The organism is Roseateles sp. YR242, from assembly GCF_900109745.1.
Taxonomy (GTDB): Bacteria; Pseudomonadota; Gammaproteobacteria; order Burkholderiales; family Burkholderiaceae_C; genus Roseateles.
Genome location: NZ_FOAV01000012.1, coordinates 113578 through 197977, shown reverse-complemented (window position 1 = coordinate 197977; position 84400 = coordinate 113578). Strand labels below are relative to the sequence as shown.

Below are 84400 nucleotides of genomic sequence, written 5' to 3'. Positions count from 1 at the left end.
AAGGCGCTGACCGCCTATGCCCGCCTGTCACCCATGGTCCGGCAATCGGGTGTCTCGCTCGACAAGCGGCGAGGCACCAGCCCGCAAGGGCACAGCGCCCTCAAACATTGCCTGTACTTCCCAGCCATGGTGGCAGGGAAGCACAACCCGTTGATTGCGAGGTTCTGGCAGCGTCTAAAGGCTCAGAACAAACCCGGTAAGCTGATCGTCGAGGCCTGCATGCACAAGCTGCTGGCCATCGTCTACGGCGTGCTCAAGTCCAAGCAGCCCTTCAACCCCCACCAAATCTCGATCGAAGAGACTTGACGCTTAGAACGGTGTCTTGACTTCCGGGAAAGGGCACCGGACCGTCACTTTCCGACACCGAGCCCCGCCTCGTTCCGCTGCTCACCATCAGCCAGCAGCAAACGAGATCCTCGATTCGCGGCGCACTACTCAAGCCTTAAGCCTCAAGCCTTCGCTTCACGGCTGACGCCTTAAGCCAGCGCGGCCTTCAAGGCCGTCAGCAAGGCCTCCGGCGCTTCAGCCATCAACGCATGCCCCGCCGTCACAGTCTGAACCTGCGCGTTCAGCAGCTCCTGCAACTGCCGGGCAGACTTGGGTGGCGTCATGGCGTCGCGCGTTCCCAGGATGAGGTGCGCAGCCGCCTTCAGCCGCTGCGCGGCCGCCGACGCCGCTTCGTATCGGTCGCAGACCTGGAAGTCATGAAGGAAAAGATTGCCGTGCGGCGCTCCGCTGGCTTGCATGCGCTCCATCAGCGCAAGATTGGCGCCATGCAACCAGGTGCCCGGGCCAGGCACGGCCGGTTTGGCGGCTAAGGTCGTGTGTGAAAAGGCGTTGACCATGGCCATCGCCGCCTGCGGCTGGTCACGGGAAGTGTTCAGCAGTTGCTCGCTGACCTTCATCGGCCAGGCCGTGCCCACCATCACCAGACGCTCGCACCGCAACGGCTGTTGAGCCGCCGCCTCCAACGCGATCAGTGAGCCCATCGAGTGGCCCACCAGCGCCGCAGTGGGGACACCAGCCGCCCCCAGCAACTCCAGGATCCAGCTGCCCAGTGCCTCCACATCCGCCAGCGGCGGCCCCTCACTGCGGCCATGGCCCGGCAGGTCCACCGCCAGCACAGACCGCCCGTGATGGGCGAAGTAACGCGCCAGCAGCGTCCAGACGCTGTGGTCGTGCAGGGCCCCGTGAATGAAGACCACGCAGGGCAGGGCAGGGTCGAAGTGCTTGCCGCCAGTGTAGGCATAGGCGGCCCGGCCTCTCAGCGCGAACTTCATTTGGCGGCCACCTTCAGCGCCGCAGTGAGGTCCGCAATGAGATCCTCCGGGTCCTCCAGGCCGATGGACAGCCGGATCGTGCCCGGGCCAATGCCCGAGGCCGCCAGCGCCGCGTCGTCCATTCGGAAATGAGTGGTGGAGGCGGGATGGATCACCAGCGAGCGCGCATCCCCCACATTGGCCAGATGCGAGAACAGCCGCAAGGATTCAATGAACTTGCGGCCCTGCTCACGGCCAGCCTTCAGATCGAAACTGAACACGGCCCCGCTGCCACGCGGCAGCAGCCTTTGCGCCAGCGCATGGTCACGGTGCTGTGACAGCCCCGGATAAGCCACCTGACCCACCAGCGGATGGCTGGCCAGGAACTCCGCCACCCGCACCGCATTGCTGACATGGCGCTGCATCCGCAGCGGCAGGGTTTCAATGCCCTGCAGGATGAGCCAGGCGGTGTGCGGGCTCATGCAGGCCCCGAAGTCCCGCAACCCCTCCCGCCGGGCCCGTAGCAGGAAGGCCCCCACCGTGCTCTCCTCGGTGAACACCATGCCGTGAAAGCCGTCGTACGGCTCGCACAGTTCGGCAAAGCGGCGCTGTGCGCCACTGGCCGCGTGCGCGCGTTCCCAGTCAAAGCGCCCACCATCCACCAACACGCCGCCCACCACCGTGCCGTGACCGCACAGGAACTTGGTGGCGGAGTGGTAGACCAGGTCGGCCCCCAGGCCGATGGGCTGCTGAAGGTAGGGCGTCACGAAGGTGGCATCCACCAGCAGCGGCAGGCCGGCATCGTGCGCGATCTGCGCCACGGCAGGAATGTCCAGGACGTCCAGCCCCGGGTTGCCGAGGCTTTCTCCCAACAGCAGGCGCGTCTCGGGGCGAATGGCGTTGCGCCACGCATCGAGCTCGTGCGGCCCCACAAATGTGGTGGTGATGCCGAACCGCTTGAGGGTGTAGTGCAGCAGGTTGTGGGAGCCACCATACAGCGCAGCCGACGCCACGATGTGCTGGCCGGCACCCGCCAGGGTGGCCACGGCCAGGTGCAGCGCCGCCTGGCCACTGGCCGTGGCAATGGCGCCCACGCCGCCGTCCAGCGCGGCCATGCGTTCTTCCAGTACCGCCGTCGTGGGGTTGGAGAGCCGGGAATAGACGTGCCCGCTGCGCTCCATGTTGAACAGGCCTGCCGCGTGTTCGGTGTTCTCGAAGACGAACGAGGTGGAGAGGTGCAGGGGAACCGCCCTCGCACCGGTTGTGGGGTCGGGGGCGGCGCCCGCGTGGAGCGCGAGCGTGTCGAAGCCGGGGTCGGCGGGACCTGCCATGTGTCTTGTCTCCTGTAGCAGCGACCGTGGTTCGGTCGTCATCTGATCATCATGCCGTTGGCATCGATGCGTCGGCGTGACGTTGGTGTAGGGCGGCGTGGCGCCAGCGCGCCCATCGGTGTCTAACGCTCAAGTTCTTGCGCGACGCCGGGTTGGGTGCTGTTGCCCGCAGGGCATTGTGTGCTATGTTGGCAGGCATGAAAGTCTCCGACATCCTGCGCGTCAAGGGCAACACGCTCTTTACTGTCTCCCCAGACCAGCCGCTGGCCCAGGCCGTGGTCACCATGGCCGAGCGAGATATCGGCTCGCTGGTGGTGATGGAGTTCGACGATCTGGTCGGCATGCTGACTTTCCGCGAGGTCATCCAGGCCATCACCCGCAACGGCGGCAGCGTGGGTACCTCGCTGGTCCGCAGCGTGATGGACGACGCCCCGCTGACCTGCACCCCCGCCACCGAGATCGACGAAGTGCGCCGCATGATGCTGGGCCGTCACGCCCGCTACATGCCGGTGCTCAACGGCCGCCAGCTGGTGGGTGTCATCTCTTTCTATGACGTGGCCAAATCCGTCGTGGACGCGCAAGACTTCGAGAACCGCATGCTGAAGGCCTACATCCGTGACTGGCCGGCAGAAGAGGGCGGTCAGGCCCAGCCGTCCTGACGCCACCTGCGGCGCACGAAGGCTCGGTTGCCGAGCCAACATGGAAAAAACATCGATAGCGGCCCCGGGAGGGCCGCTTTTGCATGTCCGCGCCGCCCGGCAAACAGGCACCAGCGGTGGGTGGCTCGTAGAATGAGGCGCTTCTTTCCTCTCTCAGCCCAGGCAGGTTTTCCCAATGTCCGGCAGCACCTTCGGCAGCTTGTTTCGCGTCACCAACTTCGGCGAGAGCCACGGCCCGGCGATCGGCTGCGTCATTGACGGCTGCCCGCCCGGCCTGGCCCTGACGGTGGAAGACATCCAGCCCGAACTGGACCGCCGCCGCCCCGGCACCTCGCGCCATGTGACGCAGCGCCAGGAGCCGGACCAGGTGGAGATCCTCTCCGGCGTGTATGAGGGCCAGACCACCGGCACGCCGATCTGCCTGCTGATTCGCAATGTGGACCAGCGCAGCAAGGACTACGGGAACATCCTGGACACCTTCCGCCCCGGCCATGCGGACTACACCTATTGGCGCAAGTACGGCCTGCGAGACCCCCGTGGCGGTGGCCGCTCTTCGGCACGGCTGACGGCCCCCATGGTGGCGGCCGGCGCGGTGGCCCGCAAGTGGTTGCAGCAACAGCATGGCATCGGCTTCCGGGGCTGCATGACGGCGCTGGGCGAGATCGATATCGCCTTCGAGGGCTGGAACCATGTGGGCCAGAACCCGTTCTTCGCGGCCAATGCCAGCCAGATCGAGGCGCTGGAGGCCTACATGGACCAGCTGCGCAAGGACGGTGATTCCGTCGGCGCCCGCCTGACGGTGGAAGCCACCGGCATCCCGGCCGGGCTGGGCCAGCCCCTGTTCGACAAGCTCGATGCCGATATCGCCTACGCGATGATGGGCATCAATGCGGTGAAGGGCGTGGAGATTGGCGCCGGTTTCGAGAGCGTCCGCCAGAAGGGCAGCCAGCACGGCGACGAGCTGACACCCGAAGGTTTTGCGGGCAACAACGCGGGTGGTGTGCTGGGGGGAATCTCCAGCGGGCAGGACCTGCGCGTGTCCATCGCCATCAAGCCGACGAGCTCGATCCGCACGCCCAAGGCGTCGATCAACCGGGCCGGGGAGCCCACGGTGGTGGAAACCTTCGGTCGGCACGACCCCTGTGTCGGCATCCGGGCCACGCCGATTGCCGAAGCCATGTTGGCCCTGGTGGTCATGGACCACGTCCTTATGCACCGCGCACAATGCGCGGATGTGGAACTGCCGATCGCGGCCATCGCGGCGCAACGGCCCGTTGGCTGAACCCCTCGCCAAAGCCGAGCCGGGCATGTTTCAGGCGTCACGATGACTCCCCCCAAGGCAGTTCATCCAGCGCAATCTGCAATTCGTCGCAGCCGGTGAGCAGCCCAGGGAGGCGATTCCTACACTCCGCCGCATTCAAGCTTCGCCTTTGGTCAGGCGAATCGGTAGACGGAATTGGGGGAGAACATGCGCAAGAAGGTTTGGTGGCTGGGTGGTGTGGCCGTGGTGGTGCTGGCAGCAGGCGGCGCCGCCGTGTATGCCACCAGCAAACAATCGGCACCCGCGCCGAAGAAGGAATCGTCCAAGCCGGCCCTGGAGTTCCAGGCCAGCGAGGTGGTGAAGCCGTTTGTGGCCACCATGCCGGGCGTCATCGAGTTCTCCGGGCCGCTCGTCGCCCCCAACACCGTGATCGTGCGCTCCAAGGCGTCCGGCAGCCTGGTGAACCTGTCGGTGGGCGAGGGCAGCCGCGTCAAGGCCGGCCAGAGCCTGGGCCAGCTGGACCTGGAGGAGCTGCGCCACAAGGTGGCCGAACGCAGCGCCGGGGTGGAATCGGCCCGGGCCCAATATGAGCAGTCCCAGCGCCAATACACGGCCAACCAGGGCCTGGCCACGCAGAACTTCATCGCGCCCACCGCGCTGGACAATTCCCGTGCCGCCCTGGATTCGGCCCGCGGACAATTGATGTCTGCCCAGGCCCAGCTCGGCACCAGCGAGGTGCTGCTGAAACAGGCCGCCCTGGTGTCACCCATCGATGGCATCGTCTACAAGCGCCACGCCGTGCCCGGCGAGAAGGTGGCCGCAGAGCAGCAGGTGTTGACCATCGTGGACCTGACTCGCCTGGAACTGGCCGGCCTGGTGGGCACTCACGAGGTGAGCAAGCTGAAGCCCGGCATGATCGTGAAGATGCAGGTCGAAGGCTTCGACGCCCCGGTGGAGGCCCGCATCGCCCGCATCGCCCCGGCCGCCGAACCCGGCACGCGATCCATCGGCGTGACCCTGACCCTGGACAACCCCGGAGAACGCTTCCGAGCTGGGCAATACGCCGTGGCCCGCGTTGAAATGCCGGACGACAAGCAGCGCATGACGGTGCCCATCACCGCGGTGGGCACGGTCTCCGGCCAGGAACATGTGTGGGTGATCGACAAGGGCAACCTGGTCCGCCGCATCGTGACCACCGGCCGGCGCGATGCCCGCGAAGGTCGTATCGAGGTGCTCGCCGGCCTGACTGCCCAGACGCAGGTGCTCGGTGCCCGCTTCGACAACCTGAAGGAAGGCGAGAAGGCGACCATCCTGCCACCCAAGGCCAACGTCGCCAGCGCCGCTTCGAGCGCCAGCGCGCAATAAGCGAAGCGCCCCTGCGGCCCCAGGCCGCCGTGCACGCGCGTAACGGCCAGCCCGGGGCCCGCCAGTCCCGAGCCTGCGCCTCGACATGACGATTACAAGAAGGGATTCCCCATGTGGATGACCCGTGTCTCGATCCAGAACCCCGTGTTCGCCACCATGGTCATGGTGGCCCTGTGTGTGCTGGGTCTGTTTTCCTACTCCAAGCTGGGCGTTGAGCAGATGCCCGATATTTCGCTGCCCGGCGCGTGGATCGATGTCCGCTATCCCGGCGCCTCGCCCGAGGCGGTGGAGCGTGAAATCGCCAAGCCGCTGGAGGAAGCGCTCAACACCGTGGCCGGCGTGGACCGCATCCAGTCCCGCAGCTTCGAGGGCCGTGTGCAGGCCAGCGTGGAGTTCAGCCTCAGCGTGGACATGAACCGCGCCATGCAGGAAGTGCGCGACCAGGTAGCCCTGGCCCAGGCCAGGTTCCCCAAGGAGGCCAAGCCGCCCACCGTCTCCCGTTTCCAGGGGGACAACGCCCAGCCTGTGGTGGTGGCGGCACTGCTGAGCAACACACGCACCCCGCGTGAAATCTCGATGCTGGCGGACCTGGTGGTCTCCAAGCGCCTGTCCCGCGTGGAAGGGGTGGCCCGCGTGGACGTGGGCGGCCTGGCGCTGCGCGAAGTGCGAATCGACCTGGACCCGCAGCGCCTGCGTGCCTACAGCGTGACCCCGGCGCAGATCGCCGCCGCGCTGAACGAGGCCAATACCGACTCCCCGGTGGGCCTGCTGTCCGACCGTAGCACCGACACCATGCTGCGTGTGGAAGGCAAGGTGAAGGACCCCAAGGAGTTCGTCAACGTGGTGGTGGCCCGCCGGGGCGACCTGAACCTGACGCTGGGTGACCTGGGCACGCTGGTGGAGCGTGAACGCGAGCTGGATTCGATTGCCCGCATCAACGGCCAGCCCGCCGTCAACTTCAATATCTTCAAGCAGCAGGACGCCAACATCGTCGCCACCGGCGAAGCCATCCAGTCCGCACTGGCTGAGCTGCGCAAGACCCTGCCCAAGGATATGGAGCTGCGCCTGATCTATGCCAACAGCGACTTCGTGAAGAACTCGCTCAAGGGCCTGCGTCACACGCTGATCGAAGGCGCACTGCTGACCGTCGCCATCGTCTTCCTGTTCCTGCACAGCTGGCGCTCCACCGTCATCACCGGCCTGACATTGCCGATTTCGGTGATCTCCAGCTTCATCGCCGTCTACGCCTTCGGCTTCACGCTGAATTTCATGACGATGATGGCGCTGAGCCTGTGTATCGGGCTGCTGATCGATGACGCCATCGTGGTGCGAGAGAACATCGTCCGCCACGTGGGCATGGGCAAGGACCACTACCGCGCGGCGGAAGACGGCACCAACGAGATCGGCCTGGCCGTGATGGCCACCACCTTCGCCATTTGCGCGGTGTTTGTGCCGGTGGCCTTCATGGGTGGGGTGATCGGCAAGTTCTTCTATCCCTTTGGTATCACGGTGGCAGTGGCGGTGCTGGTGTCGCTGTTCGTCAGCTTCACGCTGGACCCGATGATGTCCTCGGTCTGGCATGACCCCCCCTCCACCTACCTCAAGCGCCTGCCGGTGATCGGCCATTTGATTCGCGGCACGGATGCGGGCATGGACGTGCTGCACCGGATCTATGAACGCAGCATCCGCTGGATCTTCTCCGGCCGTCGTTATCGGCTCTTTGTGCCACCGGTGCCTGCGTATGGTCGGCCGTTTGACGCCGACGGCGAACGCCAGCACCACCAACCCCGCCGCCTGCGCATGGCCACCATCACGCCGCGCGGCCTGGTGACCCTGGGCGGGGTGGCCAGCTTTGTAGGCGCGCTGATGCTGATGCCGCTGGTGGGCGGTGAATTCATGCCACAGACCGACCAGGGCTTCACCCAACTGAGCCTGCGCATGCCGGTGGCCACCAGCCTGGAACGGGGCGATGCCAAGGTGCACCAGGTGGAGGAGGTGCTGGCGCGCATGCCCGAAGTGAAGACGGTGTCCACCGTGGTGGGTGCCTCCGGCGAGGGCCTGGCCACCGGCCGCAACCAGGCCATGCTCAACATCGCCCTGGTGGACCGCCGCGAGCGCCAGCGCACGCAGACCCAGGTGGAAGACGCGATTCGCGCCGAGATTGCCCGCATCCCCGGCGTGGAGGTCAGCGTGGGTTTCAATCGCCCGGTGTGGGTGACCATCCTCGGGACCGATCCGGAGGTTCTGACCCAGGTGGCCAAGAACTTCGCCGAGAAGGTCAAGAAGATCAAGGGCGCGGTGGACGTGGACACCACCGTCAAACCCGGCGTGCCGACCTATGCCGTGCGCCTCAAGGATTCCGCCGTGCGCGAGCTGGGCCTGAACGCACCCATGGTGGCGTCTTCACTGCATGCCTATGTGAACGGCGAGGTGGCCACCTACTGGACCACGCCGGACGGCGACCAGGTGGAGGTGCTGCTGCGTCTGCCCAAGGACCAGCGCCAGAACCTGGAGCAGATGCGGCGCCTGCCGGTGGCCTTTGCCAAGGACGGTTCGCCCGTGTCCTTGGAGCAGGTGGCCACGCTGCAGGAGGTGTTCAATCCCGAGGTGATCCGCCGCCAGAACCTGCAGCGCCGTGAAGCGGTCTATGCCGGTGTGCAGGGCCGCGCCTCCGGCGACGTGAATGCCGATGTGCAGAAGCTCATCAAGGAGACCGAGCTGCCCCCGGGCATCAGCTTCATGGTGGACGGCGATGGCAAGCAGCAGGCCGACTTCATGCTCGGCCTGGTGGCCGCCATGGGCCTGGCGCTGATCTTCATCTACATCGTGCTGGCCAGCCAGTTCGCCAGCTTCCTGCAGCCGATCGCCATCATGGCCTCGCTGCCGCTGTCCCTGATCGGCGTGATGCTGGCCCTGCTGTTCTGGAACACGACACTGAACGTGTTTTCGATGATCGGCCTGGTGATGCTGATGGGCCTGGTGACCAAGAACGCCATTTTGCTGGTGGACTTCGCCAACCATGCGCGCAAGCAGGGGCTTTCCATCCCGGAGGCGCTGCTGCAGGCCGGCCTGGTGCGGATGCGCCCCATCATCATGACCACAGCCGCCATGGTGTTCGGCATGCTGCCCATGGCCATCGCCCTCAATGACGGCGGCGAGATCCAGGCGCCGATGGGCCGCGCCATCATTGGCGGTGTCATCACCTCGACCCTGCTCACGCTCGTGGTGGTGCCGGTGATCTATTCCTACCTGGTGCGCGGGGCAAAGACCTTCCATACGGCTTCAAAGCCGCACGGAAACACCCCGCCGCACCCGACTTCGGACGACATCATGCCCGTGACTTCAATCACGCCGAACCCCGGCATCGCGGACTGAAACACCGATGGATGCTACGAATGACAGATAGTTCGCCTTTCGAGGCCATGGTCTCGTAGACACTGGGCAGGCACATTGATTGGCCACTGATTGGTCGCTGATCAGTCACTGATCGGCCAACCAGTTCGCCACTGCGAATGATGCCTGCCCCTAACGCCCCCATCCCTCATCCGTCCTCCCGCAACCTCCTGCTGAATGTCCTGCCCCACCCCTCACCGGGTGGGCCGGCGCTGGGGCAGGAGGAAGCGCATGTGTTGCGCATGCCGCAGTTGCGGGTCCGCCTGTCGTGGCGCGGCACGGGGCTGCTCACGGCCGCACTGGCCTGCGGTGTCCTGGGCCTGATGGCCGGCTCCATCGGCCTGCTCAGCCTGGGCCTGACCCTGGTGGTGATCGTGCTGGCCTCGCTGGCCAGTGCCATCTTCACACTGCTGGATCTGCGCCTGCGTGCGCAACCCCCTGCGCCCTGTTTTGCCGGGGATACCGGCCAGCTGGAATTGAGGGTGGAAAACCCCGGGCGTGGGGATCGCTGGGACATCGGCCTGGGCCCGGCCACCGCACAAGGCCCGAGCACCTGGATGGACGTGCCCGGGCGCTCCGTGCATCTGGCGTTGCTGGCCCTGCATCCCCAGGAACGCGGCCTGTATCGCTGGCCCGTGCTGCGGCTGCAGACTTGTCACCCCCTGAGCCTTTTCCTGATTTCCACCGAGTGGCAACCGGAGGTCGAGCTGCTGGTCTACCCGCGTCCACTGTTGGAAGCGCCCGAACGGCAACGTCTGCGCACCCTGGCGAACCGGCAGATTCAGGCACTGGTTGGCGGCCCCTTGTGGCTGGACCTGGACGACCTGCGCGCCGTGGCCGGCCATCTGCCGGAACGCATGCTGTCCCTGCTGGCGGCGCGCCTGCTGCAAGCAGAGCGGGACGACCGGGATTACGGCCTGCGCCTGGGCGCTGTGGTGGTGCCGCCAGGCCGGGGCCACCGCCATCTGGCGCGCTGCCTGGAACTGCTGGCGCATTGGCGCCAAGGCCCCGAACCTGCCGCAGCACAACGGCAGGTGGCCGCGGCAGCAGCTTTCGGGCCCGCGTCAGCAGCTCTCGCGCCCGCGTCAGCAGCTCTCGCGCATCAGCAGCTCGAAGCCGAGGTCCACACAGGGCTCGTCCACCGCATCCCCGCGCATCAGGGTGATCAGCATCTCGCTGGCCCGGAGGCCGATCTCGCCCCGAGGCGTCCGCACGGTGGAAAGCGGCGGCAGCATCTGCTCGCCACCGATGAGATCGTTGAAGCCGGCGATGGCCACCCGGCCCGGCACCTGGATCCCACGCCGTAACGCCTGCAGCAGCGCGCCCTGGGCCAGGTCGTCGTTGTTGAAGAAGATCGCATCCACGTCCGGCGCCTGCGCCAGCACCCGGTCGAACATCTGCGCGCCCAACGCAAAGGAGGAGGGCGCGGAATCCAGGAATTCCAGCGCGGGGTCGTGCCGGTCCGCCAGGGCGGCACGGTAGCCATGGGCCCGCTGCAAGGTGCGCGGGTCCAGTTGAGCGGCCGCGAATGCAATGCGGCGATAACCCCGTTCGCGCAAGGCCAAGGTCATGGCGTGACCGGCCGCTTGCTGGGAGAAACCGACGGAATACAGGCCACTGTCCTTGCGGTTCTCCATTAGATGCACACAGGGCACACCGCTGCCCTGGATGAGGGCGCGAGAGGCCTCCGTCCGGTCAAAGCCGGTCACCAGCAAACCGGCTGGCCGGTTCATGAGGTAGGTGCGCAGCAGCGCCTCTTCCTCCTCCGCCTGGTAATGCGTGACACCGATCAGGCTCTGGTAACCGGCGGCCAGCAGCGTACTTTGCGCCGCATCCAGCAAATCCACAAAGAGTGCATTCGAGAGCAACGGGATCAGCACCACCACCTGGTTGCTGCGCGCGGACGCCAGGGCCCGCGCCGCCGGATCCGGCACATACCCCAGTTGGCTGACCGCCGCCTGCACACGCGCCACCAGCTCGGTCGCCACGCCCCGCTCCCCGCGCAGCGCGCGCGAGGCGGTGATCGGGCTCACGCCTGCCGTGGCCGCGACATCCTGCAGCGTCACCCGTCCGGTGGCTCGGCGTCGTTTCGGGGCGGCGGGTGTGCTCATGGTGCGTATTTTCCCTAGCGTGGTGCGTGGTCGCGCGGCGTAGGATAGCGCTACCAGCTGGCGACAGGAGCGGTACATCCCCTGAGAAGTGGGATGACTGTGTGTCGGCGCAATGTGCTATGGCCCAGGGACCTCCCCAGCAATGGCTGAACAAGCGTATTTCTCCAACCCGGCCCCTGGCGCCGCCACGGCGGCTTCCATCGTGGTGATGGGCGTGGCGGGTTGTGGCAAGACCAGCATCGGCGCCGCCCTGGCGCTGCGGCTCCGATGGCCCTTCATCGAAGGCGATGCCCATCATGCGCCGACGTCCATCGCCAAGATGCAGGCCGGACAGCCGCTGACCGACGATGACCGCTGGGGTTGGCTGGATCGTTTGGGCAGCCTGCTGGCGGCGCCTGGCCCTGTGGTGCTCAGTTGCTCCGCGTTGAAGCGGGTGTACCGCGACCGTCTGCGCGGGTTTTGCCCGCCACTGCAGTTTGTCTATATCGACATCGACAAGGCATTGGCCTTGGCCCGCGTGACGGCCCGTTCTTCGGGCCACATCTTTCCGGCCAGCCTGGTGGAGAGCCAGTTCGCCACGCTGGAGTCCCCGGTGGGCGAGGCGGGTGTGATGTCGGTGCCGGCGGAACAGCCGCTGGACAGGCAACTGGAATCGATCGTGAATCAACGGCTGCTGCTGGCCGGTGTCGCCAGTCTGGCAGCGAGCCTGCCGGCGAGCGAGCCGACGCAACCCCTGGAGCCGGACGCATGAAGCCTGCGCCACCCGCCCGTCCGGAAGGTCCGGAACGTCAAGAACGCCATGAGCGCCACGAACGCCACGAACGCCAGGAACGTCCGGAGCGCACCGAGCAGGGCCGCCGCCCCATGTGGCAACGCCTCGGCGAAGGCGCCATGGCCTTGTGCCTGGCTGTCATGGCGCTGGCCGTGTTCATCAACGTGGTGCTGCGTTATGGCTTTGGCAGTGGCGTGGCGGCGAGTGAGGAGCTGGCCCGGTTGCTGTTTGTCTGGATGGTCTTCATCGGCGCCACTGCCGCCTACCCCCTGGGCGAGCACATGGCGTTCACCAGCCTGCTGCTGCCGTTGCGGCGGCGCCAGCGGGTGCTGCTGGCGGCTGCGGCGCTGATCCGGCTGGCGGTGATCGCTGCGGCCGTCATGGTGGCGTGGGGCGCCTGGCAGCAGGTGGTGGTGGGCAAGGACAGCCGCTCCGTGGTGCTGGGCTACTCCAATGCGTTGCTACCGCTGCCGGCCTTGTTGTCCAGCGTGCTGATCGCGCTGATGGCGTTGTGGCAGTTGGTTCGGGCCGAGCCGCTGGACCTGGGCCATGAGCTGGAGGTGGAGTGATCGTGAGCAACGAAGCCCTGTCCTTCATCGTTTTCATTGTCGGCATGCTGGTGCTGATGGGCCTGGGCATTCCCATGGCCTTTGCGCTGGTGCTGACCGGCGCGGGCATGGCCTGGGCGCTGGACTTTTGGGATACCCAGTTGCTGGCCCAGAACCTCGTGGCCGGCATCGACAGCTTCCCGCTGCTGGCGGTGCCCTTTTTCATCCTGGCCGGTGAACTGATGAATGCCGGTGGCATCAGCCGGCGCATCATCCAGATGGCGCAGGCCTGGGTGGGGCACATCCGGGGGGGGCTTGGGTTTGTGGCCATCGGTGCCGCGGTTCTGATGGCCAGCATGAGTGGCTCTGCACTGGCCGACACCGCCGCATTGGCCACCATCCTGCTGCCGATGATGCAGCGCCATGGCTACCCGATGGCCACCTCGGCCGGGTTGATTGCGGCGGGCGGCATCATCGCGCCCATCCTCCCGCCCTCGATGCCGTTCGTGATCTACGGCGTCACCACCAACACCTCCATCTCCGCGCTGTTTGTCTCTGGCATCGTGCCCGGCCTGATCATGGGCGCGGGTCTGCTGGTCGCCTGGAAACTGCAGATGCGCCGGATCGACCTGCCCGCCGGCGAGCCCCTGCCCATGGCGCAGCGGCTACGCGCCACGCTGCGCGCCTTCTTTGCGCTGCTCATGCCGGTGATCATCATCGGGGGCATGAAGACCGGCGTGTTTACCCCCACCGAGGCGGCTGTGGTGGCGGCGTTCTACGCCTTGGTCGTCAGCTTCGTGGTGCACCGCGAGATGTCGCTGGGCGAGTTGCACCGGGTGCTGGTGCGGGCCGCCAAGACCACCGCGGTCGTGATGTTCCTCTGCGCCGGTGCACAGGTGGCCAGCTACATGATCACGCTGGCGGACCTGCCCGGTGTGCTCACGCAATGGTTGGGCGGCCTGATCGATTCACCGCGCCTGCTGATGGCGCTGATGATGGTGCTGCTGGTGCTGATCGGTACTGCGCTGGACCTCACGCCCACCATCCTGATCTTCGCCCCGGTGATGCTGCCTATCGCGGTGAAGGCCGGCATCGACCCCGTCTACTTCGGCCTCATGTTTGTGCTCAACGGGGCTATTGGCCTGATCACGCCGCCAGTCGGCACGGTGTTGAACGTGGTGGCGGGCGTGGGGCGCCTGTCCATGCACCAGGTCATTCGGGGCGTGAATCCTTTCCTCCTCACCTACGCCGTGATCCTGGCGCTGTTCACCTGTTTCCCCGCGCTGGTGATCGCGCCGATGCAGTGGTGGCGATGATGCCTTGGCCGTCTTGATCGGACCTCGACGGCCAGCAGCCGATGCTGTCCGCTCTTGACGGCTCTTGTTTGCGCTCTTGTGTCTGCTCTCTTATCCGCGCTGTTGTGCTCGCTGTTGTCCGCGCTGTTGTCGCTCCTGTCCGCGAAATTCCCTTTCGTCCGCTTGTCCAGCCCTGGCCCTGCATTCCAACAAGGAGACCCCCATGAAGCTGATGCCTCCCCGTCGTCTGAGCCTGGTTGTGGCAGCGGCCGCGCTGCTGTGTGCGGCGCTGCCCGCTGCTGCGCAGGACATCAAACCCCGCCTCATCCGCTTTGGCTACGGCCTGGCGGAGAACAGCAACCAGGGCCGCGCGGTGAAGGTCTTCGCCGACGAGGTCCAGAAGCTCTCTGGCGGCAAGATGCGGGTGCGGGCCATTGGTGGGGCTGCGCTGGGGCCGGACACGCAGATGCAGCAGGCCCTCATCGGCGGCGCGCAGGAAATGATGGTGGGCTCCACCGCCACGCTGGTGGGCATCGCCAAGGAGATGGCGCTGTGGGACACCCCTTTTCTCATCAACAACACCCGTGAGGCCGACGCGCTGCTGGATGGCCCGGTGGGCGACAAGGTGCGCGCCCGGCTGGAGGAGAAGGGCCTGGTCGGCCTGGTGTATTGGGAGAACGGCTTTCGCAACCTGACCAACAGCAAGCGTGCGGTCACCAAGCTGGAGGACCTGGACGGCATCAAGCTGCGTGTGATGCAGAACAATGTGTTCCTCGACAGCTTCCGGCAACTGGGGGCCAATGCCGTGCCCTTGCCGTACTCCGAGCTGTTCACGGCGCTGGAGACGCATGCGGTGGATGGACAGGAGAACCCCTACAACACCATCCTCTCCGCCAAGTTCTATGAGGTACAGAAATACCTGACCGTCACCAACCACGTCTACAGCCCGTGGATCGTGACCGTGAGCAAGAAGTTCTGGGATGGACTGTCCAAGGATGAAAAAGCGGTGTTGCAGAAGGCGGCCTTCACCAGCCGGGATTTCGAGCGCAAGGACACCCGCGACGAGGCGGCCAAGGCATTGACCGATCTCAAGGCCAAGGGCATGCAGGTGAACGAACTGAGCCCGGCCGAAGCCGTCCGCATGCGGGACAAGTTGACGCGCGTCAACGCCGGTGTGGCGACGCAAGTGGGGATGGACTTGTGGAACGAAGCCCAGGCCCAGCTCGGGAAGCTGCGTGGCGGGAAATAGTTGCGCGTTCGCAAGGCTGCAGTCCGCAAGGTTTGCAGATGCGAACCTCAGGCTGGCGAGGTCTCACTGGTTGTCTAGTGAAAACCAGCCTTCTCGTCCGCTATGCCACATCTGCCGACCAGCCTCACCGGGACGTCCACCGCGGTGGCGATGGAGTTTGAGGCTCGCACCATTCTCAAGTCGAAAGACACACTGCTCGGCCTGGAGACCGAGATCCCCCGGGACGATGGCCCCCAACGGGTAGTGCCAGCGCCCGCACCGAGGTCCTGATTCTCCCGCCAGTGGAGCCGGCTGTTCGGTCGCGGTTGAAGGGGGCAGGCTATATTCCAGGCGTCTTCAGGAAAGGACACCATGGCGCCTCCTTCCCGTTCCCACGCGCGGGCCGCAGCCCGACCGTCGCTGGACCTGGCCCTGCAGGGCGGTGGCTCGCATGGCGCTTTCACATGGGGCGTACTGGATGCCTTGCTGGAGGATGGCTCGATCGCGCTTGACGGCGTTTCCGGCACCAGCGCCGGGGCCATGAATGCCGCGGTGCTGGCCACTGGTTATGCCCAGGGGGGCGCCGACGGGGCCCGTGAGGCGCTGCGCTCGTTCTGGCGAGCGGTTTCCGGGGTGCCCGCCTGCTTCGGGCTGGTGGGGGAGGCTACGCCGGGGGGTGATGCCGCCCGGCCTTCCATGCCGGCCTGGGTCTACAACCGCAGCGCTTGGCCTGCCGCTGTGGCCTGGGATGCCTGGCTGCGGCTGTGGAGCCCTTATCAGCTCAATCCGTTCAACCTGGACCCGTTGCGGGACATCGTCCGCCAGCATGTGGACGAGAAGGCGTTGCGCAGTGGGCCGCTCAAGATCTTTGTGACCGCCACCTCGGTGCGTACCGGGCAGGCGCGTGTGTTCAGCGACGACGACCTCAGCGTGGAGGCGCTCATGGCTTCCGCCTGCCTGCCTCGCAGCGCCCAGACAGTGGTGATCGACGGTGAGCCGTTCTGGGATGGTGGTTTCTCCGGCAACCCGGCGCTGTGGCCGCTGGTCTACGGCACGCAGACCGATGATGTGCTGCTGGTGCAGATCAATCCGCGCGAGCATGAAGGGATTCCGAAAACGGCGGCGGAGATCGATGACCGCATCAACGAGATCACCTTCAACGCCAGCCTGGTGGCGGAGCTGCGCGCCATCGCCTTTGTGCAGCGCTTGCTGCGCGACCGGCGGGTGGACCCGAGCCGCTACAAGGCGATGCGGCTGCATCGTGTCGCGGACGAGGGCGGTCTTTCCGCCTATGGCGCGTCCAGCAAGCTCAATACCGACTGGAGGCTGCTGACCACGCTCTTTGAGCTCGGCCGAGCTGCCGCCACGCGCTGGCTGGCCCACTGCGCAAAGTCAGTGGGCAAAGAGAGCACGCTGGACATTGGCCAGACCTTCCTGGCCAACCGGGTGAACAATGCGTCGGCCCCCACCGGGCCTGGGGACCTGACTGATTGACGGTCAAGGCGGGCCATGGTGTCGGGCTGTCGCCCAGACAAGGAGAACGGCTTGATCAGGCCGCCGACTTGGGCACCAGCGTCGGACGCTCGACCCGCGTGTAGAGCTGCACACGCCCCTTGCCGGCCCGCTTGGCGCCATACATGGCTTCGTCAGCCTGCCGCATCAGTTCTGCGGCGGGGAGGGTGCCGCCCTTGCTCATGACCGCACCCAGGCTGGCGCTGACGCGCACGACCTGGCCACTGTCCAGCAGGATGGGTTCCTCAATGGATGACAGGCAGCGCTGCAGCACCATCCGGAGGTCTTCCGTGTGGCCGATGCCATTGAGCACCAGCGCGAACTCGTCGCCGCCCAGGCGGGCCACCACATCGTTGCCGCGCAGGGCGATGAGCAGGCGCTTGCCGACCTCGCGCAGCACCTTGTCGCCGGCCTCGTGGCCGTGGACGTCATTGATGGGCTTGAAGCCGTCCAGGTCCACATAGCTCACCGCCAGACGATGGTTGGCGCGCTGGGCATGGGCCAGGGCGTCGCCGAGCTTTTCCTCGAACAGGCGACGGTTGGGCAGGCCGGTCAGTGCATCGCGGAAGGCCAGGCCGTAGGCATGTTCCTCGCTGCGCTTGAGGGTGTCGATATCCACCAGCATCCACAAGCTTTCGGTCTCCGACACGGCAGTGCCGCACAGATCGATCCAGATGGCTTCGCCGTCCTTGCGCCGCATCTGCAGTTGCGTGCGGAAGCGCTCGCCAGCGGCCAGCGCCGCGTAGCCGATGCGGCCAATGTGGGTGTAGCTGCTGTCGTCCAGGTAGAGCTCGCGGATGGCCTTGCCCTGCAGTTCTCCGGGGTCATAGCCGAAGATGCGTTCCAGCGCCCGGTTTTCCCAGGTGAACACGCGGTTGTGCAGGCGCACCATGCCGATCAGGTCGTTCTCCAGCATGAGGCTTTGCTCACGGGCCAGGCGCGACGCCTCCAGCCGGGCCAGGCGTTCTTTGCGGTGCTTGCTGAAGACCACGCCGGAGATGCCGGCGATGGTGAGGACGACGGCTGCCACCAGCAGCGACTGCTCCAGCGCGTGCTGGCGCCAGTGGCCCAGGAACTCATGCGTGGCCATGCCGGCGAACACGGTCATCGGGTAGCCGGGGACCTGGCGGTAGGCGGTCACGCGTTCCACCTGGTCCAGCGCGGTGGCGGTGATGTAGGAGCTGCTGACCGGGTTGCGAGCCAGCTCCCTGCGCAGGGTGTCGGAGATGGTGACTTCGCCAAAGCCCTTGGTGGAGTTGGGTTCGGCAGCGGAGAAGCGGGCGACCAGGCGCAGATCGTCCTTGCGCAGCGAGATGGCGCCGGACTGGCCGACAGCGACCTTGCTGAACAGGTTGACGAAGTGGTCGGCGGTGATCACTGCATAGGCAACACCGTTGAACTGGCCGTTGCGGTCCAGCAGCCGGCGCGCGAGGATCAGGCTCCACTCGTTGGTGACGCGGCTGCGCAGCGGTTCGGAGATCACCATGGCGTCCGTGACCATGGCTTGCAGGAAGTAGGGGCGGTCGCCGACGTTGATGGCGTTCTCGCCGGGGGCCAGGCCGGCCGACACGTGGCCTTGCGCGTCGGCGATCCGAATCGCGCGGACGTGGTGCAGCAGCCCGCGTTGTTCGATCAGCACTTCCTGCGTGGCGCGGGCAACGTTGGCGGCGTCCGCGCTGCGGTAGCGCACCGCCATGGTGGACAGGGCGTTGTCGATCACCTTCAGCTCGGAAGCCACCTCCACGCTCAGGCTGGAGGCCAGGCTCTCGGTGCTCTGCCGGGCAATGGCTTCGCTGCCCTCACGGCTGTTGCTCAGCGTGCTCCAGGTGACCAGGGCCAGCACGCCAGCCACCAGCACATTGCCGGCGATCAGCCACCCGGCGAGGTGGCGCAGCGATGTGGGGGGGCGGGGCAGCAGGCGCTCCATGACGGTGGCTCCGGATGGGAAGGGAGGGGGCAGCGCAAGGTGCGCGATCCAATACCTGCTTTGTACCGCCAGCCCTGGGGTCGCCCTATCAGCGTTGGCGTAAACGCATGTAGGTTATTGCCCGACACACGGTGCGAGGTTGTGCAGGGTGTGACTTTCTGCACGATTGCTCCTGGCGTCCGGCAGCCGGCCCGGTGCGTGGGCGGGCGGCCCACGAGGTCGTCGGGGAGGACGTCAGCGAGGGCGTCATGGACGTCCTCAGGGAGGTGAGGACGCCCGGTGATCCCTCTGCGGGACCGGTCAGCATTCGACGATATTGACGGCCAGGCCGCCGCGGGCGGTTTCCTTGTACTTGGTCATCATGTCGGCGCCGGTTTCGCGCATGGTCTTGATGACCTTGTCCAGGCTGACGTGGTGGGTGCCGTCGCCGCGCAGGGCCATGCGGGCGGCGTTGATGGCCTTGACTGAGGCGATGGCGTTGCGTTCGATGCAGGGGATCTGCACCAGGCCGCCGACCGGGTCGCAGGTGAGGCCGAGGTGGTGTTCCATGCCGATCTCGGCGGCGTTTTCCACCTGGGCAGGCGTACCGCCCATCACGGCGCACAGGGCTGCGGCGGCCATGGAGCAGGCCACGCCCACTTCACCCTGGCAGCCGACCTCGGCGCCCGAGATGGAGGCGTTTTCCTTGTAGAGGATGCCGATGGCGGCGGCGGTCAGCAGGAAATCGATGATGCCGTCGTGGTGGGCGCCCAGGGCGGGGTTGGTTCGTCCGCCGGGGCCGGCGTGTTGGGTGGCCTCGCCGGCGCGGGGGGCGGGCGGTGGCGGATTCACGAAGCGGGCGTAGTAGTGCAGCACGGCGGGGATGATGCCGGCGGCGCCGTTGGTGGGGGCGGTGACCACGCGGCCGCCAGCGGCGTTTTCCTCGTTCACGGCGAGGGCGTAGAGGTTGACCCAGTCCATGACCTGCAGCGGGTCACGCAGGGCGGCTTCGGCGTCGCTGGTGAGTTCGCGGTGCAATTGGGCGGCGCGGCGGCGCACTTTGAAACCCCCGGGGAGGATGCCTTCGGTGCGGCAGCCGCGTTGTACGCAGCCTTGCATCACTTCCCAGATCTTGAGCAGTCCGTCGCGGGTTTCCTCATCGCTGCGCCAGTGCTGTTCGTTGCGCCGCATGATTTCGGCGATGGAGCAGTGTTCACGCTCGGTGAGGGCGAGCAGTTCGGCGCCGGACTTGAAGGGGAAGGGCAGGACGGTGGTGTCTGGGGCGATCTGTTTCTGGCGGGAGCCATCGGCGAGGACTTCCTCGGTGACGACGAAGCCGCCGCCGACGGAGTAGTACACGCGGTTCTGCAGTTCGTTGCCCTCGGCATCGAAGGCGATGAGGCGCATGCCGTTGGCATGCAGGGGCAGGCTTTGGCGGCGGTAGAGAACGAGGTCGCGGGCCTCGTCGAATGCGATCTCGTGTTCACCGCCGAGAGCGACGCGTTTGCGGCCGCGGATATCTTCAAGAAGGGCAGGGATGCCCTCCACATCGACCGTGTCGGGCTCATGGCCGGCAAGGCCCAGCAGCACGGCCTTGTCGCTGCCGTGGCCTTTGCCGGTGGCACCGAGGGAGCCGTACAAGGCGGTGGCCACACGCACCGTGCGCGACAGCTGGCCTTCGTGCCGCAGGCGCTGCACAAACATCCTCGCGGCGCGCATGGGGCCCACGGTGTGGGAGCTGGAGGGGCCGATGCCGATCTTGAAAAGGTCGAAAACAGAAACTGCCATGGGGGTGCCTTCAGTTCAGTGTTCAGTCCAGCTTTGCTCAGCGCTGCCTTGCTCTTCTCTTCTCTGCTCAGCTGACCTCTGCTTAGCTCAACTCAGCTCAGCTCAGCTCACCCCTGCTCAGCCCTGCTCAGACCGAGCAGCATCAGGATGAGGGGGGCCAATTTTCTCCATGTCCCTCCTGTCCGGCTCCGCCGGCCATTCCTTCCTTGACTTACGAAAATCGGCCCCCCTCACCCTGATGCCAACCACCGAGTACCCCCACCAAGCTGACTGCCCACTCCTCACTACTGACTCCCCACCCCAGACCTCGTGATGTGGACGGTGCACCGTGAACGGTGGGCTGTGAACGGTGAACGGTGAACGGTGGGCTGTGGGCTGTGAAGTGGGTTCGTGTGAGGTCGCGGTGGGAGGCGGGAGGGGGCTCAGGCCCTGTTTTCGTAAGTCAAGGAAGGAATGGCCCGCGGAGCGGGACAGGAGGGACATGGAGAAAACAGGGCCTGAGCCGCCTCCTGGCGCGCGGTTGTTGCAGTGCACGCAAAGCGCCGCACGTAAAGCGCCACATGCAAAGCGCAACATGCAAAGCGCCACCCGCCTACCGCAGCAGCATCGAAGAAAGCCCACACGGACCACTCACCAGAAGGCGAGTGGCCCATGCCCACACAAAACTCAAGCGTAGTCCGACACCGGCGGGCAGCTGCACACCAGATTGCGGTCGCCATAGACGTTGTCCACACGTCCCACCGGCGACCAGTACTTCACGTGGCGCAACGCAGCGACCGGATAGGCGGCTTCATCGCGGCTGTAACCATGGCCCCACTCCGTCTTGAGCAGACTCTCAGCGGTGTGCGGCGCATTCACCAGCGGGTTGTCCTCACGGCTCCAGCTGCCAGATTCCACCTTTGCGATTTCCTCGCGGATCTGGAGCATCGCCGCAATAAACCGGTCCAGCTCGAACTTGGATTCGCTCTCCGTCGGCTCCACCATCAGCGTGCCCGCCACCGGGAACGACAGGGTCGGGGCATGGAAACCGTAGTCGATCAGACGCTTGGCCACATCTTCCGCCGAAATCCCGCTGCTGTCCTTCAGGGGGCGCAGATCCAGAATGCACTCGTGCGCCACGCCGCCACCCTTCACACCTTCAATGTTGCCGCTGAAGTGGATGTCGTAATGACCCGCCAGACGGGCCGCCACATAGTTGGCCGACAGGATGGCCGTCTCCGTGGCCGCCTTCAGGCCGGTCTCGCCCATCATGCGGATGTACATCCACGAAATCGGCAGCACCGCGGCATTGCCCAGCGGCGCAGCACTGACCGCACCGATGGCCGTCTTCTCGCCCAGGCCGGCACTGCGGTGCGCCGGCAGGAAGGGCACCAGGTCCTCCACCACGCACACCGGGCCCACGCCCGGGCCGCCGCCGCCGTGCGGAATGCAGAAGGTCTTGTGCAGGTTCAGATGGGACACGTCACCACCGAACTGGCCCGGCGCCGCCACGCCCACCAAGGCGTTCATGTTGGCACCGTCCACATAGACCCGGCCCCCATGCGCATGCACCAGCGCGCAGATCTCCTTCACATGGGTGTCGAACACGCCATAGGTGGAGGGGTAGGTGATCATGATCGCGGCCAGCTTGTCGCTGTGCTGCTCGCACTTGGCCTTCAGGTCAACCAGGTCGATATTGCCCTCCTTGTCGCACTTGGTCACCACCACCTGCATGCCCACCATCTGGGCCGAGGCGGGGTTGGTGCCGTGCGCAGATTCGGGAATCAGGCAGACCTTGCGGTGCGCATCCCCACGCGACTCATGCCAGGCCTTGATGATCAGCAGGCCGGCATATTCCCCCTGCGAGCCCGCATTGGGCTGCAGCGACACACCCGCGTAGCCGGTGGCCTGGCACAACCAGGCGGACAACTGCTGGTCCAGCTGGGCATAACCCTGCAGCTGGCTTTGCGGCGCAAACGGGTGCACCTGCGCAAACTCCGGCCAGGTGATGGGGATCATCTCGCTGGTGGCGTTGAGCTTCATCGTGCAGGAGCCCAGCGGGATCATGCTGCGGTCCAGCGCCAGGTCCTTGTCGGAGAGCAGGCGCAGGTAGCGCAGCATCTCGGTCTCGGAATGATGACGGTTGAAGATCGGGTGCGTCAGGTAAGCACTGGTGCGGACCAGGTCCGCCGGGATCAGTGCCATCACGCCGGCAGTCACCCCCGTCGTCACGTCCGCAAAGGCGTCCGCCACCGGCTTGCCTTCGGCAAACACGGTCAGCAGGGCCTGAATGTCGGCGCGGCTGGTGGTCTCGTCCAGCGAGATGCTGATGCTCTCGTCATCCGCGCGGCGCAGGTTCATGCCGGCGGCCACCGCCGCCGCCATCACCGGGCCGGTGTGGGCACCCGTGCGCACCTGCAGCGTGTCAAACGCCGCTTCATGCACCAGGGTCAAACCCAGGCCCCGCAGGCCCCGGGCCAGCACGGCGGCATAACCCGCCACCCGCTGTGCAATGCGCTTCAGGCCCTGTGGCCCGTGATACACGGCATACATGCTGGCCACGACGGCCGGCAGCACCTGCGCCGTACAGATGTTGGAGGTGGCCTTCTCGCGGCGGATGTGCTGCTCGCGGGTCTGCAGCGACAGGCGGTAGGCCGGCTTGCCATGGCTGTCCACCGAGACGCCCACGAGGCGGCCCGGCAGGCTGCGCTTGAATTCGTCGCGGCAGGCCATGTAGGCGGCGTGCGGGCCGCCAGCACCCATGGGCATGCCAAAGCGCTGCGTGGTGCCGACGGCAATGTCCACGCCTTGTTCACCCGGTGCCTTGATCAGCGTCAGCGCCAGCAGGTCGGCCGCAGCCACCAGCAGGCCGCCCTGGGCGTGCACCGCATCAGCGATGGCCTGCAGCGGACGCACCACCCCGTTCACGCCGGGGTACTGCACCAGCGCGCCGAAGCATTCGGCCTTTCCAGCCTGGTCGGCCGCGCCCACCTGCACCGTGATGCCCAGCGGCTCGGCACGGGTACGAATCACTTCCAGGGTCTGTGGCAGCACGTCGTCCGCCACAAAGAAGACCTGGCTCTTGCTCTTGCCCACACGCGCCGCCAGCGTCATGGCTTCGGCCGCCGCCGTGGCTTCGTCCAGCATCGAGGCGTTGGCAATGGCCAGGCCCGTCAGGTCGCAGACCATCGTCTGGAAATTGACCAGCGCCTCCATGCGGCCCTGCGAAATCTCCGCCTGGTAGGGCGTATAGGCCGTGTACCAGGCCGGGTTCTCCAAGATGTTGCGCAGAATCACGCCCGGCGTCAGCGTGCCGTAGTACCCCTGGCCAATGAAGCTCTTGAGCAACTGGTTGCGGCCTGCAATGGCCTTCAGCTCCGCCAAGGCCTGGGCCTCGGTCACGGCTTCGGGCAGCTCCATGCGCGCCGCGCGCTTGATGCTGGCAGGCACGATGGCGTCGATCAGCGCAGCGCGCGAGGCAGCACCGATGGCGGACAGCATCAGGGCTTCATCGGCAGCGTCCGGGCCGATGTGGCGGGCATGGAACTCGCTGGCGTTCTCAAGTTCGGCGAAGGAGGGCAGGGCGGACATGGCGGTGATCCTGGAGGACGGTCGTCGGTCAGGCGACCGGCGCGGGGCGGGACTGGGCAGGAAAAGGGAAATCAGGCGGCCGCCAGAGACCCGGCAGGGGCCGGGCGTGCCTGGCGGCCAGCGGGGCCGGTGATCAGCTGTTCTTCAGAAGCTCGTCGTAGGCGGTGCTGTCCATCAGGCCGTCGGTCTCCGACGGGTTGGACAGCTTGACCTTGAAGAACCAGCCGGCCTTGAGCGGGTCGGTATTGGCCAGGGACGGGTCGTCACGCAGTGCTTCGTTGACTTCCACGATCTCGCCGGAGACCGGGGCGTAAACGTCGGCGGCGGCCTTCACCGATTCCACCACGCCGGCCACTTCCTTGGCGGCAAAGCTCTTGCCGACATCCGGCAGGTCCACGAACACCACGTCGCCCAGCGCATCTTGCGCATGGACGGTGATGCCCACGGTGGCGGTGCCGTCGGCGTTGATCTGGACCCACTCGTGGTCGGGGGTGTATTTGATGGTCATGGGAACTCCGTCAAAAAAGGGCGGATAAAAAAGAAGGGTCAGCCCCGGAAGTATCCGTTGGGGGTGAATGGCGTGGAAGCGACCGTCATGGGTGTGCGCTTGTCGCGCACCACGGCAAAGATCTGGGTCCCCAGTGCGGCGTAGGGCTTGGCCACATAGGCCAGGGCCACCGGCTTGTTCACGGTCGGGCCCAGGGTGCCGCTGGTGACGACGCCGATGTCTTCACCGGCTTCGTTGATCAGCCGGGCGCCTTCGCGCACCGGCATGCGTTCGCTGCCCACCAGGCCAACGCGCTTGCGTGCCGTGCCTTCGGCCAGTTGGCGATCCACCACGGCGGCGCCGGGGTAACCGCCGGCACGTTCGCCACCCGCGCGGCGAACCTTCTGGATGGCCCAGGTCAGCGACGCTTCCACCGGGGTGGTGGTGGTGTCGATGTCATGGCCGTAGAGGCACAGGCCGGCTTCCAGGCGCAGGGAGTCGCGAGCGCCCAGGCCGATGGGCTGTACCTCCGGCTGGGCCAGCAGCTTGCGCGCCAGTTCCACCGAGCGGTCCGCCGCGACGGAGATCTCGTAGCCATCTTCACCGGTGTAGCCCGAGCGGGTCACGAAGGTGGGGATGCCGTCCAGCGTGAAGAAGCCGCCGGTCATGAAGACCAGCTTGGCCACGTCGGGGTTCAGGCGCGACAGCGCGGTCACGGCCTGGGGGCCCTGCAGCGCCAGCAGCGCCTGATCGGGCAGGGGGCGCACTTCGCAACGGCCGCCCAGATGCTTCTGCATATGAGCAATGTCCTGGTCACGGCAGCCGGCGTTGACCACCACGAACAGGCCGTCCGTGCGGCGCGCGACCATCAGGTCGTCCAGGATGCCGGCGTTGTCGTCAGTGAACATTGCATACCGCTGCTTGAACAGTTCCAGGCCGATGATGTCCACCGGCACCAGGGTTTCCAGCGCGGCGGCGGCGTCATCGCCAACCAGCAGCACCTGGCCCATGTGGGAGACGTCGAACAGGCCGGCCGCCGCGCGGGTGTGGCGGTGCTCGGCCATGACGCCGGCGGGGTATTGCACCGGCATGTCGTAGCCGGCGAAGGGGACCATCTTGGCGCCCAGTGCCAGGTGCAGTGCGTGCAGCGGGGTCTTCAGCAGGGCGGTGGTGGTGTCAGCGGACATGGTCAAACTCCGGGGCATTCAAAAATCCACCCCATGCCGTGACGATACGTGTCATCAAGGCCCGGGTGAGAGATGCCCTCGCTGTCCGCTTTACCTGAGAGATTGGCGGCCTGTGGTGCGTGATATGCGTGACATCACACCGCCCGGCCGCTTGCCCCTTCGGTGGGCGGGCTCGACCAAGGGTCCACCCCGCCTCTCTCCAGTGAGGAACGCCCGCTCAGCCGGTGGCCCGGCCCCTGCAGACGTCTTGTCAGTCCTTTTGCCTGAGCGTTCGCAGCCCGATCGCAACCGCAGCCACTGCGCCTTCGGCGGTTCCCCGGGGCGTGTCTCCCTGGGAACTCTCTCCTGACGGGGCGCATTGTAGTCATGGTTTGCATGCGTGGGCGGGCTTCGCGAACTTTCCCATAAGGGGGGTCACCAAGAGGACCTAACTGAAAAAGGCCATCGCGCCTGATTGCCAAGATGAAGCTATCGATTCCATCTCAAACTGAATCGCTCCAGGCCTTCCAGGCTGCAGGCCAGATCGATTCACCCACCCACGCGCAAGAAGGGGCTCGGATCCAACCCGGGGTGCAGGCGTTTGCGACCCCCAGAGAATTGCAGAACCGAAGCTGGAATTCCCTTCCTGGGATGCAATTCGTGCCGGAGAATTTCGTGACGCTGCCGCCTGACCTGGCGTTGCCGCCGATTGAGGAGACGGGCTGGGAGGACCCGCTCGGCGCCTCGACCGTCCGTGCCAATGCAATCCGGCTGAGCCTGGGGGGCGGTTCTCCCCAGCCCGGGGTGTCCGGCTTGTCTCCAACCAGTACGTTCTGGTCCAGGGCCTTGCCGCACAGGACGCTGCTGCAGATGCAGCCGCCGGCCCCCGGGAATGACCGCGCGATGGCGGGCTTTGGTGCCGCCCTGATGGCCGAGGACATTTCCGACCTCCTGATCGTGGCGCCGTCGGTCAAAGAAATCGACAAAGAAGGAATCGAGCGAGTCGGTTTTAACAACAAGAACCTCGCCCACTTGGCGGCCCTGGATGGGGGGGGCTACACCTACAACGGGACGCAGATTTCGAAGCAGCGATGCCTGGAGGTTCAGTGCGTGGAGCCTAAGACACCTAATATGGATAGATGGCCTCAGGGCAGCATCTCCGTGTCCGCACGCAATGCCCTGTATCGTCCGAAGACGCATGGTGTGACTACCCACTGGCTGGACATTCAGAACCCACGCTGGGTGAAGATGCTGCTGCAAAAGATGAAGTTGCGCTGGCTCGATAACGGCAAGAGCCCTATGAAGCTCGGCGTCATGTGCCATAACGGCGCATCCGAGTCTGGTGTGGTGGCGGTGGCGTTGCACGCCATGCAGTGCCTGGAGCGCCTGAATCGACAGGAACTGTCGCTCAACAACTACGCAGACCTGGCAGCGCAGATGCGCAACTTCGTCAGGTCAGCCTGGGCGGAGCGCAGCCCCTCTTTTGCTGACGCGGGCCCCAACCTTGCGGACTACGACAAGTTGGCGGAAGAGATCTGGAAACAATGGAACAAGATCAACGGTGCACCGGATTCAGCAGCAGTGCAGACACTGCGCTCGCCATCACTGCCTTCGGCTGCGAACGTACCGAGGCCGGTGGCCGAAGCGTTCGAGATTTCCACCGTCGGCACGACCAGCTCGAATTGCACCCAACAGCTGCGGCGCCAAGGCGTGGGCCGCGCCATCCATGAATTGCTCAAGGGACAGGCCGCCGATCCCCCGGGAGAGAAGGCGCTGGAGCAGCAAGAAGTGCTCAAGGCCGAACGATGGTTTGCTGACGCCGCCGAAGCACTGTTGGACGGACCGGCATCGAAGCTGAAGCTTTCTGAGGTGATGGGAGGCAATGTCATCATTGAAGAGGCTGGAGGGCTGACCGCCGGACTGACAGATGGCATGCGGCCCCTGGTGGCCCGAGTCGTGGCAGAGGGTGGTGAGGCCATGCGGGAGCGTGCGGAGACAATGGCTGCGCGGCTGCAAAGTGACGAAGCCGCGCAGAGGTGGGTGCACGACCGGTTTAACCGCGCCCAGACGGATCTGCTGACCGTGCCGCCGAACGACGTCGAAGCGGCGACTGCTTTTGGGCGCGATCTTCAAAAGCAAGCGATGGTGCTCGCGTTGATGAACGTGCTGAAGGCGGGCATTGCGCAGCCGGTGCCGGCCGTGCGGCCACAGCAACTGGATCTGCCCACGCAGGTCGCCACCAGCCCGAATCTACCCGGCGAAAGCAAGGAACGGCGTGTCCGAAGGTATCGCCCGAGGGTTGAGCCTGACAGGTCGCGCTCGTCGTCCGACAGCCTCTCTCCTTCCTCGGCGCAGCGTGGTGGAGTGCAATCGCCGACGCGTTCAGTGCTTATCTCGCCGGACGCCTTCCGGTCCCCAACGCACAGTGTGCAGTCTCCGCCGCCCGGGTCCCCGGTGTCTGCGGCGTCCTCCGGCAAGCCTGTGGTCACCGATAAGGCCTTGGAATTTCTGGAAGCGCTCAAGCTGGCGGAGTCTTCGAACGGCGCGATCGAGGACGTTAACGTCCCTGACGCGCTGCGCAGCGAATGGAGGCCCGGTGGCCAAAAATTCATTGAATTCATGCCCAGATTGGAGGGGCTGGTGAAGGAGATGACCGGCACTACGGGGTTGCGTGGCTTCGTCCGGTCGAAATTGCGTACCTCTCCCTTGCGAGACCTGACCAGCCATCTCGCTTGGGCAAAGGACGTCGGGCGAGCGGTGCGTGAGAATCCCGCCCTGGAAACGAAAGCTGGCGCGGCGCTGTCCTACGAAGCGGTGCGGGGACTGTTGCAGGAACGGTTCAATAGTCTTAGCACAGACCAAAAGGAAAGATGGCGCAGCCGGGTGGCGGGCCATAGCAGCCGGTTTGAACAGGCGCTTACCGCCAGCAAGCAGGAGGCGGATGCGCTGCCCAGGCTAATCAATCCGAGCGGTTCCCTGACCAACCTGAATGAGGTCCCTTTCTCCTCACGGCCCAATCTGTTGCTGGGGTCGGTGGAGCCCAAAAATCTCTTAAATGTCGTGGACGCGGAGTGGGCACCCTACCTGGCGCTGACGCTTGTCCGCGAGGTGGCGGGCGTGCGCGCCTGACAGGGGCCGTCAGCCGGCTGACGCCAACGGCAGGTCGCAGGCGCGTGCACAATCGCGGCCATGCGACTCCTGTTGGCTGAAGACGACTCCATGATCGGCGAGCAACTGCTTGAGCTGTTGCGCGCCGATGGTTATGCGGTGGACTGGGTGCGGGACGGCGAAATGGCCGACACCGCGCTCCAGTCCCAGACCTACGACCTGGTGCTGCTGGACCTGGGCCTGCCCAAGCGCGACGGCATGCAGGTGCTGCAGGGCCTGCGCGGCCGCAAGCAGACCATGCCGGTGCTGATCGCCACCGCGCGGGACGCCATCCAGCAGCGCGTGGCGGGCCTGGACGCAGGCGCGGACGACTATGTGCTCAAACCCTTCGAGCTGGACGAACTGCTGGCCCGCATCCGCGCCTTGCTGCGCCGCGCGGCCGGCCGGGCTGAGCCGGTGTACGAGCACATGGGCGTCACCATCCATCCCGCCACCCGCGAGGTGACGGCGCATGGGCAGGCCGTGACCCTGTCCGCACGCGAATGGGCGGTGCTGGAGCCGCTGATTGCGCGCCCTGGCATGGTGCTGTCGCGCCAGCAGCTGGAAGAAAAGCTGTACGGCTGGAAGGACGAGATCAGCAGCAATGCGGTGGAGGTCTATATCCACGGCCTGCGCAAGAAGCTCGGTGCGGAACTGATCCAGAACGTGCGGGGGGTGGGTTACCGGGTGCCCAAGGAATGAGGGTGCTGCCACGTTCGCTGCGCTACCGGCTGGTGCTGTTCCTGCTCGCGGCCATGCTGCTGAGCGCGCTGGTGCAAGGCTCCAGCGCCTATCGCAATGCACTGGCCGAGGCCGACGAGATCTTCGACTACCAGATGCAGCAGGTGGCCCTGTCCCTGCGCGCGGGCATGGGCACCGGCCTGCCGCTGCCGCTGGGGGAGGAGCAGAGCATCGACCTGATCGTGCAGGTCTGGGGCCTGGACGGCACGCCGCTGTACCGCTCGGCCGGGCCGGACTGGCTGCCGCAGCGGGCGGTGCTGGGGTTCTCCAACGTGGAGCTGCGCGGCAAGCGCTACCGGGTGCTGGCCATCCAGGGGCGCTTCCAGGTGGTGCAGGTGGCGCAAGACATGTCTGTGCGCCAGCGCATGGCCGGGCAACTGGCCTGGCGCACCGTGCTGCCCACGGCCATGATGCTGCCGCTGCTGGCCATGGTCGTCTGGTGGGTGGTGAGCTACTCCCTGGACCCGCTGCAGCGCGTGCGCCAGCAGATTTCACGCCGCGCGGCGCAGGACCTGTCGCCGGTGGATGCCGCTGACCTGCCCAGCGAGGTGCAGCCGCTGGTGACCGAACTCAATGCGTTGCTGGAGCGGGTGCGCCAGGCCTTCGAGGTGCAACAGCAGTTCGTGGCGGACGCGGCCCATGAGCTGCGGTCGCCGCTGGCCGCCCTGAAGCTCCAGCTCCAGGCGCTGCGCCGGGCGCCGGACGAACAGGCGCGCAACCAGGCGACGGAGCGACTGGCCACCGGCATCGACCGGGCCGGGCGGCTGATCGAGCAGTTGCTGGCGCTGGCGCGTCAGGAAAGCGCCAAGGTGCCGGCGCCACCGCAGGCGATTGCGCTGGACGAGTTGTGCCGCGATGCGGTGGTGGAGGTGAGCACGCTGGCGCAGGCGCGCGGCGTGGACCTGGGCCTGGGGCGTTGTGACCCCGCTGAGGTGAGCGGGCAGCCGGACGCCCTGCAAATCCTGCTTCGCAACCTGCTGGACAACGGCGTCAAGTACGGCCGCAGCCGGGTGGATCTGAGCCTGGAGCGCACCGGCGACCAGGCGCTGGTGGTGGTGGAGGACGATGGCCCGGGCATTCCCGAGGCGGAACGGGCCCGGGTGTTCGACCGCTTCTACCGCTCCGAATCCCAGGCACAGCAGGCGCCGGGCAGCGGGCTGGGCCTGGCCATCGCGCGCAGCATCGCGCAGGATCATGGCGCCACGCTGCGCCTGGGCCACAGCACCAGCCTGGGTGGGCTGCGCGTGGAATTGGCGATGCCGGTACGGCCCCCCGCCGGTTCGGCTGACGGTTAAGAAGCCTTTGCATCACTCCTCGCGGCCGAGATGACCCCGCTTCGGGAGGTCCGCCGCGTTGCAAATCCTCGCCATAGCGCCCGCTATGGCGGTGGTTTGCGCCTTGCACCCCATCCCGAATCAGGGCCACCTCGGCTCGCGGGAGTGATGCAGAGCTTCCTTAAGAACGGTCTAAGGCAACGGTCTCACACTCTGGCCATCGAATTGATTTGAACCTCCTGGAGGTGATTCAAATGGCACAAGTGGAAAAGATGATCTCGGCCAAGAAACTGGTCTGGGCGCTGGCCGCTGCCGGCGTGCTGGGCGCCACGGGCGGCGCCCTGGCCATGCGCAATGCCAAGGTGCCCAACGAATCGGCCACGTTGGCCGGTGCTTCGGTCAATTCTGCGGACTCGGCAGCCCCCGGCGGTGGTGCCTCGGTGGACGGTGCGCAGGTCGCTGCAGTGACTTCGCCGCTGGCCGGCGCCGCGGCCCCAGCGGCTGTCACCGCTGTGACGGCCCCCCCCGCCGGCCTGCCGGACTTTGCGCAGATCGCGGCGACCCAGGGCCCGGCGGTGGTGAACATCAGCGTCTCCGGCACGGTGAAGACACGCGGCGCCCGCGGCCCGCAGATCGACCCGGACGATCCGTTCTATGAATTCTTCCGCCGCTTCGGCCTTCCGGGCGCGCCCGGCGGCCAGGGTGGGGACGGGGAGGGGGGTAGCCGCCAGATCCGTGGCCAGGGTTCCGGGTTCATCGTCAGCGCCGACGGCATCATCCTCACCAACGCCCACGTGGTGCAGGACGCCCAGGAAGTGGTGGTCAAGCTGACCGACCGGCGTGAATTCCGCGCCAAGGTGCTGGGCAGCGACAAGTCCACCGATGTGGCGGTGCTCAAGATCGAGGCCAAGAACCTGCCCACGGTGCGCCTGGGGGCCACCAAAGACCTGCGGGTCGGGGAATGGGTGCTGGCCATCGGCTCGCCCTTCGGTTTCGAGAACAGTGTCAGCGCCGGGGTGATCAGTGCCAAGGGTCGTTCCCTGGGTCCGGATGAAAGCCGCGTGCCCTTCCTGCAGACGGATGTGGCCATCAACCCGGGTAACTCCGGCGGGCCGCTGTTCAACGCCCGTGGCGAGGTGGTGGGCATCAACTCCCAGATCTACAGCGCCTCGGGTGGTTATCAGGGTTTGTCCTTTGCGATCCCGGTGGAGGTGGCCAACAAGGTGCGCCAGCAGATCCAGAACGGGGGCAAGGTGCAGCATGCCCGTCTGGGTGTGATGGTGCAGGAAGTGAACCAGGGCTTTGCCGACTCCTTCAAGCTGGAGCGTCCGGAGGGCGCGCTGGTCGCCAATGTGGAAGAGGGCAGTCCAGCCGCGAAGGCGGGCCTGCGGCCGGGCGACGTAATCCTGAGCTTCAAGGGCCAGCCGATCGTGGGCAGCGGTGATCTCCCGGCTCTGGTGGATCAGTCCAGTCCCGGCGAAAAGGCGGTGATGGAAGTCTGGCGGGGTGGCAAGCGCGAGCAGCTCACCGCCGTCATGGGGGATGCCAACGACAAGGCCGCGAAGCAGGCGAAGAACGAGGACGGCCCCGCCGCTGCGCAGGGCAAGCTGGGCCTGGCGCTGCGGCCGCTGCAGCCGGAAGAGCGCCGCCAACTGGGTATTCGTGAAGGCCTGTTGATCGAGGAAGTCTCGGGCCCTGCAGCCCGGGCTCAGGTGCGGCCCGGCGATGTGCTGCTGGCGGTGAATGGCACGCCAGTGCAGTCGGTGGACCAGGTGCGTGGCCTGGTGCAGAACGCTGAAAAGTCTGTCGCCCTGCTGGTGCAGCGGGGAGGGGACAAGATCTTCGTGCCGGTGCGGATCGGCTGATCCGTCCGGTACAGAAGAACGACCAGGGGTGCCCGGTCGTTGCTCCGAGGGGCTCGCGCGTGGTGGCGCGAGCCCCATTTTATTTACCCTGCCGTAACGGTCACTTCAAGGAGAGCACCCACTTGGCCAGTTGCTCGGCTTCGGCGGGGCTGACCTGGGCGTTGGCGGGCATGGGCACGGGGCCCCACACGCCGGCCCCTCCCTTGATGATCTTCTCGGACAACTTCTTGACAGCGTCCTTGTCGCCAGCGTACTTCTTGGCAACCTCCTTGTAGCCGGGGCCCACCAGCTTCTTGTCGACTGAATGGCAGGCCATGCAGTTCTTCTTCTGGGCCAGCTCGGGGCTGGCCATGGCCGGGGTAGCGGAGAGCGCGACCATCACGGTGGCGCAGGCGATCAGGGCAACTTTCATGGCATCCTTTCAAATCCTGCCGGGAGAATAGCGGGAAGGAAACGGTTGGAAACTGTTGAAATTCGGAACACCCCGTTCGCTTCCGATTGGCTACATTTCAGCCCGCTGCCTGGAACGCGCCGAAGCGCATTCTGATAAAGCGGGAATTTGAAACAAGCACAATGACTTGGCCGAGGCATGCCGAGCTCAAAAGATTGTAGTGTTGGGTGGCCGGGCCTAGCGGGCGCCGGCGACGAGGAGAGTTGTGATGTGGTTCATTGTCATTGGGGTTTTGCTGCTGGTGATGAAGGTGGCTGAATTCGGGCCCGTGGCCGAGTGGAGCTGGTGGGTGGTGCTGGCGCCGTTCGCCGTGGCCGTGGTCTGGTGGGAATTCGCCGACAAGACCGGTCTGACCCAGCGCAAGGCCATGGACCGCCTGGACGAGCGCAAGGAAGCGCGGCGTCAGGAAGCCATGTCCAAGCTCGGCACCTCGGACAAGCAGCGCCGTCGTCGTTGATCGCGGGTCTGGAAGGCGGCGATGCGGGTTGGATGACCCATTGTGGTGGTGCAGGAGGCAACAGCCTCTCTGGCGCTGCGAAGAATCCACCTGCATTCGCCCAAAGAGGGGGGGCCGAGAGGTCCCCTTTGTCATTCGTCAACCGTCTTTGGCGTTCTCGCAACGGGCGCTTGGTGCGCTTCTTGTCTCCCGTTTACCAAACTGCCACGTTAGCCTTCGGGTAGCTCTGTATAAGTTGGGGGTGGCCGAGGCGCCGCTGCTTTTTGAAGAAGGACCGATGGTGAAACGACTGACTGGCAAGACTCCGCTCGGCATGGCTGCGCTGCTGCTGGCGCCTGCGCTGTTCATGGGCGCTGCACCCGCGCAGGCGGCAGTGTTCAAGGACCCGGCGCTGCAGAACCTGCTGGATGCGGGGCAGGCGGATCAACTGGAGAGGCTCGCCGGCCAACGCCTGAAGGCGCATCCGGACGATGCCCAGGCCACCGCCGCGCTGGCGCTGTCACAGCTGGATCTGGCTGATGGCGCCGCCCTGCGCCAGAACACGCGGCGCCTGGAGCAATGTGTGCAGAAGCAGCCCCAGGAAGCCAGTTGCTCCTATGCGCTGGCGCTGGCGCTGGTGATGCAGGTCAGAGGGGGCAGCAAGCTCAAGGCATTGGGATCGCTGAGCCGCGTGAGCGAACTCATGCAAAAAGCCATGGCGCAACTGCCCGAGGCTCCCGAGCCCCGCAGCGCCCTGCAGCAGTACTACCTGGCGTTGCCCAGCTTCATCGGCGGTGGGGAATCCAAGGCCCGCGCCCTGGAGCAGGGCGTACAGGATGAGGACCAACTCCACCTGCTGCGTGCCCGCACCGCAGCGTCGAAGAAGGACTGGTCCGGCATGGAGCGTGAATTGCGCGCCGTGCGCACCAAGCGGCCGGAGCTGATGCTGGAACAGCGGGTGCTGGGCAGTGACCTCGGCCGCCAGTTGATGCACGACAACCAGCATGCCAAGGCCCGGGCCTGGCTGGAAGAACTGGCGCGCCAGCAGCCGCAGCAGGCCATGCCGCTGTATGGCCTGGGCCGGGTGCTGGACGCCATGGGCGACCACGATGGCGCGGTCGCCACCTTCGAAAAGGCCAAGGGCCTGAACGGGGCGGAGCAACTGGCGCTCGACCATCGCATCGGCATCGCACTGCAGGACAAGGGCGACAAGGCCGGTGCGCGCGCCGCCTTTGAACGCTACATCGACAACCGCCGCGCCAGCGCCAGCAACATCGAAGATTGCAGGCGGCGGCTGGCGGAGCTCGGGTCGGCTACCTGATATCAGTCATCTATGTCGGCCAACTTCTCGGCCCAAGTGTGTCGACCCAACTGGTGTCGGCCCGCTGACCTCGCGCCATTAACCCGGCCCACCGAGCGCGGGCGCGGATCGGCCTGTCCTGCTGCCACCTGACGTGGGGGCGAAGAGCGGGTGGCTGGGGCTTGCGGCCGCACTATGATTCGGCACCTCGCCACCGCTGCTGGCGCGCCGCCGCTTGCGCCGCGCGCACCCCACGGCACCATCTATTCGCATGCTGACTCATCCGCTGATCCACCCCCAGTTCGACCCGGTCGCCTTCCACGTCTTTGGCTGGCCCATCCACTGGTATGGGCTGACCTATCTCGCCGCATTTGTGCTGTTCCTGTGGCTGGCCAACCTGCAGGTGGCCCGCCCCTGGCATGCCCAGCGCGGCTGGACCCGCCCGGCCGTGGATGACCTGCTGTTCTATGGCGTGCTGGGTGTGGTGTTGGGCGGTCGCCTGGGCTATGTGCTGTTCTACAAGCCCGGTGAGTTTCTCAAGCACCCGCTGGAGATCTTTGCGGTCTGGCAAGGGGGCATGTCTTTCCACGGCGGGCTGCTCGGGGTGATCGTGGCGCTGGCGGTGTTTGGCTGGCGGCGTGGTTTCAAGTTCTTCGAGGTGGCCGACCTGGTGGCGCCGTGCGTGCCCACCGGACTGGCCATGGGGCGCCTGGGCAACTTCATCAACGGTGAGTTGTGGGGCCGTCAGGCCGATCCGTCGCTGCCCTGGGCCATGATTTTTCCGCAGGCGCATGACCAGACGCCTCGCCACCCGTCCCAGATCTACCAGTTCCTGGGGGAGGGTGTGCTGCTGTTCATCATCCTGTGGCTGTTTGCGCGCAAGCCGCGTCCGATGGCGGCGGTGTCCGGCCTGTTCCTGATCGGCTACGGCTTCTTCCGCTTCGTGGCCGAGTATTTCCGTGAACCGGATGATTTCCTGGGCCTGCGCCTGTTTGGCTGGAGCCAGGGCCAGTGGCTCAGCGCCCCGATGGTGGTGGGCGGCATCCTGATGATGATCTGGGCCTATCACCGTGCCCGCCGCGCCGGTGGCACGGGCACCCCGGCGACCCCCGCTCGCACCTGATTTGCGCTGAATTGCACCCGACATGAGACAGATCTTTTTTGACACCGAAACCACGGGCCTGAACCCCGAGTCCGGCGACCGCGTCGTGGACATCGGCTGCGTGGAGATGGTGAACCGCCAGCTCACCGGTCGCCACCTGCACTTCTATCTCAACCCTGAGCGGGACATGCCGGAAGAGGCCTTCCGCGTCCACGGGTTGAGCATTGACTTCCTCTCGGACAAGCCCAAGTTCGCCGAGATCGTGGACGAGATGCTGGCGTTCATGCGCGACGCGGAGCTGATCGCCCACAACGCCTCGTTCGACGTGGGCTTCATCAATGCCGAGCTCAAACGCGCCAAGCGTCCGCTGCTGCATGAGGTGGTGGGCAGCGTGACCGACACGCTGGTAATGGCGCGCGACATGTTCCCCGGCAAGGCCAACTCGCTGGATGCCCTGTGCCGCCGCCTGGAGGTGGACAACAGCAACCGTGGCCTGCACGGCGCAGTGAAGGATGCGGAGTTGCTGGCCGAGGTCTATATCCGCCTCACGCGCGGCCAGGACTCGCTGGTGATCGATGACTCGAGTGCGTCGTCCGGTCAGGGCGGTGAGATGGCCGTGGCTGCCATCGACCTGAGCAGCTTCCAGTTGCCGGTTCTCGCGGCCACCGCCGAAGAGCTCGTGCTGCATGACAAGGTGCTGGCCGAGCTGGACAAGGCCAGCGGCGGCAAGCGCATCTGGCAGCAGCCGGCGGTGCAGACTGCGGTAGCTTCGGCGGCAGCCTGATTGGCGCTCGGCTGATCCGGCGTGTCAGCGACCCATGAGCGGCACATGAGCGGCCAATAATCGGCCAATAAGCGGCGCCGAATGAACGGCCAGTGAGTGACGTAGGGGCCGGCGGACGTGAGTGCCGTGGAAAGTCTGCGAGCCACTCCCTCGTCATGGCAGGATCGTGCGTGCGATTAATAGAAATCCGTGTGAAACCAAGAACGAAAACACGGGAACTTCTTGAGTAGCTCTTAAATTCCATGGCATACTCTTGGTCTTTCGCGGTGAGCCCGAAGCAACAAATCGGGCGGTTAGCTCAGGGGTAGAGCACTGCCTTCACACGGCAGGGGTCGCAGGTTCGAAGCCTGCACCGCCCACCAGTTTGGTTTGGTGGTTCATTTCGAAGAAACCCGGAATATTCAAAAGATTCTTGCAAAAGAATCGTTCCCCAGAATTCCGGGCGGTTAGCTCAGTGGTAGAGCACTGCTTTCACACGGCAGGGGTCACAAGTTCGAAACTTGTACCGCCCACCAGAACAACCCCGACAGATTCAATATCTGTCGGGGTTTTTTCTTGGGTGCTTCGGAATCTCGCCCCGCACCTGCCCGCAAAATGGGTGGCATGCCTTCACCCTCCCAAATGCCCGCCGCGCTCCAGGCGGTCATGGCTCGTTGCCTGGCGCACGCGCACCAAGCGCTGCCGTCGGGGTTGTGGCGCTTCAACTTGAATGATTTGGCCCTGGGCTGGGTGCATCCGATGCGCTTGCCATTGCTCCAGGCCTGCTGGCCGGAGTTGCAGATGAAAGACGGTGTGGTGGTGTGGGCGGCGCAAGGCATGGACGTGGCCCAGCGGTCCCTGCGCATCGCCGAAGTGGCGGCCATGCTCCGTCAGCGGGGTGCGATCGCCGGGTGGCGGGATGAGCCTTATGCCTGTGAGCGGCCGGTGGAAGATCCGTGCGTCGCGCGCGGCGAAACTCTGTTTGAACTCGAGCGTGCGGCCTTCCGCTGGTTTGGGTTCATGAGCCGGGCGGTGCACATCAATGGTTTCCTGCCCGGCGCGCGCATGGTGTGCGGCCGGCGTGCGCTCACCAAGCCCACGGATCCCGGCAAGCTGGACAACCTGGCGGCGGGCGGCCTCCCTGCGGGAGAAGATTTGCGAGACTGCGCCCGACGCGAATTGTGGGAAGAGGCCGGCGTGCCGATGTCACTCAGCACCGGCCTGCAGCCGCGCGGGCAACTGCGCAGCGTCCGCATGACGCCGGACGGGTTGCATGACGAGGTGCTGCACATCTACAGCCTCACACTGCCGCTCGGCTTTTCGCCCAGCAACCAGGACGGCGAAGTCAGCGAGTTCCTGTCGCTTGACCTGGAGAGCCTGACTCAGCGCCTGCAAGGGGATGCGTTCAGTATCGATGCCGCTGCGGTGGTGGCCTGGGGGTTGATGCATGCGCAGGCCTTGAGCGACCTTCGCACGTAAGGGGCGGGCACCCGAAGGCGCCGCCATGAAGAACGGGCGCCCGAAGGTGCTGACATGAAAACGGGCACCCGAAGGCGCCGCCATGAAGAACGGGCGCCCAAAGGTGCCGACATGAAAAACGGGCACCCGACGGTGCCCGTGGTGTTGAGAAATGACGAAGTGTCTATAGGGGGCTGAAGAGAAGTCTGCCTTGCCTACTTCAGACCTGCCCCCATTGCCTTGGCCAGTGAGCCCGTGCTGTCGTCCCCGCTGAACTCCCAGAAGAACGCGCCGCCGAAGCCCTTGGTCTTCACGTAGCTCATCTTCTCGGTGATCTGGGTGGGGGTGTCGAAGGTCCAGAAGGTGCTGCCGTTGAAGATCCACTGCGCACGGCTCTGGCTATCGACATAGCTGGTGAAGCCGGTCTTGGTCTTGAGCACCTTGTAGTCCTCGTTGCCCGCTTCATAGGTGGCGGGCGCCGCTGTGCCGCTCTGGTACAGGCCGTTGCTCACGTTGGGTACGTTGGTCCAGCCGCGGCCGTAGAAGCCGATGCCCACATTCAGCTTGGCCGCTGGCACACCCCGGTCGAGGAAGGCCTGCATCGCTGCATTGGTGTTGTACGAGCGCACATCACCCGTGGACGGATCGGCCGTGGAGCCGTACAGCGCGGAGTGGAAGCCGGTGATGGTGTCCCACGAGCCATGGAAATCGTAGGTCATCACGTTGATGAAGTTCAGCGAGGGGTGGAACTTGTCCGGATCGATCTGGCGGATCTTGTCCACGCCACCCGGCGCGGCAATGCTCAGCAGCAGCCCGGGCTTCACGGCATCCAGCTGCTTGCGGAACTCGGCCAGCAGGGCGGTGAAGTTGTCCTTGTCCTCCGCCACGCCGCAGGCGAGACCGCAGGCCACCGGGTACTCCCAGTCGATGTCGATGCCGTCGAACACGCCGGCAGCGGCTGCGGTGCCGCCTGCGTTGTCCGTCACCGGCAGATCCCCCTTGATGTAGGCGTCAATGCAGCTCTTGACGAAGGCCACGCGGTTTTCCGGGCGTGCCGCGCTGGAGAACCCACGCGACCAGGTCCAGCCACCCAGCGAGATCAGCACCTTGATGTTGGGGTACTTGGCCTTGAGCTTCTTGAGCTGGTTCCAGTTGCCGCGCAGGGGTTGGTCCCAGGTGTCGGCCACGCCGTCCACGCTCTGGTCGGCGGCAAAGCTCTTGCTGTAGTCCGCAAACGCATCCCCGCCGGCGCCGGTATTGGCATCGCTGGGCACGACCACCCCCACCTCGCAACGGTTGTTGCGCACATTGCCAAAGGCGTAGTTGATGTGGGTGAGTTGCGCGGCCGAGCCACTGGTGTCGATGTTCTTCACCTGGTAGTTGCGGCCGTAGATGCCCCACTGGGCGAAGTAGCCCAGCAGGATCTTGGAGCCGCCCGCGGTGGCCTTGTCCGTGTGCACGGTGATTGCCGCAGAGGGCTGCGAGCTGCCGGCCTGGTTGTAGGCCACCACGCTGAAGCTGTAGTCCGTGTCGGCGGCCAGGCTGCCGATGGTGGTGCTGGTTCCCGAGAGCTGCGCCACCTGGGTGCTGCCCTGGCGGATCTGGTAGCCCACGGTGCAGTTGGCGCCAGCGGCCACGGCCGTCCAGCCCAGCGTCACGCTGTTGCTGCTCTTGGCCGTGGCGCTCAGGCCGGTGGGGGTGGTGGGCGGCGAGGCGCAGTTGCCGTTGGCGGTGCTGGTCAGCAGGGTGGCACTAACGGCCGACACGTTGCCGGCGTTGTCCTTGGCGCGCACCTGGTAGCTGTAGGCGGTGGCGGCAGTCAGCCCGGTGTTGGTGTAGGTCGTGGTGGTGGGGGAGGCGATCACCACCCCACCGCGCAGCACGTCATACCCCGCCACGCCGGAGCCAGCATCGGTCGATGCGGCCCAGCTCAGCGTGATGCTGGTGGTCGTGATGCCGCTGCTGGTGAGGCCGGTGGGCACCGTCGGGGCCGTCGTGTCCGTGGTGCTGCCGGTGCAGGCGCCCAGCGGCTTCCAGACGTCCCATTCGCCGGAATGTGTGGCCGGCGCTTCGTTCTGGGTCCACCACTTGGCCTGGTAGGCCTGGTTGCTCTGCTTGGCCAGCATCGTGCCGGTGAAGATGGCGGCCGACGTCCATTCCGGCACATTGGTGCAGTCGTAGGCCTGCGCACTGCCGGCCGCGAGCGTCACGGCCAAGGCGGCGCCTTGCAGCGTGGTCCGCCAGAGGCTGCGCCGCAGGGCGGAAGCGCCGGTGGTGTCATCGCTGAGGGGTCTGCGGGGTGATGCGCCAGGCGTGGATGGCATCAGCGCCGCCTGGGGAGGCAAGGCGAGTCGTGTCATGGGGATCTCCAGTTGAGGAACGGCCCGAGGGAAAGGATCTTCTTGTTCTCAAACAGGGGAGATCACGACCACTGATCTCACAGTGGTATTGAATGTAGATACCAGTAGCGGTCCGGCCATCGAGAAAAACCCGTGGTTCAAAGGACAACCAGGCCTACCACTCTGAAACCAGTGGCGGGCGTGGGGTGATCAAGGGGACAGTGCGCTGGCTGTAGCGGGCTGCAACGGACGATGGCGCGGGACGCCACCCTGCGAACGGAAATGCGCCATTGGGCTTCTCAAGGTAGGCATCCACGAAACGCCACCCCGCGCGCGCGAGGAAATGCGGTGGTCCGGAGGTCAGGCGGTGTGGAGGTCAGTCGGTCAGTGTCGGTCAAGCGGTTAAGCGGCCAGGCGGTCCGGAAATGCCGACGCCAGACCGATGTCAGGACGCCGACGCGCCCTCGACGCGTTGCCACTGCCCCTCCCGGAGCAGCTCATGCGGCATGAAGCGCGCCTTGTAAGCCATCTTGTCGCTCTGCGCGATCCAGTAGCCGAGGTAGAGGTGGGGCAGGCCCAGTTCGCGGGTTTGACGCAGCTGCCACAGCACGTTGTAAGTGCCGTAGCTGGCCTTCGCTTCGGGCTCGTAGAAGGTGTAGACGGCGGACAGCCCGTCGCTGAGGATGTCCAGGATGGACACCATCTTCAGTGTGCCGTCCGGCGCCCGGAATTCCACCAGCCGCGAGTTCACCCGGCTTTGCAGCAGGAACTGGGTGTACTGGTCCACGCTGTCATGGTCCATGCCACCACCGCTGTGGCGACCGGCCTGGTAGCGCAGGTAGAGCTGATAGTGCTCGTCGCTGTAGCCCAGCCGCATCACCCGGGCCTGCAAGTCCTCATGTTGCGACCAGGCGCGGCGCTGGCTCCGGCTGGGGCGGAACGGCGCCACCGGGATGCGCATGGGGATGCAGGCCTTGCAGCCGTCGCAATAGGGCCGGTAGGTGAACATGCCGCTGCGCCGGAAGCCAGCGGATACCAGCGTGGAATAGGCGTCCGCATGGATCAGATGGCTGGGCGTGGCCACTTGCGACCGCGCCTGCCGATCCGACAGATAGCTGCAGGGGTAGGGCGCGGTGGCGTAGAACTGCAGCTCGGCCAGCGGGAGTTCTTTGGGGTGCGTCACGGTGGTGGGGCGTTGTCGTGGGTCTTGCGGCAGGGCAAGGGGCGAGGTCAAACCGTGGGCGGTTCATCGTCCGGCTCGCCATCGGCGTCGCCAACCTCCAGATGCGCCCACAGGCGCGGATGATAGGACCAATCCTGCGGCGCCGGCTGCCCGGCGTGTCCTGCCAAATGGGCTTCGAACGCGGCACGTGTGACAGGCGCCGCGCCCATGGAGGCGAGATGACTGGTCTGCTGCTGGCAATCGATCCAGGGAATGTGGTGCTCGCGGCACAGGCAGATCAGTGCGGCCAGGGCGATCTTGGAGGCGTCCGTCCTTCGCATGAACATGGATTCCCCATAGAACATGCGGCCCAGGTTGACGCCGTACAGCCCACCGGCCAGTTCGCCATCCATCCAGGTCTCGACGCTGTGGACGCTACCTTCACGTGCCAGCTGCAGGTAGGCCTGCTGCATCTCCGGCAGGATCCAGGTGCCGTTCTGCCCGTCGCGCGGGGTGCTGGCGCAGGCCTTCAGAACGGTCTCGGTGGCGCTGTCCACCCGGATCTCGCAGCCGGGCGAGCGTCTGAACCTGGCCACGGTCTTGCGCAGCGAACGGGCGAGCTTGAAGTTCTTCGTCTGCAACACCATGCGCGGCTCTGTGGACCACCACAGGATGGGCTGGCCCTCGCCGTACCACGGGAAGATGCCCTGTGCGTAAGCCGCCCGCAGCCGGTCGGGCCTCAGGTCGCCGCCAGCGGCCAGCAGGCCCGGCGCGTCGCTGCGCGGGCCCAGTGCGCGCCGGGTGGGGGGGAATTCCAGGGTATCGTCGTCGAGCCAGGGGATCATGGCTTCATGGTAGCGTGGCGGCCTTTGTTTCTGACTTCAGTGTCGGCCCCTGGCCCATCCGTTCATCATGATCACCGTCTACGGCATTCCCAACTGCGACACCGTCAAGAAGGCCCGCACCTGGCTGGACGAACAAGGCCTGGCCTACCAGTTTCACGACTACAAGAAGCAGGGCGTGCCGGCCGACCGACTGCCCCAGTGGCTGAAGACCCTGGGTTGGGAGAAGGTGCTCAACCGCGCGGGCACCACCTGGCGCAAGCTCGACGATGCCACGAAGGCGGGCGTCACGGACGCGGCCAGCGCGGCGGCGCTGATGGTCGAGCAGCCCAGCGTGATCAAGCGTCCGCTGGTGGCATGGGCGGATGGCCGCCTGAGCGTGGGGTTTTCGCCCGACCTGTTTGCGGAGCATCGCTGAGTTGGCGCTTCTGTCTGGCGCCTTTATCCGGCACCCTTATCCGGCACCTTTATCCGGCGCTGATTTGACGCCGATCTGATGTTGCCCCGGGGCCTGTCCGGCCCCTCTCCGACTCAAGCTTGATCAAGGATTTTTCATGTTCACCGGCATCGTTCAAGGCATTGCCTCGGTCCAGCGCATCACCGACAAGGAAGGCCTGCGCAGTTTCACCCTGGATTTTCCGGAAGGCTTCTGCGAGGGCCTGGAGATTGGCGCCAGCGTGGCTTGTGATGGCGTGTGCCTGACCGTGACCGAACTCAAGAGTTCGACCCAGGCCGACTTCGATGTCATGCAGCAGAGCCTGAACCTGACCACCCTGGGTCAGCTCCAGGCGGGCAGCCACTTGAATGTGGAGCGTGCAGCCAAGGAGGGGGCCGAGATTGGTGGCCACCCGCTGTCCGGCCATGTGGACTTCATGGCCACCATTGCCGAGATCCGGCAGCCGGCCAACAACCACGTAATCCGCATCGCCGTGCCGGCGCCCTGGATGCGCTACATCTTTGCCAAGGGCTATGTGGCGGTGAATGGCGCCAGCCTGACGGTTTCGGAGGCGCACCGGGCGGCGGACGGCTCGGGCTGGTTCGAGGTCTGGCTCATCCCCGAGACCCTGCGCATGACCACCTTCGCCGAAAAGGGCGTGGGTGCCTCCTTGCACATCGAGATCGAGCGCCAGACCCAGGTCCTGGTGGACACCATCCGTGACGCCGTGGCCGAAAAGGTCGGTGCGCTCCTGCCGGCGCTCAAGGCCTTCGCCGCCGAACGCGGCCTGCCGCTCGACCTGGGCTGAGTGTTCAGAGCCTGTAGTTGGGGCGGCGGCCGCGCAGCCATTGCTCCAGCATGATCAGGATCCACACCATCTCGCCGTAGTAGCCGGGATGCTCCGGCAGGCGCTGGCGCAGCAGGCTCTGGATGAAGTCGGCCCGCACGATGCCGCGCGTGGCCAGGCTGCCGAGGGAGTCGGCAGCCAATGCGCCCAGTGCCTCGTCTCGCGTGGCCCACACCCCGAAGGGCAGGCCGAAGCCCTGCTTCTTCTTGGTGATGATTTCGTCGGGCAGGAAGCCGCGCAGCGCTTCCTTGAAGAACCAGCGCAGTTGCAGACCCTTGAGCTTGAAGGCGGGCGGCAAGCGCTGCGAAAAGGCCAGCAGGCCGTCGTCCAGCAGCGGGAAACCTGCCTGCACACCCGCCAGCGCCGTGGTGCCCACCACCTTGGGCAGGTCGGTGTCGGCCAGGGTGTAGCGCCAGTCGAAGGCCAGCATGCGGTCCACCAGGTGGCCGGCCTGCGCGGTGGCCCAGACCTGGCGCTGCTGCTTCTGCGGGGCCAGTGGGTCCACCCGGCGCAGGAAGTCCTGTTCCAGCACATTGGCCTGGCCCAGCCGGGTGAGCAGGTTGTAGCTCTGCAGCCGGTCCGGCATGGGCACACGGGCCTGGTCGATGTAGCTGGCGCCTTTCTTCAAGAGGGGCAGACGGCCCAGCGGCGAGCCGAGTACTGGCTCCAGCAGGGCCGAGCGCAGGGGGCCGGGGACACGGTCATACCAGGAGAACACCGTCTGCTTGGCGTAACGGGTGTTGCCGCCAAACAGCTCATCCCCGCCGTCTCCGGCCAGCAGGCGCTGAACGCCATCCCCATGGGCCACGCGGGCGCAGTAGTAGGCGGGCAGGGCAGAGCTGTTGCCGAAGGGCTGGTCGTAATGGGTCGCGACCTTGGCGATACCGTCCACCAGGTCGCGCGGCGTCACATAGTACTCGTGGTGACGGCAGCCGAATTGCTTGGCGGTGATGCGCGCGAAGGCCATCTCGTCGTAGCCCTCGGCCTCGAAGCCGATGGAGTAGGTGTCCGCCGGCCGGCCCGCCACGCGGCCGATCATGCCCGCCACGGTGGAGCTGTCCGTGCCGCCGCTGAGGAAGCAGGCAGCATCCGTGCCATTGAGTTGCCGGCGCACGGCATTTTCCAGCAGCCCCAGGAATTCCTGTTTGAGGCCGGCCAGGTCGGCCACGGGTTCGGGGTGGAAGCTCGGGACCCAGTACGGCTCCACACGCAGTTGACCCCGTTCAAACACCGCCACATGCCCTGGCGGCAGCCGGAACACACCCTTGAAGATGGTGCGGGGCGAGGGGATGACGTGAAAGTAGAGGTAGTCGAACAGCGCCTGCGGGTCGAGATCGGCGGGGGCGAGCTCACCGTGCTCAACCTGAAGCTCGGCCAGGTCATCAGCCCGCGTGGCGAAATGCAGTTGGTCCCCAACCACCCGATAACACAGGGGGTCGATGCCGAAACGGTCGGTGGCCAGCACCGTGCGGCCGTTCGGTTGGCGCCAGGCCACGGAGAACCGGCCTGCGACCTGCGCCAGCGCCTGTTTCGGATCCGCCTGGGCCAACAGGGCCTGCCAGCGGCGCGCGGCGACATCAGCCTCGGCACCAGGCGTGGCACCAGGCGTGGCACCAGGCGTGGCACCAGGCACGGTGCCAGCCACGGCAGGGCTCGCGGACGCGCCACTCACCGCCGAGGCGGAAAACTGAGGTTGGCCGGTGCAGAAGAACGGTTCGCGAACTGACATGGACTTCCCGAAGTACGCCGGGATTATCAGCGTGCCCCTGTGGAGGGCGTCCCTCCTGGCCGGTGCTTCCACCCATCTTGGGGGCACCCGGGCGGCCTCCTTCCCCCGAAACCGGGCGGGTGCGGGTTCACAATCGCGGCTTTCGCGCCACCTCTGGCGCGAGGAGTTGCTGTTGCTGGTCCACTGGTTACCCCATGCGCAAAACCCTGCCTATGCCGGCGTGCGCCTGCGCTGCCTGATCCCTCAGGGGGAACTGGCGCGCCTGGGGGTGGCGTCACGCCTGCTCGCACCGGGCCAGCGCTTGCCGCGTGAGGGCCTGCTGGTGGTGCAGGGCAAGTGGCTGCTGGATGCGGGCACGCCCGAGGCGCTGCGCGAGCGAAGCCGGCAACTGCAGGCGGCGCGCGACGGCGGCGCCACGCTGGTTCTGGACAGTTTCGACAACTACTTCCTCAACGAATCGGGTGACACGGAGCGTGCCGGCTTGCTGGCGGCCTACCGCGAGGCCTTGCCGCTGTTTGCCGCGTTCACCGTGTCGTCGCCGGGTCTGCAGCCCTTGTTGCAGGAGCAACTGCCCCCCGGCACACCGGTACATGTCGTGGGCGACCCGGTGGAGACGCCGGCCGCCCTGCGCTCCTACGAGTCCTGGCCGCGCCGTATGCACCCGGGGCGCTGGGCGGGCCACTGGCGGGCCTGGCGCGAACTGCGTGAACACCGGCAGGCCCGCAGCGAGGCGCGGCAGCTGATGTGGTTCGGCAACCATGGCAGCGCTTACGCCGCCGGAGGCATGGCCGAGCTGGAACGCATCATCCCGATGCTGGAGGCCATTGCCCGGGAGCAGCCCCTGCGGCTGACGGTGGTCAGCAACTCCGAGCAACGCTACCGGGAGCTGCTGGGCCCTGCGCGCTTCCAGCACCGCTACCGGCCGTGGGACCGGCTGCACTTCCTGCGGCTGCTGGGCGAGCAGGACCTGGTGCTGCTGCCGGCCCGTCTGAACGCCTTCACGATGGCCAAGAGCAACAACCGCATGCTGCTGGCCCTGGCCCAGGGCGTGCCGGTGATGACCGACCCCTTGCCCGACTACCTGCCGTGGCGCGACTTCTGCGCCATTGACGACTGGGCCCGGCTGGGCCAGCACGTGGGAGATCCGCGCGATCTGGCTCAACGCGCCAGCGGCGCCATCCCGACCATCGCCAGGGACTATTCTGCGCCGGCCATTGCACGGCAGTGGCGTGACACCTTGCAGGCGTTGGTGCCGCGATGACAACAAGTGGCACGTCTGCCCCCAGCCGGCCGTCCGCGCCCTCGGCCTCGACGCAGCAGCCCTTGCTGATCTCCATCGTGCTGCCGCAGTTCCACCCGATCCCGGAGAACGATGCCTGGTGGGGCAAGGGCTTCACGGAATGGCGCAACGTGGTGAAGGCCCAGCCGTTGTACAAAGGCCACCACCAGCCGCAGTTGCCCAGCGACCTGGGCTTCTACGACCTGCGCCTGCCGCAGGCGCGCGCCGCGCAGGCGGAGCTGGCCCGTGAATACGGCATCGGCGGCTTCTGCTACTACCACTACTGGTTCCACGGCCGGCGCCTGCTGGAGCAGCCGGTGGAGGCCATTCGTGCCAGCGGACAGCCAGACTTCCCCTACTGCCTGGCCTGGGCCAACGAGAACTGGACCCGCGCCTGGAACGGCCGGGACCGCGAGGTGCTGATGGCCCAGCGCTACAGCCCCGAGGACAACGAGGCCCACATCCGCACGCTGCTGCCGCATTTCCGGGATGCCCGCTACATCCGCATCGACGGCAAGCCGCTGTTCGTCGTCTACAAAGCGGACCAACTGCCGGACCCGCAGGCCACCTTTGGCCGCTGGCGCGAGATCGCGCGTGAGGAAGGCGTGGGTGAGCTGATGCTGGCGCAGTTCGAATGGAGTGGCGACGGCTCAGGCACGGATGTCCGGGCGGTGGGCCTGGACCTGTCGATCGAGTTCGCCCCGGACTGGCGCCACCTGGGCGGCCAGCACTACACGGGTTGGAAGTCCCGGCTGGCGATGCAACTGGGCCTGCTGCCCAAGGCCTTCGGCCGGCACAGCTTCTACGACTACCAGCGCATGGTGGACCGTGTGATGGCCAAGCCTGCCCCGGCCTATCCCTTCCTTCGCTGCGTGAGCCCGGGGTTCGACAACAGCGCACGCCGCCCCAAGGGGGCCACCGTGCTGATGAACAGCAGCCCCGACGCCTACCGACGCTGGCTGGAATCTGCGCTGCTGTGGACCCGTACGCATCAGCCGGCCGATCGCCAGGTGGTCTTCATCAATGCCTGGAATGAATGGGCCGAGGGCAACCATCTGGAGCCGGATACCCGGCACGGACGGGCCTACCTGGAAGCCACGCGCGATGCGTTGCTGACGCTGCGGGATCACTGAGGCCGGAGCGGACAGGCTGAACCGGGGGCGGACACGGGTGGTGCCGCGCACAAGCCGCGGAAATCGTCAGCCGCGGTCAGCCGCGATCAGCCGCGATTAGCCAGCTTGTGCGCCAGCCAGGGTGCACACGCCTGCTGATGACGGATGACGGAGCCCCGCATGGCGGCCAGCACCTCCTCGGTGCGCCGCAGATCCTCGGTGATGGCGGGCGCATGGTCGATGGCCGCGCGCCAGTACTCGCACAGCGCGGCTTCGTCCGTGCAGGTGTGCAGCACGCCCTGGTCGCGCAACAGGCGGTAGACCGGGTAGGAGGGATAGGTAGTGTTCCAGCCGTCCTGGATGGTCAACGCCTTGCCCAGCCCCAGTGGTTCCAGCACGTTGTGGTCCACGCCGACGTGGGCGACGCTGGCCGCCGCATAGAAATCGCGCAGTTCCCCCACGGTGTCCAGCACCAGGCAATGCACGTCCGGCGGCAGCGGAGCATCCGGCACGGCGGAGCGGCGCACCCAGCACAAGCCCTGGGCCTCCACCTGCGCCAGCAACGCCTGCAGCCGTTCCTGGTTCTCCGGATGCCGGGGGGCCAGGATGAGCAGCGCCTGGGGATGGTGGGCCCGCAGGCGCTGGAAGGCGCCCAGCACGGCCTGCTGTTCCAGCAGTTCGGTCACGCAGCCGCCCACCACGGTGGGCCGCTGGCCGCTGATCAACGCGCCCAGCAGCAAGGGGCTGCGCGCCTGTGACACCTGCCAGTGGGGGCGCTGCATGGCATCGAACTTCATGTTGCCGGTCACGTGCAGCCGCTCGCCCGGCGCTCCGCGTGCGGCCAGTGTGGCGGCGGTTTCATCGTCCTGCACACACAGCACATCCAGGGCCTGCAGGTAGTCCCGCTCCAGCAGCCGGCGCTCCACCTGGTCCAGCCGCGCGGGCGGCGCGTAGTGGTAGAGCCAGCCGTTGAGCAGCAGGGTGGCGGCGCCATGGTGGCGGGCCTCCCGCAAGAAGGCGTAGGAGAAGCGGCAGGGCGCGTCCGACGGCAGGCACGGGATCTCCGCCAGCGCCAGCACCTGCGGCGGCAACTGGGCTGCCAGGCGGCGTGCATCCAGGCTGTGCCCGCGGGTTAGGCAGACCACGGCGCCGGGCAGCCGGGCCAGATAGGCCTCCTGGTAGTGCGCATGTTCGGTGATGAGCACCGGCCGCAGGTCGGGCCGTTGCGCCACCAGCCATTCCAGCATCGGTGCCACGGCATTGAGCTCGCCAATGGTGGTGATGTAGAGCCACAGGGCGGGGCCGCGGGCCTGGGGGTCGGACAAGGTGAACACGCCCTGGGTGTTGTTGCCGCGCCAGTCACTCAGCCGCTCAAGCGCGCGAAACAAGGTCCATCGCAGGGCTTCGCCGGGGGCGACACTTCGGCGCCGGTGGGGCAGGGCTTCACGCATGGCGGCTCCGCAGGTGGCTAAGCGCGCGGCGTACTTCCACCATCACCGGGTGGTGCAGCCAGGCGGCGCAAGCGATCCAGGACAAGGTGCCCACCGCCACACAGGCCAGCAGCCGGGGCAGCAGCGGGAGTTGCAATTCAAAGCAGGCTAGTTGGGTCAGGGCCAAGCCGGCGCAACTGCCAAGGGCCAGCTTGGCACTGGCCCAGCTCGGGCCGAACAGCGCGCGAGGGCGGGCCTGCAGCACGTCGGTGAGGTGGTGGGTGTACATGGCGGTCTGCACCAGGTTGCCCACCAGGAAGACGGCGGCCACGGCCTGCAGGCTCCAGAACGACGCCGCCAGCACGCAGGCGAGGTGCAAGGGGCCATACCAGAGCGCCACCGTGAGGCGGCGGCGCACGTTGCCGGTGGCCGCGAGCGCATTGGGAGCGAGCACGGTCAGGGCATAGGGCATGGCGGAGATCGCCAGCAGTGTGGTCAGGGGCGCCGCCTCCACCCACTGCGGACCGAACAGCAAGGCCAGCACGTCATGCGAGAGCAGCGCCATGCCGCCGAAGAACGGCCAGGCCACGCCGCTGTAGATGGCCGTGCCCTTGGCGTATGGCGCCACCAGGCTGTGGCCGGCGCGATGGTCCGCAGCGAAGGCGGGGGTGGCCACGCGCAGCACGGCGGAACTGACGGTGGTGGCCAGCAGGTCGATCAGCCCGGTGGCCCGGCTGAACAGGCCCAGCGCGGTGAAACCGAACTGCTTGCCGATGATCAGCTCATGGCCATTGCGCGAGCCGGATTCGACCAGGCGGGAGGCGGTGAACATCGCCCCGAAGCGCAGTTGCCGGCCTGCGCCGCGCAGGCGTGGCCACAGCAGCGCTTCGCGCGGACGCAGCCAGACAAGGATGACCACCTGCGTGGCAATGCCCGCCACCGGGCCCCAGGCCAGACTGATGGCGCCATGGCCGTGCCAGGCCAGGAAGATGCTGGTGGCGGCATTGGCCAGGTTGGCACTGACCTGCACCACACACACGGTGTGGAAGGCCATCTCTCGGTTGAGCAGAGCAAACGAGGGCGAGGCCAGCGGCAGCATCACGAAGTTGAGGCACAGCACCAGCAGCAGGTCGGCCAGCAGGGGCTCGTGGTAATAGGCGGCCAGCAGGTGGCGGCCCAGGAAGATCACCAGCGCCAGGCCCCAGGCCATCATCAGCGTGATGGTGAAGGCGCTGCGCAGCTTCTCGCGGTCAAGTTCACGCTCCTGGATCAGGTATTCCGAGACACCGAAGTCCCGCATGATGGAGGCGAGGTTGGTGACCACCGCGCAGAGGGAATAAACGCCCACCTGCGTGGGCGTGAGCAGCCGCGCCAGGATCATCGTGGCGGGCACGGTGATCAGCAGGCTGAGGTAGCGCTCGGCAAAGGACCAGGCGAGCGCGCCACGAACGGATCGGGCCTGGGTCATGGGGCCGTCGGCGTCGATGCGCCGGCCGGTGTGGCGTCGCGCTCGCTGCCGGGCGGGCCCGCAGGCGTCGCCGGCGCGGTATGCGGCGCCGGATTCTGGCCGGGATGCAGGAGGAGATGCAGCGACTTGATCAGTGCCCAGCGGTAGCAGGTGCCGTGGTAGAGCGGGCGCGCGGTGCTGGTCCAGCGCGTGTGCCATTCCATCACCTTGCCGTAGAACTCGATGCGCCGCACCGGGCCGCCAGCCGCAGCGTCGGCAAAGAGCTGCTCGAACTGCTGCTGGCGCATGAGGGTGGAGGGCGACACCGCCTTGTGGGCCTCGTCATAGGCGGTCTTCAGGATCACGATGCGATCCCCCGCCAGGATGCACAGGTCCATGGCCACCACTTCGTCATTGAAGCGGTATTGATAAAGGCGTGCGCGGCCCTGGCGGCAGAAGTGCTGCAGCATGGCCAGGTAGAACGCGTACTGCGGATGCCCGGGCGCGATGGCGGTGCCTTCCCCGCCTTTCCAGCCGCTGGCCTCCAGGCGGCCGTAGTGAGCCAGGGCCGGCACCACATCGTCCGGGCTGGTGAGGCATTCCATCCGCGTCTGGATGCCGGTGGCCTCCAGCTTCTTCTGCTGCTTGCGCAGGTTCTGGCGCAGGTTCTTGCCGCGTGCTTCCCAGTAGGCCTCGAACGGACCGTCGATATCCACCCAGGCGGTGTCGATGTAGTCCTGGCCGCGCCAGCGCGGACCGTCGGCGGGCCGCGGGTGGAACAGGCTGTCCAGTTGCGTGAGGCCCACGGCCAATGCCGGCTGGGGCAGTGCCCGCACCAACCCGGCGGCCAGGGGCGCCAGCGGTGCACCGGCTTCGCTCAGCCAGGCGCCCAGCGGAAGCTGCGAGGGCTGGAAGGTGGTCCATTGCCCGCGGCCGCCCTTGACGACGATGGCCGCCGCCGTGGGCGCGCCCGGCGTGCCATGCAGCGCCAGGTGCTCACGACCGGTGCCGAATGCGGCCAGCAAGGGCTGCAGGAAACCGCTCTCCAGGAAGGGCAGGTCGGCCACGCGGGCCTGCAGGTGGTCCCAGGCCGCAGCGTGGGGGGCGAAGGCGTCGGCGCGGGGGAGGGGGTGAATCGTCCAGGTCATGGGCGGGCTCTTTGTATGGGTGGCTGCGCTGCACGAGGCGCCCGCGTGTCGCGGCAGGCCTCGTCCAGGACCTGGGCAAGTTCGGTGGTGCGGGCGCGTCGCGACGCGGACAGGATGTGTGTGCGGTCCGGCCTGGTCGGTTGTCCGGTCTCCCAGTCGTCCAGGAAACCGTGCAAGGCGGCATCGATGGCGGCGGCATCTTCCAGCGGCGCCTGATGCAGCAGGCCGGCGCGGTGCATCAGTTGGGCGGTGTCGCCGGCCGGGTCGGCCAGGGTCAGGATGGGGCGGCCGGCGCGCAGGTACTCGTAGGCCTTGGCGGGGATCTGGTCGTTGCAGTCGCGGGACTGCAGCAGCAGCAGGCCGTCGGCCTGCAGCATTTCGGCGAGCGCGTCCACGTAGGGCAGCGCAGGGAGCACCTGCACGAGGTCGTGAACGCCATGCTCGGCGGCCAGGCGCTGGACGAAGTCGTCGTGGGCGGTGGCGCGCAGGCGCAACTGGAAGCGGGCGGCCGAGAGCCGGCCGGCGGCCTTGGCCGCTGCCAATGCCTGGAACAGCCCGGCCGGGCTGCGCCAGTCGGGGTAGATCACGCCGCTGTGAAGCAGGATGCGGGGGGCGTCGGCATGTCCCTGGGCCGGTGCGTAGGCCTGGGCTTGGGGTTGCGCATGGCCGTGGCCTGGCGCTGGGCCCCGGTTCCGGACCTGTCGTTCCGCCGCCTGGAAGGCCTCTTCGCTGTAGCCGTTCTCGATCACCCGCAGCCGGTCCGCCGTTTCCGGGAAGCGCGCTGCATACAGGCGGGCGGCGCCGGGTGTGGTGAAGGTCATGCGGCGGGCCCGGCCAAACACCAGACGCTCCACCGCTGCAAAGCTGCGCCAGAGCACCGGATCGGCCGGATAGCCCTCATGCGCCATCGGGTCCCGGAAGTCCGCCACCCAGGGCAGGCCGCTCAGCCGCGCCAACGCGTGGCCGATGCGGTGGGCCGTGGGGATGGGGTAGGTACTCCAGATCACATCCGGCCGTTCCGCACGAATCATGGCCAGGCCGGCCGGCACCGCGCCCAGGAGCCAACTGGTCCAGCGGTCCGGACGCGCCAGGAGGCCGGGATACCGCCCGGCCAGCGAGAGTTGCCGTGCTGCGTCCAGCCCAAAGGCGCGGGTGACCGTCATGCCGGCCGGCACCTCGTCCAGCAGGTCGGTGCCGGTGTGTTCATAGGCGCGCGGGTGGACGGTGAGGATGCTGGGGGTCCAGCCTTCCTCCGGCAGCTGCTGCGCAAAACGCAGCGCGCGCTGGACGCCGCTGGTCCCCGCCATCGGCGGAAACTGGAAGCTGATCATCAGCACACGTTTCATGGTGCGCGGGGTCGGCGGCATGGCGGGCAGGGTGGCGGGCATGGTCGCGGCACCTTCACGTCCCGAACAGACGTCGGACCTGCGTGACGATCCAGGCCAGCTCGGCATCGCTGAGGTCCTGGTGGCAGGCCAGCTGCAGCACGTGATGCGACCAGGGCACGCCCACATCGCCGTCCAGTGCCGGTACGCCGGGCCAGAGCCGGTCCCAGCGGGACACGGGCACGCCCATGCGGCGCATTTCCAGGTAGCCGGGGTCTGGCGTACGCACCCACAGCGGGAAGACATACGGCGCGCTGTCCGACGGGAGCCGCTGCACCAGCGGCTGGAAGCCTTCATGACCGCGCAGCGCCTGAAGCAGGAATTCGTAGTTGCGACGACGGGCCTGGACGATGCGCTGGCGCGGCACGCCGGTGGACACCCAGGCACTGGCGCTGGTCAGGGCCCGATGCGAGAGGGGAAGGTCGATCAGCGCCATGTTGGCGTCCAGCTCTTCCTCGGGGGGCGGGCCGGGATCCGCCTGCGCCGGCACCGGCGCGGCAGGCTGGCCGCGCACCAGGTGACGCAGCAGGCCGCGCAGCGCAAACACGCCCCGGATCAGCCGGTTCAGTCCGGTCAGGCGGTCGTGGCTCGCGCCCATGTGCAGGATGTCGGCGGCGGCCTTCACCTGCTGGATGGCGTGCACGGGCGTCAACACGGGTTGTTGCAGATCCGGTCGGTTGAGGGCCAGGATGCCGCCTTCCGGCGCGGGGAAGAACTTGGTGAGGCTGGCAATGGCCACGTCGCCCCAGCTGCCGACGGCACGTGCGCCGCTGCGGCCGAACATGGCGTGGGCACAGTCCTCGATCAGTGCAATGCCCCGCGCATCACACCAGGCGCGGTTGGCCTCCATGGGCTGCGGCAGGCCGAAGTAGTGCGTCGCCAGCATGGCCTTGGCACTCGCAGGCGCATGCTGGGCCAGCCAGTCCAGGCGCGGTGCGCCTTGCGCGTCGATGGGATAGAAGACCGCCTGTGCGCCCAGCGTCAGCACCGGCGCCACCATGGTGGGGCAGTGGTAGGTGGGCAGCAGCACCACGTCGTCCGGGCCCACACCCACGCATTCCAGCGCCAGCAGGATGGCCGCGCGGCCGCTGGTGGTGAGCTGGTGGCGGGGGTGGTCCAGCAGGCTGGGCATGGCCGCGTCGCGCGCGCCACGGAAGGTCTGCCAGCCCATCACGGGCAGGCGCGGCGCCAGGGGCGTGGCGTGGCTGGTCACTGGGGTGTCCGGCATCCGCTCAACGCGTGGAGACGGCCGCCGGCGGCAGCGATGCCGGCGATGACGCTGGCGGGGCGGCGGGCGTTGCACCGGCTGACGACGCGGCATTCGCGCCGGAGGCCGGCGCCGAAGCCCCATCTTCCCCCGGCAGCACCAGGTCGGCGGGCCAGCGGTTGGCGGCCTCCAGGCGCTGGCGCAGCGCGGGATGCTTCATGCCCGCGCCGTAGCTGCGGCGGGCGGCATCCACCGCCATGTCCACCTCATTGAGGTCCATGGCCACCATGCCCAGGTTGTAGATGGTGAAGGCGTTGTCGCCGACATGCCGGGCGGCTTCCTGCAGTTGCTGGCGGGCCTCCGCCGTGCGCTTGTTCTCGTTGAGGAAGTTCACGTAGAGCAGCCGGGCGATGGCGTCTTCCGGACGCCAGACCAGGGCGCGGCGAAAGTAGCAGTCCACCGTGAAGCGGGCTTCGGGGGGCTGCGCCTTCCGGGTCAGCTCGCCATACCGCATCATGGCCACCAGCGCGCGGTGGTGGTTGGGGAAGGCACGCAGCGTGTAGTCGATGTCGGTGCCGATGCTGCCGCGCTTGCACTTGTAGAGCGCCTCGCAGGTGTCGATGAAGTGGGCGCCCTCGACCAACTGCAGCGGCGACATTTCCTTGGTCACCGGGTCGATCGGCGGCAGGTCCTTCCAGTCCCGGTAATCGTGCGGGCCGTAGTTGTTGGCCAGGCTGCCGCAGCCGGCCAGCGTCTGGGCGCTGGTGTGGCCGATCAGCAGCAGGCTGGACAAGGCGATCAGCGTGTGGCGGACGGTGCGGGTCATGGCAAACATGCGGGTCTCCATTCAGGCTGAGGCAGGGCGCGGGTCCTGGCCGTCACCGCCAGCGGCGATCGACGCTGCGAAGGACAGGGTCCAGGCCTCGACCTGCGCACGCCAGGCCGCGCTGGCAAAGGTATGGTCGGCTTCGGGCAGGTCTTCGCGGCGCAGGAGCGGGCGGGCCAGCAGGCCCTGCCAGGCCGGGCCGCCGGTGCGGCAACGGTCCAGGAACTCCTTGGCCACGAGGTCGTCGCCGGAGAGCATCAGCAGCACCGGGCCTGTGAAGCTGCGCAGGCTGGCGGCCATGCGGGCGGTGTAGTGCATGGAACCTTCACCGGGCCCCTGGCCTTGCGCGCGCGCCTGGCCGATCTTGCCCAGCAATTCCTTCACCGCCGCCAAGCCCACGCGCCCGCTCAGCAGCTTGCGCCAGAAGGCGCCCTGGCGCAGGCGGTCCCAGTAGTAGTGCTTCACCTGGGCCCGGGCCAGGCTTTCTTCGGTCCGCACCCAGGGGTTGGCCAGGCACAGGCCGGCCACGCGCGGGTCGCGGCGGCGGTGCACATACATCAGCGCTGCGGAGGCGGCGTCGCACAGGCCCCAGATCAGCACCCGGCGCAGCGCCGGGCGGTCGCGCTGCCATTGGTCGATGGCAGCGGCCATGTCGTCGTCGATCTGCTCGAAGTCACGCGCTTCGCCCGTGGCGTCGCCCATGCCGCGATAGTCGATGCGCAGGCAGGGGATGCCGCCGTGGGCCAGCGCCCTGCCGAGCAGGGTGAACTGGCGGTGGCAGCCGACGCGGTATTGCGGGCCGCCGACGATGAGCAGCACGCCCACGTCCGTATTGGTGTCGGCCGGCATGCTCGGGTTCAACGATGCCGGCTCGGTGAGGATGCCCCACAGCAGGTCCCCCTCGCAGGGCACGCTCAACACGGTGTCCCGATAGCCGGGCGTGGCCAGGTTGGTGCCGGGGGGGCTCATGCGCGTGCCCCTTCCACCACGGCGCTTGCCGGAGATGACTGCGCGGCTTGCAGCAGCGCCGCCACGCTGGCGTCAATCAACGCCGGGGCGACTTCGATCTCGGTGGCGGCCCAGAACGAAGGGCCGGCCACGGCAGCGGCCTGTACGGTGCAGCCCTGTTCGGTCCAGGCCTGCACGGCCATGGCGGCGGCCGGTGTCAGGGCGGGTTCCTCGCGCGTGCTGGTTTCCAGCCAGACCAGGTGCTGAAGGCGGGGCGTGGGTTTGAGCTGCGCCTGCTCCAGGCCCCGCGCCAGCGCGGGTGAGAGCCGATAACCGGCCACTTCCACCGATTGCCCCTGGTCCAGCTGGGTCCGCAGGGCCTGCATGGCCCCCTTGGCCTGGCCGCCCACCAGGTCGGCGGCCACTTTCAGGCGCAGGAACTGCTGCAGCTGCAGCTTGCCGGCGGTGACCGGTTGCCACAGCAGCCATTGCACCGGGCGGTCCAGCCGCTCCATCAGCGGGGCGGCGAAGAGGGCGCCGGCGCGCACGCCCCAGAGCCACAAGGGCACAGGGGTGTGGGCGGTGTGGGTCGTGTGGGGATGGGTAGCTGACCGGGGCTGGGACGCCTGTTCGGTTAGCCAGATGGCGGCGCGGTACGTGTCGTCCAGCCAATCGTCCCAGCTGGCGTCACCAAAGTCGCCGCTGCTGTCGCCACAGCCCAGCAGGTCCGTCAGCAGCACATCGAAGCCGGCCTGCGCGAATGCTCGGGCGGCCAGCGCGATCATCCGGCGGGATTTGTTCAATTCTTCCGCAAACGGCGGCAGCAGCAGGATCTGTCCACGGGGCGTGACAACGCCCTGCGCGGCATGGTGGACGCACAGGCGCTGGCCGCGTGGGCCGGCATCCAGGAAGAAGCTGCGGCACGCGGCGGTCATGGCCGGTCGGAGGGCGCCGCTCAGGCGGCGGCCAGCTTGCCGTTCAGGAAGTCCGTCAGTGCGCCCACCGTGGCAAAGGTGGAACCGTCGATTTCGTCATCGTCCACGACGATGCCGAATTGTTCCTCCAGCGCGGTGATCAGGCTGACGACGGCCATGGAATCGAGTTCCGGGATGGCGCCCAGCAGGGCGGTGTCCGGCGTGAAGGCCTTGGCGCGGCCCTCGAGGCTGAGGACGTCGTCCAGGATGGTCAGCAGATGTTCTTGGATGTTCATGATCGAGCGGGATCTTAACCGTCGGCCTCTCTGGGAGCGCCCGCCAAACGCCCCCCCATCCCAAGGGGAGGGTGCCCGGACCGTGCAGTCTTTCCGGGAGCGTGCATGAGATACTTTTTTCCATGCCCGCCGTCGACAGCCATCTGCTCCCGCACCTCCTCCTGCACAGCGCCGAACGCGACCCCGCGGCCCCCGCATTGCGGGACGGTGCTCGCACCCTGAACTACGGTGAACTCGCGTCGCAGACCGAGGCGCTGGCCCATGGCCTGCTGTCCCTGGGCCTGGGCCGAGCCGAGCGGGTGGGCATCTACCTCGACAAGCGCCTGGAGACCGTGGTGGCCAGCTTTGCCACCCCTGCGGCCGGCGGCGTGTTTGTGCCCATCAACCCGATCCTGAAGGCCGAGCAGGTCGGTTTCATCGTGCGGGATTGCGATGTCCGGGTGCTCATCACCTCGCGGGAACGCCTGGCCGCCCTGCAGCCGGTGCTGGCCCAATGCCCCTCGCTGCGGCAGGTGGTGCTGGTGGATCCGCCCGCCGAAGCGCCGGAGGGCGGGCAAGCCGGCTGGATCCGCTACGCAGACCTGCTGGATGCGGCGCCGCAGACGCCCCACCGGGTCATCGATACCGACATGGTGGCCATCCTCTACACCTCTGGCTCCACCGGCCGGCCCAAGGGGGTGGTGCTCTCTCACCGCAACATGGTGGCGGGCGCCAGGAGCGTGGCGAGCTACCTGGGCAATCGCCCGCAGGACCGGCTGCTGGCGGCGTTGCCGCTGTCCTTCGATGCCGGCTTCAGCCAGTTGACCACGGCCTTCCACAGCGGCGCCTCCGTCACGCTGCTGAACTACCTGATGCCGCGCGACGTGCTCAAGGCGCTGGAACGTGACCGCATCACCGGCCTCACAGCCGTGCCGCCGCTCTACATCCAGCTCTCCCAACTCGAGTGGCCGGCCGCCATCAACGAGCACCTTCGCTACTTCGCCAACACCGGTGGCCGCATGCCGCGCGACACGCTGGGCCTGCTGCGCCAGCGTGTGCCCGCTGCCCAGCCGTTCCTGATGTACGGTCTGACCGAGGCCTTCCGCTCCACTTACCTGCCGCCGGAAGAGGTGGATCGCCGCCCCGATTCCATCGGCAAGGCGATTCCCAATGCGGAGATCCTGGTGCTGCGCGAAGACGGCACGCCCAGTGCGCCGGACGAGCCCGGTGAGCTGGTGCACCGCGGTGCGCTGGTGGGCCTGGGCTACTGGAACGACCCCGAGAAGACCGCCGAGCGCTACAAGCTGCTGCCCACCGGGGCGCCGGGCCGCGAGGCCGGCCTGCAGTTGCCGGAATATGCGGTGTTCTCGGGCGACACGGTACGCATGGATGCGCAGGGGTTTCTCTACTTCATCGGCCGCCGTGACGAGATGATCAAGACCTCGGGTTATCGGGTCAGCCCCACCGAGGTCGAGGAAATCCTCTACGCGACGCAGTTGGTGGGGGAGTGCGTGGCCTTTGGCGTGGAGCACGCCACGCTGGGCCAGGCCATCCAGGTGATTGCCACGGCGCCGGGCGACGCGCAGGCGCTGGATGTGGCTGCGGTGCTGGCCGCCTGCCGGGCGCGCATGCCCGCCTACATGATCCCGGCCGGTGTGCAGGCCCGAAGCGGCCCGCTGCCGCGCAACCCCAATGGCAAGATCGACCGCAAGCTGCTCAGCACCGAGTGGCTCGCTGCACTGGAATCCGATGCAAAGTCCTGAGACCCCGGCGGCCAAGCTGCCGCCGCAGCACGCTCCCCTGGATCAATTCCCGGTGGTGGCTGGCGAGCTGCAGATCGGCGGGCAGCCGTTGTCCCGCCTGGCCGACCGCGTGGGCCGCACGCCGTTTTATGCCTATGACCGCCGTCAATTGAGCGCCCGCGTGCAGTCGCTGCGCACGGCTCTGCCTGCAGGCATCGAACTGCACTACGCCATGAAGGCCAACCCCATGCCCGCGCTGGTGGCGCACATGGCCGGCCTGGTGGACGGCATCGATGTGGCCTCGGGCGGTGAATTGCAGGTGGCCCTGGATGCCGGGGCGGACCCGCGCGAGATCAGCTTCGCCGGCCCGGGGAAGAGCGAGCTGGAGCTGCGCCAGGCACTGGCTGCGGGCATCCTGATCAACATCGAGTCCTTCCGCGAGGTAGGGCTGCTGGCCCGGCTGTGTGGCGAGACGGGTTATGCGGCCCGTGTGGCGGTGCGGGTCAATCCGGACTTCGAGCTCAAGTCCTCCGGCATGAAGATGGGCGGTGGCCCCAAGCAGTTCGGCGTGGATGCGGAGCAGGTGCCCGAGCTGCTGAAGGCCATCGGGGACGCCGGCCTGGGTTTCGAGGGCTTCCACCTGTTTGCCGGTTCGCAGAACCTCAAGCCTGAAGCCATCATCGAGGCGCAACAGAAGAGCTTCGAGCTCGCGGTCCGTCTGGCCGAGGCGGCGCCAGCGCCTGTTCGGGTGCTCAATCTCGGGGGCGGCTTCGGCATTCCCTATTTCCCGGGTGAGCAGCGGCTGGACCTGACGCTCATCGGTGAGAACCTGGCAGCGCTGCAGGCCCGGGCGCACGCCTTGCTGCCGCAGGCCCGGCTGGTCATCGAGCTGGGGCGTTACCTGGTGGGCGAGGCCGGCCTCTACGTTTGCCGTGTGGTGGACCGCAAGGTTTCGCGCGGGCAGGTCTACCTGGTGACCGATGGCGGCCTGCATCATCACCTGGCGGCCTCGGGCAACTTCGGCCAGGTCATCCGCAAGAACTATCCCGTCGCCATCGGCAACCGCATGGGTGGCGAGACCGAGGCGGGAGTCTCCGTCGTGGGGCCTTTGTGCACGCCGCTGGACTTGCTGGGCGAACGCATGGCACTGGCGCAGGCCCAGCCCGGCGACCTGGTGGTGGTGTTCCAGTCCGGCGCGTATGGCGTCACGGCCAGCCCGCAGAATTTCCTGAGCCATCCGGCGGCCGCCGAGGTGCTGGTGTGACGACCCGGGCCCGGCCCCGGCAGGGCCGCGCATGAGCGGCAGCGCACCCCGTCTGGCGCAACTGGATGCCTTGCGTGGCATCGCAGCGCTGCTGGTGGTGTTCTTCCACTACACCACCCGCTTTGATCAGTTGTATGGCCATGCCAGCCCGCCGCTGGTGTCCCTGCCGTGGGGGCATTACGGGGTCAACCTGTTCTTCATGATCAGCGGGTTCGTCATCTTCATGACGCTGGAGCGCACCCGCCGCCCGCTGGACTTCGTGAAGTCGCGCTTCAGCCGGCTCTATCCCGCGTACTGGGGCGCGGTGCTGCTCACGTTCGCGCTCACGCACGCGCTGGGCCTGCCTGGCAAGACGGTGGGCTGGCAGACGCTGCTGGTCAACCTGAGCATGCTGCAGGAATTCGTGGGCGTGGCCCATGTGGACGGCGTGTACTGGACGCTGTCGGTGGAGCTGCTGTTCTACGCCTGGGCGCTGCTGAGTTACCGCGCGGGCGGGGGCGCGCGGTTGCGGCAGGTGCTGCTGGCCTTCCTCGCGATCCGGCTGGTGTATGCGGCGGCTGCGGGGTTCTGGTCGGTGGACCTGCCCTGGCTGCTGCAGCGCTGGCTGCTGCTGCCCTTCATCGCCTGGTTTGCCCTGGGGGTGGCGGTCTACCGGCTCTCCCGGCCCGGCGACACTCGCACGGTGCCTGACCGCTGGCTGGCCGCCGCGGCGCTGGCGGTGCTGGCGCTGGTCGATGGCTGGCCCATCGGACTGCTGGCGGTCTTTTTCTTCATCGTGCTGATGGGCGCGGCACGCGGGCGCTGGACCTGGCTGGAACACCGGCTGTGGCTGTGGCTGGGGGCGATTTCCTACACGCTCTACCTGGTGCACGAGAACATCGGCTGGGCGCTGCTGCTGCGGCTGGAGGCCATGGGCCTGCCCAGCACGCTGGCCATCGTGCTCACCTTCGTGGCGGTGCTGGGCCTGGCCCACGCCTTGACCCGCTGGGTCGAGCAGCCCGGCATGCGCTGGATCCGCGCGCGGTACCAGCAACACACGCCCAGGAAAGAGGCCGTGGTGAACGGTGGCTGAGCGCTTGCCGGCGGTGGGCCGAGGCGGGCGTGTGGCCGCCGGGGTGGTCGCCGCAGCGGCGCTGCTGGGTGGGGCCGCCGGCCTCAAGGCGTGGCGCCACCATCAATTCCTGCAGGAGGATCTGCTGCGCCGCGTCGAGGCTGTCCAACCCATCCTCGCCAACAGCCCGGGCTGCGAGGACTGGCTGGCGGGCCGCATGCCGCTCATCGTGGTGGTGATGGGGCAGTCCAATGCGGCCAACCACGCCGACACGAGGGTGAGTCGTCCACCGATGGCGGTCCTCCACGATGGACGATGTGTGATGGCGAAGGCGCCGTTGCCCGGAGGAACCGGCACGGGGGGCAGCCTCTGGAGCGCGCTCAACGAGCGTCTTCAGGGCCAATGGCGCGGGCGTCCCATCGTCTGGGTCGTTGTGGCCGTGGAAGGCACCGCACTGGAGGACTGGATCGGGGATGCGAGCCCATTGCGGCGCTTGTGGGAACGCCAGATCGACGCAACCGTCGCCACCGGATGGCCCATCGCCGCCGTGCTGTGGCAGCAGGGCGAAGCCGATGCCATCAACAGCACGGCTGCGCAGGACTATGTGCGTGGGATGCGTCGGTTGCGCGCCTTGACCGAAGCCCGGGGGCTGCCCGGGCCCTGGTGGCTGGCCCAATCCACCTATTGCCCGCCCGCCATGGGGCCGGCCATCCGCGCGGCGATCCAGGACCTGGTGGACGAGCCCACCAACGGCTTTCGCGCCGGGCCCGACACCGATCGGCTGCAGGGCGCGGCACGCAACGGCTGCCACTTCAGCGCCGACGGGGTCGAGCAGGCGGCCACCCTCTGGCACCAGGCGCTGACGGCGCGCTGAGGGGATTCGCGCGCGCCGCCTCTGCCGGGCGTCAGCCTTCGATCTTGATGGTCAGCACCGTGCCGCTGTAGCTGGTGCTGATCTTGGTGAAGCCGTCCACGGTCACCGTGCTGAACTTGCCGGCCAGCGAGGTGGCGCTGGTCAGCACATGCACCGAGTCGCCGGCCTTGGCGGTGTAGCCGGCCGCGAACTTGACGTTCAGCGTGGCACCGTCTTCCACATTCACCGCACCGGTCACGGCCAGGCGGCCGGCACCCGAGGCGCCCATCACGACCTGCAGCGTCGAGCCGGCGCGCTGGCTGTAGCGGCCACCGACGGCGACAGCGGCGGCCGGGGCGTTGCTCACCAGCGTGCCACCCGAGACATACACGTCACCCTTGCCCAGGGCGGCGGCGCTGTCCGCGGCGAGCGTGCCGGCCTTCAACACCAGGCCGCCGGAGAAGGTGTTGGTGCCGGTCAGGTGCAGCGTGCCCGTGCCGTCCTTGGTCAGCTTGCCGGCACCGCTGATGTCATTGCGCCAGCTGTCGTTGGCGTAGAAACCGCCCAGCGAAGCGTCCATGGTCAGGGCCACGTCACCGTTGAAGGCGCCGTAGCCGTCTGCCGCTGCCACATAGTTCAGGCGGCCCCAGCCTTCGCTGTCATCCATCACCGGGTAGCCGGAGGCCACGGCGGTGGTTTTCAGCACCACGCGGCGCTGGTCCGCGCTCAGGTAGGGCAGGCGGGTTTCCAGCAGCACTTCGGCGCCCTTGGGCACGGTGGCGACCTTGGTCTTGTCGCCGGTCTGCGGCAGGCCGAAGGTCAGGCGACGCAGGGCGTTGGTGCGCAGTGATGCCCAGTCGTTGAAGCGGTCGTCGGCGGTGGTGGCCGAATGCGCGTAAGTGAACAGGGCCGCCGGCGTGGTCACGCTGGCGGCGGACTGCAGCACGCTTTGTGTCTGCTGGTAGGCCGAGGCCCGCAGGGGCGTGCCGTTGCCGTTGGCGATGGCTGCGGCGGCCGAGGCCTCGCCCAGGATGCGGCCACCAATGACGTCCATCGGCGAGTGCATGCCCGCCAGGATGCGGTTCTCACCCAGCTCCAGCGAGCGGGCCATCATTTCCTGATAACGCTGCGGCACCAGGTAGGCCATGGCCATCGCCTTGCGCACCGCCTCGGCGGTGTGGCCGCTGACATAGCCACCATCGGTGTTGGCGGTGCTGCTCTTGGCGGGCACCAGTTGCGGCACCATCACCACGCTGCTGCTCCAGCGCCACGGGCGGGCGTACTTGTAGAAGCGCTTGGCGGGTTCGGTGGAGGCGTTGTCGCCCACCGTGTTGATGAAGTCCACGGCCAGGCCCATGGTGGTGTTGCCGCTGGCGGTGCTCACGCCAACGTCGGCACCGCCGTCGTTGTAGAGCACCGTGGTGGCGTCGGCCGGCATGCCGGTGATGGTGGTGGTCTGGCCTGCAGCGGTGCGCCAGGCCGTGGCCAGCGGGCCCATGCCGTCGCTGACGCTGTAGCCCTTGCCCCGGCGGTCATCCAGGTAGGCGGCCAGGGCCTGAGCGTCGGTACGCTGGGTGGTGGCGTTGATGACGTACTGGATGTTGGCAGCATGCAGTGTCGCATCCAGCACCATGCCGTCGGTGGCGTCACCGGGGATGCCGGTCCAGGTGGAGGCCACCACGGCGGGGAAGCTGCCGTTGGCGGCGGCGGTGACACCCGCGTCCACGATGAGGGTGCTGGGCTGCCAGATCTTCAGGAAGCCGGCGGTGACGCGCACACCGGCGTTGGTCTCCAGCGTCGCGTAGCGGGCGTCGCCGCGCTGGTTGGTCGCGGCGTTGTCCACAAAGGGCGGCACGGCCGTGGCGTCCTGCACCGCAGCCGTGTCGGTGCTCCCCAGGCCGGCGGGCGCGTCCGGCAGCACCGCCACGGCGTTGTCGTCATCGCCTCCGCCGTCGCCACCGCAACCGGTCATCAGGAAGCCGGTCAGCAACGCCAGTGCCAGCGGGCGCAGCGGGAACGGGTGGGAGCGATGGCCGGAAGGCAGAAAGAAGGCGGAGCTGGACAGGACGCGCATGAGATGAGCCGGGGTGTGGTTCCAAAACCGCCGGACTCTAGAGATCAAAAATGTCGTCTTCGTGAAAGTTGTGCGCTGGTGAATCGATTAACTTGAGCGAACGATCAGCGTCGCTCCGCCATGTCGCTGACCTGAGGCGCCGGCAGTGCGACCCGTTCCGCCTGGCTGACCACCACCAGCGGGGCATCCCCTTCCAATGCCGCCAGGTCGATCCGGTCGCGGGCTTCAATGCGCCGGGCACCAGGCTCCTGGGTCAGCACCGCACGCGCCGCGGTGTCATGGGCACAAACGATGACACGATGCCAGCGCCCTTCATGCCGCACCCGCACTTCTGCCCAGTCCCAATGCGTCGGCAGGCAGGCCTGGACCCGCAGTCGCCCCTGTTCCACCACCACACCGCAGATGGATTCCAGCGAGGCGCGCAGCAACCAGCCGGCCGAGCCGCTGTACCAGCTCCAGCCGCCCCGGCCCACCCACGGCGCATGGGAGTAGATGTCCCCCGCCATGACATAGGGCTCGATGGCGTAGAGCGGGCCCAGGCGCGGATCTGCCCAGCGGTGCGCCGGACTCAGGCCGCTATAGACCTGCCACATCGTCTCGCGCTGGCCCATGCGGGCCAGGGCCATCAGCGCCCAGACCGCCGCATGGTTGTACTGCCCGCCGTTTTCCCGCACACCGGGGGCGTAGGACTGGATATAGCCCGCACTGGGTTCGGCCACCGCCAGGGGCGGATGCAGCAGCCGCGCCAGCCGGGCCACCGGGTCCAGCAGGTGCGTACAGGCGCTGGCCATGGCCTGGCGCGTATGGGCGGGGTCCGCAGCACCGGTGAGCACGGCCCAGCTCTGGGCGATGAGGTCGATCTTGCATTCGGGATTGGCGGCCGAGCCCAGCGCGGAGCCATCGTCGAAGAAGCCTCGCCGGTACCACTGGCCGTCCCAGCCGGGCCCATCCAGCGCCTGTACCCAGCCCGCGCGTGCATTGGTCCAGCGTTGGGCCCGTTCATGCTCACCCCGCGCCAGCGCCAGCGGCGCGAAATCGTCGATGACCTGGCAGAGGAACCAGGCCATCCAGACGGATTCCCCGCGCCCCTCGTGCCCTACGCGGTTCATGCCGTCGTTCCAGTCGCCGGTGCCGAACAGCGGCAGGCCGTGCGAGCCGCTCTCCAGGCTGCGGTCGATGGCACGGGCGCCGTGCTCGTAGAGCGTGGCCAGCGGGCCGTCGGTGCGCGGGGTTTCGTAAATGTCCTCCGCGCCTTCGGGCACCTGCTGCCCCACCAGGAAGGGGGCGTTCTCGTCCATCAGCGCCAGATCGCCGGTACGCGCGACATAGTGCGCCAATGCATACGGCAGCCAAAGACGGTCGTCCGAGAAGTGCGTCCGCACGCCAGCGCCACCCGGCTCGTGCCACCAGTGCTGCACGTCGCCCTCGGGGAACTGGCGCGCGGCGCTGCGCTTGAGCTGGTCGGCCAGCAGGCGGGGCGCCACGTCGGTGAGGGCCATCGCGTCCTGCAATTGGTCCCGGTAGCCGAAGGCGCCACCGGCCTGGTAGAAACCGGCACGCGCCCACATGCGGCAGACCAGGGTCTGGTAGGGCAGCCAGAAGTTGGTGAGCGCATCAAAGCGTGCATCGGGTGTGCGGACCTGGCGGCCTCCAAGGAGCTCCGGCCACTGGGCGCGCTGGCGCGTCAGGCGGTCGGCGGGGTCCTGGGCCCAGGCGGCTTCCATCAACTCATGCGTGGCCTCGGGTGAGGCCGAATGGCCCAGCAGCACGGTGAAGCCCGCGGTCTGCCCCGGATCGATCTCGACGCGCGCCGCCAGCGCCGCGCAGGCATCCAGGCCACCGCCACTGCGGCGGCTCATTCCGATGGGCACCACCAGACGGCCTGCGGGGTCGAAGAACTCCCGGCGGTCGCAGGTCCAGTCCTGCGTGTCCAGGCGCACGGTGGCGGCGGCTGGGGCGCCACCACTGCTTCCACCACTGCTGCCGCCAACACTGCGGTCTGTGGGCTGACGGGGGCGCAGGCACAAGGCGGCGGTGGCATTGCCGAAGCCGCCCAGCTGGTCCAGCTGGGTGGCGCTAAGGGCCAGCACCCGTTCGGGTTGGGGCAGGCCCGCGCCCAGGGGGCCCACCGTCAGCCAGTCACTGCGCGTGGTCACCGACAGCCGCTCGCTGCGGGCACTCCCCAACTGCCATTCGGCCATGGTCACCAGCCGCAGGCGACGCCGCTGGCGTGAGGTGGTGCGGATTTCCACCTGCAGTTGCTTGACCGGGGCATCCCGGTCCACGCACCAGCACAGGTCGATCTGCAAGTCCTCCAGCTGCTGCCGGATACGGCTGTAGCCGATGCCGTGTTCGACGGCCAGCGGCGCACCATCCACCACATGGCGGCCCAGACACCACAGCTGCTGTTGGTCCAGGTCGTGCAGCAGCAGCCATTCGCCCGGTGGGTCCAGCAGGGGGTCGTTGGACCAGGGTGTGATCTGGTGCATGCGGCTGTTGCCGGCCCAGGTGTAGCCCGCGCCGACGTCGGTCAACTGGCAGCCGAAGTCCGGATTGGCCAGGACGTTGACCCACGGGCGCGAGGGATGGCGCTGAGGCGATACCTCGAAGCTGAAGGCGCCATGCTCCGAATCGAACTGCCCGTCCGGGGGGCGGACCACCAGGTGAGGGTCCAGACGCTGCGGCAGGGTGTGGGGCACGGTGAGGTGCTGCACATCGGTGGCTGGGCGCATGTCGTCGAGCCAACGTTCGACCTGCTGGGCCAGGCTGCGACCGTCGGCCTGCAGGCGGATGCGGGTGAGGGTCTGGAGCGTGAAGCGCTCGTCCGGTGAGAGTTCGTTCTCGCGCAGGACATGCAGGGTGGAGCGCAGATGGGCGGGGCGCCCGTGATGCTGCCCCTCCAGCCGCGTCTGCAGCTGCTGCAGCGCCTGTTGCACGGGCGCGAGGTAGGAGGCCGGCTCCTCGTTGAGCACCACCAGGTCGACCCCCAGGGAATGGGCGCTCCACATGCGCAACGCCTTCTTCAGCCCGCGCACCAGGTCCAGACCTTCCTCACCGCTGATATGCACGGCAATGATGGGACGGTCCCCGGACAGGCCGAAACGCCACAGCAGGCGGCGGTCACAGCGGCTGGACAGCTCGCGCGCATGCACCGCTTCGCGTGCGGCTTGACCGGTGATCAGGCTGTTGAGCTGCAGCAGCGAGCCCCAGGTGGCCGTGTCGAATTGCAGTTCGCGCAGGCGGATGCCACCCATGGTGTGGGACATGGCCGCACTGCGTTCCAGGTGGGCGACCTGGCGGTACTTGTCCACCAGCGCGGTGAGTTGATCCAGATCCTTCGAGGCGGCCGTGCAGAAGGTCATCTTGAGTGTGCTGCCGGCCGGCAGGTTCACACGCAGGCGAATACCAGCGAGCGGATCCAGACCCGTGTCCAGCAAACGGCCGGGCTCGCCTGCGGCGGCGACGTCAGCCTCGTCTTCCACCACGCTCACGCCAGCGTCACCGGCGGGGCGTGTGGTGCTGCCGTAGCGGCCCAGCCAACGGGCCCGATCGGCGATCGGCTCCACGTACTGAATGGTGGCCGGCTTGCCGGGGGGCGGGCTCGACGAGGAACCGCGTCCGGCACCCAGGCCGTCGTCGGGTACCAGGAAGAACACCGCTCGCAGCGCGGCTTCGTCAAACAGCCGGGGGCGGCGGCGCAGGTGCAAGGCGTGTTCGCCGGCATCCCAGCGTGCCTGGATGAACAGGTTGGAAAAGGCCGGGTGCGCTTCATCCCCGCGCTGGGGTGCCAGCGTGGCTTCGAAGCAGGACACCAGGTCCAGCACCATCGGTTCGCGGCTGGTGTTGAACAGCTCGACCTGGCGCAGTTCACAGTCGTCCTCAGGGCTGACCCAGACGGTGGTGCAGGTGCGCAGGTCGGGCCATTGGGCTTCATAGATCACCCGCTCGGCCTGCATACGGCAGTGATAGGTGGCGCGAGGATCTGGCGCAGGGCGAGCGGTGGTGCTGAACCAGTCGGGTTCGCCAACGCGGCGCATGAAGAGGAACTGGCCGTGCTGGTCTCGCAGCAGATCGTCCCGCCAGCGGCTGACACCGTTGCCTTCCCAGTTGCTGTAGCCACCGCCGTGGCTGCGCAGCACCACGGCATAACGCCCGTTGGTCAGCATGTGGGTCAACGGCAGGGTGTCGGACAGGGGCTCGGTCTCGCGGACCATGCGGGTCTTGCGCACCTGACGCTGGCGCGGTGGCAGGTCCTGGGCCGGCATGGCGAGCGGCGCCACTTCACGCGGTGCCCGTTCGTGCAGCAGCGTGGCCACCGCCTTGATGTGCGGGTCGCTCATCAGCCAGCGACGGGGCGCTTCGTCCGCCAGAACATTGGTGAGTGCCACGAAGCCCATGGCCTGGTGATGGGCCATGTAGGTCTGCACCAGCGTGAACGGCGCGCCGGCCGTCTGGCGTTGCGGCGTGTAGTCCACGGATTCGATGAAGCCGAAGCTGCCCCGTGCCCCCAGGCGTTCAAAAGCCTGCAGGTTGCGCACCACGGCGGAGGGCGCCACCACGGCGGCCATGACCGCCGCGTAGGGCGCCAGCACCCGTTCATCGGTGGGCAGCCGGGCCAGCGCCAGTGACTGCACACCCTGCGGGCCGTATTGGTAGGCGAGGGTGTGATCCTGGCCGGCAATGGCGGATTCGGAGATGCCCCAGGGGGTGCCGCGTCCCAGCGCTTCAGCACGCTGCTCGGCAACGGCCGTGCGGATACCGCGGCCCAATGCACTGGCGGCCGGCTCGCGCAGCACCAGCGAGGGCATCAGGTATTCGAACATCGAGCCGGACCAGGACTTCAGCCCCAGGGAAGTGCCCAGGTTGCCTCGCGCAAAGAAGGGCCGGCCCAGCGAGCGCCAGTGCTCCGGCGGCAGGTCACCCTTGGCGATGGCCACCAGGCTGGTGAGCCGCGCCTCGCTGGCCAGCAGGTCGTAGTGGTTCTCATCGAGTTGCTGGGCATCGGCACGCCAGCCGATGCGCAGCAGCCGACGTTCGGGGTCGAACAGGGGGCGGTAGTTGGCCTCCAGGGCCAGTCGGCGAGCGCGATCGGCGAGATCGCGCAGCTGCATCCGTGCCTGCGAGAAGGCGGCACCGTGATCGCGCCAGAAGGACAGCAGCTGGGCCACCAGGTCCCGCACCAGCCAGTGCAGCGGGGTGTCCGTGTCGGGACGGCCGTCCTCCACGGGGAGGGGTGTGCCGTCAATGTTCACACCGGCAGGATTCGTTTCGCCAACTTCCGCGTGTGCGGCTTCGAGGTGGGCCGACAGTAAGGCCTGCTGTTCCTCCGCGCTGGCGTCCAGCACGTCGTCGGCCAGCAGTGCCTCTACCAAGGCCGCACTGGCTGGCAGCGCGGCGTTCGCCAGCGGGGGCTGATGGATGCGAAGACGGTGCAAGGTCTGCTTCAGTGCCAGACGGGTGGTCAGGGCGATGGCGTTTGGCGTGGTGTCGATCAGCAGCTCGCACGCACGTGCCACCGCCAGCAGGTGGCCGGAGCAGTTGCCGCTGTCCACGGCGGAGACGTACCCGGGCGGCAGCACCACGAGGCTTTGGGTGTCGTACCAGTTGTAGAAGTGGCCTTGCCAGCGCGGCAGGCGCTCCAAGGTGTTCAGCGTGGCGCCCAGCCGTTCGGTCATGCTGACCAGGCCGATGAACCCCAGCTCGCGCGCACAGGCGACTGTGAGCAGGTAGATGCCGATGTTGGTGGGCGAGGTGCGGTGCGCGACCAGCAGATGGGGCGTGAGCTGGACGTTGTCCGGCGGCAGGTGATTGTCTGCGGCGCCGACGTGGTGGTCGTAGAAGCGCCAGGTGTCCCGGGCGAGCTGCCACAGGTAGTCTCGACCCTGGGGGTCAAGTTGGGGTTGCGGGTCGTGGATGGCAGGGCGCGGGCGGCTGGCCCACCAGATCCAGACGGGGGAGAGGCCCCACACCAGCAGCAGCCAGAAGGCCGCCGTGCCGTCCACGGGTGCTCCCAGCAGGTGCGCCGCGATCAGCAGAGCACCTAGCACGACGGCGCTGACGGGTACGCGAATGTGCTGGGCGATGAGTGCCGGCAGCTCCCTGCGGGTGGCCGCCTGAGCAGCTGCCGCCGTTGTCCATTCCAGCAAGTGGCGCCGGCTCACGGTCTGACGCCAGAGGGCGCGGCCCACGGCATCCAGGTACAGCAGGCCCAGGTGCAGCAGCAGGGCCACATGCCAGCCCGCCAGTGCGACGGCACGACCGAGGTCCGCGCCGGTCTCCCGGTAGAAGTGTCGCAGCGCGAGACCATCCCGACTTGGCACCAGCCCCGCCAGCGCACCCACCAGCGGGCCAATGCCGAAGGCGGCGAACACAAGCGCCAGCGTGAGGCCCAGCGGCAGCGCGTCGGTCGTCATGACCGCCAGCAGCAGGCCCAGGGAGAAGGGGGCCACCAGCGAACGCCGCAGGTTGTCCAGCAGCTTCCATCGGTTGATGGCGCCCAGGCGGTAACGGCGGGGGTGCAGCAGGAAGGGCAGCAATTGCCAGTCGCCGCGTGTCCAGCGGTGCAGCCGTGCGTGGGCCGCGTCCGCATGCATGGGGGAATCTTCCACCACGGTGATGTCGGAAACGCCCGCACAACGCGCGATGCTGCCTTCGAGCAGGTCATGACTGAGCACCTGGCCTTCAGGCAGCCGGCCATTCAACACCGCGTGGGTGGCCCGGACGTCCAGGAGACCCTTGCCGGTAAAGCTGCCTTCGCCAAACAGATCCTGGAAGATCTCGGAACTGACTGCACTGTAGGGGTCGATGCCAAACTGGCCGCCGAAGAGCCGGTGATAGGGCGTGCCCTCCCGGTCTTCCGGCATGGGGGCCAGCACGCGTGGCTGCAGGATGGCGTAGCCTTCCACCACGCGCCGGCCGTCCGGCGCGAGGCGAGGGCGGTTCATCGGGTGGGCCGCCGTGCCGACCAGCGCACGCAGACGTCCCGGGGGCATGTCGGTGTCGCTGTCCAGTGTGACCAGATGGCGCAGGCCGGTGTTGGGGATCGAGATGGGGCCGAGGTCGACAAACGGCGACGGGCCCTCCGGCGTGTTGAGCAAGCGCAGCAGCTGTTCCAGCTTGCCGCGCTTGCGCTCCCAGCCAATCCATTTGCGCTCCGTGGCGGACCAACTGCGCTGCCGGTGCAGGAGCAGGAAACGCGGCCGGCCATCGGGCAGGGCGCCGTGGCGCTCGTTGAGCGCGGACACGGCATCTGCGGCGGTGACGAGGATCATTGCGTCGCCCGCCTGCTGCTCCTCGTAGGCATCTGCGAAGTCGCTCAGCAGTGCGAACTGAACATTCGGTTCCCGGTTGGCCAGGTAGTGCTGTTCCAACTGGGCGCACAGCGGCGCCGCGGCGCCCTCCGTCGGCAGCATCACCGGCATGACGACCAGGGTGCGTTCCTGCGCCGGAATGCCTTCCGGCAGATCCAGGCGAGGCAGGCGGCTGGGGTGGGACAGTTCGCTGATCCACCGGTTGGTCAAGGCCACGACCGCTTCGCTGATCGGGCCCGCGGCCAGCAGCGTGATGATCACCAGCCATCCGGTGGAGAGGTCCGGGCGCATCTGGCCGATCAGCCAGAGCAGCACGATGACGCTCAACCCAGCCAGGCCGCACAAATAAGCAGTGGCTGCCCAGCGCTCCTGGCGTGCCGGTTCGATCGGCCATCCGTAACGGGATTTGAGGCCCAGGGCGGCAAAGAGCTCGGGCCGGCCGGCGCCGCGCCACCAGTAGATCGGCGCCAGGCGGCGGTCCGGTTCGATGCCGGTGCTGTCGTTGCCGGTGCGAGTCAGGGCGAGCAACTGACGCGCCACATCCAGCTCGCTGCGGCCGGACCGTCGCGCCAATTGCTCGATCTCGTGAAGGGTCAGGTCCTGCGTGTCGCTGGCCTCGGCGGCGTAGACCGGGGATTGCGCCAGCGTCTGCATGACGGGGCTGACCGCCTCGACCAGACGCCGCCAGTCGGTCTGGTCGATACGGCGCAGGGCCGTGATGGCATTGCGGATGCTTTGCAGGTCCTTGATGGACTCGTCCTGCTGGTGGGCAAGCGCTTGCGACGGCGTGGGCAGGCGCGTGCTGAGCCATGCGCGCAGCTCACCGGCCAGCGAGGCGGGCAACTCTTCCAGGCGGTGGTCCAGCTGCAGCCAGAAGGCCTCCAGCACACCCCGTTCGCGCATGCGGGGTTCCAGGTCGGTCACAGCGGCCAGACCGGTGCTGGCCGGGTCGCCATCAAACCAGTGATGCACCACGTCGCGAGCGGCCTGGAGGGTGGCAAAGCGCTCGGCCAGGCGGCGCAGGTTCTCCACCAACACCACACGCAGCGTGGTGGGCAGGCCCCACATTTCGGCCAACGACAGGGGGCGTTCTTCCTGATAGGCGCGCAGGTAACGGATCAGCAATTCATTGTCGAAGCCGCCGTCGGTGTGGGCTACCCAGGCCCAGGCGATGCCATAGATACGAGGCAGGCCCGCCAAGGGCTCGTCACGCAGGCGCGGCAGCAGGCGGAAGAACCCGCGCGGCAGGCCACGGCGGACCTGGTGCGTCTGCTCGTCGATCAGGGTGGCGTTGTCCAGCAGCCACTTGCCGGCAGCACCCAGATGGCGAAAGTCCCGCGAGCGCTTTTCGATCAGGCGCCGCGCTTGTTGCAGCATGGACAGGTTGTCATCCAGCCGCGGAAAAAATTGGCTGGCCCCTGCGGTCCCCTGGATGGCTTGCGCGCGCGCGAGGCTGCGGCCATGTTGTTCAAAACGCGCGGCGCCAAACAGCACCGAGCGAATGGGCGGCTCCAGCGGCCCCAGGGAGGGCTCCAGCAGTGCCAGTTCTTCGTTGATTTCCGATGTGGGGGGCGAGGTCGGCGCCCGTTCCGACGCCGCCGCCTCGGTATTCATAGCCAATGGGCGACCATGGCCAGGGTCACGCCACCCAGCGCGGCGGTGGTGGCCAGTCGCGGCAGGACCATGCTGTGCACCCGCTCAGCCCAGACGGACAGGCCAAACCATCGGCCGCGCGCTCGGGCGCACTGCAGCAGGTGGCGCTGCAGGGCCTTGGCCTGGTCGTTGACCGGCAAGGGCACCGTGATAGCTGGGCGGCTCATAATTTGTTCCTTCATTCAAGTTGTGCAACGAATTGTTTTTGAATGGCAATTCGCATGCCCAGCTTGAGGAACCTTGGGTGCGCCGGTAGAACTTACTGGCGCGAACGCGTTTGGGCTATTCGATGACGCCACAGGCGATACGTGCGCCTCCGCCGCCCAGCGGCGCGGGGTGGTCCGCATGGTTGTCGCCCCCGGCATGGACCATCAAGGCATGCTTTTTGATGTCGATGATGCGCATCAGGCGGGGGGCGAGGACCGGATTGACTGCGTTGCCCTGGGGGTCGACATACAGGGGCGGCAGGTCGCCGAGGTGGCCTTCGCCCCAGGGCTCACCGTGGCGGCCGCTCTTGTCCGGGTCCAGATGACCACCCGCGCCGTCGGCAGGTACCGGATTTCCGTCTTTCATGCCGGGTGCGCAGGAGGCATTGGCATGGACGTGAAAACCGTGCAGGCCAGGAGGCAGATTGGTGAGTTGGGGATAGAACGCGAGGCCATAGCGGGTCTCGACGACACGAACAGTGCCGATAGCCTGGCCTTCGCCTTGCGGCGTGGCAATCTTGAGGGTGACCGTGGTGTCCGCGGCCCAAGCGCTGACCAGCGGGGACAGCGCGAGCAAAGAGGTAGCCAGCCAGTGGCGTTGCTTCATGTGGATCTCCTGGATGAGTCGACAGTGACGCGAAGGCGTGGCAGCGTTTGTGCCCGCCCCGTGCGAGTGTCGCGCAGGCGAGGTCCGCTAGGGCATCCCGAGATGGAAGCTGCCGGGTGCAGAGCAGGTGCCGAGCGTGAGCTGCACGGGGAAACAGGCGGGAAGCAGGAAGGGGCGAGAGGGCGGCAATCGGGCAGGAAGGCGCCAGAAATGAAAAAACCCCGGAAGACGTTGGTCTACCGGGGTTGTTTTGCAAACTTAGTGCAATTGGGCAAGAGCTTTTTAAGGAGCCTTTGCTCAATGATCTGAATTGGAGAATCAGACCTTATTAAATTGGTGGCGGAGAGAGCGGGATTCGAACCCGCGGTGGGCTATTAACCCACACACGCTTTCCAGGCGTGCGACTTAAACCACTCATCCATCTCTCCGAAGCCCGCCATCATAGCGCAGTTTTTTAGAGTGAAAAGGAAGTTCCGCTCACAAATTCTTTTGGCCGTTCTTGAAGAGCGCCATGGCCGTGCCAATGAGGCCGGAGACCTCGCTCATGTTGGCCGGAATAATCATGGTGTTGTTCTTCTGGGCGAGTTGGGAGAAGGCTTCAACGGCCCGTTCTGCCACCTTCAATTGCACGGCATCTTCACCACCCGGCTGCTGGATGGCTGCGGCAATCTTGCGGATGGCGTCTGCACTGGCATCCGCCACCGCCGTGATGGCGGCCGCTTCGCCCAGGGCCTTGTTGATTTCGGCCTGCTTCTCACCCTCGGAGCGGGCAATGGCCGCCTCGCGCTCGCCAGTGGCAATGTTGATCTGTTCCTGGCGGCGGCCTTCGGAGGCGGCGATGAGGGCACGCTTTTCACGCTCGGCGGTGATCTGGGCCTGCATGGAGCGCAAGATTTCGTTGGGCGGGGTCAGATCCTTGATTTCATAACGCAGCACCTTGACGCCCCAGTTCAGGGCCGCCTCGTCCAGCGCCTGCACTACGGCGCTGTTGATGATGTCGCGTTCTTCAAAGGTGCGGTCGAGTTCCATGCGGCCGATGACCGAGCGCAGCGTGGTTTGCGCCAGTTGGGTGATGGCCACGATGTAGTTGCTGGAGCCGTAGCTGGCGCGCATGGCGTCAGTGACCTGGAAATACAGGATGCCGTCGACCGTGAGCTGGGTGTTGTCCTTGGTGATGCAGATCTGGCTGGGGACATCCAGCGGGATTTCCTTGAGGGAGTGCTTGTAGGCAAGGCGGTCGACGAAGGGGATGAGAATGCTCAAGCCGGGCGTGAGGGTGGCGTGATAACGCCCGAGGCGCTCAACCACCCAGGCGTTTTGCTGAGGAACGACCTTGACCGATTGGATGACGAAGGTCACGGCAACGACCAGGAGGACAAATGCAAAGATTTCCATGAACGACAAGCTCCTCGGGAAACATGCGCCTTTTTTTTTGGGCGCTGGGGGTGGGCGCCGGTTGTGGGGCGCTCGGGATTGAGTGGGGATATGGGGCCCCGCCGTCGTGTGGGGGCGGGAGAACGTGGTGCGACTGGGTTGGCTGCGTCTAGGAGTGCTGCGTCGTCAGAACGTGCTGGAGGCGCATGCTGCTGGGTAGTGCGTCATGCGTCGTACGCGGTGCGCCCGGAAGCGCCGGCCCGGTACCCTTTTCCTCCATGTCCCTTCTGTCCAGCTTCGCGGGCCATTCATTCCTTGACTTACGGAAAAGGGCACCGGGCCGTCACTTCCTCGAACCGCGCTCTGCCACGATTCACTGCACCCCCCTCATCAAGACAAAGGCTGCACCGAACTCGCCAATGACGCCGCAACCGCGCCGGCTTCATCACGATGCGTGGAACCGCCCTGGCGCTTGAGCCACCTAAACGCTCAAACCGCCTCAAGCAACAGGCACGAGCCCTCCACCGCGCGGATGACATGGCGGCCAGTGTGGGGCAAGCCACCCCCAATGAATCGGGCCTGCCAGGCGGCGCCACGGTACTTGACCTCCGCCGTGCCGTCTGCGCGCCAAAGCTTGACGTCCAGGCTTTGACCGACATCAAGGTTGACATTAGGGTTGGCCGAGGCCGGCAGGCGAGGGTGGCGAGACTGGCGCAAGTGCCACCAAGTCACGGCCGCACCACCCACCACCGACGCCATCAGCATCTGCACACTGAAACTCAGCCCGGCATGAGCGGTCAGCGCCGCAGCCGCAGCTCCCAGGCCCAACATGAGCAGATAAAAAGTCGTGCCGCTGGCCAGCTCCGCCGCCACCAAGCCCCCGCATACCACCCACCACCACGTGGCCAGGCTCCAGTCCATGTCAACCTCCGGATGAATTGCCATCCCTGTTTTATTGAGTCAGGAAAGTGTACGCCCCAGGGCGAATGGTGGAATGGCCGGGCGCATCCTCCCTTGGGGTGATGTTTGAGGGAAATGCGAAGGCGGGCGGGGGGGGGGCGACGGAGGGGGAAGGGATGGCGGGGGGGAGCGGAGGGGCGGGGATGGAGGGGTGGTGGCCAGGCGGGATCGTCCCGTTTGCGCGACGTTCACGGCATCATTTCGGGTTAATGCCCACTGGACACTTGCGTGACCTGGGGTTGGCCCTACACTTCGCGCCTTTCCTGTTTGACCCCGCTCAGCCGGAGGCCCCATGACGCCGCGTTTCCGCTTCCCCATCGTCATCATTGACGAGGACTACCGCTCCGAGAACACCTCGGGTCTGGGCATCCGCGCCCTGGCCGACGCCATCCAGAAGGAAGGCTTCGAAGTGCTGGGCGTCACCAGCTATGGCGACCTGAGTCAGTTCGCCCAGCAGCAGAGCCGCGCCAGCGCCTTCATCCTGTCGATCGACGATGAGGAATTCAGCGCCGGGCCGGAACTGGACCCGGCCGTGCTGAACCTGCGCAAGTTCATCCAGGAGATCCGCTTCAAGAATGCGGATATCCCTATTTATGTGTACGGCGAGACGCGCACGTCCCAGCACTTGCCCAATGACGTGCTGCGCGAGCTGCATGGCTTCATCCACATGTTCGAGGACACGCCGGAGTTCGTGGCACGCCACATCATCCGGGAGGCCAAGAGCTACCTGGATGGCCTGGCCCCGCCGTTCTTCAAGGCGCTGATGGACTATGCGCAGGACGGGTCGTATTCCTGGCACTGCCCCGGACACTCAGGGGGCGTGGCCTTCCTGAAGAGCCCGGTGGGCCAGATGTTCCACCAGTTCTTCGGCGAGAACATGCTGCGCGCGGACGTGTGCAATGCCGTGGAAGAACTCGGCCAATTGCTGGACCACACCGGCCCGGTCGCCGAGAGCGAAAAGAATGCAGCCCGCATCTTCAACGCGGACCACTGCTTCTTCGTGACCAACGGCACCTCCACCTCCAACAAGATGGTGTGGCACCACACAGTGGCCCCCGGCGACGTGGTGGTGGTGGACCGCAACTGCCACAAGAGCATCCTGCACAGCATCATCATGACCGGTGCCGTGCCGGTGTTCATGACACCAACACGCAACCACTACGGCATCATCGGCCCGATTCCCGAGAAGGAATTCGAGGCGGAAACCATCCGCAAGAAGGTCGCCCGCAATCCGCTGCTGAAGGGCGTGGACCCGAAGACGGTCAAGCCGCGCATCATGACGCTGACGCAGAGCACCTATGACGGCGTGCTCTACAACACCGAAACCATCAAGAGCAAGCTGGACGGCTGGATCGACACGCTGCACTTTGACGAAGCCTGGTTGCCGCATGCGGCGTTCCATGGCTTCTATGGCTCGTTCCATGCGATGGGCAAGCATCGCCCGCGTCCGAAGACCGCCATGGTCTACGCCACGCAATCCACGCACAAGCTGCTGGCCGGTATTTCGCAGGCGTCGCAGGTGCTGGTGCAGGATTCACAGAATGTGAAGCTGGACCGCCATCTGTTCAACGAGGCCTACCTGATGCACACCTCGACGAGCCCGCAATACTCGATCATTGCGAGTTGCGACGTGGCTGCCGCGATGATGGAGCCCCCGGGCGGCACGGCGCTGGTGGAGGAGTCGATTTCCGAGGCGCTGGACTTCCGCCGTGCAATGCGCAAGGTGGAGAAGGACTACGGCAAGGACTGGTGGTTCAAGGTGTGGGGTCCGGAGAAGCTGGCGCCGGAAGGCGTGGGCAAGCCTGCGGACTGGATGTTGAAGACCAACGAGAAGTGGCACGGATTCGGCCCGATCGAAGAAGGCTTCAACATGCTGGACCCGATCAAGTCCACCATCATCACGCCGGGGTTGGACATGAGCGGGAAGTTTGCCAAGACCGGCATCCCCGCCAGCATCGTGACCAAGTTCCTGGCGGAACACGGCGTGGTGGTGGAGAAGACGGGGCTGTACTCGTTCTTCATCATGTTCACGATCGGCATCACCAAGGGCCGCTGGAACACGCTGCTGACCGCGCTGCAGCAGTTCAAGGACGATTACGACCGCAATGCCGCCATCTGGCGCATCCTGCCGGAGTTCGTGGCCGCCTTCCCGCGCTATGAGCGTATGGGCCTGCGGGACCTGTGCCAAAGCGTGCACGAGGCTTATGCCTCAGGCGACATCGCACGCCTGACGACCGAGGTGTATCTGTCCGACCTGGAGCCGGCCATGAAGCCGAGCGACGCGTATGCGCATATCGCTCATCGCAAGACGGAACGGGTGGAGATCGATCACCTGGAAGGTCGCGTGACCACCGCGTTGCTGACCCCGTACCCACCCGGCATCCCGCTGTTGATTCCCGGCGAACGCTTCAACCGCAAGATCGTGGACTATCTGAAGTTCACCCGTGAATTCAATTTGAACTTCCCCGGGTTTGCGACCGATGTCCACGGGCTGGTGGCCGAAAAGGATGAGGATGGCCGGACCCGCTACTACGTGGATTGCGTGGTGGGGAACTGACACAGCGATGAAACGAAACGGCCTCCCATCGGGAGGCCGTTTTTCTTTGGGCCATCTTGAGCGATGCCCGTTAACCGAGTGGCGGCTGGTTTATTCCGCGGCCAGGGCGCTGTGGCTGAAGCCACCATCCACATAGATGATTTCAGCGCTGATGCCGGCGGAGAGGTCGGACAGCAGGAAAGCCGCCGTGTTGCCGACGTCTTCAATGGTGACGTTGCGCTTGATCGCCGTGGTGGCGGCAAACTGGTTGAGCAGCTTGCCGAAATCCTTGATGCCCGAGGCCGCCAGGGTCTTGATGGGGCCGGCCGAGATGCCGTTGACGCGAATGCTCTTTCCACCCAGGTTGTAGGCCAGATACCGTACGCTGGCTTCCAGTGACGCCTTGGCCAAACCCATCGTGTTGTAGTTGGGCACGTAGCGGTCCGCCCCCAGGTAGGACAGGGTCAGCAATGCCGAGCCCGGGCGCAGACGCGATTGCGCGGCCTTGGCCATGGCGGGGAAGCTGTAGGCGGAGATGTCGTGCGCAATACGGAAGTTCTCGCGCGAGAGGCCATCAAGGAAGTCGCCCGCAATGGCTTCCCGCGGGGCGAAGCCGATGGAGTGGACAAAACCATCGAATTCCGGCCAGTGCTCGCCGAGCTCGGCAAACATGCGGTCGATCTGGGTGTCGTCCCCGACATCGCAGTCAAACACCAGCGACGAACCGAATTCGGCGGCGAATTCGGTGACGCGGTCCTTGAAGCGCTCACCCACGTAGCTGAACGCCAGCTCGGCGCCTTCACGGTGGCAGGCCTTGGCAATGCCGTAGGCGATGGAACGGTTGGACAGCACGCCCGTGATCAGCAATCGCTTGCCTGCGAGAAATCCCATGTCTGCTCCTGGTATTCATGGATTCGAGAGAGGCCAGGATTCTCGCACGCAAGGCGACAGAGCGAAGCTTCGCCTTGTCCGCATGGTGTTTGCATAGTACACTTGCGGCTTCGCTGAGAAAGTGAACGGTGTGGGCGGGTTCATCCAGCCCATTTTTTTTGCTTGTTCTCGCGCCCTCTTCAGGGATCCCCACACCTTCCAAGGTTTATACAAGGTAGATAAGTCGTCGATGAGTTTGAGCTGGCAAGCCGTTGTTGAAAAGACCGTGACCGGTTTGGGTTACGAGGTGGTGGACTGCGAACGCAGCACCGGAGGCTTGCTACGCGTCTTCATTGACAAACCCCTTGTACAGCAACCGGGCGAAGATGGCCAGACGGCCTGGCAGGAGCCGGAAGTTCCGGTGAATGTCGAAGACTGCGAGCGCGTCACGCGGCAGTTGCGGTATGTGCTGGAAGTCGAGGAGTGCGATTACCAGCGTCTGGAAGTCTCCACCCCAGGGCTGGACCGTCCACTGAATAAACCTGTCGATTACGTCCGCTTCTGCGGCCTGGAAGTTGAGGTCACCCTGCGTGAAGCCTTCCAGGGCCGCAAGAAATACCGTGGCGTGTTGACGACGCCGGATGACTCGGCCCCCGATTTTTCAGCCCCCCGCTCTGACTGGCGTGTGATCTTCACCGACGGCAAGCAGGAACAGGCACTCGACTTCAGCCTGGACGAGGTTCGCTCGGCCAAGCTGGTCCCAGAGATCAGTTTCAAGGGTCGTCCGGCAGCAGCGCCGGGCGGCGCGCAGCCGGCGGGCAAGGGCCCTTCGGCTGACAAGTTGGAAAAGACGGGTTTGGCGCCCGAGGCTTCGAAGGCTGCGAAGGCAACGAAGAAGAAGAGCAATGCCAAGACCCGGCAGACGGATGACAAGGTTGACGGAGGTCTCGATCAATGAACCGCGAACTGTTGATGCTGGTGGATGCCATCTCGCGCGAAAAGAGCGTGGAGCGCGATGTGGTGTTTGGTGCCGTGGAAGCGGCGCTGGCTTCGGCCACCAAGAAGTTGTATGGCGGAGAGGTCGACATCCGTGTGGCCATTGACCGCGAAACCGGCGAGTACGAGACCTTCCGCCGCTGGCACGTGGTCCCCAACGAAGCCGGCCTGCAGAATGCCGACGCCGAAATCCTGCTGTTCGAAGCACAGGAACAGATCGCTGACATCGAGGTGGATGACCACATCGAAGAAGGCGTGGAATCCGTGCCCATCGGCCGTATCGGTGCCCAGGCTGCCAAGCAGGTCATCCTGCAGAAGATCCGTGACGCCGAGCGCGAGCAGCTGCTGAACGACTTCATGTCGCGCGGCGAAAAGATCTTCGTGGGCACCGTCAAGCGCCTGGACAAGGGCGACATCATTGCCGAGTCGGGCCGCGTGGAAGGCCGCCTCAAGCGCGGCGAGATGATCCCCAAGGAAAACCTGCGTACCGGCGACCGCGTCCGCGCAGTCATCCTGGGCGTGGACCCCACCCAGCGTGGCCCGCAGATCATGCTCTCGCGCTCGTCGCCCGAGTTCATGAAGGAGCTGTTCGCCCAGGAAGTGCCCGAGATCGAACAGGGCCTGCTGGAGATCAAGAGCTGCGCCCGTGATTCCGGCAGCCGCGCCAAGATCGCCGTCGTCTCGCATGACAAGCGCGTGGACCCGATCGGGACCTGCGTCGGCGTGCGCGGCTCGCGTGTGAATGGCGTGACCAACGAGCTCGCCGGCGAACGCGTGGACATCGTGCTGTGGTCGGAAGATCCGGCCCAGTTCGTGATTGGCGCCCTGGCGCCGGCCAACGTCCAGTCCATCGTGGTGGACGAAGAGCGTCACGCCATGGACGTGGTGGTGGATGAAGAAAACCTGGCCATCGCCATTGGTCGTGGCGGCCAGAACGTCCGCCTGGCCTCCGAGCTGACCGGCTGGAAGATCAACATCATGACGGCCGAGGAATCTGCCGCCAAGCATGCTGAAGAATCGGATTCGGTTCGCCGTCTGTTCGTGGAAAAGCTGGACGTGGATGAGGAAGTCGCCGACATCCTGATCGCCGAAGGTTTTGCCAGCCTGGAAGAAGTTGCCTACGTGCCCATGCAGGAAATGCTGGAGATCGAGGCCTTTGACGAGGAAACGGTCAACGAGCTGCGCACCCGCGCCAAGGATGCGTTGCTGACGATGGAAATCGCCCGCGAAGAGAAGGTCGAGGAAGTGTCCCAGGACCTCCGTGACCTCGAAGGCATCACCCCCGAGCTGCTGGCCAAGCTGGCAGCCGGTGACATCAATACCCGCGACGACTTGGCCGACCTGGCTGTGGATGAGCTGGTAGAAGTTTCCTCCCTCGACGAGGCAGCGGCACGCGCTTTGATCATGAAGGCGCGCGAGCACTGGTTCAGCGCATAACACCCTGCGCCACACCAGACCGCTCCGCCCACACAAGATTTAAGGATTTCTACAATGGCCGTGACCACCGTCGCCCAGTTGGCCGCAGAGCTGAACAGGCCTGCGACCACACTGCTGGAGCAGCTACAAGCTGCGGGCGTCAAGAAGGCGTCCGCCGAGGACACCCTCAATGAAAGCGACAAGGAACGTCTGCTGGATCACCTGCGCAATGCGCATGGCACCGGCGGCGCCGAGCGCAAAAAGATCACCCTGACCCGCAAGTCCACCAGCGAGATCAAGCAGGCCGATGCCTCTGGCAAGGCCCGCACCATCCAGGTGGAAGTGCGCAAGAAGCGCACCTTCGTGAAGCGTGACGACAACATGGATGAAGCCACTGCCGCTGCTGCGGAAGAGGCCGAACTGAAGCGTCGTGAAGAAGAGGCCCAGGCCAACGCCGAGGCCCTGCGCCAGCAGGAAGAAGAGCTGGCACGCAAGATGCGTGAGCGCGAGGAAGCCGAGCGCGCCGCGCGCGAAGCGGAAGAAAAGCGCCGCGAGCAAGAGCGCCTGGCCCGTGAGGCCGAGGCGCAAGCTGCCGCTCAGGCCGCTGCCAAGGCAGCCGCCGAGGAAGAGGCGCGCCGCGCCGAAGAAGCGAAGGCCAAGGCCAGCCAGGCCAAGGCTGTCGAGAAGACCAACGAAAAGCCCGTGGAGAAGTCCGTGGAACAAACGACCGACAAGGTCGTCGAGAAACCTGCCGCGGCTGCTCCCGCGCCAGCGCCCGCACCCGCTCCTGAAGCGGTCGCGGTCAAGCCGGTACTGCGAGTCGTCAAGGCCGCCGATAACGGCGCCGACGAAAAGGCCCGTCAGGCCGAACTGGAACGCCGCCGCAAGGCTGCCGAGGCCGAAGCGGCCGCCATTCGCGCCATGATGAATGCACCCAAGAAGGTGCTGGTGGCCAAGAAGGAAGAGCCCAAGCCTGAAGCCGTGGCCAACGCCGCCGGCATCAAGGGCACGATTCACAAGAAGCCGGCCGGCGCGCCGGGCACCACCGCTGCGGCGGGTGCCGGCGCCAAGCCGGGCGACAAGAAGTCGGTCAAGTCCGAAAAACTGTCGTCCAGCTGGGCCGATGACGCCAAGAAGCGTGGCGGTGCCGCCAAGGGTCGCAGCGATGCGCCCGCTGGCGCCGGTGCCGCCCGTCCGGCGGGCTGGCGTGCGCCCAAGGGCGCAGGCGCCGGTGGCCGCCGTGGTGGCGACCGTCACGACCATCGTGGTGGCCCGTCCAACTTCGTGGCCCCGACCGAACCGGTCATCCAGGAAGTGCACGTCCCTGAGACCATCTCGGTGGCCGATCTGGCGCACAAGATGTCGATCAAGGCCTCCGAGGTCATCAAGCACTTGATGAAGCTGGGTCAGATGGTCACCATCAACCAGCAGCTGGACCAGGAAACGGCCATGATCCTCGTCGAGGAAATGGGCCACAAGGCGCTGGCTGCCAAGCTGGACGACCCCGATGCCTTCCTCGAAGAAGAAGGCGCCGCAGATTCGCAGCACGAACTGCTGCCGCGAGCACCGGTGGTCACCGTCATGGGTCACGTGGACCACGGCAAGACCTCGCTGCTGGACAGCATCCGCCGCGCCCGCGTGGCGGCTGGCGAAGCTGGCGGCATCACGCAGCACATCGGCGCTTACCACGTCGATACACCGCGCGGCATGATCACCTTCCTGGATACCCCGGGCCACGAGGCGTTCACCGCCATGCGTGCCCGTGGTGCCAAGGCGACGGACATCGTCATCCTGGTGGTGGCCGCCGACGACGGCGTCATGCCGCAGACCAAGGAAGCGATCCACCATGCCAAGGCGGCGGGCGTGCCCATCGTCGTGGCCATGAACAAGATCGACAAGCCTGACTCCAACCCGGAACGCGTCAAGAGCGAGCTGGTGGCCGAGCAGGTGGTGCCGGAAGAGTTCGGTGGTGAT

Annotated in this window: 59 protein-coding genes, 3 tRNA genes, 1 pseudogene and 2 riboswitches (1 of these 65 cut by a window edge); of the genes and pseudogenes, 33 read left to right on the top strand and 30 right to left on the bottom strand. The window is 66.7% G+C overall.

Annotated features, from left to right (window positions below):
- A partial coding sequence (locus tag BMY53_RS20085; protein WP_143074164.1) for a transposase occupies window positions 1–306 on the top strand: 306 nt, incomplete at its 5' end.
- Between the two features lie 170 nt (window positions 307–476).
- Here the strand turns inward: BMY53_RS20085 and BMY53_RS20080 are convergent.
- A complete protein-coding gene (locus BMY53_RS20080; protein WP_092948261.1) occupies window positions 477–1280 on the bottom strand; it encodes an alpha/beta fold hydrolase in 804 nt (267 codons plus the stop codon).
- The gene (locus tag BMY53_RS20075; RefSeq protein WP_092948260.1) at window positions 1277–2590 is read right to left on the bottom strand and encodes an O-acetylhomoserine aminocarboxypropyltransferase; all 1314 of its coding nucleotides are present in this window, start codon (window positions 2588–2590) and stop codon (window positions 1277–1279) included. The genes BMY53_RS20080 and BMY53_RS20075 overlap by 4 nt, the downstream gene beginning before the upstream one ends.
- A gap of 197 nt (window positions 2591–2787) precedes the next feature.
- Here BMY53_RS20075 and BMY53_RS20070 point away from each other — a divergent pair, with 197 nt between their 5' ends.
- The 4 genes from BMY53_RS20070 (at window position 2788) to BMY53_RS20055 (ending at window position 9250) form a co-directional block, all read left to right on the top strand.
- Window positions 2788–3249 (top strand): CBS domain-containing protein, encoded by a 462-nt coding sequence (locus BMY53_RS20070; RefSeq protein WP_092948279.1) that lies wholly within the window; start codon window positions 2788–2790, stop codon window positions 3247–3249.
- A gap of 175 nt (window positions 3250–3424) precedes the next feature.
- Window positions 3425–4531 carry a chorismate synthase gene (aroC, locus tag BMY53_RS20065; RefSeq protein WP_092948259.1) on the top strand — a complete coding sequence of 369 codons (1107 nt, stop codon included), beginning with the start codon at window positions 3425–3427 and terminating at the stop codon, window positions 4529–4531.
- Window positions 4532–4717: 186 nt separating this feature from the next.
- Window positions 4718–5875: an efflux RND transporter periplasmic adaptor subunit gene (locus BMY53_RS20060; protein WP_092948258.1), complete on the top strand. Its 1158-nt coding sequence runs from the start codon at window positions 4718–4720 to the stop codon at window positions 5873–5875.
- A 111-nt stretch (window positions 5876–5986) separates the two neighbouring features.
- On the top strand, window positions 5987–9250 hold the full coding sequence (locus BMY53_RS20055) for an efflux RND transporter permease subunit (protein WP_092948257.1): 3264 nt from the start codon (window positions 5987–5989) through the stop codon (window positions 9248–9250).
- A 1103-nt stretch (window positions 9251–10353) separates the two neighbouring features.
- On the opposite strand, the gene BMY53_RS20045 is transcribed toward BMY53_RS20055, so the two are convergent.
- A complete protein-coding gene (locus BMY53_RS20045; protein WP_092948255.1) occupies window positions 10354–11379 on the bottom strand; it encodes an HTH-type transcriptional regulator GntR in 1026 nt (341 codons plus the stop codon).
- Window positions 11380–11587: 208 nt separating this feature from the next.
- On the opposite strand from BMY53_RS20045, the gene BMY53_RS20040 reads away from it, so the two are divergent.
- From BMY53_RS20040 to BMY53_RS20020, 5 genes are all read left to right on the top strand, one after another.
- A complete protein-coding gene (locus BMY53_RS20040; RefSeq protein WP_092948278.1) occupies window positions 11588–12130 on the top strand; it encodes a gluconokinase in 543 nt (180 codons plus the stop codon).
- A 113-nt stretch (window positions 12131–12243) separates the two neighbouring features.
- A complete protein-coding gene (locus tag BMY53_RS20035) occupies window positions 12244–12720 on the top strand; it encodes a TRAP transporter small permease subunit (protein ID WP_092948277.1) in 477 nt (158 codons plus the stop codon).
- Between the two features lie 44 nt (window positions 12721–12764).
- A complete protein-coding gene (locus BMY53_RS20030; RefSeq protein WP_092948276.1) occupies window positions 12765–14015 on the top strand; it encodes a TRAP transporter large permease in 1251 nt (416 codons plus the stop codon).
- A 202-nt stretch (window positions 14016–14217) separates the two neighbouring features.
- The gene (locus tag BMY53_RS20025) at window positions 14218–15243 is read left to right on the top strand and encodes a TRAP transporter substrate-binding protein (RefSeq protein ID WP_092948254.1); all 1026 of its coding nucleotides are present in this window, start codon (window positions 14218–14220) and stop codon (window positions 15241–15243) included.
- Window positions 15244–15594: 351 nt separating this feature from the next.
- Window positions 15595–16716 (top strand): patatin-like phospholipase family protein, encoded by a 1122-nt coding sequence (locus tag BMY53_RS20020; protein WP_092948253.1) that lies wholly within the window; start codon window positions 15595–15597, stop codon window positions 16714–16716.
- A gap of 55 nt (window positions 16717–16771) precedes the next feature.
- Here BMY53_RS20020 and BMY53_RS20015 read toward each other — a convergent pair whose 3' ends face one another.
- The 5 genes from BMY53_RS20015 to gcvT all read right to left on the bottom strand — a co-directional run bounded on the left by BMY53_RS20015 (window position 16772) and on the right by gcvT (window position 25672).
- Window positions 16772–18661, bottom strand: coding sequence for a sensor domain-containing diguanylate cyclase (locus BMY53_RS20015; RefSeq protein WP_092948252.1), 1890 nt, complete (start codon window positions 18659–18661; stop codon window positions 16772–16774).
- Window positions 18662–18961: 300 nt separating this feature from the next.
- Window positions 18962–20428: an L-serine ammonia-lyase gene (locus BMY53_RS20010; protein ID WP_092948251.1), complete on the bottom strand. Its 1467-nt coding sequence runs from the start codon at window positions 20426–20428 to the stop codon at window positions 18962–18964.
- 666 nt (window positions 20429–21094) lie between these two features.
- Window positions 21095–23998: an aminomethyl-transferring glycine dehydrogenase gene (gcvP, locus tag BMY53_RS20005; RefSeq protein WP_177200977.1), complete on the bottom strand. Its 2904-nt coding sequence runs from the start codon at window positions 23996–23998 to the stop codon at window positions 21095–21097.
- Between the two features lie 133 nt (window positions 23999–24131).
- Complete coding sequence (gene gcvH, locus BMY53_RS20000) at window positions 24132–24506, bottom strand: glycine cleavage system protein GcvH (protein WP_092948249.1); 375 nt, start codon at window positions 24504–24506, stop codon at window positions 24132–24134.
- A gap of 38 nt (window positions 24507–24544) precedes the next feature.
- On the bottom strand, window positions 24545–25672 hold the full coding sequence (gcvT, locus tag BMY53_RS19995; protein ID WP_092948248.1) for a glycine cleavage system aminomethyltransferase GcvT: 1128 nt from the start codon (window positions 25670–25672) through the stop codon (window positions 24545–24547).
- Window positions 25673–25743: 71 nt separating this feature from the next.
- Window positions 25744–25885, bottom strand: a riboswitch (glycine riboswitch).
- 28 nt (window positions 25886–25913) lie between these two features.
- Window positions 25914–26030: riboswitch (glycine riboswitch) on the bottom strand.
- A gap of 104 nt (window positions 26031–26134) precedes the next feature.
- Between gcvT and BMY53_RS19990 the strand changes: the two genes are divergently transcribed.
- From BMY53_RS19990 to BMY53_RS19975, 4 genes are all read left to right on the top strand, one after another.
- Entirely contained in the window at window positions 26135–28780 is a 2646-nt protein-coding gene (locus tag BMY53_RS19990) for a hypothetical protein (RefSeq protein ID WP_143074163.1), read from the top strand.
- A gap of 60 nt (window positions 28781–28840) precedes the next feature.
- Complete coding sequence (locus BMY53_RS19985) at window positions 28841–29500, top strand: response regulator (RefSeq protein WP_092948246.1); 660 nt, start codon at window positions 28841–28843, stop codon at window positions 29498–29500.
- Complete coding sequence (locus tag BMY53_RS19980; RefSeq protein ID WP_092948245.1) at window positions 29497–30834, top strand: ATP-binding protein; 1338 nt, start codon at window positions 29497–29499, stop codon at window positions 30832–30834. Before BMY53_RS19985 ends, BMY53_RS19980 begins: the two co-directional genes overlap by 4 nt.
- 233 nt (window positions 30835–31067) lie before the next feature.
- Entirely contained in the window at window positions 31068–32678 is a 1611-nt protein-coding gene (locus BMY53_RS19975) for a DegQ family serine endoprotease (protein ID WP_255370297.1), read from the top strand.
- A gap of 100 nt (window positions 32679–32778) precedes the next feature.
- Here BMY53_RS19975 and BMY53_RS19970 read toward each other — a convergent pair whose 3' ends face one another.
- On the bottom strand, window positions 32779–33090 hold the full coding sequence (locus BMY53_RS19970; RefSeq protein ID WP_092948244.1) for a c-type cytochrome: 312 nt from the start codon (window positions 33088–33090) through the stop codon (window positions 32779–32781).
- 247 nt (window positions 33091–33337) lie between these two features.
- Here BMY53_RS19970 and BMY53_RS19965 point away from each other — a divergent pair, with 247 nt between their 5' ends.
- The 7 genes from BMY53_RS19965 (at window position 33338) to BMY53_RS19935 (ending at window position 38209) form a co-directional block, all read left to right on the top strand.
- Window positions 33338–33586, top strand: a complete 249-nt coding sequence (locus BMY53_RS19965) for a TIGR04438 family Trp-rich protein (protein ID WP_092948243.1) — start codon at window positions 33338–33340, stop codon at window positions 33584–33586.
- Between the two features lie 277 nt (window positions 33587–33863).
- Window positions 33864–34886 (top strand): tetratricopeptide repeat protein, encoded by a 1023-nt coding sequence (locus tag BMY53_RS19960; RefSeq protein ID WP_092948242.1) that lies wholly within the window; start codon window positions 33864–33866, stop codon window positions 34884–34886.
- Window positions 34887–35136: 250 nt separating this feature from the next.
- Entirely contained in the window at window positions 35137–35988 is an 852-nt protein-coding gene (gene lgt, locus BMY53_RS19955; protein ID WP_092948241.1) for a prolipoprotein diacylglyceryl transferase, read from the top strand.
- A gap of 22 nt (window positions 35989–36010) precedes the next feature.
- Window positions 36011–36751: a DNA polymerase III subunit epsilon gene (dnaQ, locus tag BMY53_RS19950; RefSeq protein ID WP_092948240.1), complete on the top strand. Its 741-nt coding sequence runs from the start codon at window positions 36011–36013 to the stop codon at window positions 36749–36751.
- A 287-nt stretch (window positions 36752–37038) separates the two neighbouring features.
- A tRNA-Val gene (locus BMY53_RS19945) sits at window positions 37039–37113 on the top strand.
- A 78-nt stretch (window positions 37114–37191) separates the two neighbouring features.
- Window positions 37192–37266, top strand: a tRNA-Val gene (locus BMY53_RS19940).
- A gap of 79 nt (window positions 37267–37345) precedes the next feature.
- Window positions 37346–38209, top strand: coding sequence for an NUDIX hydrolase (locus tag BMY53_RS19935; RefSeq protein WP_092948239.1), 864 nt, complete (start codon window positions 37346–37348; stop codon window positions 38207–38209).
- A 194-nt stretch (window positions 38210–38403) separates the two neighbouring features.
- Here BMY53_RS19935 and BMY53_RS19930 read toward each other — a convergent pair whose 3' ends face one another.
- From BMY53_RS19930 to aat, 3 genes are all read right to left on the bottom strand, one after another.
- The gene (locus BMY53_RS19930; RefSeq protein WP_218151271.1) at window positions 38404–40548 is read right to left on the bottom strand and encodes a glycosyl hydrolase family 18 protein; all 2145 of its coding nucleotides are present in this window, start codon (window positions 40546–40548) and stop codon (window positions 38404–38406) included.
- Between the two features lie 424 nt (window positions 40549–40972).
- The gene (locus tag BMY53_RS19925; RefSeq protein ID WP_092948273.1) at window positions 40973–41710 is read right to left on the bottom strand and encodes an arginyltransferase; all 738 of its coding nucleotides are present in this window, start codon (window positions 41708–41710) and stop codon (window positions 40973–40975) included.
- 47 nt (window positions 41711–41757) lie between these two features.
- Window positions 41758–42534, bottom strand: coding sequence for a leucyl/phenylalanyl-tRNA--protein transferase (gene aat, locus BMY53_RS19920; RefSeq protein WP_092948238.1), 777 nt, complete (start codon window positions 42532–42534; stop codon window positions 41758–41760).
- Between the two features lie 67 nt (window positions 42535–42601).
- Between aat and BMY53_RS19915 the strand changes: the two genes are divergently transcribed.
- Entirely contained in the window at window positions 42602–42949 is a 348-nt protein-coding gene (locus BMY53_RS19915; RefSeq protein WP_177200975.1) for an ArsC family reductase, read from the top strand.
- A gap of 136 nt (window positions 42950–43085) precedes the next feature.
- On the top strand, window positions 43086–43775 hold the full coding sequence (locus BMY53_RS19910) for a riboflavin synthase subunit alpha (RefSeq protein WP_092948236.1): 690 nt from the start codon (window positions 43086–43088) through the stop codon (window positions 43773–43775).
- Between the two features lie 4 nt (window positions 43776–43779).
- Here BMY53_RS19910 and BMY53_RS19905 read toward each other — a convergent pair whose 3' ends face one another.
- The gene (locus tag BMY53_RS19905; protein ID WP_092948235.1) at window positions 43780–45543 is read right to left on the bottom strand and encodes an asparagine synthase; all 1764 of its coding nucleotides are present in this window, start codon (window positions 45541–45543) and stop codon (window positions 43780–43782) included.
- A gap of 166 nt (window positions 45544–45709) precedes the next feature.
- On the opposite strand from BMY53_RS19905, the gene BMY53_RS19900 reads away from it, so the two are divergent.
- Together BMY53_RS19900 and BMY53_RS19895 are read left to right on the top strand one after the other, a co-directional pair.
- Window positions 45710–46804, top strand: a complete 1095-nt coding sequence (locus tag BMY53_RS19900) for a glycosyltransferase family protein (RefSeq protein WP_092948234.1) — start codon at window positions 45710–45712, stop codon at window positions 46802–46804.
- Between the two features lie 62 nt (window positions 46805–46866).
- On the top strand, window positions 46867–47955 hold the full coding sequence (locus BMY53_RS19895; RefSeq protein ID WP_218151270.1) for a glycoside hydrolase family 99-like domain-containing protein: 1089 nt from the start codon (window positions 46867–46869) through the stop codon (window positions 47953–47955).
- Window positions 47956–48041: 86 nt separating this feature from the next.
- On the opposite strand, the gene BMY53_RS19890 is transcribed toward BMY53_RS19895, so the two are convergent.
- Genes BMY53_RS19890 through BMY53_RS19855 form a run of 9 tightly spaced genes read right to left on the bottom strand, consistent with a single transcriptional unit; the run spans window position 48042 to window position 57535 of the window.
- Window positions 48042–49385, bottom strand: a complete 1344-nt coding sequence (locus tag BMY53_RS19890) for a 3-deoxy-D-manno-octulosonic acid transferase (RefSeq protein WP_092948232.1) — start codon at window positions 49383–49385, stop codon at window positions 48042–48044.
- Window positions 49378–50832, bottom strand: coding sequence for a lipopolysaccharide biosynthesis protein (locus BMY53_RS19885; protein WP_177200974.1), 1455 nt, complete (start codon window positions 50830–50832; stop codon window positions 49378–49380). Before BMY53_RS19885 ends, BMY53_RS19890 begins: the two co-directional genes overlap by 8 nt.
- On the bottom strand, window positions 50829–51959 hold the full coding sequence (locus BMY53_RS19880; protein WP_092948230.1) for a GNAT family N-acetyltransferase: 1131 nt from the start codon (window positions 51957–51959) through the stop codon (window positions 50829–50831). Before BMY53_RS19880 ends, BMY53_RS19885 begins: the two co-directional genes overlap by 4 nt.
- Window positions 51956–53347, bottom strand: coding sequence for a glycosyltransferase (locus BMY53_RS19875; protein ID WP_255370296.1), 1392 nt, complete (start codon window positions 53345–53347; stop codon window positions 51956–51958). Before BMY53_RS19875 ends, BMY53_RS19880 begins: the two co-directional genes overlap by 4 nt.
- Window positions 53348–53360: 13 nt before the next feature.
- Entirely contained in the window at window positions 53361–54572 is a 1212-nt protein-coding gene (locus BMY53_RS19870; RefSeq protein WP_177200973.1) for a DegT/DnrJ/EryC1/StrS family aminotransferase, read from the bottom strand.
- Between the two features lie 4 nt (window positions 54573–54576).
- The gene (locus BMY53_RS25550) at window positions 54577–55386 is read right to left on the bottom strand and encodes a hypothetical protein (RefSeq protein WP_143074161.1); all 810 of its coding nucleotides are present in this window, start codon (window positions 55384–55386) and stop codon (window positions 54577–54579) included.
- A 12-nt stretch (window positions 55387–55398) separates the two neighbouring features.
- Entirely contained in the window at window positions 55399–56346 is a 948-nt protein-coding gene (locus BMY53_RS19865; RefSeq protein ID WP_092948228.1) for a hydrolase 1, exosortase A system-associated, read from the bottom strand.
- Window positions 56343–57260: a hydrolase 2, exosortase A system-associated gene (locus BMY53_RS19860; protein WP_092948227.1), complete on the bottom strand. Its 918-nt coding sequence runs from the start codon at window positions 57258–57260 to the stop codon at window positions 56343–56345. Before BMY53_RS19860 ends, BMY53_RS19865 begins: the two co-directional genes overlap by 4 nt.
- A gap of 20 nt (window positions 57261–57280) precedes the next feature.
- Window positions 57281–57535 (bottom strand): acyl carrier protein, encoded by a 255-nt coding sequence (locus BMY53_RS19855; RefSeq protein WP_092948226.1) that lies wholly within the window; start codon window positions 57533–57535, stop codon window positions 57281–57283.
- A 122-nt stretch (window positions 57536–57657) separates the two neighbouring features.
- Here BMY53_RS19855 and BMY53_RS19850 point away from each other — a divergent pair, with 122 nt between their 5' ends.
- From BMY53_RS19850 to BMY53_RS19835, 4 genes are read left to right on the top strand one after another with little or no spacing between them, the layout of a single operon-like run.
- The gene (locus BMY53_RS19850) at window positions 57658–59277 is read left to right on the top strand and encodes an acyl-CoA ligase (AMP-forming), exosortase A system-associated (protein WP_092948225.1); all 1620 of its coding nucleotides are present in this window, start codon (window positions 57658–57660) and stop codon (window positions 59275–59277) included.
- Window positions 59264–60520: a pyridoxal-dependent decarboxylase, exosortase A system-associated gene (locus BMY53_RS19845; RefSeq protein WP_092948224.1), complete on the top strand. Its 1257-nt coding sequence runs from the start codon at window positions 59264–59266 to the stop codon at window positions 60518–60520. Before BMY53_RS19850 ends, BMY53_RS19845 begins: the two co-directional genes overlap by 14 nt.
- A 31-nt stretch (window positions 60521–60551) precedes the next feature.
- On the top strand, window positions 60552–61592 hold the full coding sequence (locus BMY53_RS19840) for an acyltransferase family protein (RefSeq protein ID WP_092948223.1): 1041 nt from the start codon (window positions 60552–60554) through the stop codon (window positions 61590–61592).
- A complete protein-coding gene (locus BMY53_RS19835; RefSeq protein ID WP_092948222.1) occupies window positions 61585–62445 on the top strand; it encodes a sialate O-acetylesterase in 861 nt (286 codons plus the stop codon). Before BMY53_RS19840 ends, BMY53_RS19835 begins: the two co-directional genes overlap by 8 nt.
- A gap of 31 nt (window positions 62446–62476) precedes the next feature.
- Here the strand turns inward: BMY53_RS19835 and BMY53_RS19830 are convergent, their stop codons facing one another.
- From BMY53_RS19830 to BMY53_RS19800, 7 genes are all read right to left on the bottom strand, one after another.
- Window positions 62477–64396 (bottom strand): phosphatase PAP2 family protein, encoded by a 1920-nt coding sequence (locus tag BMY53_RS19830; protein WP_177200979.1) that lies wholly within the window; start codon window positions 64394–64396, stop codon window positions 62477–62479.
- A 206-nt stretch (window positions 64397–64602) separates the two neighbouring features.
- Complete coding sequence (locus tag BMY53_RS19825; RefSeq protein ID WP_092948220.1) at window positions 64603–73422, bottom strand: GH36-type glycosyl hydrolase domain-containing protein; 8820 nt, start codon at window positions 73420–73422, stop codon at window positions 64603–64605.
- Window positions 73419–73628 carry a hypothetical protein gene (locus BMY53_RS19820; RefSeq protein WP_092948219.1) on the bottom strand — a complete coding sequence of 70 codons (210 nt, stop codon included), beginning with the start codon at window positions 73626–73628 and terminating at the stop codon, window positions 73419–73421. Before BMY53_RS19820 ends, BMY53_RS19825 begins: the two co-directional genes overlap by 4 nt.
- A gap of 115 nt (window positions 73629–73743) precedes the next feature.
- A complete protein-coding gene (gene sodC / locus BMY53_RS19815; protein ID WP_092948218.1) occupies window positions 73744–74274 on the bottom strand; it encodes a superoxide dismutase family protein in 531 nt (176 codons plus the stop codon).
- A 337-nt stretch (window positions 74275–74611) separates the two neighbouring features.
- Window positions 74612–74702, bottom strand: a tRNA-Ser gene (locus tag BMY53_RS19810).
- 49 nt (window positions 74703–74751) lie between these two features.
- Entirely contained in the window at window positions 74752–75669 is a 918-nt protein-coding gene (locus BMY53_RS19805) for an SPFH domain-containing protein (RefSeq protein WP_092948217.1), read from the bottom strand.
- A gap of 468 nt (window positions 75670–76137) precedes the next feature.
- Entirely contained in the window at window positions 76138–76569 is a 432-nt protein-coding gene (locus BMY53_RS19800) for an NfeD family protein (RefSeq protein WP_092948216.1), read from the bottom strand.
- A gap of 331 nt (window positions 76570–76900) precedes the next feature.
- Here BMY53_RS19800 and BMY53_RS19790 point away from each other — a divergent pair, with 331 nt between their 5' ends.
- A complete protein-coding gene (locus BMY53_RS19790; RefSeq protein ID WP_092948214.1) occupies window positions 76901–79165 on the top strand; it encodes an arginine/lysine/ornithine decarboxylase in 2265 nt (754 codons plus the stop codon).
- Window positions 79166–79255: 90 nt separating this feature from the next.
- Here BMY53_RS19790 and fabI read toward each other — a convergent pair whose 3' ends face one another.
- The gene (gene fabI / locus BMY53_RS19785) at window positions 79256–80035 is read right to left on the bottom strand and encodes an enoyl-ACP reductase FabI (RefSeq protein WP_092948213.1); all 780 of its coding nucleotides are present in this window, start codon (window positions 80033–80035) and stop codon (window positions 79256–79258) included.
- A gap of 229 nt (window positions 80036–80264) precedes the next feature.
- Between fabI and rimP the strand changes: the two are divergent.
- The 3 genes and pseudogenes from rimP to infB all read left to right on the top strand — a co-directional run.
- Window positions 80265–80804, top strand: a pseudogene (rimP, locus tag BMY53_RS19780) (ribosome maturation factor RimP); the annotation flags it as partial.
- Between the two features lie 164 nt (window positions 80805–80968).
- A complete protein-coding gene (gene nusA, locus BMY53_RS19775) occupies window positions 80969–82447 on the top strand; it encodes a transcription termination factor NusA (RefSeq protein WP_092948212.1) in 1479 nt (492 codons plus the stop codon).
- A gap of 54 nt (window positions 82448–82501) precedes the next feature.
- A protein-coding gene (gene infB, locus BMY53_RS19770; protein WP_092948211.1) for a translation initiation factor IF-2 crosses the window boundary here: on the top strand, window positions 82502–84400 show its 5' portion. Its footprint extends 1089 nt past the window's final position; 1899 of the gene's 2988 nt are visible here — the first part of the coding sequence; its start codon is at window positions 82502–82504; its stop codon lies beyond the right edge, outside the window.

What these genes read in the sequence shown, in the direction of transcription:
- BMY53_RS20080 (WP_092948261.1), bottom strand. Translation starts at nt 1,280, where the DNA reads ATGAAGTTCGCGCTGAGAGGCCGGGCCGCCTATGCCTACACTGGCGGC.
- BMY53_RS20075 (WP_092948260.1), bottom strand. Translation starts at nt 2,590, where the DNA reads ATGGCAGGTCCCGCCGACCCCGGCTTCGACACGCTCGCGCTCCACGCG.
- BMY53_RS20070 (WP_092948279.1), top strand. Translation starts at nt 2,788, where the DNA reads ATGAAAGTCTCCGACATCCTGCGCGTCAAGGGCAACACGCTCTTTACT.
- aroC (WP_092948259.1), top strand. Translation starts at nt 3,425, where the DNA reads ATGTCCGGCAGCACCTTCGGCAGCTTGTTTCGCGTCACCAACTTCGGC.
- BMY53_RS20060 (WP_092948258.1), top strand. Translation starts at nt 4,718, where the DNA reads ATGCGCAAGAAGGTTTGGTGGCTGGGTGGTGTGGCCGTGGTGGTGCTG.
- BMY53_RS20055 (WP_092948257.1), top strand. Translation starts at nt 5,987, where the DNA reads ATGTGGATGACCCGTGTCTCGATCCAGAACCCCGTGTTCGCCACCATG.
- BMY53_RS20045 (WP_092948255.1), bottom strand. Translation starts at nt 11,379, where the DNA reads ATGAGCACACCCGCCGCCCCGAAACGACGCCGAGCCACCGGACGGGTG.
- BMY53_RS20040 (WP_092948278.1), top strand. Translation starts at nt 11,588, where the DNA reads ATGGGCGTGGCGGGTTGTGGCAAGACCAGCATCGGCGCCGCCCTGGCG.
- BMY53_RS20035 (WP_092948277.1), top strand. Translation starts at nt 12,244, where the DNA reads ATGTGGCAACGCCTCGGCGAAGGCGCCATGGCCTTGTGCCTGGCTGTC.
- BMY53_RS20030 (WP_092948276.1), top strand. Translation starts at nt 12,765, where the DNA reads ATGCTGGTGCTGATGGGCCTGGGCATTCCCATGGCCTTTGCGCTGGTG.
- BMY53_RS20025 (WP_092948254.1), top strand. Translation starts at nt 14,218, where the DNA reads ATGAAGCTGATGCCTCCCCGTCGTCTGAGCCTGGTTGTGGCAGCGGCC.
- BMY53_RS20020 (WP_092948253.1), top strand. Translation starts at nt 15,595, where the DNA reads ATGGCGCCTCCTTCCCGTTCCCACGCGCGGGCCGCAGCCCGACCGTCG.
- BMY53_RS20015 (WP_092948252.1), bottom strand. Translation starts at nt 18,661, where the DNA reads ATGGAGCGCCTGCTGCCCCGCCCCCCCACATCGCTGCGCCACCTCGCC.
- BMY53_RS20010 (WP_092948251.1), bottom strand. Translation starts at nt 20,428, where the DNA reads ATGGCAGTTTCTGTTTTCGACCTTTTCAAGATCGGCATCGGCCCCTCC.
- gcvP (WP_177200977.1), bottom strand. Translation starts at nt 23,998, where the DNA reads ATGTCCGCCCTGCCCTCCTTCGCCGAACTTGAGAACGCCAGCGAGTTC.
- gcvH (WP_092948249.1), bottom strand. Translation starts at nt 24,506, where the DNA reads ATGACCATCAAATACACCCCCGACCACGAGTGGGTCCAGATCAACGCC.
- gcvT (WP_092948248.1), bottom strand. Translation starts at nt 25,672, where the DNA reads ATGTCCGCTGACACCACCACCGCCCTGCTGAAGACCCCGCTGCACGCA.
- BMY53_RS19990 (WP_143074163.1), top strand. Translation starts at nt 26,135, where the DNA reads ATGAAGCTATCGATTCCATCTCAAACTGAATCGCTCCAGGCCTTCCAG.
- BMY53_RS19985 (WP_092948246.1), top strand. Translation starts at nt 28,841, where the DNA reads ATGCGACTCCTGTTGGCTGAAGACGACTCCATGATCGGCGAGCAACTG.
- BMY53_RS19980 (WP_092948245.1), top strand. Translation starts at nt 29,497, where the DNA reads ATGAGGGTGCTGCCACGTTCGCTGCGCTACCGGCTGGTGCTGTTCCTG.
- BMY53_RS19975 (WP_255370297.1), top strand. Translation starts at nt 31,068, where the DNA reads ATGGCACAAGTGGAAAAGATGATCTCGGCCAAGAAACTGGTCTGGGCG.
- BMY53_RS19970 (WP_092948244.1), bottom strand. Translation starts at nt 33,090, where the DNA reads ATGAAAGTTGCCCTGATCGCCTGCGCCACCGTGATGGTCGCGCTCTCC.
- BMY53_RS19965 (WP_092948243.1), top strand. Translation starts at nt 33,338, where the DNA reads ATGTGGTTCATTGTCATTGGGGTTTTGCTGCTGGTGATGAAGGTGGCT.
- BMY53_RS19960 (WP_092948242.1), top strand. Translation starts at nt 33,864, where the DNA reads ATGGTGAAACGACTGACTGGCAAGACTCCGCTCGGCATGGCTGCGCTG.
- lgt (WP_092948241.1), top strand. Translation starts at nt 35,137, where the DNA reads ATGCTGACTCATCCGCTGATCCACCCCCAGTTCGACCCGGTCGCCTTC.
- dnaQ (WP_092948240.1), top strand. Translation starts at nt 36,011, where the DNA reads ATGAGACAGATCTTTTTTGACACCGAAACCACGGGCCTGAACCCCGAG.
- BMY53_RS19935 (WP_092948239.1), top strand. Translation starts at nt 37,346, where the DNA reads ATGGGTGGCATGCCTTCACCCTCCCAAATGCCCGCCGCGCTCCAGGCG.
- BMY53_RS19930 (WP_218151271.1), bottom strand. Translation starts at nt 40,548, where the DNA reads ATGACACGACTCGCCTTGCCTCCCCAGGCGGCGCTGATGCCATCCACG.
- aat (WP_092948238.1), bottom strand. Translation starts at nt 42,534, where the DNA reads ATGATCCCCTGGCTCGACGACGATACCCTGGAATTCCCCCCCACCCGG.
- BMY53_RS19915 (WP_177200975.1), top strand. Translation starts at nt 42,602, where the DNA reads ATGATCACCGTCTACGGCATTCCCAACTGCGACACCGTCAAGAAGGCC.
- BMY53_RS19910 (WP_092948236.1), top strand. Translation starts at nt 43,086, where the DNA reads ATGTTCACCGGCATCGTTCAAGGCATTGCCTCGGTCCAGCGCATCACC.
- BMY53_RS19905 (WP_092948235.1), bottom strand. Translation starts at nt 45,543, where the DNA reads ATGTCAGTTCGCGAACCGTTCTTCTGCACCGGCCAACCTCAGTTTTCC.
- BMY53_RS19890 (WP_092948232.1), bottom strand. Translation starts at nt 49,385, where the DNA reads ATGCGTGAAGCCCTGCCCCACCGGCGCCGAAGTGTCGCCCCCGGCGAA.
- BMY53_RS19885 (WP_177200974.1), bottom strand. Translation starts at nt 50,832, where the DNA reads ATGACCCAGGCCCGATCCGTTCGTGGCGCGCTCGCCTGGTCCTTTGCC.
- BMY53_RS19880 (WP_092948230.1), bottom strand. Translation starts at nt 51,959, where the DNA reads ATGACCTGGACGATTCACCCCCTCCCCCGCGCCGACGCCTTCGCCCCC.
- BMY53_RS19875 (WP_255370296.1), bottom strand. Translation starts at nt 53,347, where the DNA reads ATGCCCGCCACCCTGCCCGCCATGCCGCCGACCCCGCGCACCATGAAA.
- BMY53_RS19870 (WP_177200973.1), bottom strand. Translation starts at nt 54,572, where the DNA reads ATGCCGGACACCCCAGTGACCAGCCACGCCACGCCCCTGGCGCCGCGC.
- BMY53_RS25550 (WP_143074161.1), bottom strand. Translation starts at nt 55,386, where the DNA reads ATGTTTGCCATGACCCGCACCGTCCGCCACACGCTGATCGCCTTGTCC.
- BMY53_RS19865 (WP_092948228.1), bottom strand. Translation starts at nt 56,346, where the DNA reads ATGAGCCCCCCCGGCACCAACCTGGCCACGCCCGGCTATCGGGACACC.
- BMY53_RS19860 (WP_092948227.1), bottom strand. Translation starts at nt 57,260, where the DNA reads ATGACCGCCGCGTGCCGCAGCTTCTTCCTGGATGCCGGCCCACGCGGC.
- BMY53_RS19855 (WP_092948226.1), bottom strand. Translation starts at nt 57,535, where the DNA reads ATGAACATCCAAGAACATCTGCTGACCATCCTGGACGACGTCCTCAGC.
- BMY53_RS19850 (WP_092948225.1), top strand. Translation starts at nt 57,658, where the DNA reads ATGCCCGCCGTCGACAGCCATCTGCTCCCGCACCTCCTCCTGCACAGC.
- BMY53_RS19845 (WP_092948224.1), top strand. Translation starts at nt 59,264, where the DNA reads ATGCAAAGTCCTGAGACCCCGGCGGCCAAGCTGCCGCCGCAGCACGCT.
- BMY53_RS19840 (WP_092948223.1), top strand. Translation starts at nt 60,552, where the DNA reads ATGAGCGGCAGCGCACCCCGTCTGGCGCAACTGGATGCCTTGCGTGGC.
- BMY53_RS19830 (WP_177200979.1), bottom strand. Translation starts at nt 64,396, where the DNA reads ATGACCGGTTGCGGTGGCGACGGCGGAGGCGATGACGACAACGCCGTG.
- BMY53_RS19825 (WP_092948220.1), bottom strand. Translation starts at nt 73,422, where the DNA reads ATGAATACCGAGGCGGCGGCGTCGGAACGGGCGCCGACCTCGCCCCCC.
- BMY53_RS19820 (WP_092948219.1), bottom strand. Translation starts at nt 73,628, where the DNA reads ATGAGCCGCCCAGCTATCACGGTGCCCTTGCCGGTCAACGACCAGGCC.
- sodC (WP_092948218.1), bottom strand. Translation starts at nt 74,274, where the DNA reads ATGAAGCAACGCCACTGGCTGGCTACCTCTTTGCTCGCGCTGTCCCCG.
- BMY53_RS19805 (WP_092948217.1), bottom strand. Translation starts at nt 75,669, where the DNA reads ATGGAAATCTTTGCATTTGTCCTCCTGGTCGTTGCCGTGACCTTCGTC.
- BMY53_RS19800 (WP_092948216.1), bottom strand. Translation starts at nt 76,569, where the DNA reads ATGGACTGGAGCCTGGCCACGTGGTGGTGGGTGGTATGCGGGGGCTTG.
- BMY53_RS19790 (WP_092948214.1), top strand. Translation starts at nt 76,901, where the DNA reads ATGACGCCGCGTTTCCGCTTCCCCATCGTCATCATTGACGAGGACTAC.
- fabI (WP_092948213.1), bottom strand. Translation starts at nt 80,035, where the DNA reads ATGGGATTTCTCGCAGGCAAGCGATTGCTGATCACGGGCGTGCTGTCC.
- nusA (WP_092948212.1), top strand. Translation starts at nt 80,969, where the DNA reads ATGAACCGCGAACTGTTGATGCTGGTGGATGCCATCTCGCGCGAAAAG.